At 58.7% G+C, this 97420-nt stretch carries 94 protein-coding genes (1 of these 94 cut by a window edge); 53 read left to right on the forward strand and 41 right to left on the reverse strand.

The features are described 5' to 3' along the window. The 5 genes from arcA to gap form a co-directional block, all read right to left on the reverse strand. Window positions 1-755, reverse strand: the 5' portion of a protein-coding gene (arcA, locus tag KGB14_RS27960) for an arginine deiminase (protein ID WP_223490820.1). Its footprint begins 502 nt before the window's first position; 755 of the gene's 1257 nt are visible here — the first part of the coding sequence; it begins with the start codon at window positions 753-755; its stop codon lies off the left edge, out of view. Between the two features lie 34 nt (window positions 756-789). Further along, complete coding sequence (gene arcD, locus KGB14_RS27965) at window positions 790-2217, reverse strand: arginine-ornithine antiporter (protein ID WP_223490822.1); 1428 nt, start codon at window positions 2215-2217, stop codon at window positions 790-792. Between the two features lie 531 nt (window positions 2218-2748). Continuing rightward, window positions 2749-4098, reverse strand: coding sequence for a CoA transferase (locus KGB14_RS27970; protein ID WP_223490824.1), 1350 nt, complete (start codon window positions 4096-4098; stop codon window positions 2749-2751). A gap of 196 nt (window positions 4099-4294) precedes the next feature. Further along, window positions 4295-4759 (reverse strand): methylglyoxal synthase, encoded by a 465-nt coding sequence (locus KGB14_RS27975; RefSeq protein ID WP_223490826.1) that lies wholly within the window; start codon window positions 4757-4759, stop codon window positions 4295-4297. 181 nt (window positions 4760-4940) lie between these two features. Continuing rightward, window positions 4941-5942 (reverse strand): type I glyceraldehyde-3-phosphate dehydrogenase, encoded by a 1002-nt coding sequence (gene gap, locus KGB14_RS27980; RefSeq protein WP_223490836.1) that lies wholly within the window; start codon window positions 5940-5942, stop codon window positions 4941-4943. Window positions 5943-6161: 219 nt separating this feature from the next. On the opposite strand from gap, the gene edd reads away from it, so the two are divergent. From edd to KGB14_RS28035, 11 genes are all read left to right on the forward strand, one after another. Next, window positions 6162-7988, forward strand: a complete 1827-nt coding sequence (edd, locus tag KGB14_RS27985; protein WP_223490838.1) for a phosphogluconate dehydratase — start codon at window positions 6162-6164, stop codon at window positions 7986-7988. Then, the gene (locus tag KGB14_RS27990) at window positions 7985-8935 is read left to right on the forward strand and encodes a glucokinase (protein ID WP_223490840.1); all 951 of its coding nucleotides are present in this window, start codon (window positions 7985-7987) and stop codon (window positions 8933-8935) included. Before edd ends, KGB14_RS27990 begins: the two co-directional genes overlap by 4 nt. Window positions 8936-9091: 156 nt before the next feature. Beyond that, entirely contained in the window at window positions 9092-9823 is a 732-nt protein-coding gene (locus tag KGB14_RS27995; RefSeq protein ID WP_223490842.1) for a response regulator, read from the forward strand. A 31-nt stretch (window positions 9824-9854) separates the two neighbouring features. Then, the gene (locus KGB14_RS28000; protein ID WP_411740812.1) at window positions 9855-11282 is read left to right on the forward strand and encodes an ATP-binding protein; all 1428 of its coding nucleotides are present in this window, start codon (window positions 9855-9857) and stop codon (window positions 11280-11282) included. Between the two features lie 228 nt (window positions 11283-11510). Continuing rightward, window positions 11511-12770 (forward strand): AGE family epimerase/isomerase, encoded by a 1260-nt coding sequence (locus KGB14_RS28005; RefSeq protein WP_223490847.1) that lies wholly within the window; start codon window positions 11511-11513, stop codon window positions 12768-12770. 117 nt (window positions 12771-12887) lie between these two features. Beyond that, on the forward strand, window positions 12888-14195 hold the full coding sequence (locus KGB14_RS28010; protein WP_223490849.1) for an ABC transporter substrate-binding protein: 1308 nt from the start codon (window positions 12888-12890) through the stop codon (window positions 14193-14195). 166 nt (window positions 14196-14361) lie between these two features. Beyond that, window positions 14362-15270, forward strand: coding sequence for a carbohydrate ABC transporter permease (locus KGB14_RS28015; RefSeq protein WP_223490851.1), 909 nt, complete (start codon window positions 14362-14364; stop codon window positions 15268-15270). Further along, a complete protein-coding gene (locus KGB14_RS28020; RefSeq protein ID WP_223490853.1) occupies window positions 15263-16108 on the forward strand; it encodes a carbohydrate ABC transporter permease in 846 nt (281 codons plus the stop codon). The genes KGB14_RS28015 and KGB14_RS28020 overlap by 8 nt, the downstream gene beginning before the upstream one ends. A gap of 3 nt (window positions 16109-16111) precedes the next feature. After that, the gene (locus KGB14_RS28025; RefSeq protein WP_223490855.1) at window positions 16112-17272 is read left to right on the forward strand and encodes an ABC transporter ATP-binding protein; all 1161 of its coding nucleotides are present in this window, start codon (window positions 16112-16114) and stop codon (window positions 17270-17272) included. 198 nt (window positions 17273-17470) lie between these two features. After that, window positions 17471-18817, forward strand: coding sequence for a carbohydrate porin (locus KGB14_RS28030; RefSeq protein ID WP_223490857.1), 1347 nt, complete (start codon window positions 17471-17473; stop codon window positions 18815-18817). Between the two features lie 117 nt (window positions 18818-18934). Further along, a complete protein-coding gene (locus tag KGB14_RS28035; protein WP_223490859.1) occupies window positions 18935-19789 on the forward strand; it encodes a D-hexose-6-phosphate mutarotase in 855 nt (284 codons plus the stop codon). A gap of 106 nt (window positions 19790-19895) precedes the next feature. Here the strand turns inward: KGB14_RS28035 and KGB14_RS28040 are convergent, their stop codons facing one another. Next, window positions 19896-20756 carry a MurR/RpiR family transcriptional regulator gene (locus KGB14_RS28040; RefSeq protein ID WP_223491072.1) on the reverse strand — a complete coding sequence of 287 codons (861 nt, stop codon included), beginning with the start codon at window positions 20754-20756 and terminating at the stop codon, window positions 19896-19898. Between the two features lie 238 nt (window positions 20757-20994). Here KGB14_RS28040 and zwf point away from each other — a divergent pair, with 238 nt between their 5' ends. From zwf to KGB14_RS28060, 4 genes are all read left to right on the forward strand, one after another. Further along, a complete protein-coding gene (gene zwf, locus KGB14_RS28045) occupies window positions 20995-22464 on the forward strand; it encodes a glucose-6-phosphate dehydrogenase (protein ID WP_223490860.1) in 1470 nt (489 codons plus the stop codon). After that, window positions 22451-23164 carry a 6-phosphogluconolactonase gene (pgl, locus tag KGB14_RS28050; RefSeq protein ID WP_223490862.1) on the forward strand — a complete coding sequence of 238 codons (714 nt, stop codon included), beginning with the start codon at window positions 22451-22453 and terminating at the stop codon, window positions 23162-23164. Before zwf ends, pgl begins: the two co-directional genes overlap by 14 nt. 17 nt (window positions 23165-23181) lie before the next feature. Further along, complete coding sequence (locus KGB14_RS28055) at window positions 23182-23847, forward strand: bifunctional 4-hydroxy-2-oxoglutarate aldolase/2-dehydro-3-deoxy-phosphogluconate aldolase (protein WP_223490864.1); 666 nt, start codon at window positions 23182-23184, stop codon at window positions 23845-23847. Window positions 23848-24108: 261 nt separating this feature from the next. Then, window positions 24109-24834: an intradiol ring-cleavage dioxygenase gene (locus KGB14_RS28060; protein WP_223490867.1), complete on the forward strand. Its 726-nt coding sequence runs from the start codon at window positions 24109-24111 to the stop codon at window positions 24832-24834. Between the two features lie 2 nt (window positions 24835-24836). On the opposite strand, the gene KGB14_RS28065 is transcribed toward KGB14_RS28060, so the two are convergent. Together KGB14_RS28065 and KGB14_RS28070 are read right to left on the reverse strand one after the other, a co-directional pair. After that, the gene (locus KGB14_RS28065) at window positions 24837-26018 is read right to left on the reverse strand and encodes an aminotransferase class V-fold PLP-dependent enzyme (protein WP_223490870.1); all 1182 of its coding nucleotides are present in this window, start codon (window positions 26016-26018) and stop codon (window positions 24837-24839) included. 26 nt (window positions 26019-26044) lie between these two features. Beyond that, window positions 26045-26281 carry a DUF3820 family protein gene (locus KGB14_RS28070; RefSeq protein ID WP_017340422.1) on the reverse strand — a complete coding sequence of 79 codons (237 nt, stop codon included), beginning with the start codon at window positions 26279-26281 and terminating at the stop codon, window positions 26045-26047. A gap of 204 nt (window positions 26282-26485) precedes the next feature. On the opposite strand from KGB14_RS28070, the gene KGB14_RS28075 reads away from it, so the two are divergent. Beyond that, on the forward strand, window positions 26486-26953 hold the full coding sequence (locus tag KGB14_RS28075; RefSeq protein ID WP_223490879.1) for a PA2169 family four-helix-bundle protein: 468 nt from the start codon (window positions 26486-26488) through the stop codon (window positions 26951-26953). A 112-nt stretch (window positions 26954-27065) separates the two neighbouring features. On the opposite strand, the gene KGB14_RS28080 is transcribed toward KGB14_RS28075, so the two are convergent. Together KGB14_RS28080 and KGB14_RS28085 are read right to left on the reverse strand one after the other, a co-directional pair. Then, complete coding sequence (locus tag KGB14_RS28080; protein WP_223490882.1) at window positions 27066-27536, reverse strand: MaoC family dehydratase; 471 nt, start codon at window positions 27534-27536, stop codon at window positions 27066-27068. A 43-nt stretch (window positions 27537-27579) separates the two neighbouring features. Then, a complete protein-coding gene (locus KGB14_RS28085) occupies window positions 27580-28524 on the reverse strand; it encodes an alpha/beta hydrolase (RefSeq protein WP_223490884.1) in 945 nt (314 codons plus the stop codon). 245 nt (window positions 28525-28769) lie between these two features. On the opposite strand from KGB14_RS28085, the gene fadD2 reads away from it, so the two are divergent. Together fadD2 and fadD1 are read left to right on the forward strand one after the other, a co-directional pair. Beyond that, on the forward strand, window positions 28770-30458 hold the full coding sequence (gene fadD2 / locus KGB14_RS28090) for a long-chain-fatty-acid--CoA ligase FadD2 (RefSeq protein ID WP_223490886.1): 1689 nt from the start codon (window positions 28770-28772) through the stop codon (window positions 30456-30458). A gap of 379 nt (window positions 30459-30837) precedes the next feature. After that, window positions 30838-32538: a long-chain-fatty-acid--CoA ligase FadD1 gene (gene fadD1 / locus KGB14_RS28095; protein WP_223490894.1), complete on the forward strand. Its 1701-nt coding sequence runs from the start codon at window positions 30838-30840 to the stop codon at window positions 32536-32538. Between the two features lie 79 nt (window positions 32539-32617). On the opposite strand, the gene KGB14_RS28100 is transcribed toward fadD1, so the two are convergent. Further along, window positions 32618-32995: a hypothetical protein gene (locus KGB14_RS28100; RefSeq protein WP_223490897.1), complete on the reverse strand. Its 378-nt coding sequence runs from the start codon at window positions 32993-32995 to the stop codon at window positions 32618-32620. Window positions 32996-33196: 201 nt separating this feature from the next. Here KGB14_RS28100 and KGB14_RS28105 point away from each other — a divergent pair, with 201 nt between their 5' ends. The 3 genes from KGB14_RS28105 (at window position 33197) to def (ending at window position 35038) form a co-directional block, all read left to right on the forward strand. Then, a complete protein-coding gene (locus KGB14_RS28105; protein ID WP_223490900.1) occupies window positions 33197-33388 on the forward strand; it encodes a CsbD family protein in 192 nt (63 codons plus the stop codon). Window positions 33389-33557: 169 nt separating this feature from the next. Next, window positions 33558-34502 (forward strand): YihY/virulence factor BrkB family protein, encoded by a 945-nt coding sequence (locus KGB14_RS28110; RefSeq protein ID WP_223490902.1) that lies wholly within the window; start codon window positions 33558-33560, stop codon window positions 34500-34502. After that, window positions 34499-35038, forward strand: a complete 540-nt coding sequence (gene def, locus KGB14_RS28115) for a peptide deformylase (protein WP_223490905.1) — start codon at window positions 34499-34501, stop codon at window positions 35036-35038. Before KGB14_RS28110 ends, def begins: the two co-directional genes overlap by 4 nt. A gap of 138 nt (window positions 35039-35176) precedes the next feature. Here def and KGB14_RS28120 read toward each other — a convergent pair whose 3' ends face one another. Continuing rightward, window positions 35177-35593, reverse strand: coding sequence for a GNAT family N-acetyltransferase (locus KGB14_RS28120; protein ID WP_223490908.1), 417 nt, complete (start codon window positions 35591-35593; stop codon window positions 35177-35179). 546 nt (window positions 35594-36139) lie between these two features. After that, window positions 36140-36742, reverse strand: coding sequence for a glutathione transferase GstA (gene gstA / locus KGB14_RS28125; protein WP_223490911.1), 603 nt, complete (start codon window positions 36740-36742; stop codon window positions 36140-36142). A gap of 99 nt (window positions 36743-36841) precedes the next feature. On the opposite strand from gstA, the gene KGB14_RS28130 reads away from it, so the two are divergent. Next, window positions 36842-37732 (forward strand): LysR family transcriptional regulator, encoded by an 891-nt coding sequence (locus tag KGB14_RS28130; RefSeq protein ID WP_223490913.1) that lies wholly within the window; start codon window positions 36842-36844, stop codon window positions 37730-37732. A 109-nt stretch (window positions 37733-37841) separates the two neighbouring features. Here the strand turns inward: KGB14_RS28130 and KGB14_RS28135 are convergent, their stop codons facing one another. Next, the gene (locus KGB14_RS28135; protein WP_223490916.1) at window positions 37842-38474 is read right to left on the reverse strand and encodes a glutathione S-transferase family protein; all 633 of its coding nucleotides are present in this window, start codon (window positions 38472-38474) and stop codon (window positions 37842-37844) included. Between the two features lie 66 nt (window positions 38475-38540). Continuing rightward, complete coding sequence (locus KGB14_RS28140; protein ID WP_223490919.1) at window positions 38541-39572, reverse strand: LacI family DNA-binding transcriptional regulator; 1032 nt, start codon at window positions 39570-39572, stop codon at window positions 38541-38543. Between the two features lie 215 nt (window positions 39573-39787). On the opposite strand from KGB14_RS28140, the gene KGB14_RS28145 reads away from it, so the two are divergent. Both KGB14_RS28145 and KGB14_RS28150 read left to right on the forward strand, forming a co-directional pair. After that, entirely contained in the window at window positions 39788-40321 is a 534-nt protein-coding gene (locus KGB14_RS28145) for a gluconokinase (RefSeq protein ID WP_223490921.1), read from the forward strand. 83 nt (window positions 40322-40404) lie between these two features. After that, window positions 40405-41757: a GntP family permease gene (locus tag KGB14_RS28150; protein WP_223490924.1), complete on the forward strand. Its 1353-nt coding sequence runs from the start codon at window positions 40405-40407 to the stop codon at window positions 41755-41757. A 173-nt stretch (window positions 41758-41930) separates the two neighbouring features. Here KGB14_RS28150 and alaC read toward each other — a convergent pair whose 3' ends face one another. Continuing rightward, window positions 41931-43148: an alanine transaminase gene (gene alaC, locus KGB14_RS28155; protein WP_223490927.1), complete on the reverse strand. Its 1218-nt coding sequence runs from the start codon at window positions 43146-43148 to the stop codon at window positions 41931-41933. 138 nt (window positions 43149-43286) lie between these two features. Between alaC and KGB14_RS28160 the strand changes: the two genes are divergently transcribed. The 3 genes from KGB14_RS28160 to KGB14_RS28170 all read left to right on the forward strand — a co-directional run bounded on the left by KGB14_RS28160 (window position 43287) and on the right by KGB14_RS28170 (window position 45092). Next, a complete protein-coding gene (locus KGB14_RS28160) occupies window positions 43287-43949 on the forward strand; it encodes a LysE family translocator (RefSeq protein WP_223490929.1) in 663 nt (220 codons plus the stop codon). Between the two features lie 67 nt (window positions 43950-44016). Continuing rightward, window positions 44017-44502: a GyrI-like domain-containing protein gene (locus KGB14_RS28165; protein WP_223490932.1), complete on the forward strand. Its 486-nt coding sequence runs from the start codon at window positions 44017-44019 to the stop codon at window positions 44500-44502. 101 nt (window positions 44503-44603) lie between these two features. After that, a complete protein-coding gene (locus KGB14_RS28170) occupies window positions 44604-45092 on the forward strand; it encodes a GNAT family N-acetyltransferase (RefSeq protein ID WP_223490934.1) in 489 nt (162 codons plus the stop codon). A 118-nt stretch (window positions 45093-45210) separates the two neighbouring features. Here KGB14_RS28170 and KGB14_RS28175 read toward each other — a convergent pair whose 3' ends face one another. Both KGB14_RS28175 and KGB14_RS28180 read right to left on the reverse strand, forming a co-directional pair. Continuing rightward, the gene (locus KGB14_RS28175) at window positions 45211-45816 is read right to left on the reverse strand and encodes a pyridoxamine 5'-phosphate oxidase family protein (protein WP_223490937.1); all 606 of its coding nucleotides are present in this window, start codon (window positions 45814-45816) and stop codon (window positions 45211-45213) included. A gap of 18 nt (window positions 45817-45834) precedes the next feature. Continuing rightward, window positions 45835-46320 (reverse strand): GNAT family N-acetyltransferase, encoded by a 486-nt coding sequence (locus KGB14_RS28180; RefSeq protein WP_223490939.1) that lies wholly within the window; start codon window positions 46318-46320, stop codon window positions 45835-45837. Window positions 46321-46461: 141 nt separating this feature from the next. On the opposite strand from KGB14_RS28180, the gene KGB14_RS28185 reads away from it, so the two are divergent. The 4 genes from KGB14_RS28185 to KGB14_RS28200 all read left to right on the forward strand — a co-directional run bounded on the left by KGB14_RS28185 (window position 46462) and on the right by KGB14_RS28200 (window position 49113). Then, the gene (locus KGB14_RS28185) at window positions 46462-46887 is read left to right on the forward strand and encodes a YybH family protein (protein WP_223490941.1); all 426 of its coding nucleotides are present in this window, start codon (window positions 46462-46464) and stop codon (window positions 46885-46887) included. Window positions 46888-47015: 128 nt separating this feature from the next. Further along, window positions 47016-47360 (forward strand): YciI family protein, encoded by a 345-nt coding sequence (locus KGB14_RS28190; protein ID WP_223490944.1) that lies wholly within the window; start codon window positions 47016-47018, stop codon window positions 47358-47360. 26 nt (window positions 47361-47386) lie between these two features. Further along, window positions 47387-47878 carry an SRPBCC family protein gene (locus KGB14_RS28195; RefSeq protein WP_223490946.1) on the forward strand — a complete coding sequence of 164 codons (492 nt, stop codon included), beginning with the start codon at window positions 47387-47389 and terminating at the stop codon, window positions 47876-47878. Continuing rightward, complete coding sequence (locus KGB14_RS28200) at window positions 47878-49113, forward strand: RNA polymerase sigma factor (RefSeq protein ID WP_223490949.1); 1236 nt, start codon at window positions 47878-47880, stop codon at window positions 49111-49113. The genes KGB14_RS28195 and KGB14_RS28200 overlap by 1 nt, the downstream gene beginning before the upstream one ends. Window positions 49114-49234: 121 nt before the next feature. Here the strand turns inward: KGB14_RS28200 and KGB14_RS28205 are convergent, their stop codons facing one another. Further along, a complete protein-coding gene (locus KGB14_RS28205; RefSeq protein ID WP_223490952.1) occupies window positions 49235-50089 on the reverse strand; it encodes a LysR family transcriptional regulator in 855 nt (284 codons plus the stop codon). A gap of 89 nt (window positions 50090-50178) precedes the next feature. Between KGB14_RS28205 and KGB14_RS28210 the strand changes: the two genes are divergently transcribed. After that, complete coding sequence (locus KGB14_RS28210) at window positions 50179-50616, forward strand: multidrug/biocide efflux PACE transporter (RefSeq protein ID WP_223490963.1); 438 nt, start codon at window positions 50179-50181, stop codon at window positions 50614-50616. Between the two features lie 263 nt (window positions 50617-50879). Here KGB14_RS28210 and KGB14_RS28215 read toward each other — a convergent pair whose 3' ends face one another. Beyond that, the gene (locus KGB14_RS28215) at window positions 50880-52496 is read right to left on the reverse strand and encodes an inorganic phosphate transporter (RefSeq protein ID WP_223490966.1); all 1617 of its coding nucleotides are present in this window, start codon (window positions 52494-52496) and stop codon (window positions 50880-50882) included. Window positions 52497-52688: 192 nt separating this feature from the next. Continuing rightward, window positions 52689-53711 carry a transporter gene (locus KGB14_RS28220; RefSeq protein ID WP_223490969.1) on the reverse strand — a complete coding sequence of 341 codons (1023 nt, stop codon included), beginning with the start codon at window positions 53709-53711 and terminating at the stop codon, window positions 52689-52691. Window positions 53712-53988: 277 nt separating this feature from the next. Here KGB14_RS28220 and KGB14_RS28225 point away from each other — a divergent pair, with 277 nt between their 5' ends. Further along, entirely contained in the window at window positions 53989-55614 is a 1626-nt protein-coding gene (locus KGB14_RS28225; RefSeq protein ID WP_223490972.1) for a methyl-accepting chemotaxis protein, read from the forward strand. 111 nt (window positions 55615-55725) lie between these two features. Continuing rightward, on the forward strand, window positions 55726-56160 hold the full coding sequence (locus KGB14_RS28230) for a hypothetical protein (RefSeq protein ID WP_223490975.1): 435 nt from the start codon (window positions 55726-55728) through the stop codon (window positions 56158-56160). On the opposite strand, the gene KGB14_RS28235 is transcribed toward KGB14_RS28230, so the two are convergent. The 3 genes from KGB14_RS28235 to KGB14_RS28245 all read right to left on the reverse strand — a co-directional run bounded on the left by KGB14_RS28235 (window position 56157) and on the right by KGB14_RS28245 (window position 59129). Beyond that, complete coding sequence (locus KGB14_RS28235) at window positions 56157-57332, reverse strand: GAF domain-containing sensor histidine kinase (protein ID WP_223490977.1); 1176 nt, start codon at window positions 57330-57332, stop codon at window positions 56157-56159. The genes KGB14_RS28230 and KGB14_RS28235 overlap by 4 nt on opposite strands. Before the next feature lie 159 nt (window positions 57333-57491). Continuing rightward, a complete protein-coding gene (locus KGB14_RS28240; protein WP_223490985.1) occupies window positions 57492-57797 on the reverse strand; it encodes a PepSY domain-containing protein in 306 nt (101 codons plus the stop codon). A 204-nt stretch (window positions 57798-58001) separates the two neighbouring features. Beyond that, complete coding sequence (locus tag KGB14_RS28245; protein ID WP_223490987.1) at window positions 58002-59129, reverse strand: glycerophosphodiester phosphodiesterase; 1128 nt, start codon at window positions 59127-59129, stop codon at window positions 58002-58004. Between the two features lie 236 nt (window positions 59130-59365). Here KGB14_RS28245 and KGB14_RS28250 point away from each other — a divergent pair, with 236 nt between their 5' ends. Further along, window positions 59366-59692 (forward strand): DUF2025 family protein, encoded by a 327-nt coding sequence (locus tag KGB14_RS28250; RefSeq protein ID WP_223490989.1) that lies wholly within the window; start codon window positions 59366-59368, stop codon window positions 59690-59692. A 124-nt stretch (window positions 59693-59816) separates the two neighbouring features. On the opposite strand, the gene KGB14_RS28255 is transcribed toward KGB14_RS28250, so the two are convergent. Together KGB14_RS28255 and KGB14_RS28260 are read right to left on the reverse strand one after the other, a co-directional pair. Next, on the reverse strand, window positions 59817-60140 hold the full coding sequence (locus tag KGB14_RS28255) for an antibiotic biosynthesis monooxygenase family protein (RefSeq protein WP_223490991.1): 324 nt from the start codon (window positions 60138-60140) through the stop codon (window positions 59817-59819). Beyond that, window positions 60137-60844, reverse strand: coding sequence for a CTP synthase (locus tag KGB14_RS28260; protein ID WP_223490993.1), 708 nt, complete (start codon window positions 60842-60844; stop codon window positions 60137-60139). The genes KGB14_RS28255 and KGB14_RS28260 overlap by 4 nt, the downstream gene beginning before the upstream one ends. 15 nt (window positions 60845-60859) lie before the next feature. Here KGB14_RS28260 and KGB14_RS28265 point away from each other — a divergent pair, with 15 nt between their 5' ends. Further along, complete coding sequence (locus tag KGB14_RS28265) at window positions 60860-61801, forward strand: LysR family transcriptional regulator (protein ID WP_223490995.1); 942 nt, start codon at window positions 60860-60862, stop codon at window positions 61799-61801. Between the two features lie 6 nt (window positions 61802-61807). Here the strand turns inward: KGB14_RS28265 and KGB14_RS28270 are convergent, their stop codons facing one another. Both KGB14_RS28270 and KGB14_RS28275 read right to left on the reverse strand, forming a co-directional pair. Then, window positions 61808-62353 carry a DUF1003 domain-containing protein gene (locus tag KGB14_RS28270; protein WP_223490997.1) on the reverse strand — a complete coding sequence of 182 codons (546 nt, stop codon included), beginning with the start codon at window positions 62351-62353 and terminating at the stop codon, window positions 61808-61810. Between the two features lie 139 nt (window positions 62354-62492). Continuing rightward, window positions 62493-63101, reverse strand: a complete 609-nt coding sequence (locus KGB14_RS28275; protein WP_223490999.1) for a TetR/AcrR family transcriptional regulator — start codon at window positions 63099-63101, stop codon at window positions 62493-62495. A 213-nt stretch (window positions 63102-63314) separates the two neighbouring features. Between KGB14_RS28275 and KGB14_RS28280 the strand changes: the two genes are divergently transcribed. Beyond that, window positions 63315-64373 (forward strand): MBL fold metallo-hydrolase, encoded by a 1059-nt coding sequence (locus KGB14_RS28280; protein ID WP_223491001.1) that lies wholly within the window; start codon window positions 63315-63317, stop codon window positions 64371-64373. A gap of 53 nt (window positions 64374-64426) precedes the next feature. On the opposite strand, the gene KGB14_RS28285 is transcribed toward KGB14_RS28280, so the two are convergent. The 3 genes from KGB14_RS28285 to KGB14_RS28295 all read right to left on the reverse strand — a co-directional run bounded on the left by KGB14_RS28285 (window position 64427) and on the right by KGB14_RS28295 (window position 65877). Beyond that, window positions 64427-64687, reverse strand: coding sequence for an XRE family transcriptional regulator (locus tag KGB14_RS28285; RefSeq protein ID WP_223491003.1), 261 nt, complete (start codon window positions 64685-64687; stop codon window positions 64427-64429). 11 nt (window positions 64688-64698) lie between these two features. After that, window positions 64699-65016 (reverse strand): helix-turn-helix domain-containing protein, encoded by a 318-nt coding sequence (locus KGB14_RS28290; protein ID WP_223491005.1) that lies wholly within the window; start codon window positions 65014-65016, stop codon window positions 64699-64701. Between the two features lie 93 nt (window positions 65017-65109). After that, entirely contained in the window at window positions 65110-65877 is a 768-nt protein-coding gene (locus tag KGB14_RS28295) for an AraC family transcriptional regulator (protein ID WP_223491007.1), read from the reverse strand. A 263-nt stretch (window positions 65878-66140) separates the two neighbouring features. On the opposite strand from KGB14_RS28295, the gene KGB14_RS28300 reads away from it, so the two are divergent. Both KGB14_RS28300 and KGB14_RS28305 read left to right on the forward strand, forming a co-directional pair. Beyond that, a complete protein-coding gene (locus KGB14_RS28300; RefSeq protein WP_223491009.1) occupies window positions 66141-66959 on the forward strand; it encodes a sulfite exporter TauE/SafE family protein in 819 nt (272 codons plus the stop codon). A gap of 114 nt (window positions 66960-67073) precedes the next feature. Further along, the gene (locus tag KGB14_RS28305) at window positions 67074-68240 is read left to right on the forward strand and encodes a hypothetical protein (RefSeq protein ID WP_223491011.1); all 1167 of its coding nucleotides are present in this window, start codon (window positions 67074-67076) and stop codon (window positions 68238-68240) included. A gap of 7 nt (window positions 68241-68247) precedes the next feature. Here KGB14_RS28305 and KGB14_RS28310 read toward each other — a convergent pair whose 3' ends face one another. The 8 genes from KGB14_RS28310 to KGB14_RS28345 form a co-directional block, all read right to left on the reverse strand. Then, the gene (locus tag KGB14_RS28310; RefSeq protein ID WP_223491013.1) at window positions 68248-69237 is read right to left on the reverse strand and encodes a hypothetical protein; all 990 of its coding nucleotides are present in this window, start codon (window positions 69235-69237) and stop codon (window positions 68248-68250) included. 185 nt (window positions 69238-69422) lie between these two features. Beyond that, the gene (locus tag KGB14_RS28315) at window positions 69423-70136 is read right to left on the reverse strand and encodes an HNH endonuclease signature motif containing protein (protein WP_223491015.1); all 714 of its coding nucleotides are present in this window, start codon (window positions 70134-70136) and stop codon (window positions 69423-69425) included. A 120-nt stretch (window positions 70137-70256) separates the two neighbouring features. Then, entirely contained in the window at window positions 70257-70790 is a 534-nt protein-coding gene (locus KGB14_RS28320) for a Bro-N domain-containing protein (RefSeq protein ID WP_223491017.1), read from the reverse strand. A 381-nt stretch (window positions 70791-71171) separates the two neighbouring features. After that, window positions 71172-71858, reverse strand: a complete 687-nt coding sequence (locus KGB14_RS28325; RefSeq protein ID WP_223491020.1) for a hypothetical protein — start codon at window positions 71856-71858, stop codon at window positions 71172-71174. Further along, window positions 71858-72910 carry a ParA family protein gene (locus KGB14_RS28330; protein ID WP_223491022.1) on the reverse strand — a complete coding sequence of 351 codons (1053 nt, stop codon included), beginning with the start codon at window positions 72908-72910 and terminating at the stop codon, window positions 71858-71860. The genes KGB14_RS28325 and KGB14_RS28330 overlap by 1 nt, the downstream gene beginning before the upstream one ends. Window positions 72911-73012: 102 nt before the next feature. Continuing rightward, window positions 73013-74263, reverse strand: coding sequence for a ribonucleotide-diphosphate reductase subunit beta (locus tag KGB14_RS28335; RefSeq protein WP_007934889.1), 1251 nt, complete (start codon window positions 74261-74263; stop codon window positions 73013-73015). 471 nt (window positions 74264-74734) lie between these two features. Next, window positions 74735-74971 carry a hypothetical protein gene (locus KGB14_RS28340; protein ID WP_223491024.1) on the reverse strand — a complete coding sequence of 79 codons (237 nt, stop codon included), beginning with the start codon at window positions 74969-74971 and terminating at the stop codon, window positions 74735-74737. 184 nt (window positions 74972-75155) lie between these two features. Next, complete coding sequence (locus tag KGB14_RS28345) at window positions 75156-75419, reverse strand: DUF2790 domain-containing protein (protein WP_223491027.1); 264 nt, start codon at window positions 75417-75419, stop codon at window positions 75156-75158. Between the two features lie 608 nt (window positions 75420-76027). Here KGB14_RS28345 and acs point away from each other — a divergent pair. Next, complete coding sequence (gene acs, locus KGB14_RS28350) at window positions 76028-77983, forward strand: acetate--CoA ligase (RefSeq protein ID WP_223491029.1); 1956 nt, start codon at window positions 76028-76030, stop codon at window positions 77981-77983. Window positions 77984-78342: 359 nt separating this feature from the next. Here the strand turns inward: acs and KGB14_RS28355 are convergent, their stop codons facing one another. Further along, entirely contained in the window at window positions 78343-78552 is a 210-nt protein-coding gene (locus KGB14_RS28355) for a hypothetical protein (RefSeq protein ID WP_223491031.1), read from the reverse strand. A 104-nt stretch (window positions 78553-78656) separates the two neighbouring features. On the opposite strand from KGB14_RS28355, the gene KGB14_RS28360 reads away from it, so the two are divergent. The 6 genes from KGB14_RS28360 to argR all read left to right on the forward strand — a co-directional run bounded on the left by KGB14_RS28360 (window position 78657) and on the right by argR (window position 84087). Then, window positions 78657-79430 (forward strand): ABC transporter substrate-binding protein, encoded by a 774-nt coding sequence (locus KGB14_RS28360; RefSeq protein WP_223491034.1) that lies wholly within the window; start codon window positions 78657-78659, stop codon window positions 79428-79430. 90 nt (window positions 79431-79520) lie between these two features. Next, window positions 79521-80210, forward strand: a complete 690-nt coding sequence (locus tag KGB14_RS28365) for an ABC transporter permease (protein WP_007951063.1) — start codon at window positions 79521-79523, stop codon at window positions 80208-80210. After that, entirely contained in the window at window positions 80207-80905 is a 699-nt protein-coding gene (locus tag KGB14_RS28370; protein WP_223491035.1) for an ABC transporter permease, read from the forward strand. Before KGB14_RS28365 ends, KGB14_RS28370 begins: the two co-directional genes overlap by 4 nt. Window position 80906: 1 nt before the next feature. After that, window positions 80907-82019, forward strand: a complete 1113-nt coding sequence (locus KGB14_RS28375; protein WP_223491037.1) for a M14 family metallopeptidase — start codon at window positions 80907-80909, stop codon at window positions 82017-82019. 27 nt (window positions 82020-82046) lie between these two features. Then, window positions 82047-82811 (forward strand): ABC transporter ATP-binding protein, encoded by a 765-nt coding sequence (locus KGB14_RS28380; RefSeq protein ID WP_223491046.1) that lies wholly within the window; start codon window positions 82047-82049, stop codon window positions 82809-82811. Between the two features lie 295 nt (window positions 82812-83106). Continuing rightward, the gene (argR, locus tag KGB14_RS28385) at window positions 83107-84087 is read left to right on the forward strand and encodes a transcriptional regulator ArgR (RefSeq protein WP_223491055.1); all 981 of its coding nucleotides are present in this window, start codon (window positions 83107-83109) and stop codon (window positions 84085-84087) included. Window positions 84088-84111: 24 nt separating this feature from the next. On the opposite strand, the gene KGB14_RS28390 is transcribed toward argR, so the two are convergent. After that, window positions 84112-89142 carry a leucine-rich repeat domain-containing protein gene (locus tag KGB14_RS28390; protein ID WP_223491057.1) on the reverse strand — a complete coding sequence of 1677 codons (5031 nt, stop codon included), beginning with the start codon at window positions 89140-89142 and terminating at the stop codon, window positions 84112-84114. A 303-nt stretch (window positions 89143-89445) separates the two neighbouring features. Here KGB14_RS28390 and KGB14_RS28395 point away from each other — a divergent pair, with 303 nt between their 5' ends. The 7 genes from KGB14_RS28395 to astE all read left to right on the forward strand — a co-directional run bounded on the left by KGB14_RS28395 (window position 89446) and on the right by astE (window position 97341). Beyond that, window positions 89446-90666 carry an aspartate aminotransferase family protein gene (locus KGB14_RS28395; protein WP_223491059.1) on the forward strand — a complete coding sequence of 407 codons (1221 nt, stop codon included), beginning with the start codon at window positions 89446-89448 and terminating at the stop codon, window positions 90664-90666. A gap of 217 nt (window positions 90667-90883) precedes the next feature. Then, window positions 90884-91903, forward strand: a complete 1020-nt coding sequence (aruF, locus tag KGB14_RS28400; protein WP_223491061.1) for an arginine/ornithine succinyltransferase subunit alpha — start codon at window positions 90884-90886, stop codon at window positions 91901-91903. A gap of 87 nt (window positions 91904-91990) precedes the next feature. Further along, complete coding sequence (gene astA, locus KGB14_RS28405) at window positions 91991-93016, forward strand: arginine N-succinyltransferase (RefSeq protein WP_223491063.1); 1026 nt, start codon at window positions 91991-91993, stop codon at window positions 93014-93016. Then, a complete protein-coding gene (gene astD, locus KGB14_RS28410) occupies window positions 93013-94482 on the forward strand; it encodes a succinylglutamate-semialdehyde dehydrogenase (protein WP_223491074.1) in 1470 nt (489 codons plus the stop codon). The genes astA and astD overlap by 4 nt, the downstream gene beginning before the upstream one ends. 140 nt (window positions 94483-94622) lie before the next feature. After that, window positions 94623-95969 carry an N-succinylarginine dihydrolase gene (gene astB / locus KGB14_RS28415; RefSeq protein WP_223491065.1) on the forward strand — a complete coding sequence of 449 codons (1347 nt, stop codon included), beginning with the start codon at window positions 94623-94625 and terminating at the stop codon, window positions 95967-95969. Between the two features lie 58 nt (window positions 95970-96027). Then, window positions 96028-96318, forward strand: coding sequence for a hypothetical protein (locus tag KGB14_RS28420; RefSeq protein WP_034151456.1), 291 nt, complete (start codon window positions 96028-96030; stop codon window positions 96316-96318). Window positions 96319-96330: 12 nt separating this feature from the next. Further along, the gene (astE, locus tag KGB14_RS28425) at window positions 96331-97341 is read left to right on the forward strand and encodes a succinylglutamate desuccinylase (RefSeq protein ID WP_223491067.1); all 1011 of its coding nucleotides are present in this window, start codon (window positions 96331-96333) and stop codon (window positions 97339-97341) included. The last annotated feature ends 79 nt before the right edge of the window (window positions 97342-97420 follow it).

Raw genomic sequence — 97420 nt, forward strand, 5'->3', positions numbered from 1 at the left:
AATTGACCGATGGCCTGGCGGGACGTGCGTTCGCCCATGCCGATCAACACCACACCGTTACCGATCGGCATCACGTCGCCGCCCTCAAGAGTGGCGCTGCCGTGATCCTGATCCGGGTCGCCGTACCAGACCTCAAAGTCGGCGTTGGTGAACTGCGGGTGGAATTTGTAGATGGCGCTGGCCAACAGGGTTTCCTGACGACGCGCCGGCCAGTACATCGGGTTGAGCGTCACGCCGCCGTAGATCCAGCAGGTGGTGTCGCGGGTGAACTGGGTGTTGGGCAGCGGCGGCAGAATGAAGCTGGAATGGCCGAGGAAGTCGCGGAACATCTGAATGGTCTTGCCGCCGAAGCTGTCCGGCAGGTCATCGGCGGAAACACCGCCAATCAGGAACTCGGCAATCTTGCGTGGCTCCAGGCTACGCAGCCAGGCGCTCACTTCATGGACCAGCCCGAGACCCACCGCGTTGGCGGTGATCTTGCGTTCAAGAATCCAGTCCAGCGCTTCTGGAATCGCGACGATATCGGTCAACAGATTGTGCATCTCCAGCACGTCGACATTGCGCTCACGCATTTTGGTGACGAAATCGAAATGGTCGCGCTTGGCCTGGGCGACCCACAGCACATCGTCGAACAGCAGTTCGTCGCAGTTGTTCGGGGTCAGCCGCTGATGAGCCAGGCCGGGGGAGCAAACCATCACTTTGCGCAGTTTGCCGGCTTCGGAATGGACGCCGAACTTCACTTTTTCCGTGGTCATTACCGTGATCCTCAAGATGAAAACAATCAGGTGCTTACAGGGTCAGGAAACCGTCATACAACCCGTAGGCCGCCACCAGGGCGCCCACGACAACGGCTGCGAAAATCAGCTTCTCGACGTTCGTGAAAACCGGTTTGTCGACTTCAAGCTTGGCCTTGGCGAACAGGATTGCGCCGGGGGCATACAGCAGGGCGGAAAGCAGCAGGTATTTGACGCCACCGGCGTACAGCAACCAGATCGCGTAGATCAACGCGATGCCACCGATGATCAAATCTTTCCTGCGTTCGGCCAGGGCGTTTTCGTAGCTCTCGCCGCGTACCGCCAGCAGTACGGCATAGGCTGCCGACCACAGGTACGGCACCAGAATCATTGAGGTGGCGAGGTAGATCAGCGACAGGTAAGTGCTGGCCGAAAACAGCGTGATGATCAGAAACAGCTGCACCATCGCGTTGGTCAGCCACAGCGCGTTGGCCGGTACAAGATTGGCGTTTTCCCGGCGCAAAAAGGCCGGCATGGTGTGGTCCTTGGCGGCGGCGAACATGATCTCCGCACACAGCAGCACCCACGACAGCAGCGCACCCAGCAGCGAGATGATCAGACCGACGCTGATCAGCACCGCGCCCCAGTGACCGACCACGTGTTCCAGCACTGCGGCCATGGACGGGTTCTGCAGTTTCGCCAATTGCGGTTGGGTCATGATCCCCAGGGACAGCACGTTCACCAGCACCAGGAACAGCAGCACGGTGATGAAACCGATGACGGTGGCTTTACCGACGTCGCTGCGTTTTTCCGCGCGGGCCGAGAAAATACTCGCGCCTTCGATGCCGATGAACACCCAGACGGTGACCAGCATCATGTTACGCACCTGGTTCATCACACTGCCCAGATCCGGGTTTTTCAGGCCCCAAATGTCGGCGGTGAAGATGTCCAGTTTGAACGCGAAGAAGGCAATCAATACAAACAGCAGCAGCGGCACGACCTTGGCGACAGTGGTCACCAGGTTAATGAACGCCGCTTCCTTGATCCCCCGCAAAACGAGAAAGTGCACACCCCAGAGCAGCACCGAGGCGCCGATCACCGCGGCAGCCGTGTTGCCTTCGCCAAAGATCGGAAAGAAGTAACCGAGGGTGCTGAACAGCAGAACGAAGTAACCCACGTTGCCCAGCCAGGCACTGATCCAGTAACCCCAGGCGGACGAGAAACCCATGTAGTCGCCGAAACCGGCTTTGGCGTAGGCGTAGACACCGCCATCCAGATCAGGCTTGCGATTGGCCAGAGTCTGGAATACGAAGGCGAGGGTCAACATGCCCACCGCGGTAATGGCCCAACCGATCAGCACGGCACCGACGTCTGCACTGGCGGCCATGTTCTGCGGCAAAGAGAATATTCCGCCACCAATCATTGAACCGACCACTAACGCAACAAGCGCGCCGAGTTTCAGCTTTACGGGGGATTCAGACATTGCATGACTCCATTGCAGGAGAAGAGAGGCAACAGAATAATTGTGTTAGCTATTCAATCAGCTGACATAGATCAGTTTGTGGGCACATGCCATTGTTAATGAAAGACTTATGAATCTTTTTCGGACATAACGTTATTGCTGGAAAAGCCCGGTTCAGAGGGGGTAGCCAGATGAGGCGGATGTAATCGGTATGGAGGGCTTTGAAATTAGTTCGTTTCTGCGGTTTCGCAAATTTTTGATAGCTGATTTCAACTACGGATTTGATTGATCAAGCCCGGTGCACAAAAAACTTCATAGGCCAACGCTATAGAATGTTCGGCTATTAAAAGATGTTGATCGGAAACGTTGTTTCACTTCATCTATTTAGTTAACAAAGCAACTACGTGACGATTTCGCGGTGGTGGGCTCGATGATTGGCGGCGACTGTTCGGGCCTCATCGCGAGCAGGCTCGCTCCCACAGGTGACCGGGGTCTCTTGGACGAACGCGATCAAATGTGGGAGCGAGCCTGCTCGCGAAAGCTATCTGATGGTCACCACCATTGCGCACGATGGGAGCCCAATTCTCCGGCCGGCAGCGCCCACTGCAGCGGTGTCCCGGTGATCTTCAGCGGCACCTGCAACCGATGGGCCGGTCCCCACGATGTTTGTTCAACCAACATCCCTTGATCGTTGTCATCCTCTGCCCGCAATGGTTCATTGGTTTCGGGGCCCTGTTCGATCAGTAACTTCGCCGTCCTTGCCAGCGACAAGCGCGCTGTTCCACCGCCCCCGTTACTCAATCGCTCAGCCAATAGCTTGATCGCACTGGCCGCCATCAAATACCCGGTAGCGTGGTCAAGGGCCTGGACCGGCAAGGGTGTCGGCTTATCCACCTTCTTCCACTGCATGCCTGCCTCGGCAATTCCGCTGCTCATCTGCACCAGGCTGTCGAAGCCGCGGCGGTTCTGCCAGGGGCCGCTCCAACCGTAGGCGTTGAGGCAAACGTCGATCAGACCGGGGGCCAGTTTTTCACGCACGGCGACGCCGTAACCCAACCTTTCCAAGGCATCGGCGCGGTAACCATGGAGCAGGATGTCGGCGTCCTTGAGCAGGTTTTCGAACACCGCGCGATCAGTCTTGCCGTGCAGATCCAGGCGCGCACAGCGTTTGCCCAGCGTGACTTCCGGCACCACGCCCGGTTCGTTCCAGGTCGGTGGATCGATGCGCAGCACGTCGGCACCGAGCCCTGCGAGGAAGCGGCTGGCGATCGGGCCGGCGAGTACCCGCGTCAGGTCCAGCACTCTTATCCCGGCCAGCGGTTGCGCCACCGAACCCTGCCATGGTTTGACGGCTTGGCTGCCGCCAGCGCTGAACTGAATCAGCGCCTCGGCGTTCACGGCTCGACCTTGGGGGTGGGCCTGCCATTGCTTCCAGCTTCGCATCTCGGCGGCACAACCCCCGGCCGCGACCACCGCCTGTTCCAGATCGCTTTTCGCCCATTGAGCCACCTTGCTCGCCATCGCTGCGCGGTCGGCACAGACGCCAAGCACTGATTCAGCAGCGGCGCGGTGGTGGGGGGCGTTGGTGTGCAGGCGAATCCAGCCATCCTTGGTCGCATAGTCGCCAGCGACCGGATCCCACAACGGCGGGACGCTCCAGCCAATAGGGCGGATCGAGGTGGCAAACCAGAACGACGCGAGGCGGCGGTCGACTTCAAGGCTGGGCAAACGACCGCTCTGCCGATTCAGCAGTTCGCTGACCGCCTGACCGGCGGCGGCAATGCTGGCGCAGGCCAGATCAGTCACGGCAAACGCTGAGGGCAGGGCGCCACTCGACGTAAAAGGAATCGGTGTGTGAGGCAAGCTGAGTGCAGCTTGAATGGACGTGAGTAAATCAGTCATCGAAGGCCCTCCGGAACGAGAGCCCGAGCATAGTTCAAAATAGATGACAGGCCGGATGAAACCTGTGGGAGCGAGCCTGCTCGCGATAGCGGTCTTTCAGTCGATATCCATAGTGAATGTCAGTCCGTCATCGCGAGCAGGCTCGCTCCCACAAGGGAGTTGTGTCAGGAGGGTATCGAGCGTGATTCCGGGCGCTTCATCCACGCCCCAGCAGATAGGTCGCGTAATCCGGGATGCGATGTTCGTGAGCCTGATCCATCAACGGGCTGCTGAGCAGGTAATCGGCGCTGCATTCGTTGCAGGCCACCGGGATGTTCCACACCGCCGCGACCCGCAGCAGCGCTTTGATGTCCGGGTCATGGGGCTGCGGTTCGAACGGGTCCCAGAAGAACACCAGCATGTCGACCCGTTGCTCGGCGATTTGCGCACCGAGTTGCTGATCGCCGCCCAGCGGACCGCTGATCATGCTTTCCACCGGCAGGCCGAGGCGTTGTTGCAACAACAACCCTGTCGTGCCCGTGGCGACCAATTCATGTTGCGCGAGTTTGTCTTTCTGTCGTTCGGCCCAGTCCAGCAAAAATACTTTGCAGTGGTCATGGGCAACCAGGGCGATACGCTTGCGCGCTGCCAGGGTCTTTTGCGTAAAGCTGATACCGATCATCGCTTGTTTCTCCAGACGAGAATGCGCCTGGGACGACGCATTTTTCGGCGTTTCACATACCCGTAGGAGCTGCCGAAGGCTGCGATCTTTTGATCCTGGCGGTTGTGAGACCGGCAAAAATCAAGATCAAAAGATCGCAGCCTTCGGCAGCTCCTACAGGGAGCCGCGTCGATACAGCTGTTTACTCGGCGTTGCAGAGCGCCAGGCAGTTATCGAGCATGCGGTTGGAGAAGCCCCACTCGTTGTCGTACCAGGCCAGCACTTTGAGCAGCTTGCCGCTGGACTTGGTGTGGTTGGCGTCGAAGATCGACGACAGCGGGTTATGGTTGAAGTCGCTGGAAACCAGCGGCAGGGTGTTGTAGCCGAGAATCTTCGAGTGCTGGCTGGCCTCTTTGAGCAGCGCGTTGACTTCATCGGCCGATGCTTCACGCTTGAGCTGCACGGTCAGGTCCACCAGCGACACGTTGATCACCGGAACACGCACCGCCATGCCGGTCAGTTTGCCGGCCAGTTCCGGCAGCACCAGGCCCACCGCTTCAGCGGCGCCGGTCTTGCTCGGGATCATGTTCTGGGTGGCGGAACGGGCGCGGTACGGGTCGGTGTGGTAGACGTCGGTCAGGTTCTGGTCGTTGGTGTAGGCATGGATGGTGGTCATCAGACCGCTTTCGATGCCCAGCTCGCGATGCAGCACCTGGGCCACCGGGGCCAGGCAGTTGGTGGTGCACGAGGCGTTGGAAATGATCTGGTGCGATTGGCGCAGAATGTCGTGGTTAACCCCATAAACCACGGTGGCGTCGGCGCCTTTGGCCGGGGCCGAGATAATCACTTTGCGCGCGCCGGCCGTAATATGTGCGGCGGCTTTGGCACGGTCGGTGAACAGACCGGTGCATTCGAACACGACGTCGACCTTCTCCGCGGCCCAGGGCAGTTCGGCCGGGTTGCGAATGGCGCTGACCGAAATACGGTCGCCGTTGACGGTCAGGCTTTCCTGATCGTGCTGGACATCGGCATCGAATGTGCCGTGAACGGTGTCGTACTTGAGCAGATGAGCATTCATAGAGCTGTCGCCCAGGTCGTTGATCGCTACGATCTGCAGATCCTGACGATAACCTTGGGTATACAGTGCGCGTAGGACATTACGGCCGATACGGCCAAAACCATTGATTGCGATTCGAAGAGTCATTTACAGCGCCGCCGTCGATTTGTTGTTGGAATTACAAGATTATTCGCAAAAAAATAGAAAACAAGCCTTTTTAGTGGCAATATTTTGTTTTATCTACAACGAGTGACCTGAATCAACTGGTCCGAATGATCAAGAAAACCGTCTGTCATCCCGATTACAGCGGTGCTCGATCAGCATAGACAATCAGGTCGCCACATCCGTTAGCCTGGAGTTCTACACATGCATCCCCGCGTCCTTGAGGTCACCGAACGGCTTATCGCCCGCAGCCGCACCACGCGTGAGGCTTACCTTGCATTGATCCGCGGCGCCGCCAGCGACGGCCCGATGCGCGGCAAGCTGCAATGCGCCAACTTCGCCCATGGCGTGGCCGGGTGTGGCAGCGACGACAAACACAGCCTGCGGATGATGAACTCCGCCAACATCGCAATTGTTTCGTCATATAACGACATGCTCTCGGCGCATCAGCCGTACGAAGTCTTTCCTGAACAGATCAAAAAAGCGTTGCGCGAAATCGGCTCCGTCGGCCAGTTCGCCGGTGGCACCCCCGCGATGTGCGATGGCGTGACCCAAGGCGAACCGGGCATGGAACTGAGCCTGCCAAGCCGCGAAGTGATCGCGTTGTCCACTGCGGTAGCGCTTTCCCACAACATGTTCGACGGCGCGCTGATGCTCGGCATCTGCGACAAGATCGTGCCGGGCCTGATGATGGGCGCGTTGCGTTTCGGTCATCTGCCGACGATCTTCGTGCCGGGCGGGCCGATGGTTTCGGGCATCTCCAACAAGCAGAAAGCCGATGTGCGTCAGCGCTACGCCGAAGGCAAGGCGACGCGCGAAGAGCTGCTGGAATCGGAGATGAAGTCCTACCACAGCCCTGGCACCTGCACCTTCTACGGCACCGCCAACACCAACCAGTTGCTGATGGAAGTCATGGGCCTGCACTTGCCGGGCGCTTCTTTCGTCAACCCGAACACCCCGTTGCGCGATGCCCTGACCCGTGAAGCGGCGCACCAGGTCACCCGCCTGACCAAGCAGAATGGCGACTTCATGCCGATCGGCGAAATCGTCGATGAGCGTTCGCTGGTCAACTCCATCGTGGCGCTGCACGCCACCGGCGGTTCGACCAACCACACCTTGCACATGCCGGCGATTGCCATGGCGGCGGGTATTCAATTGACGTGGCAGGACATGGCCGACCTCTCCGAGGTGGTGCCAACCCTGAGCCACGTGTACCCGAACGGCAAAGCCGACATCAACCACTTCCAGGCGGCGGGCGGCATGTCGTTCCTGATCCGCGAACTGCTGGAAGCCGGCCTGCTACACGAAAACGTCAACACCGTGCTCGGCCACGGCCTGAGCCGCTACACCCAAGAGCCGTTCCTCGATAACGGCGAGCTGGTCTGGCGCGAAGGCCCGATCGAAAGCCTCGACGAAAACATCCTGCGTCCGGTCGCTCGCGCGTTCTCGGCAGAGGGCGGCTTGCGCGTGATGGAAGGCAACCTCGGCCGTGGCGTGATGAAGGTTTCGGCGGTCGCGCTGGAAAACCAGGTCGTCGAAGCACCGGCGATGGTGTTCCAGGATCAACAGGACCTGGCTGATGCGTTCAAGGCCGGTCTGCTGGAGAAGGATTTTGTTGCGGTGATGCGCTTCCAGGGCCCGCGCTCCAATGGCATGCCGGAGCTACACAAGATGACGCCGTTCCTCGGCGTGCTGCAGGATCGCGGTTTCAAAGTCGCGTTGGTGACTGACGGACGCATGTCCGGCGCCTCGGGGAAAATCCCGGCGGCGATCCACGTCAGCCCCGAAGCTTATGTGGGCGGCGCTTTGGCGCGAGTGCAAGAGGGCGATATCATCCGCGTCGATGGCGTCAAAGGCACCCTGGAGCTTAAGGTGGACGCCGAAGAATTCGCAGCGCGCGAACCTGCCAAGGGCCTGTTGGGCAACAACATTGGCAGCGGTCGCGAACTGTTTGGTTTCATGCGCATGGCCTTCAGCTCCGCAGAGCAAGGCGCCAGCGCCTTTACTTCTGCCCTGGAGACGCTTAATTGAAACTGGCTCTGGTCGGTGACATCGGTGGTACCAACGCACGTTTCGCGTTGTGGAAAAACCAGCAGCTGGAATCGGTCCAGGTGCTGGCGACGGCAGACCACGCCAGCCCGGAGGAGGCGATTGCGCTCTACCTGAGCGGGCTCGGTCTGGCGCCGGGTTCGATCGGTTCGGTGTGCCTGTCGGTGGCGGGCCCTGTGAGCGGCGATGAATTCAAGTTCACCAACAATCACTGGCGACTCAGTCGCAAGGGCTTCTGCCAGGCCTTGCAGGTGGATCAACTGCTGTTGATCAACGATTTCTCGGCGATGGCCCTGGGCATGACCCGCTTGCAGCCGGGCGAGTTTCGGGTGGTCTGCGAAGGCACACCCGAGCCGTTGCGGCCGGCGGTGGTGATCGGCCCGGGCACTGGCCTGGGCGTGGGCACCTTGCTCGATCTGGGCGAGGGCCGTTTTGCCCCGCTGCCGGGGGAGGGCGGTCACGTCGATCTGCCGCTGAGCAGCCCGCGAGAAACCCAACTGTGGCAGCACATCTTCAATGAGATCGGCCATGTCAGTGCTGAAACGGCGTTGAGCGGCAGTGGTTTGCCGCGAGTCTACCGGGCGATCTGCGCGGTGGACGGGCACACGCCTGTGCTCGATACGCCTGAGGCGATCACGGCGGCCGGGCTCGCGGGCGATCCGATTGCCGTGGAAGTGCTCGAGCAGTTCTGTTGCTGGCTCGGGCGCGTGGCCGGCAACAATGTGCTGACCACGGGTGCGCGCGGCGGCGTGTACATCGTTGGCGGGGTGATTCCACGGTTTGCCGATTTCTTCATCGAAAGCGGTTTCGCCCGCTGCTTCGCCGACAAGGGCTGCATGAGTGACTACTTCAAAGGCATTCCGGTGTGGCTGGTGACAGCCCCATATTCCGGGTTGGTGGGCGCGGGGGTGGCGCTGGATCAGGCTTAGACCGAGTCGACTTCATCGCGGGCAAGCCCGCTCCCTCAGGATCACCTGAATCCTTGTGGGAGCGGGCTTGCCCGCGATGGCGCCCGAACAGGCAACAAATTTCCAAGGTTCATCAGGCATAATCCTCCCTAACACAAACAACAAGGACGCCTTCCCGTGAGCTCAGTCAACAAGTCGATTTTGTTGGTCGATGACGATCAAGAGATACGCGAGTTGCTGGACACCTACCTGACCCGCGCCGGTTTCCAGGTCCGCACCACGCCCGATGGTGCAGGGTTTCGTCAGGCCATGAACGAGGCGCCGAGCGATCTGGTGATCCTCGACGTGATGCTGCCGGACGAAGACGGTTTCAGCCTCTGCCGCTGGATCCGCCAGCACCCGCGCCAGGCTCAAGTGCCGATCATCATGCTCACCGCCAGTTCCGACGAGGCCGACCGCGTCATCGGCCTGGAACTGGGCGCCGACGACTACCTCGGCAAACCCTTCAGTCCCCGTGAATTGCAGGCGCGCATCAAGGCCTTGTTGCGTCGTGCGCAGTTCGGTCATGAGCGTTCCGGCAGCGAAGTGCTGGCCTTCGATGATTGGCGGCTGGACATGGTCAGTCATCGGCTGTTCCACACCGATGGCGAGGAAGTGATTCTCTCCGGTGCCGATTTCGCGCTGCTGAAACTGTTCCTCGATCACCCTCAGGAAATCCTCGACCGCGACACCATCGGCAACGCCACCCGTGGCCGTGACCTGATGCCGCTCGATCGCATCGTCGACATGGCGGTCAGCCGTTTGCGTCAGCGCCTGCGCGACACTGAAAAACCGCCGCGGCTGATCCGTACCGTGCGTGGCAGTGGCTACCAACTGGCAGCCAATGTGGTTGCCGGCAATGGTCTCTGATTTTCTGCGCAAGTTCGCTGGGCGCGTGCCGGTGCCGCGCTCGCTGCTCGGGCGCATGTTGCTGCTGACCCTGTTGGCGGTGCTGTTCGCCCAGACGCTGTCGAGCGTGATCTGGGTCTCGCAACTGCGTGCCACACAGCTCGAAGGCCTGGTCACCAGTGCCCGCAGCCTGGCCCATTCGATGACGGCCAGCGTCAGCTATTTCCGCTCGTTGCCGGTGGCGTTTCGACCGCTTGTGCTCGATCAATTGCGCAGCATGGGCGGCACCCGGTTTGTGGTGACCCTCAACGACAGACCCTTGGGCATGGAAGTGCTGCCGATCACCCCGCGCAAAGAAGCGGTGCTCAAAGCGGTGGACGAAGTACTGCGCCAGTCGCTGGGCCAGGACGCTGACATCTCGGTGACGTTCGTCAGCCCCGAAGACCTGCGGATTTTCAACGGCGGCTTGAAGCTCGATGAGTTGCCGCGTTCCTGGGCGCATTACGCGTTGACCCTGGAACCGGTGAACCCGCCAGTGCTGGTCACGCAAATTCAAATGGCGCCGGGCGAATGGCTGTACATCGCCTCCCTGTTGCCCGAGCCCTACACCAGTCTTGAAGAACAAGGCCTGCCGGCGCAGCAGGTCTGGTTCATCGTGCTCACCAGCGGTTTCCTGCTGCTGTTCATCGGCCTGCTGGTGCACTGGCAGAGCCGACCGCTCAAGCGATTGGCGCGGGCGGCGCGGGACATGTCTCTGGGTGCCGAAGTCGAACCGGTGGCCGAGGGCGGTGGCAGTGAAGTGGTGGAGGTGGGCCGCGCCTTCAACGCCATGCGCGAGCGCATCAGCCGTTACCTGACCGAACGCAGTCAGTTGTTCAGCGCGATTTCCCATGACTTGCGCACGCCGATCACCCGGCTGCGCCTGCGGGTCGAATTGCTTGAAGACGAAAAGCTGCAAGCCAAGTTCGGTCGCGATCTGGATGAGTTGGAGCTGCTGGTCAAGGGCGCGCTGCAATGCGTGAAAGACACCGACATCCACGAAAACATCGAGCCGGTGGACCTCAATCATGTGCTCGACTGCCTGGTGGAACCGTATCTGGCGCCCAACGGTAATGGCCGCGTGACCCAGCAGGGGCGGGCGTTGGCGCCGTATCCCGGCAAGCCGTTGGCGCTCAAGCGGTGCATCGGCAACCTGATCGACAATGCCTTGAAGTATGGGCAGAACGCGCACCTGCACATCGATGACGACGAGAGCGCGTTTGTCCTGCATGTCGACGATGAAGGGCCGGGCGTGCCGGAGCAGCGGCTGGAGCAGGTGTTCGAGCCGCACTTTCGCTTGGCCGGGCAGCAACAGGGTTATGGCTTGGGGCTGGGGATCGCGCGCAATATTGCCCACAGCCATGGCGGCGAAGTCAGCCTGCAAAACCTGCGTGAAGGCGGGTTGCGGGTGACACTGCAGTTGCCGCGTAGTGTTGATTAGCGGCACCGCGTTATCGTTCATCGCGAGCAGGCTCGCTCCCACAGGGATTCTGAGTCGTACACAAATCCGCTGTGGGAGCGAGCCTGCTCGCGATGGCGTCAGAAGACCCAACACATCCCTCAAGGAAAATGTCACAACTCGGTGACATAACTCGCCCCCTTCGTTACCTGCCCGCCATCGCCCGTTGTTTAGACTGCTCCCAGTCATAACAACAAAAAAGGTATTCCCATGGACACCTTCCAACCCGCCTTCAGCAGTTGGCTGAACGCGCCTGCCCATCAGCAATGGCTCGCCGCCGAAGGCCTGCGCCTGCTGGCGTTTGCCAAGGCTTCAAAGGTTGCCGAAGGCTTCGGCAACCTTGATGAAAAGGGTCGCCTGCCGGCCAACGCGCAAGCCGAAACCATGAACACCGCGCGCATGACCCACAGCTTCGCCATGGCCCACATCCAGGGCCTGCCGGGTTTCGCCGAGCTGGTGGATCACGGCATCCAGGCCCTCAGTGGGCCGCTACGTGACGCCGAACACGGTGGCTGGTTCGCCACGCCCGAACACTGCGACGGCAATACCGGCAAAGCCGCTTATCTGCATGCCTTCGTGGCGTTGGCCGCGAGTTCTGCGGTGGTCGCTCAGTGCCCCGGTGCACAAGCCTTGCTCGACGATGCGATCCATATTATCGACACGCATTTCTGGTGCGAGGAGGAGGGCGCCATGCGCGAATCCTTCAACCGCGACTTCAGTTGCGAGGAAGCCTATCGCGGCGCCAACAGCAACATGCACGCCACCGAAGCCTTCCTCGCCCTGGCCGATGTCACCGAAGACAACCGCTGGCTGATTCGCGCCCAGCGCATCGTCGAGCGCGTCATTCACGATCACGCCGCGGCCAACGATTACCTGGTGGTCGAGCATTTCGACCGCGACTGGCAGCCGCTACGCGACTACAACCACGACAACCCGGCTGACGGGTTCCGCCCTTATGGCACTACGCCGGGCCATGGTTTCGAATGGGCGCGGCTGTTGCTGCATCTCGAAGCAGCGCGGGTGCAGGCCGGCATGCTCACGCCGGGCTGGCTCGCGACGGATGCGCAAAAACTGTTCGACCACAATTGCCGTCACGGCTGGGACGTCGACGGTGCACCGGGCATTGTCTACACCCTCGACTGGGATAATCGCGCGGTGGTTCGCCATCGCTTGCACTGGACCCATGCCGAAGCCAGCGCCGCCGCCAGTGCGCTGCTCAAGCGCACCGGTGATGAGCAATACGAGCGCTGGTACCGACTGTTCTGGGAATTTTGTGACAGTCATTTCATTGACCGCTGCGATGGCAGCTGGCATCACGAGCTCGATCCGCTGAACCGTCCGAGCGCCGACATCTGGGCCGGCAAACCCGACCTTTATCACGCCTGGCAAGCCGTATTGATCCCGCGCCTGCCGCTGGCGCCGAGCATGGCCAGTGCGCTGGCGCAGTTGTCCCAGAGCGCTGCTGTGTAACCATGTGGTGACATTCGCGCGTCCCTTCGTTACCTGCGAAGGGGCGTCCCCTGTTTAGAATCCTATGCAGCGCAAGCACCAGACTTGCATGCATAACAACAAGAAAGGTACTACTAGATGAATGCGATTTCTCGCCTCGCTACTGTCATTTCTCTCGCTTCACTGCTTCCCGTTGCTGCATTCCCGCTCAGTGCACTTGCCGCCGATGCCAAAGGTTCGGTTGAGGTCGTTCACTGGTGGACGTCTGGTGGTGAAAAAGCAGCAGTCGATGTACTCAAGGCCCAAGTCGAAAAAGACGGCTTCACCTGGAAAGACGGCGCAGTCGCCGGCGGTGGCGGTGCCACGGCCATGACCGTACTCAAAAGCCGCGCCGTAGCCGGTAACCCGCCAGGCGTTGCCCAGATCAAGGGTCCCGACATCCAGGAGTGGGGCAGCACTGGCTTGCTCAGCACCGACACCCTTAAAGACGTTTCCAAGTCCGAAGGCTGGGATAACCTGCTGATCAAGAAAGTCTCCGACACCGTGAAATACGAAGGCGATTACGTCGCCGTGCCGGTGAACATTCACCGCGTCAACTGGCTGTGGATCAACCCGGAAGTCTTCAAGAAAGCCGGGATCGAAAAAGCGCCGACCACCCTCGAAGAATTCTATGCCGCTGGCGACAAGCTCAAAGCCGCCGGCTTCATCGCGCTCGCTCACGGCGGCCAGCCTTGGCAGGACAGCACCGTGTTTGAAGACGTGGTGCTCTCGGTCATGGGCGCCGACGGTTACAAGAAAGCGCTGGTCGACCTGGACCAGAAAACCCTCTCGGGGCCGCAGATGGCCAAGGCCTTCACCGAGCTGAAAAAAGTCACTGGCTACATGGACCCGAACCGCGCCGGTCGTGACTGGAACATCGCCGCCGCCGACGTCATCAATGGCAAGGCCGGCATGCAGATGATGGGCGACTGGGCCAAGAGCGAATGGACTGCCGCCAAGAAAGTCGCCGGCAAGGACTATCAGTGCGTGCCGTTCCCGGGCACCGAAAAGGCCTTTACCTACAACATCGACTCGCTGGCCGTGTTCAAGCTCAAGGCTGATCGCAAAGGCGACATCGCCGCCCAACAAGATCTGGCCAAGGTTGCTTTGGGCAAAGACTTCCAGAAAGTCTTCAGCATCAACAAAGGCTCGATCCCGGTGCGTACCGACATGCTTAACGACATGAGCGCACTGGGCTTCGATTCCTGTGCCCAATCGGCGGCCAAGGATTTCCTGGCGGACGAGAAGACTGGCGGCCTGCAACCGAGCATGGCGCACAACATGGCCACTTCCCTGGCCGTGCAGGGCGCAATTTTCGATGTGGTCACCAACTTCATGAACGACAAGGATGCTGACCCGGCCAAGGCCAGCGCGCAACTGGCATCGGCTGTCAAAGCCGCCCAGTAACTCCTGACACGTATCCGAGAGCGTTCCCCTTGTAGGAGCGAGGCTTGCCCGCGAAAGCAGTCTGACATTCAACACATTTGTCACTCGTTACACCGCCTTCGCGGGCAAGCCTCGCTCCTACAAAGGATCGCTCTGTGATTCTCACTTTTTTACCTGGATTATCCCGATGAGCTCTGTGGCGGTTTTCAGCAAAGCCTCACCGTTCGACGCACTGCAGCGCTGGCTCCCCAAGCTGGTTTTGGCGCCAAGCATGCTGATCGTCCTGGTTGGTTTTTACGGTTACATCATCTGGACATTCGTACTGTCCTTCACCAATTCCAGCTTCATGCCGAGCTACAAGTGGGTCGGCCTGCAGCAATACATTCGCTTGCTGGACAACGATCGCTGGTGGGTCGCGAGCAAAAACCTCGCGGTGTTCGGCGGCATGTTCATCGGCATCAGCCTGGTGCTGGGCGTGTTCCTCGCGGTGCTGCTGGATCAGCGCATTCGCAAGGAAGGCTTCATTCGCACCGTTTACCTGTACCCGATGGCGCTCTCGATGATCGTCACCGGTACCGCGTGGAAATGGCTGCTCAACCCAGGGCTGGGTCTGGACAAGATGCTGCGAGACTGGGGCTGGGAAGGTTTCCGTCTCGACTGGCTGGTGGATCAGGATCGCGTGGTGTATTGCCTGGTGATCGCCGCCGTGTGGCAAGCCTCCGGATTTGTGATGGCGATGTTTCTGGCCGGCCTGCGTGGTGTCGATCAATCGATCATCCGTGCGGCGCAAGTCGACGGCGCGAGCCTGCCGACCATCTACCTGAAGATCGTGTTGCCGAGCCTGCGCCCGGTGTTCTTCAGCGCCTTCATGATCCTCGCGCACATCGCGATCAAGAGCTTCGACCTGGTGGCGGCGATGACCGCGGGTGGTCCGGGCTATTCATCCGACCTGCCGGCGATGTTCATGTATTCCTTCACTTTCAGCCGTGGCCAGATGGGCATTGGTTCGGCGAGCGCCATGATGATGCTCGGCGCGATCCTGGCGATTCTGGTGCCGTACCTGTACTCCGAATTGCGAGGCAAACGCCATGAGTAATCAACTTGGCAAATCGGGCATCAGCTTCAGCCGCATCGCGATTTACGCAACCTTGTTGCTGGCTGCAGCGGTCTATTTGATCCCGCTGGTGGTGATGCTGCTGACCAGTTTCAAATCCCCGGAAGACATCCGCACCGGCAACCTGCTGAGCTGGCCGCAAGTGATTGATGGCATCGGCTGGATCAAGGCCTGGGATGTCGTAGGCGGTTACTTCTGGAACTCGGTGAAAATCACCGTGCCAGCGGTTTTGATTTCTACGTTTATTGGTGCGATGAATGGCTACGTGTTGTCGATGTGGCGCTTCCGCGGCTCGCAGTTGTTCTTCGGTCTGTTGTTGTTCGGCTGCTTCCTGCCGTTCCAGACCGTGCTGCTGCCAGCCTCGTTCACTGTCGGCAAACTCGGCCTGGCCAACACCACCACCGGTCTGGTGCTGGTGCACATCGTCTACGGCCTGGCGTTCACCACACTGTTCTTCCGCAACTACTACGTGAGCATTCCGGATGCGCTGGTCAAGGCGGCGCGGCTGGATGGCGCGGGCTTCTTCACGATTTTCTGGAAGATCCTGCTGCCGATGTCGATCCCGATCGTGATGGTCTGCCTGATCTGGCAGTTCACGCAAATCTGGAATGACTTCCTGTTCGGCGTGGTCTTCGCCAGTGGCGATGCCCAGCCGATTACCGTGGCCCTGAACAACCTGGTCAACACCAGCACCGGGGCCAAGGAATACAACGTTGATATGGCCGCCGCGATGATCGCCGGGCTGCCGACACTGCTGGTCTACATATTCGCTGGCAAGTATTTCCTGCGTGGGCTGACGTCCGGCGCGGTCAAGGGGTAGAACATGGCAACTCTCGAATTACGCAACGTCAATAAAACCTACGGCGCCGGTTTGCCGGACACCCTGAAAAACATCGAACTGAAGATCGATGACGGTGAGTTCCTGATCCTGGTCGGCCCGTCGGGCTGCGGCAAATCCACGTTGATGAACTGCATCGCGGGTCTGGAAAACATCAGCGGCGGGGCGATCCTGGTGGACGACGCCGACATCAGCGGCATGAGCCCGAAAGATCGTGACATCGCCATGGTGTTCCAGTCCTACGCGCTGTACCCGACCATGAGCGTGCGCGACAACATCGCGTTCGGCCTGAAAATTCGCAAAATGCCCACCGCCGAAATCGACGAAGAAGTCGCTCGCGTGGCCAAGCTGCTGCAAATCGAACACCTGCTCAGCCGCAAACCCGGCCAACTCTCCGGTGGTCAGCAACAGCGCGTGGCGATGGGCCGGGCGCTGGCGCGGCGGCCGAAGATCTACCTGTTCGATGAACCGCTGTCCAACCTCGACGCCAAGCTGCGGGTCGAGATGCGCACCGAAATGAAACTGATGCACCAGCGCCTGAAAACCACCACGGTCTACGTGACTCACGACCAGATCGAAGCCATGACCCTGGGCGACAAAGTGGCGGTGATGAAGGACGGGATCATTCAGCAGTTCGGCACGCCGAAAGACATCTACAACAACCCGGCCAACCTGTTCGTGGCGAGCTTCATCGGTTCGCCGCCGATGAACTTCATCCCCCTGCGTCTGCAACGCAAGGACGGTCGTCTGGTGGCACTGCTCGACAGTGGTCAGGCGCGCTGCGAATTGCCGCTGGGCATGCAGGACGCCGGGCTCGAAGACCGCGAAGTGATCCTCGGCATGCGCCCGGAGCAGATCGTGCTGGCGAACGGCGAGCCGAACGGTTTGCCGACCATTCGCGCCGAAGTGCAGGTCACCGAACCGACCGGTCCCGACACTCTGGTATTCGTCAACCTCAACGACACCAAAGTCTGCTGCCGCTTGGCACCGGACGTTGCGCCGGCCGTGGGCGAAACCCTGACCCTGCAATTCGATCCATCGAAAGTGCTGCTGTTCGATGCCAAGACCGGTGAGCGTCTGGGGGTAGCGGGCCAGCCAAAGACCGAGGCCCACAGCGCCAACGTGGCGCAGTTCAAAGGCCGCTGAAGATCAAAAAATGTGGGAGCGAGCCTGCTCGCGATGACGGACTGACATTCAACATCGATGTCGACCGATACACCGCTATCGCGAGCAGGCTCGCTCCCACAGGGGGAATCCGTGGCGTCCGGACTGTCGTGCGTCGCAATCGATGTAAACCGCGTTAGATAAAAACAGTTAATAACAATAAAGACGAGGATGTAGGGAATGAAGAAGAACAACAACGCTCAGCTTATCTGCCAATTGTCAGCCGTTGCGGCAATGATGCTGGCGGGTAGCGTGCACGCGGCTGACGCGTTCAGCGCCGACTCGCAGTGGATGACCGGTGATTGGGGCGGCGAGCGGACCAAGCTGATCGAGCAAGGTATCGACATCAAGGCCGACTACGTCGGTGAAGTGGGCGGCAACCTGCATGGCGGCTACAACGATGACAAGACGGCGCGTTACGCCGACCAGTTTGGCCTGGGCGTGGCGCTGGACCTGCAAAAGCTGTGGGGCTGGGATAACACCCAGGCGAAAATCCAGCTCACCAACCGTAACGGTCAGAACATCTCCAATGACCGTGTCGGCGACCCGCGTGCCGGCACGTTGAGCTCCTCCCAGGAAGTCTACGGCCGTGGCCATATGGTCCGTCTGACCCAACTGTGGATCAAGCACCAGTTCCTCGACGGTAAACTGGACGTCAAGGCCGGTTACTTCGGCGAAGGCGAAGACTTCAACACCTTCCCTTGCGAGTTCCAGAACCTGGCGTTCTGCGGTTCCCAGGCGGGTAACTGGGCGACCGGTATCTGGTACAACTGGCCGGTCATGCAGGCGGCGGTTCGCGTGAAGTACAACATCACGCCTGAGTTCTATGCGCAAATCGGCGCGTACAACCAGAACCCATCGCAACTGGAGCACGGTAACGGCTTCAAGCTCAGCGGCAGTGGTACCAAGGGCACCGTCTTGCCGGTTGAATTGGTCTGGTCACCGAAGGTCAACAACCTGCCGGGCGAATACCGTGTCGGTTACTACAAGAGCACTGCCGACGCCGATGACGTCCGTAAAGACGACAACGGCAACGATGCAGCGACCACAGGCAATGCCTATCGCAGCCATGACAGCAAGCATGGCTACTGGTTTGTGGCGCAGCAACAACTCACCACCCACAACGGCGATGCTTCACGCGGTCTGAACATCGCGGCCAACGCCACCTTCCACGACAAGGACACCAACTTCGTCGACAACTACCAGTCGCTGATGTTTGTGTACAAGGGGCCGTTCGATGCACGTCCTAAAGATGACGTCGGTATCGGTTTCGCCCGTATCCATGTCAACGATGACGTGAAGAAAAACGCCGAATTGGTCAACGCCTCCAATGGCGTCAGCGACTACGAAGATCCGCTGTTCTCGCCGCTGCGTACTACCGAGTACAACTACGAGATCAACTACGGCTTCCACGTTACCAACTGGTTGACCGTGCGTCCTAACCTGCAATACGTCACTCACCCGGGCGGTGTGGATGAAGTCGACAATGCTCTGGTGGCCGGTCTGAAAATTCAGTCGGTGTTCTAACGCTGTTGCGATAAGCTCCTCTCTATGTGCGCATTTTTGCGGACGGCCAAGGCTGTCCGCTTTTTTTTGGGGGGGCAGCACACCCCTGGCAACAGATGATTTTCGGGACCGTGGTACATGCTTGAGCATCCGCTACAACGCTTCTTCAAATCCTTGCGCGAACGTCCGGTGTTTGCGTGGGAGCGCTACCAGATGCGCGACGTGCTGGTGATTGACCATCCGCTGTGTCAGGCGGTGTTCAGTCGTCAGGGCGCGCAGTTGCTGCACTTCCAGCCGAAGGGTCAGAAACCCTGGCTGTGGTGCGCGGCAAAGTGGCCGCATGTCGGTGCGATTCGCGGTGGCGTGCCGGTGTGCTGGCCGTGGTATGGCCGTCATCCCAGCGAAAACGCCTGGCCCTCCCACGGCTGGGCGCGTTTGCTCGACTGGAAACTGCTCGACAGCAGCAGTGACGACGATGGCGTGCACCTGCACTGGCAGTTACAGCTGTGCGACTGGCAAGTGGACTTGCGCGCGCACTTGGGCGAACGCATGGATTTGCACCTGAGCACCGAGCATCAGGACGACATGCCGTGCCAGTTGAGTCAGGCGTTGCACGCCTATTGGCGTATTGGTGATGTGGGTGAGGTAGCGCTGTCTGGGCTCGACGGCGCGCAGGGCTACGACCAGTTGAATCGCCAGGTGTGCCAGCAGGAAGGTGAGTTGCGGGTCGACGGTGGTTGTCAGCGCGTGTTCCAGCATGACGGCGAATTGCAGCTCAAGGACCACGCCTGGCAGCGGCAATTGTGTATCGACACTGGTGACCATGCGGACACGGTGGTCTGGCATCCAGGCTCGCGGCCGTTGCTGGGCGTGAGCTGGAGCGAGGTTTTAGAGTTCGTCTGTGTGGAAGCGGCCAGTGGCGGCACCGACAGCCTGTGCCTGGCACCCGGGGAGCGGGCGCATTTGAGTTTGCAGGCGCGGGTTGGGGTTTAGGAAAGATCAAAAGATCGCAGCCTCGCTTCGCTCGACAGCTCCTACAAGGGATCGGCGTAAATCTGTAGGAGCTGTCGAGCGAAGCGAGGCTGCGATCTTTTAAGGCTTAATTAAACTCATCCCCAATCGGATACCGACTGGCATTGAGGCTTTCCTTGATCTTGCGCAAATGCGGCTGGAAATCCACGCCTCGGCGCAGGGTCATGCCGGTGGCGAGCACATCGAGCACGGTCAGCTGAATGATCCGTGATGTCATCGGCATATAGATGTCGGTGTCTTCCGGCAGTGGAATGTTCAGGCTCAGAGTGCTGGCCTTGGCCAGCGGCGAACCCTCGGCCGTCAGGCCCAGCACCGAAGCGCCGTTTTCCCGGGCAATACGCGCCACTTCCACCAGTTCGCGGGTGCGGCCGGTGTAGGAAATGATCACGAACAACTCGCCGGTGTGCGCCACCGACGCAATCATGCGCTGCATCAGCACGTCGGCATGGGCGGTCACCGCCAGGTTAAAGCGGAAGAACTTGTGCTGCGCATCCAGCGCCACCGGGGCCGAGGCGCCGAGGCCGAAGAAGTGGATTTGCCGGGCCTGGATCAACAGGTCGACGGCGCGGCTGATCAGGTTCGGGTCAAGCGCCTGTAATGCACTGTCCAAAGAAGCGATGGCGCTGCCGAAAATCTTTTTGGTATAGGCCTCCGGATTATCGTCGGCCTCGACCGCACGGCTGACATACGCCGCGCCGCTGGCCAGGCTTTGGGCCAATTGAAGCTTGAGTTCCGGGTAGCCGCTAACGCCAAACGAACGGCAGAAACGGTTGACCGTCGGCTCGCTGACTTTAGAGGCCTGGGCGAGGGCGGCAATGCTGAACCGGGTGGCCTGCTCTGGGTTGAGCAGGATCACTTCGGCGACTTTGCGTTCTGCCTTGTTCAGGTCTTCAAGGCGACTCTGGATCTGTTCCAGTAAATTTCGCACGCGGTCCATATATGTTCCTTAGCTCCGCAAACATGAGAGCAATGCAAAAAGGGCCCCGGCTATGCAAATTGGGACTTTGATCGGGCCCGTAACGGTGGCCTATCCTACTGATGGCTCCGACCGTCCACCACTCGGAATCTGTATTTTGCGAAAATGTTGTGGTTATTACTACATTTTCCCTTGAGTGATGCCTTGAAAAAAGGTATTTGTAGCTTAACTTGATAAAAGAACAAACATCATGCCTTCGATTACGGTTGAACCGTGCACCTTTGCCTTGTTCGGCGCTCTCGGCGATCTGGCCCTGCGCAAACTATTTCCTGCCCTTTATCAACTCGATGGCGCCGGCCTGCTTCATGAGGATACGCGCATTATCGCGCTGGCCCGTGAACCTGGCAGCGAGCAGCAGCATCTGGCATTCATCACCGCCGAGCTGCGCCGCTACGTCGGTGCCAAAGAGCTGGATGAAGCGGTGCTTGAGCGCTTCCTGGCCCGTTTGAGCTACTTGCACGTCGACTTCCTCAAGGCTGACGATTACGTCGCCCTGGCCGAGCAGGCTGGCAGCGCCCAACGGGTGATTGCCTACTTCGCCACGCCGGCGGCGGTTTACGGCGCCATTTGCGAGAACCTGTCGAAGGTCGGCCTGACCGAAAACACCCGCGTAGTGCTGGAAAAACCCATCGGTTCGGACCTGGAATCCTCGCGCAAGGTCAACGACGCCGTGGCGCAGTTCTTCCCCGAGAACCGCACCTACCGCATCGACCACTACCTGGGTAAAGAGACCGTACAAAACCTGATCGCCCTGCGTTTCGCCAACAGCCTGTTCGAAACCCAGTGGAACCAGAATTACATCTCCCACGTGGAAATCACCGTGGCCGAGCAGGTCGGGATCGAAGGTCGTTGGGGTTATTTCGACAAGGCTGGCCAGCTGCGGGACATGATCCAGAATCACCTGCTGCAATTGCTCTGCCTGATCGCCATGGACCCGCCGGCCGACCTGTCCGCGGACAGCATTCGCGATGAGAAAGTCAAAGTCCTCAAGGCGCTGGCGCCGATCAGCCCGGAAGGCCTGACCACGCAAGTGGTGCGCGGCCAGTACATCGCCGGCCACAGCGAAGGCAAATCGGTGCCGGGCTATCTGGAGGAACCTAATTCCAACACCCAGAGCGACACCGAAACCTTCGTCGCCCTGCGTGCCGACATCCGCAACTGGCGCTGGGCCGGCGTGCCGTTCTACCTGCGGACCGGCAAGCGCATGCCGCAGAAGCTGTCGCAGATCGTCATCCACTTCAAGGAACCGTCGCACTACATCTTCGCCCCCGAGCAGCGCTTGCAGATCAGCAACAAGCTGATCATTCGCCTGCAACCGGACGAAGGCATTTCCTTGCGCGTGATGACCAAAGAACAAGGCCTGGACAAGGGCATGCAGCTGCGCAGCGGTCCGTTGCAGCTGAATTTTTCCGACACCTATCGCAGCGCGCGGATTCCTGACGCCTACGAGCGGTTGTTGCTGGAAGTAATGCGCGGCAATCAGAATCTGTTTGTCCGTAAAGATGAAATCGAAGCCGCGTGGAAGTGGTGTGACCAGTTAATCGCCGGGTGGAAAAAGTCCGGTGATGCGCCCAAGCCGTACGCGGCCGGGTCCTGGGGGCCGATGAGCTCCATTGCACTGATCACGCGGGACGGGAGGTCGTGGTATGGCGATATCTGAATTGAAACTGCCTCAGGGCGTCAGCGCCCATGAGTTCAAAAGCCCGGTGCTGCTGGCCGAAGGCCTGGCATTGGCGGTGGCCAAACAACTGAGCGACGCGATTGCCGCACAAGGCGCCGCGACGCTGGTGGTGTCCGGTGGGCGCAGCCCGGTGGCGTTTTTCCAGCACCTGGCCAAGCAGGCGCTGGACTGGTCGAAAGTAGTGGTCAGCCTGGCTGACGAGCGCTGGGTACCGGTGGAACATGCCGACAGCAATGCCGGTCTGCTCAAGCGTTACCTGTTGCAAGGCCCGGCGGCCAAGGCCCAGTTCCTGAGCCTCTACAGTGCCACCGCCAATCTGGAACAGGCCGCCGAGCAGGCTGATCGCTTGCTCGCCGAGTTGCCGTCGATTGACGTGCTGGTACTGGGTATGGGCGACGACGGTCACACCGCTTCGCTGTTCCCCAACAGCCCGAACCTGGCCGATGCCTTGAAAGTTGACGGCAGCCGTCGCTGCTGGCCGATGCTGGCGCCAACCGTGCCCCGTCAGCGCCTGACCATGAGTCGCGCGCTGCTGGCCTCGGCGAAGCACACCGTTCTATCGATTTCCGGTCAGTCCAAGCTGACCACCCTGAATGCCGCACTGGCCGGTGATGATGTCGCCGTCATGCCGATTCGGGCGTTTCTGCAACCTACGTTAGAGATTTACTGGTGCCCATGAACCAAGGATCAGCCGCTATGACAAACACATCCCCGACCGTTTCCATGGCGGACAAAGTTGCCCTGATCGACAGCCTTTGCGCCAAGGCGCGGATCCTGCCGGTGATCACCATCGCGCGTGAACAGGACGTCCTGCCGTTGGCCGACGCCCTGGCGGCCGGTGGCCTGACGGCGCTGGAAGTGACCCTGCGTTCGCAGTTCGGTCTCAAGGCGATCCAGATCCTGCGCGAGAAGCGTCCAGAGCTGGTGACCGGTGCCGGCACCGTGCTTGATCGCAGCATGCTGGCCGCTGCCGAAGCGGCCGGTTCGCAATTCATCGTCACGCCGGGCATCACCCGTGACCTGCTCGAAGCCAGTGTCGACAGCCCGATCCCGCTGTTGCCGGGCATCAGCAACGCCTCCGGCATCATGGAAGGCTATAGCTTGGGTTATCGCCGCTTCAAGCTGTTCCCGGCGGAAGTCAGCGGCGGCGTCGCGGCCATCAAAGCCTTGGGCGGCCCGTTCGGCGAAGTTAAATTCTGCCCGACCGGCGGCGTCAGCCCAGCCAACATCAAGAGCTACATGGCGTTGAAAAACGTGATGTGCGTGGGCGGTAGCTGGATGCTTGACCCCGAGTGGATCAAGAACGGCGACTGGGCCCGCATCCAGGAGTGCACCGCCGAGGCATTGGCCCTGCTGGACTGATTAACCGGATTTACCAAACACTTCGTTGTGTGTTCTACGGCTTTACGGTGCGCTTGGTCGGCGCGCCGTTTTTTTTTGCCAAAAAAAACTGTGGGAGCGGGCTTGCTCGCGAAGGGGCCGTCACATTCAATGCAGATGTTGACTGTCCGACCGCCTTCGCGAGCAAGCCCGCTCCCACAGGACATCATGCGATACATAGTTACCGCATCTCGCCGCTCGTCCAGCGTTAACCTGCGTTCATCTTACGGAAGAGAGAACATCATGGACGACAACACCGCAATCGCATCGCCATCACCGGTTTACCAACTGTCACCCGAACAGGTCGCCGGTCCGTATTTTCGAAACCCGAAACTGATCAGACGAAACATCAGCGAAGGCATGGATGGCATTCCCCTGGTGCTGCGGCTGACGGTCGTCGATGCGATGACCGGTCAACCGGTTAACGGGGCTGTGGTCGATATCTGGCATTGCAACGCGCGCGGGACGTATTCGGGCTGGAGCAAGGTCGACCCGGATAAGGAAGTCGACGTCGATGCCATCGGTTCGATCCCGCGCACCGATGACGATACTTACCTGCGCGGCGGGCAATTTACCGATCACCTGGGCGTGGTGCGATTTACCACCATCTACCCGGGTTTTTATGCCGGCCGCGCCTTGCATATTCACGTGGCGGTACGAATCACGGCCGGCAACAACTATCTGGAAGAGCGGCATGTCGCCTGGGTCGGCCAACTGTACTTTCCCGAGGTGGCCTCGCGGTCGGTACTCAATGCCCGCGAGTACCGTGGGCGTGGCACCTGCGCGTTGAACAACGAGCAGGATGAGTACTATCGGAGCATGGGGGGTGAAGCCTCGATCTTGAAAGTCCATGCCATCGGTCGAGATTCGAATGAAGACGGCTTTTTCGGCCGCATGACCATCGGTGTCGACACGTTTGCGTTGTCATCGCAGATCAAGCCCGAGGACTTCGACAAGTACACCGTGTGACGTCAGCGCAATTCGCTCAGCGCCCTGGCCAGCAGATCCACGTCGGCTGCGGTGGTAGTAAGTCCCGGCGTAATGCGGATGCAGGGGCCGCAGGCTGCGCCGCTGCGTACCACGGTAAACAGGTTGTAGTCGTTGAGCAGGCGCTCGACCATCGCCTGTTGATCGGCATGACCGGTAAAGCGCATCGAGGTGATGCCGCAATACAGACGTGGATCATCCGGGGTCATGACTTCGATCCCCGGTAACGCCCGAACGGCATTCACCCAGCGGTTGCGCAGGTAGTTGAGCCGCGCGCTCTTGGCGACGGACCCACCCATGGCGTGATGTTCTTCGAACACCAGCGGCAGGGTCAGCAGGGCTGGAATATTGGGCGTGCTGTAGGGCGTGCGGGCGCGAATGTCGGTGATCGGGAAATGCATCTCGCCCATATCGGGGTCGATGTCGGCCAGGCGCTCGGGCGCGATGTAAATGAAGCCCAGGGTCAGCGGCGCACCGATCCATTTGTGCAGGTTATAGCCGGCGAAGGCGATGCCCAGCTCATCGAGATTGAACTCGATCTGGCCGAGGGCATGGGCGCCGTCGAGAATCACGTCGATGCCGTGTTCCCTGGCGGCAGCGGCAATTGCCTGCACGGGCATTACCAGCCCGGTGCGATGGGTGACATGGGTCAGGGCCATGAGCTTCAGCCGTGGATAACGCACGAAAGCTTCACGGTAAGTGGTCAGTAAACTGTCGAAACTGGCGGGGTGCCGGTGTTCGATCTCGATCACTTCCACGCCTCGATAGCGGGCCAGCCAGCGCATCGCGCCCTTGACCGTGTCGTATTCCAGATCGCACAGCAGGACCTGATCGCCCGGTTCCAGGCGGTTGTAGTTGCGGATCAGCGATTGCAGGCCATCCGAGGCGTTACGAGTGAGGGCAACGGCTTCGGCGGGGGCACCGATCAACTCAGCCACCTGAGCGCGAATCCCGACACTTTCGCCCTGTTCGAAGCGCTGGCGCACATGCAGGGAATTGCCGCGGTTGATCAGCTCGATGTTGCGCTGATACTCCTCGACCACCGTGCGCGACATGCGCCCGAAGTACCCGTTTTCCAGGTTGATCGGACCGGATTCGACGGCGTAGCGGTCGGCATAGGTCCGCCAAAAGACTTCATCACGGGCACGGCGGGCATTTTCGGGCATGGGCTACTCGGTCAGGGAAGGGCGGGTCAATGGCGAGGGGCGGGTTTGCCGTGTTTAGCGCGCAGCGGTTCAAGCAGTTCCGACAAGCCGTTGTGGTCGATTTCCTGCATCAAGGCCAATAAACCGCCCAGTTCACCGTGAGGGAAACCTTCGCGAGCGAACCAGTTCAGGTACTGACCGGGCAGGTCGGCGATGATGCGGCCCTTGTATTTGCCGAAGGGCATTTGACGGGTAATCAGCAGTTCGAGCTTTTCGGGATTCATCATCAGTCGTCGTGATTCAAAACAGTCTGGAAAATACAGGCATTCTGCATGCAGGCCAAATGACAGTTCATGCAAAAAAAGCGGATACAGAATTCGTAGTTAATGTTAAGTAATTGAAATATAAGTAAAAAATTATCAATTCAAGGCTGGCATGCAGGGTGCAACTACTTATTGCATCTTTCATCAACCGCAAGGAATTGAAAAATGACCGACATCAACAAAGAAGCGATCTCTGTACTCAACGACCTGATTGAAACCAGTAAAGACGGTCAGGCAGGGTTCAAGACTTGCGCTGAAGACATCAAACATCCAGAACTCAAAACCCTGTTCGTTCAGCGCTCCGCCGACTGCGCCGCTGCCGCTGCCGAGTTGCAAGCCACTGTACGTTCCCTGGGCGGTGAGCCGGAAACCTCCACCAGTGTCGGCGGCGATCTGCATCGTCGCTGGGTCGACGTGAAGGCGATGTTCACCGGTAAGGATGAAGAGGCCGTGCTGAACGAAGCCGAACGCGGTGAAGACCATGCGCTGAAGGCTTACAAGGAAGCACTGGAAAAAATCAACAAGAACAACCTGATGAGCATTCGTGACATCGTTGAACGCCAGTATCATGGCGTGCAGCGCAACCACGATCAGGTGAAAGCCTTGCGTAACCAGGCTCGCGCACGTTCGTAAGCGTTCGTTATCTGTCAAAAACGCCAGCCAGTCTGGCGTTTTTTTATGTTCGGGATTGTATTGATCTTTTGATGGCTTTGACGTCGCCGAAGAAAGATCAAAGGATCGCAAATCAGCCGATGCTGATCGACGGCAGGGTTGGCAGCGTCACGGTCTGTTGCTTGCGCGGTGCCAGAATCTCCGCTTCGCCATCCACGACCAACTCATCGCGCTGGTTGAACACTCGCGTGGCGATACGCACACGAAATTTCGGCAACTTCTCGAGAATCTCCAGGCGTACGGTCAGCGTGTCACCAATCTTCACCGGCTTTTGAAAACTCATCTGCTGACCGATATAGATAGTCCCCGGCCCAGGCAACTCGCAAGCCACGGCTGCACTGATCAACGCGCCGCTGAACATGCCGTGGGCGATACGCTCCTTGAACATGGTGCTTGCGGCGAACTCGGCGTCCAGATGCACCGGGTTGTGGTCGCCGGACATCGCGGCGAACAACTGAATGTCACGTTCTTCGACAGTCTTGCTGTAGCTGGCGGTCTGGCCGATTTCGAGGGCTTCGTAAGGGGTGTTGGTAACCTGGGTCATCTGTCTCGATTCCTGTAACGAATTGAAAAAATCCACAAAAAAACTATTCGGTTTTGGGGGGGCGGCGAGCACTCAATGCCCGGTCGATCCAGTTCAGCACGTCGGCGATCACTTCATCGCGGTTGCTCTCATTGAACAGTTCATGCCGGGCCTGGGGGTAAATAGTCAGCTGCAGGCTCTGGCAGCCAGCGTCGCGCAGGGCGTGGGCCAGATCTTTAAGACGTTTGCCTTCGCTCACCGGATCACATTCGCCGCCGATCACCAGCAGCGGCAGGCCCGGATCGATCTGGGCGAGATTGGACGCTTTGCTGATTTGCTGCAAGCCGCCAAGCAAATCGATCCACAATTGATTGGTGCAACGAAAGCCGCAGAGCGGGTCGCTGGCGTACTTGTCGACTTCGGCCGGGTCGCGGCTCAGCCAGTCGAACGACGTGCGCGCCGGTTTGAATTTCTTGTTGAACGAACCAAACGACAGCCACTCGATCAGCGCACTGCGACCCTTGGGCCCTTGGCGCAGGCGTTCCAGACGAGCAATCAGCCGTGCGACGCGATAGAGCAGCAGCGGCTGGAAGTTCGAACCGCTGAGAATCGCCCCGTGCAGGCTGGCGCTGTGGTGCAGCAAGTAAGCCTGGGCGATGTAGCTGCCCATGCTGTGGCCCAGCAGCACGATCGGCACGCCGGGGTGCTGTTGGCCGATGTGTTGGTTGAGGCTGGCCAGGTCGCCGACGACTTTGCACCAGCCATCATCGTCGGCGAAGTGGCCCAGTGTGCTGTTTTCGGCAGTTTTGCCATGTCCACGCAGGTCCGGCGCATAGACGCCGTAATCCTGATCACAGAACGCTTGCGCCAGACGGTCGTAGCGACCGCTGTGTTCCGCCATGCCATGGGCCAGCAGGATCACCGCCTTGAGCGGTGCGGCCGGCAACCACTGATTGACGAAGAAGCGGCTGCGGTCACTCGCGGTCAGCCAGAAAGTGTCGTGGATCATGGCGATTCCTTTGCGTTGGGCGGCAGCGGGCTGCCAGGAGGGAAACAGCCTCGCTGCATTGTATAGCGCATCCCGTCGCTTGCCGTCTGATCAGGCCATGGCGGGGCAGCAAGATTCACGCGATCAATGACGACCGTGCGCATATTTGCCTGATTCGTCATAGCTGCTAGTGTCCGTGAAGTCCCGCATTTTCAGAAGTGACAGAAAAGCGGCCCCGGATAGATTCAGGTAAGAGGACAAGAACAATGCAACCTGATTTCTGGAATGACAAACGCCCGGCCGGCGTGCCCCTGGATATTGACCGTGGGGCCTATAAGTCGGTGATCGAGGTGTTCGAGCGTTCCTGCAAGAAATTTGCCGACCGCCCGGCGTTCAGCAACATGGGCGTGACCCTGACCTATGCCGAACTGGAACGCTACAGCGCCGCGTTCGCCGGGTACCTGCAGGCCCACACCGACTTGGTGCCGGGGGATCGCATCGCGGTGCAGATGCCCAACGTCCTGCATTACCCGATTGCCGTATTCGGTGCCTTGCGCGCCGGGCTGATCGTGGTCAACACCAACCCGCTGTACACCGCGCGGGAGATGCGTCATCAGTTCAAGGACTCCGGTGCCCGGGCGCTGGTCTACCTGAACGTGTTCGGACAGAAGGTCCAGGAGGTGTTGCCCGACACCGACATCCAGTACTTGATCGAAGCGAAGATGGGCGACCTGATGCCCACCGCCAAGGGCTGGCTGATCAATACCGTGGTCGACAAGGTCAAGAAAATGGTCCCGGCGTATTCGTTGCCTCAGGCCATTTCCTTCAAAAGCGCGCTGCGCCTGGGTCGGGGCCTGGGGATTAAGCCGCTGAATATCGGTCTCGACGACATCGCGGTGCTGCAATACACCGGCGGCACCACCGGGCTGGCCAAGGGCGCCATGCTGACCCACGGCAACCTGGTGGCAAACATGCAGCAGGCGCGGGCGTGTCTGGGGCAATTCGACGCCGACGGGCAGCCGTTACTGCGCGAAGGGCAGGAAGTGATGATTGCGCCGCTGCCGCTGTACCACATCTATGCATTCACGGCGAACTGCATGTGCATGATGGTGACCGGTAATCACAACGTGCTGATCACCAATCCACGGGACATTGGCGCCTTCATCAAGGAACTGAAAAACTGGCGGTTCTCGGCGCTGCTTGGGCTCAACACGCTGTTTGTTGCACTGATGGATCATCCCGACTTCAAGACCCTGGATTGCTCCAGTCTCAAACTCACCAACTCCGGTGGCACTGCGCTGGTCAAGGCCACCGCTGAACGCTGGGAACAGCTCACCGGTTGCCGCATCACCGAAGGTTACGGCCTGACCGAAACCTCGCCAGTGGCCTGCACCAACCCTTACGGCGACAAGTCACGCATCGGCACCGTCGGCCTGCCGGTGCCGGGCACGACCCTCAAAGTGATTAACGATGACGGCGTCGAACAGCCGCTGGGCGAGCGCGGCGAACTGTGCATCAAGGGCCCGCAGATCATGAAGGGCTATTGGCAGAAACCCGAAGCCACCGCCGAAGTGCTGGACGCCGACGGTTGGTTCAAGTCGGGCGACATCGCGGTGATCGACCCGGACGGTTTCGTGCGCATCGTCGATCGCAAGAAAGACATGATCATCGTCTCGGGCTTCAACGTGTACCCGAACGAGATCGAAGACGTGGTGATGGCCCACCCGAAAGTCGCCAACTGCGCGGTGATCGGCGTGCCGGACGAGCGGTCGGGGGAGGCGGTGAAGTTGTTTGTGGTGGCCCGTGAATCGGGGGTCAGCCTTGAAGAGCTGAAGGCTTACTGCAAGGAAAACTTCACGGCGTACAAAGTACCCAAGCACATCGTTCTGCGTGAGTCGTTGCCGATGACGCCGGTGGGCAAGATTCTGCGGCGTGAGTTGCGTGAGATCGCCTGATCGTTGAATGGCCGCGCTTCGCGCGGATCGCGGGCAAGCCACGCTCCCACAGGTCCAGTGGCGTTCACAATGAACGACGCGAACCTGTAGGAGCGAGGCTTGCCCGCGAAGCTTTTAAGGGGCTTAAGCCCCGATTTCAGCGGCTTTCAAGGCGCTATAGAATCTTTGCTCTAAAAGTGACTATTAAACATTCAAGAGTCAGAAGTGTGACTATATGGGCCGTTTTTGGCTCTAGTCGACCCTAGGCAAAGCTGCTACTCTCGGCGCGCTTTGTGACTTCTCGGCCTTATGTAAAAGCCAGATTCACCAATAATCAAACACCAATAATAATCGCATCAAATGCGGTATTTGAATTCGCGTTGCTGAGGAGTGGGCTTCCATGATCGAAGACTTTTGGAAGGATAAGTACCCAGCTGGAATTGCTGCCGAGATCAATCCAGACGAGTATCCGAATATTCAGGCAGTGTTGAAGCAATCCTGCCAACGCTTCGCTGACAAACCGGCATTCAGCAACCTGGGCAAGACAATCACCTACGGTGAACTGTACGAATTGTCCGGTGCCTTTGCCGCTTACCTGCAACAGCATACCGATTTGCAACCAGGCGATCGAATCGCCGTGCAACTGCCCAACGTGTTGCAATACCCGGTCGCCGTCTTTGGTGCCATCCGCGCCGGGCTGATCGTGGTCAACACCAACCCGCTGTACACCGCGCGGGAGATGGAACACCAGTTCAACGACTCCGGTGCCAAAGCCCTGGTCTGCCTGGCCAACATGGCGCATCTGGCCCAGACCGTCGTGCCGAAAACCGGCGTCAAGCATGTGATCGTCACCGAAGTGGCCGACATGCTGCCGCCGCTCAAGCGTCTGCTGATCAACAGCGTCATCAAGTATGTGAAGAAGATGGTCCCGGCGTATCACTTGCCCAAGGCCATCAAATTCAATGACGTGCTGAGCAAGGGCCATGGCCAGCCAGTGGTTGAAGCCAACCCGGCCAGTAGCGACGTTGCCGTGCTGCAATACACCGGCGGCACCACCGGCGTGGCCAAGGGCGCGATGCTGACCCACCGCAACCTGGTGGCGAACATGTTGCAGTGCAAGGCGCTGATGGGCTCCAACCTCAACGAAGGTTGCGAGATCCTGATCACACCGTTGCCGCTGTACCACATCTATGCCTTCACCTTTCATTGCATGTCGATGATGCTGATCGGCAACCACAACATCCTGATCAGCAACCCGCGCGACCTGACGGCGATGGTCAAGGAACTGTCGAAGTGGAAGTTCAGCGGTTTCGTGGGCCTGAACACGCTGTTCGTCGCGTTGTGCAACAACGAAGCGTTCCGCAAACTGGATTTCTCGAATCTGAAAATCACCCTGTCCGGCGGCATGGCCTTGCAACTGGCCGCGGCTGAACGCTGGAAAGCGGTCACCGGTTGCCCGATCTGCGAAGGTTACGGCATGACCGAAACCAGCCCGGTGGCCACGGTGAACCCGAGCCAGAACATCCAGATCGGCACCATCGGTATTCCGGTGCCATCGACCCTGTGCAAAGTCATCGACGATGCCGGCGTTGAGCAACCGTTGGGCGCCATCGGTGAACTGTGTGTGAAAGGCCCGCAAGTCATGAAGGGCTACTGGCAGCGTCAGGAAGCCACCGATGAAATGCTCGACAGCGAAGGCTGGTTGAAGACCGGCGACATCGCGCTGATCCAGCCCGACGGCTACATGCGCATTGTCGATCGCAAGAAAGACATGATTCTGGTCTCCGGTTTCAACGTGTACCCCAATGAGCTGGAAGACGTACTGGCAACCCTGCCGGGTGTGCTGCAATGCGCGGCCATCGGCGTACCTGACGAGAAGTCGGGGGAGGCGATCAAGATCTTCATCGTCGCCAAACCGGGCGTGACCCTGACCAAGGAGCAGGTGATGGAGCACATGCGCGCCAACGTCACCGGCTACAAGGTGCCGAAAGCCGTGGAGTTCCGCGACGCGCTGCCGACCACCAACGTCGGCAAGATCCTGCGCCGTGAACTGCGCGACGAAGAGCTGAAGAAGCTGGGCGTGAAGAAAGTCAGCGCCTAGTCAAACAAAAGCCCCGCAGATGCGGGGCTTTTTGTAGAGCCAGAAAGCAAGATCAAAAGATCGCAGCCTGCGGCAGCTCCTACATACGGAACTGCGCGAAATTGACGTTGGTGCCGGCCGGGCGCATGTCCTGCAGGTACGAGTCCTTGTCGGCGCTCAGTTCCAGGCTCAATGCAGCCTTGCGCTTGCCTTGGTTGCGCACCACCAGGCCTTCGAGTTTCTCGCGCAGGAACACCGTCGGCACTTTCAGGTGCAGCAGTTCGTCGGTATCCGGGGTGTGCATCAGCAAGTGAATCCATTCGTATTGACCAACGGCCAGGCGCGCGACCGGGATATCGAACCAGAAAATGTTGCGGTTGCGGTTCAATTCGGTGAAATGGCAGTTGTTGACGCCAAGCACAGCACCGCCGAGTTCCTGGTTTCTGCGGGCAATGGCCTGCTTTTTATCGAGTTTCATAACATTCCTACGGGATTGGATCTTCAGCGCCTGGGCCTGAATACGATGCGCATTCTCGGGGCAAAGCCCGCAAACATAAAGCCTAACCTGCGCAGAACCATGAAATGTTCTGTCGGGAAATAAATGAAACTCCGTACCAAAGCCCCCGGTCAATCCTTGTGTAACGACTTTCCCCGTTGAAATGTTCACAGGAGAAATACCATGAGCAGCACTGGCGATAAAGTTAAAGGCATGGCAAACGAAGCGGCCGGCAACGTCAAACAAGGCGTCGGCAAGGCCACCGGTAACGACAGACTGCGCGCCGAAGGCGTGGTGCAAGAGAAGAAGGGTGAAGCCCAGCAAGCGATCGGCAAAGCCAAGGATGCGCTCAAAAAAGGCATCGATAAGGCGTAACCCGGCGTTTGACGAGTACAGAAACGGCCATCCGCGGATGGCCGTTTTTGTGTCAGTTTGAACTTGAGCAATGAAATTGTTTCAAAGTCGCCAAGTAGGCTACTTTGTTGTAGAAAACGGCCCCTGAGTCGCCATGACTTCAACCTTTTTGCGGCGAAAGGAGACGCTAATGTTTTTCCCGACCATGAAAGGCTTGCCCCTGCATCGCGTGATGGTGCGCACGGTTACCGAGTTCGTCGCCGACGAGATGTCGACCTATGCCTCGGCGCTGGCCTATCAAATGCTGTTCTCGCTGTTCCCGTTCATCCTGTTCCTGATCGCCCTGATCGGTTTTCTGCACTTGCCGGATTTCTTCTCCTGGCTGCGTCTGCAATCGGAACTGGTTCTGCCGCCCCAGGCGCTGGAGCAGGTGAACCCGGTGATCGACCAGCTCCAGCAATCCAAGGGTGGTTTGCTGTCGGTGGGTATCGTGATTGCCCTGTGGACCGCGTCCGCCGGTGTGCGGTTGATGATGAGCGCGATGAACGCCGCGTATGACGTGGTCGAAGGCCGTCCGGTCTGGAAACGCTTTCCGCTGTCGATTTTCTACACCATCGGCATCGCCGGCATGTTGTTGATCGCCGCCGCGCTGATGGTACTCGGGCCTCAGGTGATGGGCTGGATCGCCGCGCAAGTCGGCCTCGAAGATGTCATCGTGACCGTCTGGACCATTGTGCGCTGGCCGGTGATCGTGATTTTGCTGATGATGGCGGTGGCGCTGATTTACTACGTCATGCCCGACGTCAGGCAAGAGTTTCGCTTCATCACCCCGGGTTCGGTACTGGCCGTTGTGGTGTGGATCGTCGCATCGCTGGGCTTCGGTCTCTACGTCAAAACCTTCGCCAACTACAATGCCATGTATGGCAGTATCGGCGCGATCATCGTGTTGCTGCTGTACTTCTATATTTCCGCTGCGGTGCTGTTGCTCGGCGCGGAAATGAACGCGGTGATCGAGCACATGTCATCCGAAGGCAACAAACCTGGCGAAATGGTGCCCGAAGAACCCAAACACCACGTTTCGGGGCTGGGACGAGACCATTCAATCAAGCCGACCACTGACGAAGCCATAAAATGATCCGTGAAATTCTGAAAATGGGCGATGAGCGCCTGCTGCGCATTGCCCCGCCGGTGCCGGCAGAAATGTTCGACAGCCCCGAGTTGTGGCAACTGATCGATGACATGTTCCAGACCATGGAAAGCGTCGGCGGAGTCGGCCTGGCCGCGCCGCAGATCGGTGTCGACCTGCAATTGGTGATCTTTGGTTTCGAATCCAGTGAGCGCTACCCGGACGCCGAAGCAGTGCCGCAGACGATTCTGATCAATCCGCTGATCACACCGTTGAGCCCGACCCTCGAAGAGGGTTTCGAAGGTTGCCTGTCGGTGCCGGGCCTGCGTGGTGCAGTGGATCGTTATCAGCAGATTCGTTATGAAGGCTTCGATCCCAAGGGCCAGCCGATCGTGCGCATTGCCTCGGGATTCCATGCGCGGGTGGTGCAGCATGAATGCGATCACCTGATCGGCCGGTTATACCCGTCGCGCATCAGTGATTTCAGCAAATTCGGGTTTACCGAGGTGATGTTCCCGGATCTGGATCCAGCGGCGGACGACTGACCCCGTCCTTCGCATCCAACACAAAACCAATGTGGGAGCGAGCCTGCTCGCGATGAGGCCCTGACAGTCAATATTGATGGTGACTGTCACACCGCTATCGCGAGCAGGCTCGCTCCCACATTTAATCTTCACAGGTCTTTAGTGTTTCGGTTCCAAACCCATCGCAATCATCGGTTTGCTGCGCGCGTATCGGCTCAAGCGTTCGGCCATGGCGTAGGGCAGGGGCGGGTCGAACGTAAAACCCCGGCGCTCATAAAAACCACGTAAATCCGGATGGCAGAACAGCCAGACCGGCTCTTCGACGTGCTTGACCGCATGGGCGATCAACGCCGCGGCGACGCCTTGCTCGCGACAGCTCGGGGCGACGAACAACCCGGTCAGCCAATGCCCACCGGCCACTGGCCGCAAACATAACGCCGCAATGATCTCATCGCGTCTTGCGACCCACAGCCGAGCGTCGCGAACCGCTTTCATCGACGATTGGTGGGCGCGGTAAAACTTGTTCATCAACGGCCATAACGGCTCGTCGAGCAAGGTGTACTGGGTGTTCGGCATGGGCTCGGACTGTCGATACGCAAAGCGGGGGATTATAAAAGAACGCTGGCGCAGAGATAGGTGTATACCTGATCTCACGTCCCGTATGAGTGGAGTATGTATCATGGCCAAAGGCATGGATTCAAAGAAAGCGGCAAAGAAAAAGCCGGCGAAAACCGCCGATGAAAAACGTGCGGACAAGAAGGCCAAGAAGGTGGGTGTGTTCGGTCATTGAGATGTAGACACTCCACCGGCCCCGTAGGAGCTGCCGAAGGCTGCGATCTTTTGACTTTGATCTTTTCGGACCGCTGAAAATCAAAATCTGAAGATCGCAGCCTTCGGCAGCTCCTACGAGGGATGTTGAAATAACCAAATAATCTGCAAGAAATCCCTGCGCCATTGCACAGAGGGGGACTGGTTCCCGATCTGAGCAAAGCCATGCCCCATTATTTTGATGCTGCCCACCGTGAAGAAATCGAAACCCTGCGCCAACGCCTGACCGCTCGCACCCTTAGTCTAATTCCTGCCTAAGACACAAGCGGGCTTGCTCGCGAATGATCTGACGCCTTACACCAATTCCGCAGCCAACGCTGCTTTCACGCTTGGCCGCTGATCAATCCGTACCTGAAACCGCGCCAACGCCGGCCACTGATCCAGATCGATGCCAAACAGCTGCGTCCAGCGCAACACCGTAAACAGATACGCATCGGCAATGCTGAATCCACCAGCCAGCAAATAATCCTGCCCCTCCAGCGTCCGACTCAAGACGACAAAACGCTTGAACAGCTTCTCTTTGATGAGCACTTTCACCTCATCCGGAAACTGTGAATTGAACAGCCAACCCAGCCCGCCATGAATCTCGGCCGAAACGAAATTCAGCCATTCCTGCAAACGCACCCGCTCGAACGTCCCGTTTGCCGGTGCCAGGTTCGCCTCGGGTCGCAGATCTGCCAGGTATTGCAGGATTGCCGGGCCTTCGGTCAGCACCTCACCGTTATCCAGCTGCAATGCCGCGACGTAGCCTTTTGGGTTGATGGTCAGGAAGTTCTCACCGGTGACGGTTAGCTTGGTGCTGTTGTCGACGCGGACCAACTCGAACGACAAATCCAGTTCGCGCAGCACAATGTGCGGCGCCAACGAGCAGGCTTGCGGGGCGTAATACAACTTCATGGGCAGGACTCTGGTTGCGGATTTGCGCCAGTGTCATAGTGCGCGGCACGCTCGGTAAAATTAATCTTTCAGAAAACTGCCATTAGGAAAACTACTGCCATGATGAACCTGATGCACTGGCGAATGGTGGTGGCGGTGGCCGATACCGGCAACATTACCCGGGCCGCCGAGCGGGTCGGAATGACTCAGTCCGGTGCCAGTCAGGCGCTGGTACTGATCGAAGAAACCCTGGGCGTTCAATTGTTCAGCCGGGAAAACCGTCAGACCCTGCCGACCGCCATCGGCCTGTCTGTGATCCAACAGGCGCGAACCATGCTCGGCGCCCTGGAGAACATTCGCAGTACCGTCGATGCCACTAAAGATATCCAGCGCGGGACGATTCGGCTGGCCAGTTTCCCGTTGGTGCTGGCGACCTTTCTGCCGCCGCTGCTGCGCCAGTTCAATCGGCTGTATCCCGGCATTCAAGTGGTGGCGCTGGAGGTCAGCGATAATGAAGTGGAAACGTTGCTCGGTGCCGGGCTGGTGGATGTCGGCGTGGTGTTGAACCCGGCGCCCGCGCGCAATGCCGGTGGCCTGGGGCGTGATGCCTGGGTGGCGGTTCTGCCCGGTGGCCACCCCTTGGCACGCCGCTCGAATGAACAGGGCGTCTCGTTGGCGGAACTGGCGGAGCAACCCTTTGTGCTGGCCACGGGCGGTTGTTCGACCAACGCTCGCAGCCTGGCCGCCGACGCGGGGCTGCAACTGTTGAATGTGCGGGCCGAGGTGCGAGAGTGGAGCAGTGCGTTCACTCTGGTGAGGGAAAACATCGGTGTGACCCTGGTGCCGGAAATGACTCTGCCGACCAGTCGCCAAGGCTTGCGCGTAGTGCCTGTGACGCCACGTATCGATCGCGAATTTGCCTTGGTGGTTGCGCCCGATAAAGAACCTTCGGCGGCGGTGCGGGCGTTGTTGGGTATGCTCGCAGATCATCCGCAGCGCAAATCCATGTAGGAGCGAGGCTTGCCCGCGAAAGCGGTGTATCAGGTAATGATGATGTCGACTGACACACCGCTTTTGCGGGCAAGCCTCGCTCCTACATCTATGGATTGCGCTTACTAAATCAAGGCACGCCGTTGCAAGCGTGTTCCATGAACCCCGGCCGTTGCGCCAGTCGTTGGCAGTACGCGTCCACGGCGGGATAGTCCGGGCGCTCCATCGGTGTCATGCGCCAGCGGTTGACCGACAGCCCGATGAGGATGTCGGCCAATGTGAACTGGGGGCCGGCGACATACGCGCCGGTCACCGCGAGTTGCTGTTCGAGGATGCCCATTTTCGCGTTCCAGCCGCGAACGCCATCAGCAATCCGCTGTGCGTCCTGGAAGTCCGGCAGTTGCCGCACCAGCGCAAAAAAGGCGTAGCCCCACGACGGGTTGAGTTCAGTGGCTTGCCAGTCCATCCACTGCTCCACGCGAGCGCGCGCCGCCGGTTCGATGGGCAACAGGTCAGTGTTTTGGTGTTTACCGGCCAGGTAACGGCAGATGGTGTTGGATTCCCACAGCACGCCGGCTTCGTCGATGAGCACCGGCACTTGTGCGTTGGGGTTGAGCTGGAGAAATTCCGGGCTCTGGGTCGATGCGAAACCGCTGCCCCAGTCTTCGCGTTCGTAGGGAACACCCAGTTCGTCGCATGCCCACAGAACTTTTCTGACGTTGATTGACGAGGCTCTACCCAAAATCTTCAGCGCATGTCCCATTGAGCTTCTCCGTTTGCTGTTCCAGGTGTCGGGAATCTAGCACGCGAGCATGGGGATGATCACGCCTCAGGTACTCTCGCGCACCTTTAACTCAAATCCCATGTCTTGCACTGGTTTGGCCACTGAATTGCCGGCCAGCAAGGTCAGCATCAACTCCGCCGAACGACGGCCAATGGCCTCTCGCGGGGTGCTGATACTGCTCAGGCGCGGCACCATGTGCTCAGACGCCGGCAAGTCGTTGAAGCCAAGGATCGCCACGCGCTCGGGGATCTTGATTCCATTGCGCAATGCTTCGAGCAACGCGCCCTGAGCCAGGTCATCGTTACCGAAGAAGATCGCATCGACATCCGGATGGGCCGTGAGCAGTTGCAGGAACAATTCGCCACCCAGACCCACCGACGAGGCTCGCGGTGTCAGCACTTCCAGGTCCGGGTCATACACGCCGGCCTTTTGCAGCGCGCGGCGGAAACCTTCACCCCGCAGCAACGTGCGTTGGTCCAGTTGCGCGCCGATATAGGCCAGGCGTTTGCGACCGCGTGACAGCAAATGCTCGGCCGCCGTTTCGCCGGCAGCAACTTGAGAAAAACCGACGCAATTGAGCCCGGCCGCGCTGTCCAGTTCCATCATGTAGACGCAGGGAATGTTGCTGGTCTCGATCATCCGGCGCGAACTTTCGGTGCGGTCGAAACCGGTCAGCAACAAGCCACGAGGCTGATAAGCCATGTAATTGCGCAGCAGGTTTTCTTCTTCATCACGCGAGTAATGGAAGTTGCCGATCAGCACTTCGAAGCCCTTTGGTCGCAAAACCTGATGAATGGCTTCCAGTGTGTCGATGAACAGCAGGTTGGACAGCGAAGGCACCAAAACCACGACGGAATGGCTCTGGGCCGAGGCCAGAGCGCGGGCGGCAGGGTTGACCACGTAGTTCAGTTCGAGGGCGGCCTTCTGGACTTTTTCCACCAGTTCGGTGGCCACCGTGCTGACGCCGCGCAGGGCGCGGGACGCGGTGATCGGGCTGACGCCGGCCAGGCGTGCGACTTCGTTGAGGGTAGGGCGGCCAGTGGTGCGCGTATTTTTATCGTTTTTAGGGGTATTCATCGGACGGCTTGCCAAACAAAATTCAAGGCACTAAGGTAGCGCTGTCTCGATGCAGCTGCAAATGCGTGAACGAGGTTTGCCTGATCCTCGCTTTTTGGCATCGAGAACGAACATGCTGCAACCCACAAAAATGACAAGAAGGCGTCGGCAACTTCTGCTTTTGCACTAGAGTCTTACGTAGCAAAGGTAGCGCTGTCTGCGCGCTGAGGTGTTACATGAATCATCCCATCACCGCCCTGGTCATCATGGGCGTTGCCGGTTGCGGCAAGACATGCGTCAGCCAGGCCCTGTGTCAGCTCAGCGGCGCGACCGCCATTGAAGGCGACACTTTCCACCCTGCCGCCAATATCGAAAAGATGAGCGCGGGTATTCCCCTGAACGATGAAGACCGTGCCGGCTGGCTCGACAGCCTGTGCGATGAACTGCGCCGCGTCGACGCCAAGGGCGAGCGCCCGGTGCTGACCTGTTCGGCCCTCAAACACAATTACCGCGAACGCTTGCGCAGTGCCTTGCCGGGCCTGGGCTTCGTTTTCCTTGAGCTGACCCCTGAGGTCGCCGCCGATCGTGTGTCTCATCGGCCGGGCCATTTCATGCCGTCGACCTTGATCGACAGCCAGTTTGCAACGCTTGAGTCTCCTGTTGGCGAGCCCTTGACCCTGGCTCTGGATGCGTCGAGCCACAGCGTCGATGAATTGGCGAAACAGGCTCATGCCTGGTGGCTCGATCATGGCTTGAAACTCGCCAGTTGAGTTTTGCTCCAAGAGATAGCGCTGTCCTGACGGCATTTGAATAATTGCTTTCATAACAACAACAAACAACGGAGACACCCCCCATGTTTGGCATGTCCCACGAGTCATTCCTGCTGCTGGATGCAGTGATCACGGTGATCGGACTCATCGTCCTGATCACCAAATTCAAGTTGCACCCCTTCATTGCCCTGATCATCGCCGCAGCCTTTCTCGGCCTGACCTCCGGCATGCCGATCGGCACGATCATCAAGGCGTTCCAGGACGGCTTCGGTGGGGTGCTCGGTTTCGTCGGGATCATCCTGGCGCTGGGCACGATGCTCGGCAAAATGATGGCCGAGTCGGGCGGGGCGGATCAGATCGCCCAGACCCTGATTCGCGCGTTCGGCAAGGACAAGGTGCAGTGGGCGATGATGTTCGCGGCCTTCCTGGTCGGCATTCCGCTGTTCTTCGAAATCGGCTTTGTATTGCTGATCCCGCTGGTGTTCATCGTTGCCCGGCGTACCGGCGTGTCGATCATCAAGATCGGTATCCCGTTGCTGGCCGGTCTGTCTGCGGTGCACGGTCTGGTTCCGCCACACCCGGGTCCGCTGCTGGCCATCGGCGTGTTCGGTGCCGACATCGGTAAAACCATTCTGTACGGCCTGATCGTTGCGCTGCCGACGGCTATCATCGCCGGTCCGATCTTCGGTACGTTCATTGCCAAGCACATTCCTGGTCATCCGAATCAGGAACTGGTGGATCAACTGGTACGCGATGAGGATGCAGGCGATCTGCCTAGCTTCGGCATCACCCTGATCACCGTGCTGTCGCCCGTGTTCCTGATGCTGCTCAAGACCTTTGCCGATGTGGTGCTGCCGGACGGCAACTTCTTCCGCACCTTCATGGACTTGATCGGTCACCCGATCTCGGCGCTGCTGCTGGCATTGCTGTTGTCGCTGTACACCTTCGGCTACAAGCAGGGCATCGGTTCGCAACAGATGCTCAAATGGCTGGACGCGAGCCTTGCGCCGACTGCTGCGATCATCCTGATTATCGGTGCCGGTGGTGGCTTCAAGCAGATGCTGGTAACCAGCGGTGTAGGTGATGTGATCGGTCACATGGCGGTGGCTGCACAGATCTCGCCGATCCTGCTGGCCTGGCTGGTGGCGGCGGTGATTCGCATCGCGACCGGTTCAGCGACCGTGGCGACCATTACTGGCGCGGGCATCGTGGTGCCGGTGGTGGGGATGATTCCGGGTGTGAACCGTGAGCTGCTGGTGCTGGCCACTGGTGCCGGCTCGTTGATTCTGTCTCACGTCAATGACGCAGGTTTCTGGCTGGTGAAGCAATACTTCAACATGACCGTGGCTGAAACCTTCAAGACCTGGACCGCGATGGAAACCATCCTGTCCATCGTTGCGCTGGTCTTTATCCTGCTGCTGTCGTTGTTCGTCTGACACGATCGGCAAACACAAAAAAACCGCAGCGATGCGGTTTTTTTGTGGGTGGCTCTAAATCCCCGTAGGAGCTGTCGAGTGAAACGAGGCTGCGATCTTTTGATCTTGATCCGAAAAAAAGATCAAAAGATCGCAGCCTCGTTTCACTCGACAGCTCCTACAAGTATCAGGTGTCAGGCGTTGGATTTGCTGATTAACCCATCCGCCCGGAACATCCCGCGAATCCCGCGCACAGCCTGACGAATCCGGTCCTGGTTTTCGATCAGGGCGAAGCGCACATGATCATCCCCATACTCGCCAAACCCCACGCCCGGCGAGACGCAAACCTTGGCCTCGGCCAGCAGTTTCTTGGCGAATTCCAGCGAGCCCAGGTGCGCATAAGCCTCGGGAATCTTGGCCCAGACGTACATCGATGCTTTCGGGTTTTCGACCATCCAGCCCAGCTCGTGCAGGCCTTTGACCAGCACGTTGCGACGCTGCCGATACTGCTCGGCAATGTCTTTGACGCACTGCTGATCGCCTTCCAGCGCCGCGATGGCCGCGACTTGCAGCGGGGTGAACGTGCCGTAGTCGTGGTAGCTCTTGATCCGCGCCAGGGCGTTGACCAGCTCCGGGTTGCCGACCATGAAGCCGATGCGCCAGCCCGCCATGTTGTAGCTCTTGGACAGGGTGAAAAACTCCACCGCAATGTCCTTGGCGCCAGGCACCTGCATGATCGACGGGGCTTTCCAGCCGTCGTAGACGATGTCGGCGTAGGCCAGGTCGTGCACCACCAAAACATCGTACTGTTTGGCGAGGGCGATCACCCGCTCGAAGAAGTCCAGCTCCACGCACTGGGCGGTAGGGTTGGACGGGAAACCGAGGATCATCATCTTCGGTTTCGGGATCGAGCCGCGAATCGCCCGTTCCAGTTCGGCGAAGAAATCCACGCCAGGAATCAGCGGCACCGAGCGCACCTGGGCGCCGGCAATCACGGCACCGTAGATGTGAATCGGGTAGCTCGGGTTCGGCACCAGCACGGTGTCGCCCTGGTCGAGGGTGGCCAGCATCAAATGCGCCAGACCTTCCTTGGAACCGATGGTGACAATGGCCTCGGTTTCCGGGTCGATGTCGACTTCGTAGCGATCCTTGTACCAATTGGAAATCGCCCGGCGCAGGCGCGGAATCCCTTTGGAGGTGGAATAACCGTGGGTGTCTTCGCGCTGGGCAACCGTGACGAGTTTATCGACGATGTGCGGCGGCGTGGCGCCGTCGGGGTTGCCCATGCTCAAGTCGATGATGTCTTCGCCACGACGACGGGCGGCCATCTTCAGCTCGGCGGTGATGTTGAAAACGTAAGGGGGGAGTCGATCTATGCGCGCAAAGCGGCGCGGCGAACCTTGTTCGGCCATTGTTGCCTCGGATAACGTAAGCGCCCGGAACCGTCCGAGCGACGCTGGCCACTGCGGTGGCCTGTGGCGGAATGTAAGGGCAGTCGTGGCAAACTGTCTAGCCTGCGCATCAATAAATTTTTCCCAAGGATATGGTCGATGGAATTTACCAGTGGCTTCTTGCTGAGCCTTTCGCTGTGCCTGGACATCGGCGTGGCCAATATCGCGATGATCACGCTGGCGATGCAGCGCGGCTATTTTCAAGGCTTTGCCCTGGGGTTGGGGACCTGTGTCGGCGACCTGATCTACGCGGTGCTGGCATTGGCCGGCATGACCGTATTACTGCAGTACGAAACCGTGCGCTGGGTGTTGTGGATCGGTGGGTCGGCGCTGCTGCTGTATTTCGCGGCCAAGATGATTTATTCGGCGATTCACCATGAAGCGCTGTTGGCGCAAACCTCGGAGGTGGGGCACAACTCGCATCGTCGCGAGTTTTTTCGCGGGATATTCCTCGCCATGTCATCGCCCAGCGCCATTCTCTGGTTCGCCGCGGTGGGCGGTACGCTGATCGCCCGTTCCGGTGGCGGCGGCACGCTCAGCTCGGCGCTGTTTCTCGGTGGTTTTTTGTGCGCCGGGGTGCTCTGGTGTGTCGGTCTGTGCTTCGCTGCGAGCCACGGCGGCAAATTGCTCGGTGACAAATTGCTGCGTTATTCCTACATGGCATCGGCAGCGATCTTCTGCTATTTCGCGGTCTACGTGATCCTGTCGGGGTATAACGAGTTCATCGGTCCAGGCGCCATCGAGCAGTTGCGTGCACTGTAATTGGGCGAATCGGGTTTGGCTTCTATACTCCCAGCCGAACCCACTTTTTCGTACCAGGAGTTGAGTCATGGATGAGCAAACAGGCGTCGAAACGGCCGAGCCACGCATTGAAAACGGGCACTTCATGCTCATTGCGGGGCTGGGTGGACGGTTTACTGCGGATACGGCCAAAGCAATCCCGGACCTATGGGAGAAATTCATTCCCGAAATTGGCAAAATTCCCGGTCAGAAAAGCGAAGTGACCTACGGCATCTGCTGCAATCCCGACGGCAAGGGTGGTTTCGAATACATCGCCGGCGTCGAGATCAGCAAGCTCGACGACCTGCCCGAGAAGTACCGCTGGATCGAAGTTCAGCCTCAGAAGTATGCAGTTTTCCAACATAAGGGCTCTTTGGATACCTTGCCCCAGACCTTTCAATACATCTGGAAAACCTGGTTGCCGAAATCCGGTTATGAAGCTGCCGACGCTCCGGAGTTCGAACGTTACAGCGACGATTTCAACCCGAAGCTCAACACCGGCGTGCTGGAAATCTGGCTGCCGCTCAAAGCGTAATGATCGGGTCGAGCGGCGGATCGGTGGTCCGCCGCTCTGATCGATATCAACCCCTTATTAATTTATGATCTGCGCCTTCCCCACGCCGATTCCGAGTTGCCATGAACACCGTCATCCGCCACGTCACCTCTGCTGACCTGGACCGCTGCTACGCCATCGAAACCGTTGCCTACGAAGGCGATGAAGCCGCCACCCGCGAGAAAATCGCCACCCGCATCGCCACCTGGCCCGAGGGCTTCATCGTGGCGGAAGTGGATGGCGTGGTAGCCGGCTTCATCAATTCCGGTGCGGCGTTTGAAGTGGAAATGTCGGACGAGGCGTTCAAGGAGCTGATCGGCCACGACCCGGCCGGCCCGCACGTGGTGATCATGTCGGTGGTGGTGCACCCGGACTACCAAGGGCAGGGCCTGGCGAAACGCTTGATGGGTGAGTTCATCCAGCAAATGCGTGCGCTGAACAAGGCCAGCATCCACCTGATGTGCAAAGAGCGACACATCCCGCTCTATGCCGGGTTTGGTTTTGCCTACATCAAACCTTCGGCGTCCGATCATGGCGGCATGGCTTGGCATGAGATGGTGCTGGACCTCTGATGATCTGTTTGACGTAAACCGCCTTCGCGGGCAAGCCTCGCTCCTACAGATTGCATCGAGTTTCCTGTAGGAGCGAGGCTTGCCCGCGAAGGCGATCCGCAGATCGCCACAAAATCTTCTAATAGAGACTGTCACGCACTCTCGCCGGCGCTTCCCGGTCATACGTGTCGGCATCGAACTGCCCGTCGTTCAATCGCTTGTGAAATGCGCCCGCCGTCGGCAGGGCAGAGCGTTCAAGGTACTTCTCGGGATTCCACAAATCCGAACGCACAATCGCTTTCGAACAGTGGAAATACGCTGCCTCCACCGTCACCAGCATCACCGTGCGTGCCGGTTTGCCGTTGACTGCAAAACTTTCCAGCAACTCGGGTTCGGCGCTGATCTGCGCCGTGCCGTTGACCCGCAACGTCTCGCCGATCCCTGGAATGATGAACAGCAGCGATACCCGCGAGTCGAGCACAACATTGCGCAGCGTATCGATACGGTTGTTGCCCGGTCGATCCGGGATCGCCAGCGTGCGTTCATTGACGATCCGCACGAAACCCGGCGAATCGCCACGGGGCGAACCGTCCATGCCATCGGGGCCGACCGAGCTGATGATCACCAGTGGCGAGGCGCGGACCATCGCTTGATAGTCCTCGTTCAGGAATGGGATCTGCTTGCGCACCGCACGGTCATGGGGCAGGCCGTAGATCGTTTCCAGCGCTTCGATTGAATTCAACATCGTTCATCCCTCTACGAATCAGAAAACCAGCCCCATCCGCCGTTCATAACCGATCCGGCCCTTGTACGCTTCACCACTGTCGACAAAGCCATACTTGGCATACAGCGCGATAGCCGACTCATTGTCCGCATCCACCGACAACTCCAGCCCTTTGATTTCCGGCCAGGCCTGGCGCGCAACGTCGGGCAGGGCTTGCAGGCAGGCTTTGCCATAACCTTTGCCCTGGGCGCGGTGATCGACTTGCAATGCGTGCAGGGTGGCGCTGTGTTCGTCGGCCCAGGCCGGCAGCACCGGCGGGCGCTTGAGCAGCAGGAAGGCCACCGGCGCATCCTCCACCAGCAGCGCAAAGCCTTTGACGCCAGGGCCGGGTTTGGACAGCAAGGTGTGCAACGCACCATGAATATCGCCGGAGAATCTGATTTGTTCAGCGTGGATTTCGATGGCCTCGACCTGTTGGCGCTGCAGGGCGTTCAGGCTTTCGTAAGGCACGAGTCGGGCTGTCACTGGAGTGTCCTTTTTCCGACGGGAATGAGCCTCGGATTCTAGCGAGTTTGCTCCCATGGATTATTTTTATTTCGGCTGTCGATTTGGCTTTTCGCCAGACGACTAAGGGTGTCTTCCACAAAAAAACCACGGAGAACCCTCATGAATACTCAGACACCAATCCATAACCTGATCGAGAACTATCGCCAGGCGGTCATCGCCAAGGACGTGGAAAAGGTCATGGCCCTGTATGCCGATGACATCGTCTCCTTCGACGCGGTCAAAGCCCTGCAATTCAAGGGCAAGGCGGCCTACCGCGCGCATTGGCAGGAATGCATGGAGATGTGCCCGGGGCCGCACATTTTCGAGTTCCACGAAATCGACATCGTGTCGTCGCAGGAGATCGCTTTCGCTCACTGGCTGGCGCATTGCGGCGGCACCAATGAGAAGGGTGAAACCCAGGCCTGCTGGATGCGCGTCACCGCCTGCTACCGGCAGGAAGCGGGGCTCTGGCAGATCGTCCACGAACACTGGTCGGCACCGTTTGACATGACGAGCGGCGCGGCGCTGTTCAACCTGGAGCCCTGATCGTCTAGCCTGATTCGTCGGGCTGTTTATCGGAAAGCAACGCCAAAGCTCCAATCAGCAGCCATAGTTGATCAGTTCGATCAGGGCAACGCTCCAAGAGATGGAGAACCCCTGAAATGGAGAGTCCTATGAAGTATTTATGCCTGGTCTACAGCGACGAGCTGGAATTGCACTCGCAGCCCGAAAGCCCCAATGACGCCGAGTGCATGGCCTACAGCGAGTCGATCCAGAGCAGCGGCCGGATGATCGCCGCCGAGGCATTGGAGTCGGTGCAGACCGCGACCACCGTGCGCATGCGCAACGGCAAAATGTCGATCACCGACGGCCCGTTCGCCGAAACCAAGGAGCAATTGGCCGGCTTCTACCTGATCGATGCCAAGGACCTCAATGACGCCCTCCAGATTGCCGGCAACATTCCGGCGGCTCGGGTCGGCTGCGTCGAGGTGCGTCCCGTTCGCCAGTTGAATCCCTGAATAACAATCACAACAGGAGTTCTTTCATGAGTCCGCAATCCGCCCAGCGAAAACCGGCCGAATTCGAGTTATCCATCAGTCGCCTGATCGATGCGCCGCGCAGCAAAATCTTCCGCGCCTGGACCGAACCCGCGCTGCTCGCCCAATGGTGGGGACCTCACGGCATGACCACGCCCGAGTGCGAAATGGACCTGTGGGTGGGCGGCCAGTTTCGCACCCTGATGCGGGCGCCGAATGGTGCCGAGTACCCGACCATGGGCGTGTTTCTGGAGATCGTCGCCCCGGAGCGTCTGGTGTTCACCGACGCTTTTCTTCCCGGTTGGATTCCCTCAGGCAAGCCATTCATGACCGCCGAAGTGACGCTCGAGGACCGGGACGGCAAAACCCTCTACACCGCTCGCGCCATGCACTGGAACGAGGAGGATCGCCAGGCACACGAGGCCATGGGGTTTCACGACGGTTGGGGGCAAAGCCTCGATCGGCTGGAGACGCTGGTGACTGAAGGCATGCCGGACTGATGCCTGGCGAGTCGGTACGGGCGCGAGTCGAGCAGGTCTACCGCGAAGATTCGCGGCGGATCCTGGCGACCCTGATCCGTCTGCTCGGCGATTTCGACCTCGCCGAAGAAGCGCTGCACGAGGCGTTCTTCGTCGCGGTCGAACGCTGGCAGCGTGACGGTGTGCCGGACAATCCGCGCACCTGGCTGGTGTCCACCGGGCGCTTCAAGGCCATCGATGTGTTGCGTCGGCGTGCGCGTTTTAACGCATCCAAACCGATGTTGATCGCTCAGCTGCAAGAGCTGGAGCAGGCTGACTGGAGTGATGAAGATGTGGAAGACGATCGCCTGCGGCTGATTTTCACCTGTTGCCACCCGGCACTGGCGGCGGACGCTCAAGTGCCGTTGACCCTTCGCGAAGTCTGCGACCTGACCACGGAAGAAATCGCCCGGGCCTTTCTCTCGGCGCCGGCCACCATCGCCCAGCGCATCGTGCGGGCGAAGGCCAAGATCCGTGACGCGAAAATCCCTTATCAAGTGCCCACCCTGACGGAACTGCCCGAGCGTCTCGACAGCGTGCTGCGGGTGATTTATCTGGTGTTCAACGAAGGCTACTCGGCGTCGATCGGCAGTGAACTGACCCGCGAAGACCTGACGCGAGAAGCGATTCGTCTCGGTCGATTGTTGATGGAATTGCTACCCGAACCGGAGGTGATGGGGCTGTTGGCACTGATGCTGTTGCATGAATCCCGGCGCCCGGCCAGGACCTCGCCCGACGGCGAGTTGGTTGTGCTGGACGAGCAGGATCGCTCGTTGTGGGACGCCGAGCTGATTGCCGAAGGCTGTGCACTGGTGGAGCGGGCGCTGACGACGCGGCGCTTCGGGCCTTATTGCCTGCAAGCGGCGATTGCGGCGGTGCACGCCGAAGCGGCCACGGCGGCGGAGACGGACTGGCCGCAGATTGTTGGCCTGTATGACGTGCTGCTGCGGGCCGTGCCATCGCCGGTGATCGAACTCAATCGCGCGGCGGCGCTGGCCAGGCGCGATGGGCCGCAGGCCGGACTGACGTTGATCGAAGGGATTCTGGCGCGGGGCGAATTGCTGGATTACCACTTGGCGCACTCGGCGCGGGCAGAGTTTTACCGGCAGTTGGGGAGGGTGGATGAGGCGCGGGCGGCGTATGAACGGGCGCTGGAGTTGACGCAGCAAGTGCCGGAGCGGCGGTTTATCGAGGGGCGGCTCAGGGCGTTGGAGTGATGTGATCTTGCGGGCCCTATCGCGAGCAGGCTCGCTCCCACAGTGGATCGATGATGTACGCAAAATTTGTGTCCGACAGAGGGCTCATGTGGGAGCGAGCCTGCTCGCGATGGCAGCACCGCTATTCCAGCATCTTGCCAAGCAACCAACTCCCCGCCGGCCCCGGTGGATGCAAACGCGACCACAGCGCATCGACGCACACCGGTTTCGGCCAGCCGCGCACATTCAGCTCCACCAACGAGCCGGCCCCGAACCGTCCCACCAGCCACCGGGGCAACGGCGCCCAGCCGAACCCGCCCTGGGCCATTTCCAGCAGCATCAAGTAACTCGGCGCCGACCAGACGCGCCCCTTCGCCCGACTTTCATACGGATTGACGATCGTCGCCAGACGCAGCTCACGGTGCTGTTGCAGCACGTCCTGATCGATTCCGCTCAGCTTCGCCAACGGGTGAGCGCGGGACACGAACAGGGCGATTTCCGTGCGCTCGTCCACCGTCGAACTGACCAGGTCTGGTGGGTAGCTGTCTTGCATCTCGGCGAAGGCGACATGCGCCCGGCCCCGTTGCACCAGCGCCACCAGGTCATCGCATTCGGCGATCAGGCATTCAAGTTCCAGGTCTGGATAACGCTGCTCGAACGCAGTGAGCGCTGCTTCGAAACGGTCGGACTGATAGGTGTCGGAAATCGCCACGGTCAGCTTTGGCTCGACGCCTTGGGACAGTTGGCTGGCGGTCATTTCCAGACGGCTGGTGGCGGCCAGAATCTCCTCGGCCCGTTGCAGCATGACGTGCCCGGCCGGGGTCAGGCTCGGCTTGCGACTGCTGCGGTCGAACAGGGCAAGGTTAAGGTCGATTTCCAGGCTGGCCACGGCGGCGCTGATGGTCGACTGACTGCGGCCGAGCTTGCGCGCCGCAGCGGAAAACGAGCCTTGGGTCGCCGCCTGGACAAACGCCAGCAGCACTTCGTGGGACGCCATGAACTATCGCCTTGATCGATGGTTATTGGTTATGAAGTATCGTTTCGATCACCGATCATGGCAACCACAGTCACTCAGGGAGCCTGGCCATGAACGCCAACAAATCCATCACTGAACGCATTTTCCAGGCCATCGGTTTCGAACTGCTGGCGATATTGATCTGTACCCCGCTGCTGGCCTGGATCATGGACAAACCCATGCTGGAAATGGGCGCGGTGACCATGGCCATTGCAGCCCTTGCCCTGGCCTGGAACGTGGTCTTCAACGGCCTGTTCGACCGCTTGCTCAAACGCTATTCCATCGTGCGTAACGCGTGGGTCCGCGTGGTGCATGCGCTGTTGTTCGAAGGCGGCCTGGTCGCGTTTGGCGTGCCGTTGATTGCCTGGTGGTTGAAGGTCAGCCTGTGGCAGGCGTTCCTGCTGGACATCGGCGTGCTGCTGTTTTTCCTGCCGTACACCTACGTGTACCACTGGGGTTATGACGTGGTGCGTGAACGGCTGTTGGTGCGCAGGGCTTGTGAGGTTTAAAAGCAAAGATCGCAGCCTTCGGCAGCTCCTACGCCGATCGGGTACAACCATAATCACGGATGTACGCCGATCGGCGTAGGAGCTGCCGCAGGCTGCGATCTTTTGATCTTACGGGGCAGAGCGTTCATAAGTCGGATCTGAACAACACCCCATAAGACCTGTAGGAGCGAGGCTTGCCCGCGAAGGCGGTCTACCAGTAAAAATCATCGTTGAATGTGAAATCGCCTTCGCGGGCAAGCCTCGCTCCTACAGGTGCTGTGTGGTCAGAACAGCTTGGTGAACAACCAATACAAACTACCCGACAACACAATCGCCGCCGGCAGGGTCAGCACCCAGGCCATCAGCAGGTTGCGGATGGTCTTCATCTGCAAACCGCCACCGTTGGCGACCATGGTCCCGGCCACGCCTGAAGACAACACGTGAGTGGTCGATACCGGCAGGCCGAACATGTCGGCCGCGCCGATGGTCAGCATGGCCACGGTTTCCGCCGAGGCGCCCTGAGCGTAGGTCAGGTGCGTCTTGCCGATTTTCTCGCCGACCGTCACCACAATGCGTTTCCAGCCGACCATGGTGCCCAGCCCCAGGGCGATGGCCACCGCGATTTTCACCCACAGCGGAATGAACCGTGTGGCGTTGTCGATCTGTTGCTTGAACAATTGCAGCTTGCCGGTGGTGTCGGCGTCGAAGTTGCCAGCCTTGTTCTTGTCCATCAGGCGAATGGTTTCGCTGGCCAGGTACATGTCATTGCGCACGTTGCCCATCGCTTCGGCCGGTACTTTCGACAGCGAGCCATAACCCTTCACTTCGTTACCGATATGGCCCGCCAGTGCGGCGAGAGCAGGAATCAGTTGCGGGTTGGTTTCCTTGTTGCGCATGTAATCGGTCAGTACCGGGCGTGGATCGGCGGGTGCCGGCAGCGGCGTGTTTTTCATCAGGGCCTGCTGGGTAACTTCAGCCACTGCGGCGAACTGCAGGGTCTGGTCCGCCGGCATGGTGCGGTTCAGCGCATACGCCATCGGCAAGGTGCCCACCAGGATCAGCATGATCAGGCCCATGCCTTTCTGGCCATCGTTGGAGCCGTGGGCGAACGACACGCCGGTGCAGGTCAGAATCAACATGCCGCGAATCCACCACGGTGGCGGGGTGTTGCCCTTCGGTGCCTTGTACAGCGCGCGATTTTTGACGAAGGCGCGTAACGCCAGCAGCAACAGCGCGGCGAACGCGAAACCGATCAGCGGCGACAGCAGCAACGCGTAACCGACCTTGGTCGCCTGAGCCCAGTCCACGCCGCTGGTACCGTCACGGCCGTGCATCAGGGCGTTGGCCACGCCGACACCGATGATCGAGCCGATCAGGGTGTGCGACGAGGACGCCGGCAAACCCAGCCACCACGTGCCGAGGTTCCACAGGATCGCGGCGATCAACAGGGCGAAGATCATCGCGAAACCGGCGGAGGAACCGACTTGCAGAATCAGCTCCACCGGCAGCAGGGCGATGATGCCGAACGCCACCGCGCCGCTCGACAGCAACACCCCCAGAAAGTTGAAGAACCCGGACCAGGCCACCGCGAAATTCGGCGGCAAGGAGTTGGTGTAAATCACCGTCGCCACGGCGTTGGCGGTGTCGTGAAAACCGTTGACGAACTCAAAGCCCAAGGCAATCAGCAGCGCGACGCCCAACAGCAGGAACGGCGTCCAGGTGGTGACCACCGTGCCGAGTTCGCTCATGTCGTGCATCAGGCTGTAAGCGGTGAACAACAGCCCGCTGCCCAGCACCGCAAAGAACAACACAATGGTGAGCAGGCCGGGTTTTTTATCGAGTTGCGGCTTGGCACTGCTGGCGGGAACCTGGGCAGCGGCGGTGAAGGAAGGCGTAGCCATGCCGGACAATCCTGAGCAGAGAAGGAGTGTCTCCCATGATCGTTGCTAAATATTACAGAGAGGCTGCGCTGGATCAGTGTTTGGTTTTTTTGCAGTCTTAAAGCGCAGAGGCAAAAGATCGCAGCCTTCGGCAGCGCCTACAGGGATCGTATTTCAAAGGTAGGAGCTGCCGAAGGCTGCGATCTTTTGATCTTAATAATCCTGGCGCTTGCGAAACGCCCAGCGCCCGGCAATCAGGGTAAATGTCGCCACCAATGCCACCAGAATCCAGAACCCCTCCGGATCACCGGAAAGCGGCACGCCACCGACGTTCATGCCGAAGAAACCGGCGATGATGTTGATCGGCAGCGCCAGCACCGTGACCACGGTCAGGGTGAACAGCGTGCGGTTGCTCTGTTCGTTGAGGTTGGCGGCGATTTCTTCCTGCAACAGCTTGATCCGTTCACCGAGGGCCGTGAGGTCGTTGATGATCAGCGCAAACTCCTCGGTGGACTTGCGCAGTTCCTTGACGTCCTCCTTCTGCAACCATTGCGGCGGGCGATTGAGCAGGCGCAGCAACGAGCCCGGCTCCAGCGCCAGCAACCGTTGCAGGCGCACCAGCACCCGGCGGTTGGCACCCAGCTCAGCGCGGTTAGTCGACAGTCGCGAAGACAGCAACTCATCTTCGATCTGATCGACGCTGAGGCTGGTCTTGCGCACGATCTGCGTCAGCACTTCGCCCTGATCGCGCAGCAAATGCACCAGCAGTTCCAACGGAGAGCGAAAGCATTCACCGGCCTTCACCGAAGAGCGCAGCTTGTCCACCGAGTGCAGCGGTTGCAGGCGCGCGCTGATGATCAGCCGACTGCGGGCACAGACCCACAGCGTCGAGACATCCGATGAGACCATGCTGCTGAGGTTGAACACCACGTCGTTGACCACCGCCAGCAACGCCGAGTCCACATGCTCGATGCGTGTCGAACGAGAGCCTTCATGCAGCGCTTCGAAAAACTCGTCGGGCAATGCCAGATGGCTTTTCATCCAGCGCTCGCACGCGGCATGGGCCAGGTTCAGGTGCAGCCAGAGGAATTCGTCACTGTCGTCTGGTTGTTGCAGGCAATGCAGCGCCCTGGCCGAATCGATCTCCCGGCCGCGCTCGCCGGGGCGAAAACTGAAACCGTAAAGCAGGCCGAACAGGTCTGAGTCGCGATGGCGCTGGTCGATGCTGTGATTCATGAGGTCTCGCTGTGAGGGGGACGCCTGTCGCGGGTTTCACAGGTTCACTTGAGCCCCATCATCGCAACGTATTTTGAAGGTTTTGTGACGGTTGAATCGGGCTGCAAACCCTTCGTCTTACCGATGGTCGGAAGGGGCTCAAGAAAGGCTCTGGCATGCCGATGACGCTGATGTCGATCTTCCGATTCTGGTGGTGAGCCAGCGTCGCTGACAGGGATGTCCAGACACCTTGCACGCCTGTAAGTCGTGCTTCATCCCTGTCATGAGATATCACTCGATGTTTTTGCAAAAGTCCCTGAGAGCGCAAATCCTCGCCCTGTTGAGCGGCAGCCTGTTGGCGATGTTGCTGATCGCTTTGGCCTGCTTTCACTTTCTGTCCAACGGCGTTCAGAACTACGCGAACCTGATCGAAGGCCCGCTGCACACCTCGCAATTGATCGATGAAGCCAACCTGCAATTCAAGGTGCAGGTTCAGGAGTGGAAAAACGTCCTGCTGCGCGGCAAGCAACCAGCGGACCTGGACAAATACTGGAAGCAATTCGAGGACCGCCAGCGCGACGTACAGGGCATCCTCGCTGAGCTGGCCGGGCAGAAGGGCATCGAGCCGCAACTCAAGACTCGCATCGAACGCCTGCGTGAAGAGCATCGTGTATTAGGTGCGGCGTATCAGAAGGGGCGTGATGCCTACGTGGCGGCCGGTGCCGACCCAACGGCCGGCGACAACGCGGTCAAGGGCGTGGACCGTGCCGCCAGCGAGCAGATGAGCGAGTTGGTCAGTGAGTTGCGCAAGCAGGGCGCCGAGCAATCGACGTTGATCAGTGCCAGCGCCGATCAGACGGTGTTGCTGGGGATCATCGTGATGTTGGTGTCGGGGCTGTTGATTGGCCTGTTGAGCCTGTGGCTGGTCAACCGCAACCTGGTGGAACCGATCCGCAAACTGATCGACTACGTGGCACAACTCAGCCAGGGGCGCTTCGCCGAACGCGTAGCCAGCACCCGTCAGGATGAGTTGGGCAACCTGGCCAAAGCCGCCAACACCTTGCGCGATTTCCTTGCTGAAACCTTCAGTCGTTTGCAGCGCAGTACGACCGATCTGGACAGCGCCAGTGGCGAGCTGAAATCGATTGCCAGCCTCATGGCCAGCGGCACCAACGAGCAGTTCAACCGCACCGATCAGGTGGCCACGGCGATGAACGAAATGTCCGCCACCGCGCAAGAAGTCGCGCGCCACGCGGCCGACGCGGCACGCGCGGCCGATGATGCCGATCAGTCCGCTCAGCAGGGCGAAAAAGTCATGCAGGGCACCATTCACACCATCACCCAAATGCGCGGTGAAATCGCCAATACCGCCACCGTCATCCGTCGTCTGGAAGCCGACAGTGGGCGCATCGGCAAGGTGCTGGAAGTGATTCGCGGCATCGCCGAACAAACCAACCTGCTGGCGCTCAATGCGGCGATCGAAGCGGCCCGTGCCGGTGAAGCCGGGCGCGGTTTTGCGGTGGTCGCCGATGAAGTGCGCAGCCTGGCCCAGCGCACGGCAGCGTCGATCATCGAGATCAACCAGATCATTCAAACCGTGCAAACCGGTGCGGTGGACGCGGCTCAGGCCATCGAAAGCGGCCAGTCGCGCAGTGAGGAAAGCGTCGAGCAAGTGACCCAGGCCGGCGCCATGCTCGAGCGCATCACCCATGCCGTGGAAGCCATTCGCGACATGAACCGCCAGATCGCCACCGCCGCCGAAGAACAGACCTCGGTGGCCGAAGACATTTCGCGCAACCTCACCGAAATCACCAGCATCGCCAGCACCAACCTGGACAACGTGCAGCGCACCGAAGCGGCCAGCCACAATCTGCATGGCTTGTCGGGGCAGTTGAATGAAGTGACGGCGCGGTTGAGCGCCTAGTGAAATGGGCTATGTACCGGTTTGGTTACCGAGTCGGTACACAGTCACTCTCAAGTTCGTGCCGTGCCCGTCGATGACGGATTTACCCAAACGCCACATTGGATAAATCCCATGGTCAGCATCAGCTCCGTTTCGATCAACCAGACCCTGTCGACCCCTTCAAGCAAAACCGCGATCAGCGACAGCACCGAAGACACCTCAGTCGCAGCGACGACTGAGGCGTCCAGCGACACCACCAAGGTTGCCGCTGGCGGTGCACCTGCGTCGAGCGACAGCAGTTCCAGCAGTAGCGAATCCGATACGGTGAAAGAGTTGCGCAAGCAACTCGCCGAGCTGCAAAAGCAATTGCAGGAACAACAGCAGCAACTGCAAGCGGCCCAGGCCAAGCAGGAAAGCGCTGAAGCCAAAGCTGCGAACGTCGCGGCGGCTCAGTCGCAGGTTGCGGCCACTTCGGCTTCAGTGCAGACGGTAACGGCGTCGTTGTTGCAGGCGTTGCAGGATGAGGGGGGCAGCACGTCGGGCTCGGTGGTCAGCACCACCGCTTAAGTCCGTGGCGGCAAGCTGAAGGTAAACGTCGTGCCTTGTTGCTCGGTCGATAGCACTTCCAGTTTCCCGGCATGGGACTGCGCAATCTGACTGGCAATGTACAACCCCAACCCGAGGCCGGCCTGCGGTGTTGTGCCGGCTGGTCGCGAGTAGGGCTGGAACAGGTGCGGCAGCGCATCCTCGGCAATCCGCCCGTGGTTTTTTACGCTCAGCACAAAGTGTCCTTCCTTGACCTGCGCACTGACCTCGATCGGGCCATCGGGAGTTCCGTGGACAACGGCATTCGCCAGCAGATTGGAGAGCAATTGCGTGACCCGTTCGCGGTCGCAATGGATGTCGCTCAGGTCGCCAATCGACGACTGAATGATGCGTTTAGGGTGAATGCTCTGGATCTCGGAAATCACATGCCGTAATGCATCGCCCAGGTCCGGGCACGGTTCGATGTTCACCGGAATGCCTCGGCCCAGTGAACCCCGCGCAAAGTCCAGCACGTCGTCCACCAGTTTGGTCGCCCGTTGGGCGCTGGTGAGGATGTGTTGGGCCCGTTGCTCATTCGCCGGGTCGGACAGTTTGCGCAGGAGCATTTCGGCGCCGGCGCTGATGGCGAACAAGGGGTTGCGCAGGTCATGGCCGAGCACGGCGATGAATTGTTCGCGCAGTTCGGCGGTTTGGCGTTCCTTGATCAGCGCCGCTTCAGTGCGCTGCAGGTTTTCTTCGGCCTCGATCTGCAGCGCGAGCATCCGGGCGAACGATTCCATGGTGCTCTGAATCGTGCTGGACTTGAGCGGCGCAGGATCGGGATCAAGGGCGCAAAGGGTGCCGAAAAAGCGTCCGTCGGTGCGCAATATCGGCACGGCAATGCAGCTTTCGAATGGATAGGTGCGGGGCGTGGGGGGATCGCGGTAGAGCGGGTCTTCACTGGCCTTGTCGATGACCACCGAGTGGCCCTGGCGGATTTCGTGGCACAGGGTGGAAACCAGCTCCAGTTCACCACCTACCTGCAAACCGAAACCCAGTCGATCGAGCACCGCACAGGCGGTCCAGGTGTTTTCGGTAACACGGGCCACCGCCGCGAACCGCAAGCCAGTCAGCTCACTGATCACCTGAAGAATTGCCGGCACCGCGCTGATCCGGCTGATCGTGGCGATGTCTGCTGCCGCTGTTTGCCCCATATCCGTCGTTCTCTACTTCAACATGCCGAATGGTCTGGAGGGATTCTAGCGGGCTTGCGCGAAATGGCGCGACTTCGTTCGTCACTTCCGCGGATGGGCTGACGCCGAACGCAAAAAAGCCGCACGACCCGAAAGTCGTGCGGCTTTTTTGCAGTTCAATCACGAGTCTTGTTTGTTGCTCAGTACCTTGCCGGTGGTGGCATCAAAGTCCACGTCCCACTCGGTGCCGTCAGCCCTGCGCAGTTCAACTTCATATTCATAACCGTTGAAGTGGTTATCCAGGTCGGTGTCGGTAATCGTGGCACCCGGGTGCAACTTCAGGGCGGCCTGGTTCAGTTCTTCCAGGGGTTTGATTTTGCCACTCTTGACCAACTCAGGGATCTGGTCGACACGAACGTCAGCCTGGGCCAGGCCAGCGGTGAGGGTCAGGGCAGCAGCGGTGAACAGGGCAGTTAAGGTTTTCATTAAGTTCTTTCCTTGGATGAACTGTTTAAGTGCGATCAGGTTAAACAGCGCAACTTAATTCACCCTTAATTGCTCGTGGCGTCGGCTTAAAAGCTTCGCGGGCAAGCCTCGCTCCTACAGGTTACGTGGCGATCACCATATTGTGGTGTAACACTAACTTGTGGGAGCGAGGCTTGCCCGCGAAGCAGGCGCCACGGTCTCGAATCAATACCCGTTGTTCTGCAACAACTGCGCAACGCTCGCCGCTGCCGGACGCTTATAGAACTTCAGCAGTTCGCTGGCGCGGTTGGTGAAGATGCCATCGACGCCGGCATCCGCCACTTTCTGATAGTCCACGGCATCGTCGATGGTGTAGACGTGTACCAGCAGGCCCTGATCGTGGGTGAACTGGTTCATCCAGGGTTTCACCAGGTCCGAATAGCTCTGATCGCCACCCTTGGTCAACGCAGCCGAAGGCCCGGTGCCGATAGCGCCCTGGGCCTTGGCGTACTCGACCCATTGCTGGAATTCGGCTTTGTCTTTTGGCTCCTGCCTGGCGTAGTAGGTCGCTTTGTCCTTGTCACCGGACTCGGCGAAGGTCACTTTGGATTTCGGCTCGATGCTGCCTTCGCCCACCCACAACAGCAGGATTTTCGGCACTTGCGGCATTTCTTTCTCGAGCAGTTCGAGGCTGCTCTTTTCGAAGGTTTGCAGCACCACTTTGCCTTTGCCCTGGCCGACCGCCAGTTCGCTCTTCGCCAGTTTTGAGCCGGTCGGGCTCAGCCAGCCGCGATCCTGGAGCTTATCCTTGAGATCGCGTTCGATGCCGGGAAACTGCTTTGGCTCTTTGGTCTCGATATACAGGCCAGGCTTGTGCAGCGGATTGCCTTGGGCGATGTCGATGATTTCATCCAGGGTCAGGATCTTCAGACCCGCGTAGGACGGACGCGCGCGATCCGGGTAAGCGCTGTTGAACCAGCTGCCGGCATCCAGGGTTTTGAGTTCGGCGATAGTGAATTCGTTGGCGGGGCTGTCCTTGCGCTCCGGGAACTTGGTGGCGACGTCGGTGGTGCGTTGCAGGTTGTTGTCGTGCAGGGCGAACAGCACGCCATCCTTGCTGCGTTGCAGGTCCATTTCCAGGTAGTCGGCACCCAGATCGCGAGCCAGTTTGTAGGACGCGGCGGTGGATTCCGGTGCATCGAAGGATGCGCCACGGTGGGCAATCACCGCCGGGTGCGGAATGCCCAGGCGGGTCGCCAGAGCGGTGGGGCTTGGCTCGTTGGCGGCCTGTGCCTGGCCGAGTCCGAGCATCAGGCTCAGCAGCAGGGCGCTCTTGGTGAAGGTGGCAGGCATGGTCGAAGTCCTTTTGCGTTAGATTTTCTAAGACGTCTCTTTTAACAACTGAACGCCGCTTGCGCTATCGCAAGACCGACATAAACGTGTTTAAAGCAGATCTTTTCTGCGCTTTTGTGCGGTTCTTTGCAGTACTCTTGGCCCCGGCTATTTCCCCGGCAGAGGGAAATCCGTTCGCTTGCCCTGCGTGTAAACCATCGATCACCGGTCCTTTACGACCTTCTGTGAGGTTTATCATGCGCATCACTTCCCAGCTCATTTGCCAGGCCGCCGACCAACTCAAAGGCTTCGTCGGCCTCAATCGCAAGACTGGCCAATACATCGTTCGTTTCAGCGAAGACTCGTTCGGCATGGACGTGGCTGATGACGGCATCATCCCCACCAGTGAATTCGTCTGGGTTCCCGGCCCCGAGCAGGCCATGACGCTCAAGCGCGAACTGATTCAGTTGCTGCTGGACCAGAACATCGACGACCGGATCAACATCACTGAACCGTTGCGGGTGTACATGAATCGGCGGGAAGTGCCGCAGATTACGGCGGTGAGGAGTTTGGTGCGGGGTTGAATATTGCGGTGATTTGGCTGGCCCCATCGCGAGCAGGCTCGCTCCCACATTGGTTTTGTGATCGACACATAATTAATGTGGGAGCGAGCCTGCTCGCGATGGGGCCTAAAGCACACCGCAACTGTTACTGCTCAAACAGATACGCCCGCTCAACCCTGCACACCCGCGTATGACACGCCGCATACCAGGTCGAACGCCCGCGCTCACGAATCGCGCTGTGCTCAGGATGGTGTTTCCAGGCCAGGATCGCCGCTTCGCTGGCCCAGTAGGACACCGTAATCCCAAGCCCATCCGCACCCCGAGCCGACTCCACGCCAAGGAAGCCGGGTTGCTCACGGGCCAGTTCCACCATGCGTTCGGCGGCCTGTTCGTAACCATGATCGCCGTCGGTGCGCAGCGAGGTGAAAATCACTGCGTAGTAGGGGGTTGCAGGTGTCTGGGCGATCATGGTTTTTGCCTCGCACAGGCCTCGATCAACGCCCGGACCAACGGCGGCAAAATGCCCATGAGCGCGGCGCGTTCCGGTTGGAACAGCGTCGCGACGAAGAACGGATGACCCTTTAGCTCCACCGCCCGCATATCCCCCGCTGAATCGTGGCCAACGGCGTGCAACTGTTGCTTCAGGAGCTCCCGTTCAAACTCGGGATTCACGCCATAACGGCAGTGATATCCCTCACGAATCTCCGCGCTTTCGTACGCCTTGGCGATCAACGAGCCTTCAACCAAGTGAATGCTGTCGACCGCCTCCACCAGCGAACAGGTCAGCGGCGTGAGTAACGCCCGCGTCGCCTCGGGCGAGGTCTCGCCGTGTTCGGCATCTTCCCAACCCAGAACATTGCGGGCAAATTCGAGTACCGCGTGCTGAAAGCCGCCACAAGTGCCGAGGAACGGTCGCTGCTGCTCACGCGCAAAACGAATCGCCCGTAGCGCGCCGTCCATGTCGCGATAAGGGCTGCCGGGTACGCACCAGAAGCCATCGAAGTCATCCAGTGGCGTCTCGGCGTTGATGCTGTCGGTGGCCAGCCATTGAAACTGTATGTCCTTGCCTGAGTGTTCGGCGGCCATGCCGAGGGCGACGGGAATGGCTTGGTGGGCGGTGACCTGAGGGTCGTGATCGCCGATCAGGGCAATGCGGATGGCGCTGGTTTCCATGAGTGATCTCGACGCTTGTTGATTCCTGGCCCCCACTATAGATTGGCGTTCACGCAATCAATATTGGCGTTATCCCAAGTGATCAATGCAGCGACGCACTATCGATTGGACTACCCGGACCTGTCCCTGATCCTCGCCCTGGTGCGTGGCGGATCTCTGGCGCGGGCATCGGCGTTGTTGAAAGTCGACGTCTCGACGGTGTTCAGAGCCGTCCGCCGACTGGAAGCCGCGCTGGGCCAGCAACTGTTCGAAAAGAGCCGCGCCGGTTACCTGCCGACCACTCTGGCGCAGACGCTGGCCGAGCAGGCTGAACGCGCCGAACAAGCGCTGGAGGCGGCGCGCATTGGCGTGGAGCAGGGCGGTGAAATCATCAGCGGCACGGTGCGCCTGACGTGCACCGATTCAGTCCTGCAAAGTGTGTTGTTGCCGGCGCTGGCGCGGTTCATGCCGTCCTATCCGGCGCTGACCATTGAACTGTGCACCTCCAACGACTTCGCCAACCTCAGCCGCCGCGATGCCGACATCGCCTTGCGGCTGACCCGCACGCCCCCCGAACATTTGGTGGGTCGGCGTCTGGCGGATATTTCCTACCGGGTCTGTGCCAGCACGGCGTATCTGCAATCAGTCGATTCCCACGACCTGGCCGCTTTGACCTGGATTGCCCCGGACGACTTTCTGCCTGATCACCCCACCGTCGCATGGCGGCGTCAGCAGTTGCCCGGTGTGACACCCGGTTATCGCTGCAACAGCATGTTGTCGGTGACTGAGTTAGTGCGCGCCGGGCTGGGTGTCGCGGCGTTGCCGGACTTCCTCATCGGTGAAGGCCTGCAACCATTGACCGAGCCTTTGCACGGTTACGACACCGCACTGTGGTTGCTGACCCGCCCGGACTGCCGTGCGTTGCGCTCGGTGGTGACGTTGTTCGATGAGTTGGGGCGGGCGCTGAAGTGGCCTTGAGTCGGATCACGCCTTCGGCGGCTCTTTGCCTACGAAGTGTTGATGCATTTCCGAGGTCAGGCTTTCGATGCGCTCGGTCAGGGTCTTGGTGATTTCGGTGAGCCGAGTGTTTTGCTCCAGCAGTTCCAACAGTTGCGCGGTGTGTCGCGCAGCCTGAGCCTGACGATCGCTGTTGGCCACGGCCAAGGCTTCACGATGTCGCGCATCGGCGTCTGACTGGGCCTTGTCCCGCGCCGCTTGACGCGTCTGGGCCAGCAGAATCAGCGGCGCGGCATAGGCCGCTTGCAGGCTGAACGCCAGGTTGAGCAGGATGAACGGGTACACATCAAAATTTGTCACGCCGAACACGTTCAGGCACATCCAGATCACCACAATCAGGGTCTGGGCGCCAAGAAACATCGGTGTGCCGAAGAACCGCGCAAACGCCTCGGCGCGCAGGGCAAAACGGTCGGTACCGAAAGTGGGTGCCAGATGAGCGTGGGGGCGATGGAAGCGCAGGTGATCGACGGGGCCGGTAGGTTCTATATTGGTTTCGCGGGTCGGGGTGCTCATGGTGCTCTCTGCATGGCGCTGGGACTGAGCACACTATAGCGCCAGCACCAGTTTCATTCTGAAACACATTTAGGTGTTTCTACTCAGAACGACCGGTCAGCGATAAAGCGGCGGACATTGTCATTTCTTGCAGCTCGACTCAGAGCTCATAACAGGCCAGGAACATGTCCAGCGCCGACTCCACAACGGTGTGCTGCATCTCAGGTGACAAGCCTGGCTGGCCCATGGATACCTGCGGCCAGAACGCAAAGGACTTGAGCAGTCCCTGGACCTGTTGCGCGGCGAACTCGGGTGCGACCGGTCTCAATAGGCCATCGGCCTGGGCAGCGCGAATCCACACGGTCAGGCCTTCTTCGCGCTCACCCATACGGGCGACCATGTTCTGCGCGCGCTCGGGAGAGTGGATGGTGGCGGCGATCGCCACTCGCGCCAGGTCGAGAAAATTGTCATCGGCCAGCATCTGCAGTTTCGCCTGCAACATCTGGCGCAACTGATCGCGCAGGGGCAGGTCAGGGCGGTAGGCCGTTTCCTGTTCAGCCGTCACCCGCGCCCACAATTGATTGAGAATTTCGGCGAACAACTCTTCCTTGCTCGGGAAGTGGTTGTACACCGTGCGCTTCGATACACCGGCGGTGGCGGCGATCTTGTCCATGCTGGTGATGTCGAAACCGTTGGCACGGAATTCGGCAATCGCTGCCTGAATGATGGCTTCGCGTTTACGGTCGGTGAGGCGCTGTGGAGCTGTCATAAATACGCTTCGAAAGGAAAAATCGGAGAATTACACTCGGCAGTTTACTTGTGATCGGCTTTGATGCAACCTTGAAACTACACTGTGCAGTGTAATGTTTTGTTAATCCTGCCCAGTAAAATATAGAATCTGCGGCTGATGCGTGCATGCCTTGGCCATTTATCGTCCCAAGCAAGAAATCGCCAATGTGCGGTTTTCTGGAGTCATTCAGTCATGGCCACTTCAACTTCCCCAGCGGATAACGCCTCAACGCCTGAAGCGTCTCGACAGGCTCAAGGGCAGTACCGAAACCATGTGCCGGTGCAGCGCGAAGGCTTTCGCAAAACCATGCGCATCATTTGGAACATGATCTTCCACAAGCCACGGGACACCCGTCCATCCACTCCCGTTCCGGTGCAAACCCTGACCCAGGCAGAGTTGATCGCCGCGCCCAACCACAGCGTCTATCGCCTCGGCCATTCCACGGTTCTGCTGAAACTGCGAGACAAATTCTGGATCACCGACCCGGTCTTCGCCGAGCGCGCCTCACCGGTGCAGTGGGCCGGCCCCAAGCGTTTCCACCAACCGCCGATCAGCCTCGAAGACCTGCCGCCGATTGAAGCAGTGATCCTGTCCCACGATCACTACGACCACCTCGATTATCAGGCCGTCCTCAAACTGGCGGACAAGACCCAATACTTCCTCACGCCGCTGGGCGTGGGCGACACCCTGATCAAGTGGGGCATCGACGCCAGTAAAGTGCGCCAACTGGATTGGTGGCAGGGCACCGAGGTCGATGGCCTTCAATTCGTCGCCACCCCTTCGCAGCACTTTTCCGGTCGTGGCCTGTTCGATGGCAACAGCACCCTTTGGGCGTCGTGGGTGATGATCGACGGCGACACGCGGATCTTCTTCAGTGGCGACAGCGGCTACTTCGACGGCTTCAAACACATCGGCGAGCAGTACGGCCCGTTTGACCTGACGCTCATGGAAACCGGTGCCTACAACGTCGAGTGGCCTCACGTTCATATGCAGCCCGAACAAACCCTGCAAGCGCACCTCGATCTTAAAGGTCGCTGGTTGCTGCCGATCCACAACGGCACCTTCGACCTGTCGATGCACACCTGGTACGAACCTTTCGACCGTATCCTTGCATTGGCGTGGGAGCGCAGCGTATCCATCACCACTCCGCCCATGGGCGAGGCATTTAATGTGAGGTATCCGCAGCAGGGTCGCGCATGGTGGCTGGGGCTGGACGATGCAAGCGATCAGGTGCTGCCTCAGAACGCTTGACGGTGTGCTGCCGGGCCGCTTGCCAGGATAGCGGCCCGGGCTGCGCCATTGAGCTAATTGCGTTCGCCCACCTGCAGATCCGGGTATTCCGAAATCTTTGCGATGGTTAAATCGCGAAACTTTCCATGGAGTATTTCATCCAGTTCTTCCAGAGACAGCCCGAGCCTTTGCGCGGCCTGAGCCCTGGTCAACTGACCGGCTTCCAGAAGCAGGCCTATCTTCATGACGTATTCGGCTTTGGCCCGCAGTTCACCAGCGTCGGCCGAGTTCGTTGTGTCATCGACACCGCAATGACTTTCGTCGTTTTCATTCATTCGCTGAAACCTCACTCAACCATCGCATAATCCGCACGACCCACCGGATCCGGCGTCGACCCCTTCACATTCATCCCTCTGCCCGGCGCAAATCCCGGAAAAAACACCAGACCTTCCGACTCAAACCGATACGCCAACGCCAGCCGGGTGACATCCAGCACATCACGCTCCGCTTCGAAACGCTGGATGGCATCAACGGAAACCCCGGACGCTTCAGACAACTCTTCGACACTCCAGCCCAGCATCGCTCGGGCCTGGGCGCAGTGGGCGGGGGTGAACTGGAAGAGGGCGATACGTTCCAGGGTAATTTTCATCGCAAGAGAGGCCATGGTGTTCTCCGGGCTCGAGAGTGCTGATTTAAAATGTACTGTGTTTTTGTACAGTTGTTTTTGGCCCGGATCAAACTCATTTTTTGATTTGTTCTATTTCGCCCCCTCCAACCAGACAGACGGTGCCTGCCCCAGCACACGACGAAACATGGTCGAGAACGCCGCCGGGCTGTCGTAGCCAAAATCCAGGGCAATCCGCGTCACCGGCGTGCCCACCGCCAGCCGCGCCAATGCCAGCACCACACAGGCCTGCTGCCGCCATTGGCTGAAACTCAGGCCGGTCTGTTGGCGGAACAGGCGATTGAACGTACGCAGGCTGACATGCAACTGATCGGCCCATTGTTGCGGCGATTGATGAGCGTTCGGTTGCTGGAGAAACGTCTGACACAAGCCAAGCAGCCGCGAATCGACAGGCAGCGGAATGTGCAGCGGCAAGTGAGCGCTACGAGCCAGTTCATGCAGCAGCAAATCAATCAACGCACCGTCGCGCCCGGCCTCGTCGTACTCCAGCGCAACCTCCACCGCCTCCATCAGCAAATGCCGCATCAACGGCGAAACACTGATCACCTGGCAGCACTCGCCCAGATCAACCGCCCCCGGTTCGATATACAAACTGCGCGTGCTCACCCCCAGCATCAACACCTCATGCGCCACCCCCGGCGGAATCCACACCGCCCGTTGCGGCGGCACCACCCAATTGCCGTCGTGCGTGCTCACCTGCATCACCCCCGTGGCGCCGTACAACAACTGCGCCCGCCGGTGGGTATGACGCGGCAACAGCTGCCCGTCGGGGTAATCCGTGCCAATGGCCACCACCGGCCGTGGTGTGGCGTCCAGCAGATCAATCGAAACATTGCGCATCGAGCGGCCTCCAGCGGTTGGCGTAAACGCAAACATTATTGGCTGACTTGCTGAAGCGGGCCAAGCCCAAATATCAGTAAGTTAAGAGCAATCCATGTGGGAGCGGGCTTGCTCGCGAAAGCGGTGTGTCAGGCGACATCAATGTTGACTGTGCCGCCGTCTTCGCGAGCAAGCCCGCTCCCACATGGATACTTAACTTACCGGCGATAGACCAAGCCCCAGCGCTCTATCGTCGGCCACTCTCAACCAACGGACGATGTGCGATGTTCTTCTACCTCTTGCTGGCACTCTTCGGCTGCATGACCGGCATCACCGCCGTGCTGTTCGGCTTCGGCGGCGGCTTCGTCGTCGTGCCCTTGCTGTACCGCATGCTCACGGCCAGCCACGGCGCTGACGACCCCATCGGCCAATCGGCGATGCACATCGCCGTGGCCACCTCGACCTGCGTGATGATCGTCAATGCCCTGATCGCCACCGGAAAACATCACCGCGCCGGTAACCTCATTCGCCATTACGTGTGGCCGTTGGGCGGGTTCATCGGCCTGGGCGCGATCGTCGGAGCCGTTGCAGCGATGTGGGCGAGCGGCGAGCTGATCCGTTTTGCCTTCATCGCCTACCTCGGCGTGACCATTCTGGACTGCCTGTTCCGACGCGGTTTTCTCACACAGTCCGACGCCGTAATCCCACGGCGATTGGGCAGGGTAGAAGTGACTGGCGGCGGTGTAGGCATCGGCACCATCGCCACGTTTCTCGGCGTGGGCGGCAGCGTCATGACCGTGCCGTTGCTGCGGCGTTGTGGGTTGAGCATGTCTCAGGCGACGTCCATGGCCAATCCGTTGAGTCTGCCGGTTGCGGTGGCCGGGACGCTGACTTACATGGCCATGGCGGGGGTTGCCGAATTTGATCTGGGGGCGTGGTTTGTCGGTTATGTGGATGTGCTGGCGTTTGCGGTGCTGACGGCTGGGTCGTTGGTGGGGATTCGGCTGGCTACGCCATGGATCGGGCGGATACCGGATCGGGTGCATGCGCGGGTTTATATAGGTTTGCTGGTGGTGGTGATGCTGAGTATGGCGATGAAGTGATACGTGCGATGAGGCTCGATTCCCCCCTGCAACCTCGCCATAATCCGTCCTCGTTCAACCTGCGCCGCATTCAATCTGCCCGGCGCAGCTTCCGACTCATTCAGGGATCGATCAATGCTCAAAGGATTGTTACGTCTGGCACCAGTCGCCGTGCTGTTACTCATGCTGTGTTCCATTGCTCATGCCGAGGATGGGAGAAGAGTGTTTACCGGCACCCTGGGCAAGATGCCGATCGTGCTGGAACTGAATACTTCTAACGCTGAAAACATAAGTGGTCGCTATTTCTATCAGAAATACCGCAAGGACCTGGTGCTCAGTGGCATCAAGGATGGAGAGATGCTGGTACTCGATGAGGGTGAACAGCGTTACGGAGAGAAAGCACCTCGGCCTCAAATTCATCTGAATATCGAGCCCAATAGATTTTGGGGGGATTGGAGCAACGATGAAGGAAAAACTCTGAAGATAGAGTTGGTGGAAGCCAAATTGCCGGTAATGCCCGCCGGTACTCTGCCTTACCTAGCCAAACTCCATGAAACCGAGCCGTACGAATATCTGCGCCTTCAAGGCATGAAGCTCAAACAAGGAAAGACAGAAACGTTCAATGGCTACTCACTGCAATGGTGGAGCGAACCGCAAACAAAGACGACGCTGTTTGAAGTCGTTTCGGGCTACACCGCCGAGGAGCGTCAGCGGATCAATCAACAGTTGATGGGGCGCTTGTGGCTGGAAGTAGTGGGTTATTACGGATGTCTCGCCGGCGGTGGCGTGAATTTCTATCACCAAACGATCAAACCGTTGTTGATGACGCCTTCGGTCATCAGCGTGAACATCGGTACTGAGTACAGCTGTGGCGGCCCTTACCCGGATCAGAACGATGTGCCGCTCAACCTGGATGCCAAGACCGGCAAGCCTTTAGTACTTGAAGATATTCTTTGGGTGGGAGAGGGGAAACCACTGCATTACGAAGAGCTCTACGGTGAAAGCGATCAGTCACCTGACACGTTCACCGCGTTTTCTGCGTACCGCTCCAATGAGTTCGCGCCATGGTTGGTGGCCCAGCTCAGTAAGCTCTATCCGGATCAAATGACCAGTGATGAAGACTGTGCCTACAGTGATGTCGATCCGTGGCGTTTCCTGTCTTGGCATTTCGCCGAAAACGGCATCAAGCTAGAGCCATCATTTCCTCATGTAGCCGCTTCGTGTGGGTATGTTGAATGGAGCGTTCTGCCCTACAACCTCATCAAACAACACCCCGGCGGCGTAGCGCTGCAACTGCCCTGAGGCGAATTTACTTGTCCGCCAACCCTGGCGCTTCCCGAATAATGAAGTGATCCAGGTTCTCAATATTCGCGCTAAACACCCCGAACGTCTGTTCGGGGTTTTTCTTGCTCGGCACCTGCTTCAACTCCGGCGTCACGCCATAAAAGAAGCAATACAACTGCGCCTCACTGTCGACGGCGTGCTTGATCTCTTCCAGAAACGCTTTGCGCTTGCGGTAGTTGTCGATCAGCTTCTTGCTCAAGTAAACGTTCACCGAGTAAGGCTTCTTCTTCGCCTCGTCCGGTTGCTTGAACCAGACCTTCTGTTCGAAATCGATGCGAAAGCTCTGCGTGTAATCCTTGATCTCCTTGATCTTGCCCCAGTAAATCAGCCCCTTGTTGTCCTGCAGATATTCGATCTTCTTGAAGAACGACCCATAAGGCGCCGTGTGCTCGCCAATCTTCAGCGGCATGCGCTTGAGCAGCTCCTTGTCCTCGAAGTTCGACACAAAACACTCCACCGGATGGGCGAAGACACTGGTCTTGTCCGGCGCCGACTCCCGGCTCGGATGCTCGACGTTACTGGCCGCTGAAGGCAATCGCGGCTCATCGCGCATAACATCCGCCGCCACCGCCGGGCTGGACGGCTTGCGCACATACTCACGCCGAGTCAGTAACAACTCCGACGGGAAATGTTCCTCCCGACTGTCATCCGTTTCCGCACCATCCGCCTCCAGCCCCGACGCCGGCGTCTTCAGACTGACATAAGGACAACCCTCGACATGCCGCGTGCTGGGAATGTTCTTGAAGTGCGGCGTGCGCACGTAATTCACATTCTTGGCGTTGAACGTCCCCAACACGTTGGTCGCATCAAACGCCGAACGGCAGGCATCGTTGGGGCACTGGAAGTGCTCCTTGGCGGAATCGAACTCCATGGTTTCGTCGAAATTCAAATCGCGCACGTCATAGATCGACAGCTTGTCGTCGAGGCTGAGGCAGTAGGCGAGGTCGAATTTCATGGCGGGCTCGGGTCCTTGAGTGGGGAAGGGTATTAATAGCGGGAGGCGAGGCGGGTTGCACTGACTGTTTTCAACACACCGCAAATTCTGTGGCAACACACCAAACCTGTGGGAGCGAGCCTGCTCGCGATTCCCAAAATCACCACAGCCATCAAGCCTAGCGCCACAAATCACATGCAGCTCAATTACTCGGGTTTCAGTCTCTTCACCCTTGTATAAAGCGAGGCAGTAAATTCATCCCGGTCGCTCGAATGGTGACAACGTCGATGACAGTTCGGGCATAGAGCGACTGCGTTCCTTGGACGATCCGAACCTTTACGAACCAAAGGCTTAACATGATGGACTTCAAGGTATGGCGATCCATCAGCACACAGAAAAGGAGCTGCTTGATTACATCCCTCGCAGAAGCCTTGAGACTGCTTCAATACCCAATCAGTGATCCTTCGTGCCCGCGAATACCTAATGGTTGCGGAGCTGGTCTGGTTGGGATTCAGAATGCCTTCAGGTGCATCATCAAATTGAGGTGTCTGAGCCTCTAACAGCCGATACGTAAAGTGCTGGCTGGCTCGTGTTGGTTTTTTGCGAAATGCTTCGATATCTTTTTCGGCAAGGATCTTTCGAATTCGGTTACCAATCCCGGTGCCGACGTTTTTTGCAGATACATAGCCAACAATGTGGCTCAGACCCATTTGTTCCATCACGGCGGAGATGTTCTGCATGCGGTACTCAACCGACGAGGCGCTACGCTTGCTCAACGGTCCTTCGCGTAAAAGACGATTCTCGTCAGCCTTCTTGAACGTTTGATTGCTCTGCTCGAGACTCAACATCTTTAGATAGGCATCAACCGAAGCCTCAAGCTCCTGATCATCCCAGCCCGTTCTTTCTTTTGGAGTGTCCATACAATCGCCGAGGGTTGAAAACCCTCGGACGATACTGAGTGGCCATTACACCTGTCTACGAAAATTCCTACAGAAAAGACCGACGTATCGCTCAAGCGATCCTACAAATGCACCGTCGCTCTAACCCACCGAATGCTTCGAAGACTGGAACACCTCCACAACCTTCCGCCACCAAGGCTTAACCACCGGCACCCGCCGCCGTGTGCGATTGAGCAACAGATAAGGCATGTCCCGCAGCCGAATCCAGCCTTCATCCTGCCAATGCAACAGACTCAATGACATCTCCGGCCAATCCAACAAACTCAACATCGGCCGATCCGTGTTCTTCGACTGCCCCGCATCACGCAGAGCTGGCACCACTTGATGAGTCAACCACTCACGCAATAACCGATTCCCTGGCGCGTAGTGATAGACCAGCAATGCATAAACACCGGACTCGCTGAGCATCAGCCGTGTCTCCGGTTGGCCGTGGTATTCAATCAACAGCGTATGCCGCTGATCTTCATCCAGCTTGCTGACGACACGATCATTCAGATGGAAGCCCATTAAGCGACCCAAATCGCGGGCGCAGAACCATGGCTGGTTTTCCAGGAGGAGGGCGTGAAGGTGCAGATTATGACGGGTGAATACTGTGGGGATGAAGGGATCAGACATGGCGAGCCTCCAGGGGTGGAAGCGCATAGACAACGAAGCGGCTAAAGCAGATTTCCTTCGGAGAGAAGGAGACATTTTTAGGCATATCCTTTACCTCTGTGTGATGTCAGCTTTCTTAGGGCTGGGTGCCGGGAGTTAAGAAACCCCACACAGAGGGCCGGACATATTCCCCTTTCGGGTCTTGTATTCGTCCACTCCCGGCATAACAGAGTTTTTTTGATGCCCACGGGGGAACCGTAGGCACAAAAAAGCCGCTTCTGTCGGGTGCGGTCAGTCCGCTGTGTGAGGTGTTTCTTAGGCACCGTTTGCAGGGTAGATGTATCGATATTGACGGTCAATGCTTTTGATCATATCCACTTGTAACTGTTGGTTGTGAGCGCGCTAACTTAAAAATTGAAAAGATTCAATGTATTTTTGTTTCTTGCTGCGTGTAGGTTTGAAATGGAATATGTAATTTTGTAACCAAGTATGGTACTCAAATATTTTTGGATCTTTTTTTATGTCGATTTCATTTTCAAGATAAACGGACTTCGCATTTTCATAAACTTGTCTCCAGTTGTCGGTGTCGACAATGTGAAGTTGGTAGTGCTCTCCGCACCGCAAAATCAAATTTTGCTCTATGAGTTGGTCAAGTTCTTGGCTTTGTGCCTGGCCTTGACTCTCGTTTTCAAGTTTTTCTATGACCGATTTATGAATAAGTACTCTTGGGAATAACGATTTAGACGATTCTAGATTGTATGCGTCTGTTAGTGCATGGCTGTACGTTATATGTTGGTTTTCAAAGTGCTTATTATAAGCTATGCCTCCTCTTATCAATAAGCCATTTTCCAAAAATCTAAGGTAAACATCTTTCGTTGCTTTTAAAAATCCTACTATGTTGGAGGAAGAACTCATAAAGAGTGAATCAGATATACTTTTGTGTCTTAGTGTTGCAAGGTCGATTTGCTCAAAGGCTCTATAGGATGTTATTAGTTTTTCTTTAAATACTTCGGTGCCGTTTTGTTCGTCCTTGCTTAAATAGTAGCGATAACCCATGACGTCCAAGAATGCAAAGTATGAGTAGGCCATCACTCAATAGCCTCGGTGATTTTTTGGATTTCGCTCCGATAAGCTTTTATTTTCTTTTCCCAAGGCGCCCAGACACTTCCATAAAACTGAATGCCACTTTTTGACGCTAGTGCTGAGTCAGACTGGGTAAGGTCAAAGATGGCTTTTCCTAGCATTTGAGAAACTGGGACAAGTTGTCCAAGGTTTTCAATTGAGCAAATTATAGGGTCGGAAATATTAGCTTTTATTCGTATTATTTTTGACCCCATAAGCTTGGATTTTATTTCGGTCTTTATTTTTTTTGACCATTTTTGATATGATTCTTTAATTAGGGATTTATGAACCTGAAAGTTTTGATTGATTAATCCACAAAATTCTGGTGAGCCGTAATTGCTTTCAATTCCGTATGGTTCTAGTGTGCTTAGTATTATTTTGTCGTGCTTTATCCAGTCTTCTATCAGTTTGGGTAGTGTATTGATTCCCAGATAGCAAAACCTGTCTGGTGTTACAGGTATAATAAATTTGTCAGATGCCAGGAAGGCAAGTCGAGTAATCGCGCCGGTGCTTGGGCCAAGATCAATCAGAATGTAGTCGAGGTCTAGCTCCTCGCCAAGATCTTTGATCAATCTTCGGAAACTAATGTAGGTGTTTTTTTCGTTTATGTTAGTCGTGATCGCTTGGTTTATGGATGCCCCGAAGTATGGTTCAGCTTGGGCGCTGAACTCTATGTCACCTCTAATTAAGAATAATTTTGAATAGATATTTGATTCTGCAAGCTCTATTGTTTTTACATCTATTCTTGCTGCTGCGCCATCCAGTCGTGGTCTAAATACGTCAAGTATTGAGTGGCCTGGCAGTTTTTTAGATGGATCATCAAAGTAGTCGGTGTCGTTAGCAAAAAATAATTCTGTAAGATTGCATTGAGAGTCGGCATCGATAAATAATACTTTTTTACCACTCTTTGAGAGATATGCACCAACGTTAAATAATGTAGTGGTTTTTGAAACGCCACCTTTATTGTTGTAGAAGGTGAGTGTTTTAGTGTCTTTTTTTATTTTCTTTGCTCTAGGCATTTTTTTGCTCCAGATGATAAAAAACCCCGCATGTGCGGGGCTTTTATTGAGCTCACCACAGTCCATGTAGGTAAGCTTTTATGTCATGGCGCTACGCCATCGTCAATCCCAGCTCAACGCCCCACCCGTCTGATACTCAATAACCCGCGTCTCAAAGAAATTCTTCTCTTTCTTCAAGTCCATAATCTCGCTCATCCAAGGGAACGGGTTAGTCGTCCCTGGATACTCTTCCTTCAAACCAATCTGCGACAACCGACGGTTAGCGATGAACTTCAGGTAATCCTCCATCATCGCCGCATTCATGCCCAACACCCCACGAGGCATGGTGTCACGAGCGTATTCGATCTCCAGCTGAGTACCTTGCAGAATCATCTGCGAAGCTTCTTCCTTCATTTCAGCATCCCACAAGTGCGGGTTTTCGATTTTGATCTGGTTGATCACGTCGATGCCGAAGTTCAGGTGCATGGATTCGTCGCGCAGGATGTACTGGAACTGCTCGGCGACGCCGGTCATTTTGTTGCGGCGGCCCATGGAGAGGATTTGGGTGAAGCCGCAGTAGAAGAAGATGCCTTCCAGAACGCAGTAGTAGGCGATCAGGTTGCGCAGCAGCTCTTTGTCGGTTTCGACGGTGCCGGTTTCGAACTTCGGATCGGAGATCGAACGGGTGTATTTCAGGCCCCAGGTGGCTTTTTTCGCGACCGATGGGATCTCGTGGTACATGTTGAAGATCTCGCCTTCATCCATGGCCAACGATTCGATGCAGTACTGGTAGGCGTGGGTGTGGATCGCCTCTTCGAAGGCCTGGCGCAGGATGTACTGGCGGCATTCCGGGTTGGTGATCAGGCGGTACACGGCCAGGACCAGGTTGTTGGCAACCAGGGAGTCGGCGGTGGAGAAGAAGCCGAGGTTGCGCATTACGATGCGGCGCTCGTCGTCGGTCAGGCCTTCCGGGTTTTTCCAGAGGGCGATGTCGGCGGTCATGTTGACTTCTTGCGGCATCCAGTGGTTTGCGCAGCCGTCCAGGTACTTCTGCCAGGCCCAGTCGTACTTGAACGGGACGAGCTGGTTGAGGTCGGCGCGGCAGTTGATCATGCGCTTTTCATCGACAGCTACACGGGCGGAGGCGCCTTCCAGTTCGGCGAGGCCTTCGGCGACGTCGAGGGAATCCAGGGCAGCCTTGGCGCGAGCGATCGCGGCGGAGTCCGTCGCGGTCACGGCGCGGGCCTCTTGAGCGGCGGCACCACCGGCGCTGTCGAGGCGGTCCATGTTGGCTTCAGAAGCGTGGCCGGCATTGGCGCCTTTTACAGCGACTTCGCCGTCATCTTCTTTGTCGAATTCGTCCCAGCTCAGCATGACGTGTCGTCTCCTGCGTGAGGGCCAGATTGCCCGTGTGAAAACTGATAGGTTGGTTTTTCACACAGCCGTTTCTGGCCGCGTTGGATCTAAAGGAAATGTAGCTTGCAGTAGTAAAACTATACGCACGCAATACATGGATTCTGTCGGAGCAAGCCGCCTAGACGCATTGTGGTAGGACGTATTGCCCACCAGCCGCATGGGGCTTGGCTTACCGAGGGTTGAGACCCGTATGAGAATATTTTACGGCCGAATCAACGGCGGTGAGTATAGAGACTTTTGATGAGGTTTCAGATCGTTTTTTTTGATCCGATTGCCGCACCTGTGGAAAGAGGCAGGAGGAGACGACGTGAGGCTAGCGTGTGCTGGGCCTGAAGGCAGGAGAGGCACCAAAAATGTATTTCGTCAGTTTTTTCTAGCTGTAAATGACTAAGCCCGACCGAAGTCGGGCTGTGAGGTCGCGTTCAGTTTTCAGCTGTAACGAGATGCACCTACGCGGTCAGAACCATCAGCAGCGACTTTGGCAGCGCCAGTGTGATCGAAGCCGTCAGCCGCGAAAGAGGCCGAACCGGTGTGGTCGTAACCGTCAGAAGCGACAGCTGCTTCTGTGGTGAAAGCAGACGAGCCAGTGCGGTCGTAGCCGTCGGCGGCGAAGGTGTTGGCAGCCAGGACGGAGAGGGTCAGGGCGAGGATCAGTTTGGTTTTCATGGTAGTGGCTCCAGGTTCGTTGGCGTTTTGTGCCTTGGGTGTGGAATTCATGCTACGCCAACAATTTTGATTAAAAAGCGCAAATAAATGCTAAAAGTAATCGTATTTATCGATATAAGGCCCGGCGCTTCATCTGCCTTTAAAGCGGGCGGATGGGTCGAGCCTTGGAGATAAAAGGGGTGGATCAGCCGTTAGAGCAGCCGTTACCCATGACGCTGTAGCGCAGAATATGCCGCTGACCTTTGGAGTCGTCGTATTCCATTTTCACCGGAACTACTTCGCAGACATTCGGGATTTCGCTCATCGATATAACTTTGGCGATGTCCAGGTGGGTGGAGTAGGTGTAATCCTCAATGGCGGGTTTTTGCTGTGCGACATCAGTCGGAACCTCGTCTGCCATGGCGGTTGCGCACAGACTGCTGAGGGCCAGAACCAATAAAGCTTTCATTTCAGTTTTACCTTTCTAAGGTCGAGTGGGGTCACGCAATCTTTTTGGGATTGCGTGTGGAGCTTTAATAAAGAGTCTTGGATTAACTGCCTTCGTGGGGGCTGCAACTGGGTTAATCACAATGCCGTGTTGGCGAGGCTGATTTTAGGCCTGGGGGTGGCGTGCATATAGCCGTGCTTTTGATAAACACCTTTGGCAAATTTGGTAACAATCATCGCGACCCCGCCGATTCCCACCGCGCGATCACAGGTGTACCCGGCTTTTTGTAGGAGCTGCCGAAGGCTGCGATCTTTTGACTTTAAAAGAGCCGAAGATCAAAAGATCGCAGGCTTCGCCAGCTCCTACGGGGTGCGTACATCCGCGCGATCACAGGTGTACCCGGCTTTTTGTAGGAGCTGCCGAAGGCTGCGATCTTTTGACTTTAAAAGAGCGCAGATCAAAAGATCGCAGCTCTTACGGGGGCCGTGAAGAGCCGGGCTTGAGCCCCTCGTCGCGGTATAGCCACATTATGTAGGGGCTTGTTACTACCATCGTCGAATGGTTCTATAGGCGCGGCCCGGCTACAACTGGGGTCATACAAAAACAACTATTCCACCGAGGTAAGAAAGATGAGTGCGGCTTCTTTGTATCCCGTTCGTCCCGAGGTAGCAGCCAACACGCTGACTGACGAGGCCACCTATAAGGCCATGTACCAGCAGTCGGTCGTCAACCCGGACGGCTTCTGGCGCGAACAAGCCAAGCGCCTCGACTGGATCAAGCCTTTCACCACGGTGAAGCAGACGTCCTTCGATGATCACCATGTCGACATCAAATGGTTCGCCGACGGCACGCTGAACGTTTCCTACAACTGCCTCGACCGTCATCTGGCCGAGCGCGGTGATCAAATCGCGATCATTTGGGAAGGGGATGACCCTGCCGAAAGTCGCAACATCACTTACCGCGAGCTGCACGAACAAGTCTGCAAGTTCGCCAACGCCTTGCGCGGCCAGGACGTGCATCGCGGTGACGTGGTGACGATCTATATGCCGATGATCCCCGAAGCCGTGGTCGCCATGCTGGCCTGCACCCGGATCGGCGCGATTCACTCGGTGGTGTTCGGCGGTTTCTCGCCGGAAGCCCTGGCTGGTCGCATCATCGACTGCAAATCCAAAGTGGTGATCACCGCCGATGAAGGCATTCGTGCCGGCAAGAAAATCCCGCTGAAGACCAACGTCGACGATGCGCTGACCAACCCGGAAACCAGCAGCATTCAGAAAGTCATCGTGTGCAAGCGCACCGGTGGCGACATCAAGTGGAACCAGCATCGCGACATCTGGTACGAAGACCTGATGAAAGTGGCGGGCAGTGTGTGCGCGCCGAAAGAGATGGGCGCTGAAGAAGCGCTGTTCATCCTTTATACCTCCGGTTCCACTGGCAAGCCGAAGGGCGTGCAGCACACCACCGGCGGTTACCTGCTGTATGCGGCGATGACCCACGAGCGTGTGTTCGACTACCGTCCGGGCGAAATCTACTGGTGCACCGCCGACGTCGGTTGGGTCACCGGCCACACTTATATCGTTTACGGCCCGTTGGCCAATGGCGCGACCACGCTGCTGTTCGAAGGCGTGCCGAACTATCCGGACATCACCCGGGTGGCGAAGATCGTCGACAAGCACAAGGTCAACATCCTCTACACCGCGCCTACCGCGATCCGCGCGATGATGGCCTCGGGCACCGCCGCTGTTGAAGGCGCCGATGGCAGCAGCCTACGTCTGTTGGGTTCGGTCGGTGAGCCGATTAACCCGGAGGCGTGGGATTGGTACTACAAGAATGTCGGCCAATCCCGTTGCCCGATCGTCGACACCTGGTGGCAGACCGAAACCGGCGCGACCCTGATGAGCCCATTGCCGGGTGCTCACGCGCTGAAACCTGGCTCTGCGGCACGGCCGTTCTTCGGTGTGGTGCCAGCGCTGGTGGACAACCTGGGCAACATCATCGAAGGCGTTGCCGAGGGCAACCTGGTGATTCTCGATTCGTGGCCAGGCCAGGCGCGCACGCTGTATCGCGACCATGACCGCTTCGTCGACACCTATTTCAAGACGTTCCGTGGCATGTACTTCACCGGTGACGGTGCGCGTCGTGACGCGGACGGTTATTACTGGATCACCGGTCGCGTGGATGACGTGCTTAACGTTTCCGGGCACCGCATGGGCACCGCCGAGATCGAAAGCGCGATGGTCGCTCACCCGAAAGTCGCCGAAGCGGCGGTGGTGGGTGTGCCGCACGACATCAAAGGGCAGGGCATTTATGTCTACGTCACGTTGAATGCGGGCGAAGAGCCGAGCGAGCAACTGCGCCTGGAGCTGAAAAACTGGGTACGCAAAGAGATCGGTCCGATTGCTTCGCCTGATGTGATTCAGTGGGCACCGGGGCTGCCGAAAACCCGTTCGGGCAAGATCATGCGCCGGATTCTGCGCAAGATTGCGACGGCGGAATACGACGGGTTGGGTGATATTTCCACCCTGGCCGATCCGGGCGTGGTGCAACATTTGATTGATACGCACAAGACCATGAACGTCGCATAAGCGCCGATTCCTGAGTCATCGAAGCCCCACCAGGTGTTGAGCCTGGTGGGTTTTTTTATGCTTTGGATTTTTGTGTTGGTCGTTCTGTCCTCATCGCGAGCAGGCTCGCTCCCACATTTGGAATGCGTTCCCTGTGGGAGCGAGCCTGCTCGCGAAGGCGATCTGATAGGCAACACATAAACAACTACCAATAATTATCGGCTTCCCCCGTCGGCGCTTTCCCACTGTTACCCATCCCCCTTCAAGTAACTAAATGTGTAACCAAACGCCCGACAACGAGGCATTGGGAAACGCAAAGCCCCGTTTCAGGGCCTCCCAACCCGCCATGAAAAATAAGACACAACGCTGCGCTTGCCGGATTAGAAGGGTTTGCCAATAATAGGCCCGCAATTTGCAATATAGATCGGTTCACTGTCTTTTGCTCTTGCATGAAATTGCAAGGCTGTCAACGTGCCCAAGCGGCTTTCTCGGTGCATCTGTAATTTGTTGTCGCATTGAAGAAATATCGGCTTCGGGCCTGTCGTTAGAATGCCGATCACTCGCTCGTCGTTGCCTGCGTTGAAATCCATCGCAGTCATCCTAGGACGCAGCATCGCTTTTTCTGTTTAACCCATTCGCATATTGGGCTGTCGCTCACTCTGCCGTTTTTGCCCTTTACCGATGGAGTCCCAAGATGAAGAAACTTGTGCTGCTTGGCGCCCTGGCACTGTCCGTGCTGTCCCTGCCGACCTTCGCCGATGACAAGCCCGTAAAAATCGGTATCGAAGCAGCTTACCCACCGTTCGCCTCCAAAGCGCCGGATGGCAGCATCGTGGGTTTCGACTACGACATCGGCAACGCCCTGTGCGAAGAGATGAAAATCAAGTGCGTGTGGGTCGAGCAAGAATTCGACGGCCTGATCCCGGCACTCAAAGTGCGCAAGATCGACGCGATTCTGTCGTCCATGTCGATCACTGAAGACCGCAAGAAGTCTGTGGACTTCACCAACAAGTACTACAACACGCCGGCTCGCCTGGTCATGAAGGCCGGCACTCAGGTCAGCGACAATCTGACTGAGCTCAAGGGCAAGAACATCGGCGTGCAACGGGGTTCGATCCACGAGCGTTTCGCCCGCGAAGTCCTGGCCCCGCTGGGTGCCGAGATCAAGCCTTACGGTTCGCAGAACGAAATCTACCTCGACGTGGCCGCCGGTCGCCTCGACGGCACCGTGGCAGACGCGACCTTGCTGGATGACGGCTTCCTGAAAACCGACGCCGGCAAAGGTTTCGCCTTCGTGGGCCCGGCCTTCACCGACGTCAAATACTTCGGCGACGGCGTGGGTATCGCGGTTCGCAAGGGCGACGCACTGAAAGACAAGATCAACACCGCCATCGCGGCCATTCGCGCGAACGGCAAGTACAAGCAAATCCAGGACAAATACTTCGCCTTCGATATCTACGGCAAGTAATCGTCCCCGCAACACGTGCGAAATGGCGCAAGCAACAGGATCTCTGAGGTTTGCGCCATTTTTTCATCCCAACTTTCGAGGACCTGAATCATGTTGAAAGGCTACGGGGCTGTCATCCTCGATGGCGCATGGCTGACGCTTCAGCTCGCCTTGTCGTCCATGGCCCTGGCCATCGTTCTGGGACTGATCGGCGTTGCGCTGCGTCTGTCGCCGGTGCGCTGGCTGGCGTGGCTGGGCGATCTGTATTCCACGGTGATCCGCGGTATTCCCGATCTGGTGCTGATCCTGCTGATTTTCTACGGCGGCCAGGACCTGCTCAACCGCGTCGCGCCGATGCTCGGTTATGACGACTATATCGACCTGAACCCGTTGGCTGCCGGTATCGGCACCCTGGGCTTCATCTTCGGTGCGTACCTGTCGGAAACCTTTCGCGGCGCGTTCATGGCGATTCCCAAAGGTCAGGCAGAAGCCGGCATGGCGTACGGCATGAGCAGTTTTCAGGTGTTCTTCCGGGTGTTGGTGCCGCAGATGATTCGTCTGGCGATTCCGGGGTTTACCAACAACTGGCTGGTATTGACCAAGGCAACCGCACTGATTTCGGTGGTCGGTCTGCAAGACATGATGTTCAAGGCCAAGCAGGCGGCAGACGCTACCCGCGAGCCTTTCACCTTCTTCCTCGCAGTGGCGGCGATGTACCTGGTGATCACCAGCGTCTCGTTGCTGGCATTGCGTCACCTTGAGAAGCGCTACTCGGTAGGCGTAAGGGCGGCTGATCTATGATCTTCGACTACAACGTCATTTGGGAGGCCTTGCCGCTGTACTTCGGCGGCCTGGTGACCACCCTTAAATTGCTCGCGCTGTCGCTGTTTTTCGGTCTGTTGGCGGCGCTGCCGCTGGGGCTGATGCGCGTCTCCAAGCAGCCGATCGTCAACATGAGTGCCTGGCTGTTCACCTACGTGATCCGCGGCACGCCGATGCTGGTGCAGCTGTTTTTGATCTACTACGGTCTGGCGCAGTTCGAAGCGGTGCGGGAAAGCTTCCTCTGGCCATGGCTGTCCAGCGCCACGTTCTGTGCGTGCCTGGCTTTCGCCATCAACACCAGCGCCTACACCGCCGAAATCATCGCCGGCAGCCTGCGCGCCACGCCGAATGGCGAGATCGAAGCGGCCAAGGCCATGGGCATGTCGCGGGTCAAAATGTATAAGCGGATCCTGCTGCCATCGGCCCTGCGCCGGGCGTTGCCGCAGTACAGCAACGAAGTGATCATGATGCTGCAGACCACCAGTCTGGCGTCCATCGTGACCCTGATCGACATCACCGGTGCTGCGCGCACGGTCAACGCTCAGTTCTACTTGCCGTTCGAGGCCTACATCACCGCCGGCGTGTTCTACCTGTGCATGACGTTCATTCTGGTGCGCCTGTTCAAAATGGCCGAGCACCGCTGGCTGGGCTATCTGGCCCCGCGGAAGCACTGATATGGAACGCATTGATCATGTATTGCCGTGGAACCACCTGGGCAGCGAACGCCGGATTTCGGTGTTCCGCTTCGGAGCTGGCGAGCGCAAGGCCTACATTCAGGCCAGCCTGCACGCCGATGAACTGCCGGGGATGCGCACGGCCTGGGAGCTGAAAAAGCGCCTGACCGAACTCGAAGCCCAAGGCTTGCTCAACGGTGTGATCGAACTGGTGCCGGTGGCCAATCCACTGGGCCTGGGTCAACTGCTTCAGGGTAGTCATCAAGGGCGTTTCGAGGCCGGCAGCGGCAAGAACTTCAACCGGGATTTCGTCGAGCTGAGCGAGCCCGTGGCCGCTGAGCTCCAAGGGCATCTGGGTGACGATCCTCACGCCAATATCCGTTTGATCCGTGAAACCATGAGCGACGTGCTGGCTGCCTTGCCGCCTGCCGAGAGTCAGTTGCAAGGCATGCAGCGCATTTTGCTCAGCCATGCCTGCACCGCCGATGTGGTGCTGGACCTGCACTGCGATTGCGAAGCGGCGCTGCACATGTACGCTTTGCCGCAACATTGGCCGCATTGGCGTTCACTGGCCGCGCACTTGAACGTCAAGGTCGGTCTGCTGGCGGAAGATTCCGGCGGCAGCTCCTTTGATGAAGCGTGCTCGCTGCCATGGCTGCGTCTGTCGCGTCTGTTTCCTGATGCACAAATTCCACTGGCCTGTCTGGCGACAACCATCGAGTTGGGTGGCCAATCCGATACCGGTCGCCCAGAAGCGGTGGCTCACGCCGAAGGCATTCTGGCGTTCCTCGCGGAACAAGGCTTGATCAGCGGCGAATGGCCAGAACCCGCACAAGACGCTTGCGAAGGCATGCCGTTCGAAGGCACCGAATTGCTGTTCGCGCCGCATCCTGGCGTGGTGAGTTTTCTGCGTAAGCCCGGTGAGTGGGTCGACGCGGGCGATGAGATTTTTGAAGTGATCGATCCGTTATCGGATCGGGTCAGCACGGTGTGTGCTGGTACGTCCGGGGTGCTGTTTGCCATTGAACGGCTACGTTATGCCCAACCCGGTTTCTGGCTGGCCAAGGTGGCGGGGCGCGAAGCGCTGCGTCACGGGCGCTTGCTCAACGACTGACTGACTGTTTTTGTGAGAACCGACCGCATGTACAAACTTGAAGTCCAAGACCTGCATAAACGCTATGGCAGTCACGAAGTGCTCAAGGGCGTGTCCCTGAAAGCGGCAGCTGGCGATGTGATCAGCATCATCGGCTCCAGTGGCTCCGGCAAAAGTACTTTCCTGCGCTGCATCAACCTGCTGGAGCAGCCGCACGCGGGCAAGATTCTGCTCAACAACGAAGAGCTGAAACTGGTCGCCAACAAGGAAGGTGCGCTCAAGGCCGCCGACCCGAAACAGCTGCAACGCATGCGTTCGCGCCTGTCGATGGTGTTCCAGCATTTCAATCTGTGGTCGCACATGACCGCGATGGAAAACATCATGGAAGCGCCGGTCCACGTGCTCGGTATGTCCAAGGCCGAAGCCCGCGAAAAGGCCGAGCACTACCTGAACAAGGTCGGCGTGGCGCATCGTAAAGATGCTTACCCGGGCCACATGTCCGGCGGCGAGCAGCAGCGTGTGGCGATTGCCCGTGCGCTGGCGATGGAGCCTGAGGTGATGCTGTTCGACGAACCGACTTCGGCCCTCGACCCTGAGTTGGTCGGCGACGTGCTGAAAGTCATGCAGGCCCTGGCGCAGGAAGGCCGGACCATGGTGGTGGTAACGCACGAAATGGGCTTTGCCCGTGAAGTGTCGAACCAGCTGGTGTTCCTGCACAAAGGCGTCGTCGAAGAAAGCGGCAATCCGCGCGAAGTGCTGGTCAATCCGCAGTCTGAACGTTTGCAACAATTTTTGTCCGGCAGCTTGAAATAATCAGGACTGCCGTTGTGCACATGGATAGTGCATGCTTCGCAATCTAGAGGCTGGCCTCGATCCCTTGTGGAGGCTGGCTTGTCGGCCCTCCTGTAGGCGCTGCCGAAGGCTGCGATCTTTTGATCTTGATTTTTCAAATCAAAAGATCGCAGCCTCGTTTCACTCGACAGCTCCTACAGGGGGCGAGCAAGCCAGCTCCCACATTTGATTTTTTGTCGGTTTTGAAATTTGTGTTCATTTACGGGCTAGCCTTGGCCCATGCCTTCATTCTGTTTTTCGTTTCGGATTGCCCGCCATGACTGCCCATCGAATTGGTTTCCTGATTTGGCCCAGCACTAAAGCTCTGACGCTTGCGCTGGCTGAGGAGGCCTTGCGTGTTGCCCAGCGTGTGCACCCGGACGTTGTTTACGAATTGTCGTTTTTGCAGGCCGAACCGCCGACCGAAGGCGCCTGGCAATTGCCGGGTGAGCCGTGGGCCGGCAAGCTCGAAAACTTCCAGAAGCTGTTCCTGCTCGCTGACGAACCGCCGACCGCACTGGCGCCAGCGCTCAGCAGTGGGCTGAAACAACTGGTGCGTGCCGGTTGTGTGATCGGCGGTTTGTCGGCCGGTGTTTACCCCTTGGCACAATTGGGTTTGCTCGACGGTTATCGCGCTGCCGTGCATTGGCGCTGGCAGGACGATTTCGCCGAGCGCTTCCCGAAAGTGATTGCCACCAGTCATTTGTTCGACTGGGATCGTGATCGCCTCACCGCGTGCGGCGGCATGTCGGTACTCGACTTGCTGTTGGCGGTGCTGGCCCGTGATCACGGCGCCGAACTGGCCGGCGCGGTGTCGGAAGAACTCGTCGTCGAACGCATCCGTGAAGGCGGCGAGCGCCAACGCATTCCGTTGCAGAACCGCTTGGGTTCCAGTCATCCGAAGCTCACCCAAGCGGTGTTGCTGATGGAAGCCAACATCGAAGAACCCCTGACCACCGACGAAATCGCCCAGCATGTGTGCGTATCGCGGCGGCAGCTGGAGCGGATCTTCAAGCAATACCTCAACCGTGTGCCGAGCCAGTACTACCTGGAATTGCGCCTGAACAAGGCCCGGCAGATGTTGATGCAAACCAGCAAGTCGATCATCCAGATCGGCCTGTCCTGTGGCTTCTCTTCGGGGCCGCATTTCTCCAGCGCCTACCGCAACTTCTTCGGCGCCACGCCGCGGGAAGATCGCAATCAGCGGCGCAGCAGCAGCCCGTTCGAGTTATCGTCGGTGCCGCCGGAGCGCGGTTGACCCTATCGTTAATTCTGGCGTCGACTACTCATCGGCGTCAGAGCCTCCGGACGACGACACTTCCATTTCCGCTTGATCAATGACCGCATCGGCGTCGAAATCAACGCCTGTCTGCCTGAAATAATGGATCAGCGTTTGTACACTTTCCGCTGACAGCGGATTGCCCCTCAGATTGACGCCCTCGGCGATCTCCAGCGGCAATTCCAGAATATCGGCGGGAATGTGGGTGATCGCGTTTGCGCTCAGATCCACGGTGTCCAGGGATCTGAGTTGCAACAACCCCGATGGCAATTCGGTAATGCCGGTGTTGTTCAGCAACAGGGTCGTGAGATGGGGCATCTGGCTTACGTCTGGTGCGACACCCAGTGGGTTGTCGCTCAGGTCCAGATACTCAAGCCGCTCCATCTGTGCCAGTTCCAGTGCACTTTGCGCTGTCAGGGTGAGTTGGCAATCGGTCATCGACAATGAAGTCAGATTGCCCATTCTGAAGATCGGCTCGGGAAGGGTCTGTTCTCGATAGTTGCGGATGGTCAGCTCCTTGAGGCGAGGAAAACGCTCCAGAAAACGCCCGACACCTGTGGTCAGTCCATCATCGCTGTGTAAATACAGCAGCGAGACGTGACTGAAGTCTGCCCGCATTGCCGGCAGGTCGCCGGTAATGATGTTGGTCAGGGTCAGCTCATAGGTGGGCTGAAGCTGCTGATTAAAGTCGTCCAGCTCGGTTTGCCGGCGCCAGCAACGTTCCACCGTCCGTTTGAATTCGTCCCGGATCGTGTGTTCCTCGAGCAACTCTTGTGCGGTCAATGGGGCGCCGCTCACCGGGTGCACCGCCGGGACATTCGCTGTCCAGGCTGACAGATCGTGGCCGAGTGCGATGAGTTCGGTTTCCAGGCGCGTGATCTCCACACTGCCATCGGCTAGCGTGCCGGGCAGTAGATAGACGAACTCACTGGCTTCTTCCTGATCCAGGCGCGGGTATAGCGCTTGCACCCGGTTGATATCTGCCTGTTCGGCAAACACCCCGAAGTCCTGACGTGTGTTACTGAAATGGCTTTTTATGCGTTCGCGAGTGGCGGCCGAAAGTGGGTTGTCGCCCAGATCGAAGCCATCTCTGACGGTGGTGGGGAGATCGAAGAGTGCGGCGGGCAGTTCCTGGATGTGATTGTCATTGAGCAGAGCCGTTCGAAGATGTGGGCGCGTCAACAAACCGGGAGGGATGCCGGAAATACCGGTGTCCGACACGTCGATGTAGTTCAGCAGCGGCATATTCTCGACAGTGGGGTTGAACCCCAGCGGGTTTTTGTACAGGTCCAGAGTCGTCAGTTTGTTCAGCGCTGACAGGGAGGCGTGGCTCTCTGGTGTGAGGGTGATGGCGCAGTCGCTGAGAATCAGTTCGGTAAGGTTTGGCGATTGCACAATGGCGTGCGGAAGCTGATTCAGCCTGAAGCCGCGCAAGGCCAAGCGACGCAAGTTCGAGAATCCTCGCAAAAAATCATGCATCCCGCGTGTGGCGGTATGGCCGTCCAGCGACAGGGCTGTCACATGACTGAAACCCTCGCCGAGCACCGGAAGCTCGCCCAGTATCGGTTGGGAAAAACGCAATTCGACAACAGGATTCTCTTCTGTGGGCGTAGAGGCCTGTTGGCGCCAGCAATCGAACAATTCGTCTACCAGGCGTCGGCGATTCTGCTGCTGAATGCGAAATTGATCAGGGGTGACTCTGGTTTGGGTATCGGGCACGAACAGCGGAATTTCGTGACGCCACAGATACAGCTCTTTACGGTATCTGGCGTGTTCGGCCATGAACCGGCTCAGCTCTGCCCGCGGGCCAGTCGGGTGCCGTTGCAAGCGCTCCACAAAGGCTTGCAGTTCCTCGACCGATAACTGGGGAAATAGCGCGTGGGCGCGGGCCTGTAAGGTTGGCGTACCGGACTCTGCGCGATGGTAGCCATCTATGCCACCGAGCAAGCGCATGACGGTCGGATCGTAGGTGGGCTTCAGAATGAGGTGTTGCGCCAGCACCGATTGCAGTTCATCGCGGCTCAGGGCATGTGTGCGAATCAGCTGGTTGAGTTTTTCACCTTCGCCAATGTGGAGGCCCAGCGCCGAGCGCTCGCTGTCCGGTAGCGCCTGCAACAGATCCAGATAGAACGTGCTCGCATCGCCGAGCTCAAGGCCGGCATCGTCATAAGCTTGATAGCTGCCATCTTCGTTCAGAACGAGCACTTTACGGATGGGCGCATCGGCATTGCCGACCCTGTCGAGCAGGTGTCCCCCATGGGCGTATTCGCGGATTTCCAGGCGTAGTTGCCCCGACCAGCCAGGCAGTCGTTCCAAGGTGTGCAGGGCCAGTCGATCGGTGTCGAGGTTGTTGGCGCTTGAGCGGATCTCCAGCCCTTCGTATGCCCGGGTGATCCTGACTTGCAAGCGGGCTTCCCGGGTGAGCTGTTCGAGGCGCTTGGACAGGGTGCCGCGCTCAAGTTGTTGCAGCTCTTGATCGCTGGCGGTTTGCAGCAAGGCGTCTGCCACGCCGCTCGGCAAACCGTGTTCGGCGTCGATGAGCTTTTGCGTCAGCCGGGAGGTGGTGCGATCGAGTTGGCGATATCGATGGTCAAACAGGGTTTCTCGCTTGCTCTCCGCGAGTGCTTTCAGTGCCCTGCGCAATGTGCGGGCACGGCTGTCCAGGCTGGGAGAGGGGGCGCCGAAGGATTCACCCATCAGTGTTCTGGTTTCGGTTTCCCCCAGGTTCAGCAATAGCGTTTTAATCAGGTCGCCATTGCCGAGATGCGCTTGAGTGATTTGCACCACGGGTTGATCGACGGCCCCACCTTCCCAAAGGGTTTGTGCTTGGTTGTCGACCAGCCGCAGTCCTTTGTCGGCGGGCCAATAGCCGTTATCGCAGAGCAACTCCAGTTGTGTAATGGGGTCGGCGTTCAGGTAGTCGTTCGGCTGTTCGCTGCCGATTCGCTCGATGAAGGTCTGGATGTCTTGATCGATCTTGAAGCGCTTCAGCGTGTCGGCGAGCAGCGCAGGCACCTGGCTGGTTTCCACATGCATCTTGCGCAAGGCATTCTCGTGGCAGCCGCTGATCTGGAGCATTCGCTCTCGCACCGATGGAGCGAAGCGTTCCATGTCAGGGCCGATGCGGCGTAGCACGGTGGATTGATCCCAGCTCAGCGGCTGGTCGAGTTCGGTCTGCCAGGCACCGGCACCATTGTGTTTGAGTACGGGCTTATAGGCTTCAGGACGGTTCGGGTGATCGATGCGGTGCTCACCGGTCACGGAATCCTGGCTGACGGCGTAGGGTTTGTCGTCCAGTGACAACAGGGTTTTGCCGTTGTGGCGGTACAACCCGAGCGTATCGGGTCTGGCGTCATGGGGCAGTGTGCCTGGCTGTTCATAGGCGCTCAGATCCGGCTTCCAGTAGCGGCGTTCTCCCGTGGGTGTTTTGACCGCATGAAACCGGTCGATGAACTGAACGATTTCGAGCGGCAACAGTGCGCGAAACTCGCCCGCTGCCACGACGCCACCGGCAGCAAAGGTGCCCAGTTGCACCGCCGACTCAACCACGCCCATGAAATGCTCGAAGGCTTCGGTCGTCAGGCCTTCTGCCCAGTCGACGATGCTTTCAAAGGTTTCATCGAGCAACTGGTACGCCATGTAGGCCAACATCAGTTCGCCGAGAAACGGCACGAATGGCAGCGCGACGAACGCGACGATGTTGATCAGTGCAGAGGCGATTTCACTGAAGGAGTCCCATAACGCCCATCGAGCCTTTTGGTCGACCGTTGCGGTGGACACTGCAATGACTCGTGCGTCGTTGAGTATTTTGTCGAGTTTGCGTCGGTAGAGATGGACCCACAGGTCGCCATTGATCGGCGTCGCCGCTATCTGGAGGTTGGCTCGGTGGCCGGGGTTTTCTCTCCAGGTGGGGCGCGCATCGCCGGGTTGAACCGGTTGCCAGGTGATGGGGGCAAGTCGATCCTTCAATTGCCCGAAGAAATGCCCCCGGTCCTGATGATCGATAAAGCGACTGAAGAAGGTCTGGTAGTCCTGTGTGCGCAGGCGCTGAATCAGTTCCTGGGCAAATGCGGCGGTGGAGGGATACTCCTTGATCGGGTGCTTGGGGTCGTCAGGAATATAAGCCACTACCCGGGTCGCTTCGCGCACGAGCTCAAGCTTCGGGCCGAACAGCACAATACCGGTCAGGCGGGCGTTCATGAGGGTCAGTTCGTGACAGAACCACGATTGGCCGTGCAAGCCATCGCTGATGCTCTGGATCAGCCGCTGAGTATCGGCACCGACGCAGCTTTGCAGCTTTGCCATGTGCAGGGCGGCGGCGAGTGCCGCCTTCTGGCTGTCGCGTATTCGGGGTTGCAGGAGGCTGGCGACGACTGGGTTGCTGATACCCAGATTGTCTTCGAGGTATTTCTTATAACGCTCGCCAATATCCAGTTCCCGGCACAGGCGGGTAAACGCTGTGATCGGCATCGTGCTCAGGACGTGCCGCAGTTCATTGAATTGTCCGGTGGGCGAGGGCGGGCTGATGTAGGTCGAGGCGGTCTCGAACGCATCGTCGCGGGTTTCGGCGATTTCGAAGTTGTGCAGGGCCGCGTCCAGCAGCGACACCGTCCAGATGCGTGCCGCGCCTGACTTCAGCCGCAGCCACGGGATATGAGCGGGAATATAAAGACGCAAAAAGGTTTGGTGGACGTTCAGCTCCAGACCGAAGCGCTCCTTCAGCGCTGCAACCAGCAAGGGTTCGGCAAAGGCGCTGGCATTTTTCAGCTTGGCCAGGGACTGATCGACGCTGTTCTGTGCTTGCCAGTGCAAGGCATTGAGTGTGCGCAATTGGGCGTGCTGGCTGCGGGATGCGTTGTTGAGTCCAGCCGGCAAACGGGGTTTGGCCCTGCGCAAGGCTTCGCGCTTTTGCGGGGTTGCCTGCGTCAGCCAATGGGGGATGACACTCATCAGATGCTGGTAATGGGTGTCCCTGTTGAAGGGGGGCATCGGATCGAGATGGACAGCGTCCGGGTTTTCGTTAGTAAGGCTCATGACGGTTGCCGTTGCGTTGAGAAGGCCTCAGAAAACACCATGAGCGCCAGCGACGTGCGGTACATATATACCGCCACCGTAAAATCCGGATGAGTAAGATCCTCGCAACCTGCCGCAAACCCCGCAGGCAGTTTAAACTGCGCCTTTGCGACCCTATATGTCGCATTGCCGTAAACCCGGGCAAAACCTGTGTTTGCGCTATAAGAAGTTGTCGCTTGGCGGCAAGGCCGGGCTGAAAACTGTCCTTACAATCCTCACCAAGCTCGCCAGTTTCAGGCGAGTGTTCCTCTTCAGGAGACTCCGATGTCCGTTGAGCACGCTGCGGTAGACCGCGCCGATTTCGACCAGGTAATGGTTCCCAACTACGCGCCAGCCGCTTTCATTCCTGTGCGTGGTGCCGGTTCCCGCGTCTGGGACCAGTCCGGCCGCGAGCTGATCGACTTCGCCGGCGGGATTGCCGTTAACGTATTGGGCCACGCACACCCGGCGCTGGTCGGTGCCTTGACCGAGCAGGCGAACAAGCTGTGGCACGTGTCCAACGTGTTCACCAATGAGCCGGCCCTGCGCCTGGCCCATAAGCTGATCGACGCGACCTTTGCCGAGCGTGTGTTCTTTTGCAACTCCGGCGCCGAAGCCAACGAGGCCGCCTTCAAGCTGGCCCGTCGCGTGGCCCATGACCGTTTCGGTACCGAGAAATACGAAATCGTTGCCGCGCTCAACAGCTTCCACGGCCGTACCCTGTTCACCGTGAACGTCGGTGGCCAGTCGAAGTACTCCGACGGTTTCGGTCCGAAGATCACCGGCATCACCCACGTGCCTTACAACGATCTGGCCGCGCTCAAAGCCGCTGTTTCCGACAAGACCTGTGCGATTGTTCTGGAGCCGATCCAGGGCGAAGGCGGCGTATTGCCGGCCGAGCTGTCTTACCTGCAAGGCGCTCGTGAACTGTGCGACGCACACAACGCGCTGCTGATCTTCGACGAAGTCCAGACCGGCATGGGCCGCAGCGGCAAGCTGTTCGCCTATCAGCATTACGGCGTGACCCCGGACATCCTGACCAGTGCCAAGAGCCTGGGCGGCGGTTTCCCGATCGCGGCCATGCTGACCACCGAAGACCTGGCCAAACACCTGGTCGTCGGCACCCACGGCACCACGTATGGCGGTAACCCGCTGGCGTGCGCTGTCGCTGAAGCGGTGATCGACGTGGTCAATACCCCCGAAGTGCTGAACGGCGTCAATGCCAAGCACGACAAGTTCAAGACCCGTCTTGAGCTGATCGGCGAGAAGTACGGCATCTTCACTCAGGTTCGTGGTTTGGGCCTGTTGCTCGGTTGCGTGCTGAGCGATGCCTGGAAGGGCAAGGCCAAAGACATCTTCAACGCCGCCGAGCGTGAAGGCCTGATGATCCTGCAAGCCGGCCCGGATGTGATTCGTTTCGCGCCAAGCCTGGTGGTTGAAGACGCCGATATCGATGCCGGCCTGGACCGTTTCGAACGCGCCGTGGCCAAGCTGACGCAAGCCTGATAGTCCCTTCGACGCCTGAACTGTTCAGGCGTCGAATCAATTTTTGTTCCAGGCTTGATCAACTGTGGGAGCGAGCCTGCTCGCGATGAGGGCCTGATAGCCAACATCCTTGTTGCCTGACAGGGCGCAATCGCGAGCAGGCTCGCTCCCACAGTGTCTCAATGCTCGGCCTGGATTATTTTTCCTCTGTGAATTTTTTCGAGAAAGGAGTGACACCATGCTGGTGATGCGCCCCGCGCAAATGGCTGATCTGGGCGAGGTACAGCGTCTGGCTGCGGACAGCCCGATTGGTGTCACTTCCTTGCCGGATGACGTTGAACGCCTGAGCGACAAGATCGCGGCAAGCGAAGCCTCGTTCGCTGCCGAAGTCAGCTTCAACGGTGAAGAGAGCTATTTCTTCGTCCTCGAAGACACCACCACCGGCAAACTGGTCGGTTGTTCGGCCATCGTTGCCTCGGCCGGTTATTCCGAGCCGTTCTACAGCTTTCGTAACGAAACGTTCGTGCACGCCTCCCGCGAGCTGAAGATTCACAACAAGATCCACGTGCTCTCTCAGTGCCACGACCTGACCGGCAACAGCTTGCTGACCAGTTTCTACGTGCAACGCGAGCTGGTGGGTTCGCCTTGGGCAGAGCTCAACTCCCGTGGTCGCCTGTTGTTCGTGGCCAGTCATCCGGAGCGCTTTGCCGATTCGGTGGTGACCGAGATCGTCGGCTACAGCGACGAAAATGGCGACTCGCCGTTCTGGGATGCCATCGGTCGTAACTTCTTCGACCTCAACTACGCCGAAGCCGAGCGTCTGTGCGGCCTGAAAAGCCGTACGTTCCTGGCCGAGCTGATGCCGCATTACCCGATCTATGTGCCGTTGCTGCCGGACTCCGCTCAAGAGGCGATGGGCCAGGTGCACCCACGGGCGCAGATCACTTTCGACATCCTGATGCGCGAAGGCTTCGAGACCGATCACTACATCGACATTTTCGACGGTGGCCCGACCCTGCATGCCCGCGTCTCGGGGATCCGTTCGATTGCCCAGAGCCGTGTGGTCCCGGTGAAAATCGGTGAGCCGGTCAAAGGCGCCGGTCGTCAATATCTGGTGGCCAATGCCCAGTTGCAGGATTACCGCGCTGTTTTGCTTGAGCTCGATTACGCGCCGGGCAAACCCGTGACCCTGGATCTTGAAGCGGCCGAAGCCCTGGGCGTCGGCGAAGGTGCCAGCGTGCGCCTGGTGGCGGTTTAACGCCTGCTGCTATGCCTATAAAGAGTGAATGCTGAGTAAAGCAGCGAGTTTCACGGGTGGCGTTAGCGGCCCGTTTGAGGAGATAGCATGATCGTTCGTCCCGTACGCAGCAGCGATTTACCCGCTCTGATCGACCTGGCCCGCAGCACCGGTACCGGCCTGACCACCTTGCCGGCCAACGAAGAACGTCTGGCCCATCGGGTCGGCTGGGCCGAGAAGACTTTCCGCGGCGAAGCCGGGCGCGGTGATGCGGACTACCTGTTCGTGCTCGAAGACGACAATGGCCGCGTGGTAGGTATTTCCGCCATTGCCGGCGCCGTCGGCCTGCGTGAGCCTTGGTACAACTTCCGGGTCGGTCTGACGGTCAGCGCCTCGCAAGAGTTGAACATTTACCGCGAAATTCCGACGCTGTTCCTGGCCAACGACCTGACCGGCAACTCTGAACTGTGCTCGCTGTTCCTGCACGCCGATTTCCGCAGTGGCCTCAACGGCCGCATGCTGTCCAAGGCGCGGATGCTGTTCATCGCCGAGTTCCCGCAGCTGTTCGGTAACAAGATCATTGCTGAAATGCGCGGTGTGTCTGATGAAGCCGGGCGTTCGCCATTCTGGGAAAGCCTGGGTCGGCATTTCTTCAAGATGGAATTCAGCCAGGCCGATTACCTCACCGGCGTGGGCAACAAGGCGTTCATCGCCGAACTGATGCCGAAATTCCCGCTGTACACCTGCTTCCTGTCGCCAGACGCGCGCAACGTGATTGGCCAGGTTCACCCGGACACCGAGCCGGCGCTGGCGATGCTCAAGAGCGAAGGCTTCAGCTATCAAGGCTACGTCGACATCTTCGACGCCGGCCCGGCGATCGAGTGCGAAACCGCCAAGATCCGCGCGGTGCGCGACAGCCAGGCGCTGGTGCTGGCCATCGGCACCCCGGGTGACGACGCCACGCCATTCCTGATTCATAACCGCAAGCGCGAAGACTGCCGGATCACTGCCGCGCCAGCACGCTTCGCCGCCGGTACTTTGGTGGTCGATCCGCTGACCGCCAAGCGTCTTCAACTCAACGCTGGCGATCAAGTGCGCGCCGTTCCGTTGTCCGCTGCTCGGGAGTCGAAATAATGAATTCGCTATACATCGCCGGTGAATGGCTGGCCGGTCAGGGTGAAACCTTTCAATCGGTAAACCCGGTGACCCAGCAAGTGCTGTGGACCGGCGAAGGCGCCACGGTCGGTCAGGTCGAGTCGGCTGTGCAAGCCGCGCGTCAGGCATTCCCGGGCTGGGCCCGTCGCACCCTGGAAGAACGCATCAGCGTGCTGGAGGCCTTTGCCGCTGCGCTGAAGAATCATGCTGACGAACTGGCTCGCACCATCGGCGAAGAAACCGGTAAACCCCTGTGGGAAGCGGCGACTGAAGTCACCAGCATGGTCAACAAGATTGCGATCTCGGTGCAGAGCTACCGCGAACGTACCGGCGAGAAGAGCGGCCCGCTGGGCGACGCCACCGCGGTATTGCGCCATAAACCACACGGTGTGGTGGCGGTGTTTGGTCCTTACAACTTCCCCGGCCACCTGCCGAACGGTCACATCGTGCCGGCGCTGCTGGCCGGTAACAGTGTGCTGTTCAAACCCAGCGAACTGACCCCGAAAGTTGCCGAGCTGACAGTCAAGTGCTGGATCGAAGCCGGTCTGCCGGCCGGCGTGCTGAACCTGCTGCAAGGTGCTCGCGAAACCGGTATTGCCCTGGCGGCGAATCCGGGTATCGACGGTCTGTTCTTCACCGGTTCCAGCCGCACCGGCAATCATCTGCACAAGCAGTTTTCCGGTCGTCCAGACAAAATCCTCGCGTTGGAAATGGGCGGCAACAACCCGCTGGTGGTGGATCAGGTCGCGGACCTCGATGCCGCCGTTTACACCATCATTCAGTCGGCGTTCATTTCTGCCGGTCAGCGTTGCACCTGTGCCCGCCGCTTGCTGGTGCCACAAGGCGCCTGGGGCGACACGCTGCTGGCGCGTCTGGTTGCGGTCAGCTCGACGATTGAGGTCGGTGCGTTCGATCAGCAACCGGCGCCGTTCATGGGCTCGGTGATTTCCCTCGGCGCTGCGAAAGCGCTGATGGATGCGCAAGCCCATTTGCTGGCCAACGGCGCCGTGGCGCTGTTGGAAATGACTCAGCCTCAAGCCCAGGCAGCCTTGCTGACCCCGGGTATTCTGGACGTGACGGCGGTAGCCGATCGCCCGGACGAAGAGCTGTTCGGTCCGCTGCTGCAAGTGATCCGCTACGCTGATTTTGAAGCGGCGATCGCTGAAGCCAACGACACCGACTATGGCCTGGCGGCCGGTTTGCTGTCGGATTCCGAAGCGCGTTATCAGCAGTTCTGGCTGGAAAGCCGCGCCGGTATCGTCAACTGGAACAAGCAGCTGACTGGTGCTGCGAGCAGCGCGCCGTTCGGCGGTGTCGGTGCCTCGGGTAACCATCGCGCCAGCGCCTACTACGCCGCAGACTACTGCGCGTACCCGGTGGCCTCGCTGGAAACCCCGAGCCTGACCTTGCCGACGGCACTGACCCCGGGCGTGCGCATGTCGTAAGACCGCTTTCGCGGGCAAGCCTCGCTCCTACAAGGTTGTGCAAAACCTGTAGGAGCGAGGCTTGCCCGCGAAGGCCGCAACCCGGTCTTACTAATGGTTACTTGATGCCTATAACAACAGATTCTCGTGGAGCCTCGCTGATGAAATCCTATGAAGTCAATTTTGACGGTCTAGTGGGGCCGACCCATAACTACGGCGGCCTGTCCTACGGCAACGTCGCGTCCCAGAGCAACAGCCAGCAATCTTCGAACCCGAAGGAAGCTGCGCTGCAAGGCCTGGCGAAGATGAAAGCACTGATGGAAATGGGCTTTCAGCAAGGCGTGTTAGCGCCACAAGAACGTCCGGACGTCGCCGCACTGCGCCGCCTGGGTTTCAGCGGCACCGACGCCCAGGTGATCGAGCAAGCCGCCAAGCAGGCCATGCCACTGTTGGTTGCCAACTGTTCAGCGTCGAGCATGTGGGTCGCCAACGCCGCCACTGTCAGCCCGAGCGCCGACACCGCGGATGGCCGCGTGCACTTCACCGCCGCCAACCTGAACTGCAAATACCACCGCAGCATCGAGCACCCGACCACCAGTCGCGTACTGGGAGCGATGTTCGCCGATCAGCAGCACTTCGCGCACCACGCCGCATTGCCGGCCGTGGCGCAGTTTGGTGATGAGGGCGCGGCCAACCACACCCGTTTCTGCCGTGACTACGGTGAAGCCGGCGTCGAGTTTTTCGTGTTCGGCCGTAGCGCGTTCGACACCCGTTACCCGGCACCGCAGAAGTACCCGGCGCGCCAGACCCTCGAAGCCTCCCAAGCGGTCGCGCGTTTGCACGGTCTGAGCGATGACGGAGTGGTTTATGCCCAGCAGAACCCTTCGGTGATCGATCAGGGTGTGTTCCACAACGATGTGATCGCGGTGGGTAACGGCGAGGTGTTGTTCTATCACGAGGATGCCTTCCTCGACACCGACCGAATGCTCGCTGAGCTGCAAGGCAAACTCGCCAAAGTCGGTGGGAAATTTCAGTCGATCTGCGTACCGCGTTCCGCGGTCACCGTGGAAGACGCCGTTCGTTCCTACCTGTTCAATAGCCAGCTGCTGTCGCGTCCTGACGGTTCCATGCTGTTGATCGTGCCGGAAGAATGCCGTGGCAATGAGCGCGTCTGGCAGTACCTGCAAGGCCTGACCAGCTCTGGCGGCCTGATCCGCGAAGTGAAAGTTTTCGATCTCAAGCAGAGCATGCAGAATGGTGGTGGCCCGGCTTGCCTGCGGTTGCGCGTCGCACTCAACGAAACCGAGCTGGCGGCCGTCAACCAAGGGGTTATCATGACGGCACCGTTGTACGGCACATTGACCGAATGGGTCGACAAGCACTATCGCGACCGCATGACCGAAAACGATCTGGCGGACCCGCAATTGCTGCTTGAGTGCCGGACGGCACTGGATGAACTGACGCAAATCCTTAAACTGGGCGCGGTTTATCCATTCCAGATCAATTGAACGTCGGCGCATTCTTGAATTGAATGCGCCGCGCTATCTCCAGACGAGAGCGTAAAACATGAGCGATACCCTGCAGCTGATCCTTGAAGACACCGACGGCACGCAACTGGAAACTTCCTGCACCCGCGTCGCGGTCATGTGGCAAGGCAAAGAGCTGTGGATCCAGCAGGACGGCCGTGGCCAACTGCTGATCGGCGTGGACGTCGAAGAGGGTGACGCTGAATACGCCAACCTGCTGCTGCGCCCATTGGCGACTAATCTGGTAAGTCTGCAACTGGAGATGGAACCGGCTGAAATCGGTGATGATGAGGACCACGTACACGGCCCGGATTGCAATCACGACCACTAAGGAAACCGCTCTATGCTCGCCCTCGGCAAACTGCTTGAACTGACCCTCGCCGGCCGCGAACCGGCGGAGAAGACTCAACTGACTGTCGAAGGCGTGCGCATGCGCTGGTTGAGCGAAGGTGCGCTGGAAGTCCGGCCACCCGAGGCTCGCGACAACGGCCTGGACCTGCTGCTGTCGGCAGGCATCCATGGCAACGAAACAGCGCCGATCGAGTTGCTCGATCGCCTGTTGCATGACATCGCCCGCGGTGACTTGAAGCCGCGCGCACGTATTCTGTTCCTGTTCGGCAACCCGGAAGCGATTCGCAAAGGCGAGCGTTTCATCGAACAGGACGTCAACCGGCTGTTCAACGGCCGTCACGAACAAAGCAGCGGCTCAGAAGCCTTGCGCGCGTGTGAGCTGGAGCGGCTGGCGGCGAGTTTCTTCAGCCTCCCGGACCGCAGCCGTTTGCACTACGACCTGCACACGGCGATTCGCGGCTCGAAGATTGAGCAATTCGCGTTGTACCCCTGGAAAGAAGATCGACAGCATTCCCGTCAGGAACTGGCTCGCCTGCGCGCCGCTGGCATGGAAGCGGTGCTGCTGCAAAACAAGCCGTCCATCGTGTTCAGCTCGTATACCTATGACAAGCTCGGTGCCGAGTCCTTCACCCTCGAACTGGGCAAGGCAAGACCGTTTGGACAGAACGATGGGGTCAACGTCAGCCTGCTTGAAGCCCGCCTGAAGCAGATCATCGAAGGCACCGAGCCGGCAATGACCGATGAAGGGCTGGAAGGCTTGCAGCTGTTCAGCGTCGCGCGGGAAGTCATCAAGCACAGCGATAGCTTCCGCTTGAACCTGCCGGCAGACATTGAAAACTTTTCGGAGTTGAAAGTGGGGTATGTGCTGGCCGAGGATATCGCCAATACCCGCTGGGTCATTGAAGAGAAGGGCGCCCGGATCATCTTCCCGAACCCCAAGGTCAAGAACGGCCTGCGCGCCGGCATCCTGATCGTGCCGACCACCGACGAAAACCTGGCTTAAGCACAACACATAATAAATGTGGGAGCGGGCTTGCTCGCGAAAGCGGACTGACAGTCAACAAATGCGTTGAATGTTAAAC

Origin of the sequence: Pseudomonas sp. A-RE-19 (assembly GCF_019956555.1) — a bacterium.
Lineage (GTDB): Bacteria > Pseudomonadota > Gammaproteobacteria > Pseudomonadales > Pseudomonadaceae > Aquipseudomonas.

Coding starts and splice junctions, on each gene's coding strand:
- KGB14_RS28330 (WP_223491022.1), bottom strand. CDS start 72,910: ATGCCTAGAGCAAAGAAAATAAAAAAAGACACTAAAACACTCACCTTC.
- KGB14_RS28315 (WP_223491015.1), bottom strand. CDS start 70,136: ATGGACACTCCAAAAGAAAGAACGGGCTGGGATGATCAGGAGCTTGAG.
- KGB14_RS28365 (WP_007951063.1), top strand. CDS start 79,521: ATGTTGAAAGGCTACGGGGCTGTCATCCTCGATGGCGCATGGCTGACG.
- gap (WP_223490836.1), bottom strand. CDS start 5,942: ATGACTCTTCGAATCGCAATCAATGGTTTTGGCCGTATCGGCCGTAAT.
- KGB14_RS28230 (WP_223490975.1), top strand. CDS start 55,726: ATGGTCAGCATCAGCTCCGTTTCGATCAACCAGACCCTGTCGACCCCT.
- KGB14_RS28345 (WP_223491027.1), bottom strand. CDS start 75,419: ATGAAAGCTTTATTGGTTCTGGCCCTCAGCAGTCTGTGCGCAACCGCC.
- KGB14_RS28160 (WP_223490929.1), top strand. CDS start 43,287: ATGGAATTTACCAGTGGCTTCTTGCTGAGCCTTTCGCTGTGCCTGGAC.
- KGB14_RS28130 (WP_223490913.1), top strand. CDS start 36,842: ATGATGAACCTGATGCACTGGCGAATGGTGGTGGCGGTGGCCGATACC.
- KGB14_RS28025 (WP_223490855.1), top strand. CDS start 16,112: ATGGCAACTCTCGAATTACGCAACGTCAATAAAACCTACGGCGCCGGT.
- edd (WP_223490838.1), top strand. CDS start 6,162: ATGCATCCCCGCGTCCTTGAGGTCACCGAACGGCTTATCGCCCGCAGC.
- KGB14_RS28195 (WP_223490946.1), top strand. CDS start 47,387: ATGAGTCCGCAATCCGCCCAGCGAAAACCGGCCGAATTCGAGTTATCC.
- KGB14_RS28190 (WP_223490944.1), top strand. CDS start 47,016: ATGAAGTATTTATGCCTGGTCTACAGCGACGAGCTGGAATTGCACTCG.
- KGB14_RS28275 (WP_223490999.1), bottom strand. CDS start 63,101: ATGACAGCTCCACAGCGCCTCACCGACCGTAAACGCGAAGCCATCATT.
- KGB14_RS28055 (WP_223490864.1), top strand. CDS start 23,182: ATGACAAACACATCCCCGACCGTTTCCATGGCGGACAAAGTTGCCCTG.
- def (WP_223490905.1), top strand. CDS start 34,499: ATGATCCGTGAAATTCTGAAAATGGGCGATGAGCGCCTGCTGCGCATT.
- KGB14_RS28235 (WP_223490977.1), bottom strand. CDS start 57,332: ATGGGGCAAACAGCGGCAGCAGACATCGCCACGATCAGCCGGATCAGC.
- KGB14_RS28170 (WP_223490934.1), top strand. CDS start 44,604: ATGAACACCGTCATCCGCCACGTCACCTCTGCTGACCTGGACCGCTGC.
- KGB14_RS28205 (WP_223490952.1), bottom strand. CDS start 50,089: ATGGCGTCCCACGAAGTGCTGCTGGCGTTTGTCCAGGCGGCGACCCAA.
- KGB14_RS28210 (WP_223490963.1), top strand. CDS start 50,179: ATGAACGCCAACAAATCCATCACTGAACGCATTTTCCAGGCCATCGGT.
- KGB14_RS27975 (WP_223490826.1), bottom strand. CDS start 4,759: ATGATCGGTATCAGCTTTACGCAAAAGACCCTGGCAGCGCGCAAGCGT.
- KGB14_RS28145 (WP_223490921.1), top strand. CDS start 39,788: ATGAATCATCCCATCACCGCCCTGGTCATCATGGGCGTTGCCGGTTGC.
- KGB14_RS28375 (WP_223491037.1), top strand. CDS start 80,907: ATGGAACGCATTGATCATGTATTGCCGTGGAACCACCTGGGCAGCGAA.
- argR (WP_223491055.1), top strand. CDS start 83,107: ATGACTGCCCATCGAATTGGTTTCCTGATTTGGCCCAGCACTAAAGCT.
- KGB14_RS28020 (WP_223490853.1), top strand. CDS start 15,263: ATGAGTAATCAACTTGGCAAATCGGGCATCAGCTTCAGCCGCATCGCG.
- astE (WP_223491067.1), top strand. CDS start 96,331: ATGCTCGCCCTCGGCAAACTGCTTGAACTGACCCTCGCCGGCCGCGAA.
- KGB14_RS28360 (WP_223491034.1), top strand. CDS start 78,657: ATGAAGAAACTTGTGCTGCTTGGCGCCCTGGCACTGTCCGTGCTGTCC.
- KGB14_RS28100 (WP_223490897.1), bottom strand. CDS start 32,995: ATGAAACTCGATAAAAAGCAGGCCATTGCCCGCAGAAACCAGGAACTC.
- KGB14_RS28295 (WP_223491007.1), bottom strand. CDS start 65,877: ATGCGCAATGTTTCGATTGATCTGCTGGACGCCACACCACGGCCGGTG.
- KGB14_RS28200 (WP_223490949.1), top strand. CDS start 47,878: ATGCCTGGCGAGTCGGTACGGGCGCGAGTCGAGCAGGTCTACCGCGAA.
- KGB14_RS28255 (WP_223490991.1), bottom strand. CDS start 60,140: ATGATCGCCCAGACACCTGCAACCCCCTACTACGCAGTGATTTTCACC.
- KGB14_RS28340 (WP_223491024.1), bottom strand. CDS start 74,971: ATGAAAACCAAACTGATCCTCGCCCTGACCCTCTCCGTCCTGGCTGCC.
- KGB14_RS28185 (WP_223490941.1), top strand. CDS start 46,462: ATGAATACTCAGACACCAATCCATAACCTGATCGAGAACTATCGCCAG.
- KGB14_RS28035 (WP_223490859.1), top strand. CDS start 18,935: ATGCTTGAGCATCCGCTACAACGCTTCTTCAAATCCTTGCGCGAACGT.
- fadD1 (WP_223490894.1), top strand. CDS start 30,838: ATGATCGAAGACTTTTGGAAGGATAAGTACCCAGCTGGAATTGCTGCC.
- KGB14_RS28290 (WP_223491005.1), bottom strand. CDS start 65,016: ATGGCCTCTCTTGCGATGAAAATTACCCTGGAACGTATCGCCCTCTTC.
- gstA (WP_223490911.1), bottom strand. CDS start 36,742: ATGAAGTTGTATTACGCCCCGCAAGCCTGCTCGTTGGCGCCGCACATT.
- aruF (WP_223491061.1), top strand. CDS start 90,884: ATGCTGGTGATGCGCCCCGCGCAAATGGCTGATCTGGGCGAGGTACAG.
- KGB14_RS28010 (WP_223490849.1), top strand. CDS start 12,888: ATGAATGCGATTTCTCGCCTCGCTACTGTCATTTCTCTCGCTTCACTG.
- KGB14_RS28250 (WP_223490989.1), top strand. CDS start 59,366: ATGCGCATCACTTCCCAGCTCATTTGCCAGGCCGCCGACCAACTCAAA.
- pgl (WP_223490862.1), top strand. CDS start 22,451: ATGGCGATATCTGAATTGAAACTGCCTCAGGGCGTCAGCGCCCATGAG.
- KGB14_RS28285 (WP_223491003.1), bottom strand. CDS start 64,687: ATGAATGAAAACGACGAAAGTCATTGCGGTGTCGATGACACAACGAAC.
- astB (WP_223491065.1), top strand. CDS start 94,623: ATGAAATCCTATGAAGTCAATTTTGACGGTCTAGTGGGGCCGACCCAT.
- fadD2 (WP_223490886.1), top strand. CDS start 28,770: ATGCAACCTGATTTCTGGAATGACAAACGCCCGGCCGGCGTGCCCCTG.
- KGB14_RS28070 (WP_017340422.1), bottom strand. CDS start 26,281: ATGAATCCCGAAAAGCTCGAACTGCTGATTACCCGTCAAATGCCCTTC.
- KGB14_RS28140 (WP_223490919.1), bottom strand. CDS start 39,572: ATGAATACCCCTAAAAACGATAAAAATACGCGCACCACTGGCCGCCCT.
- KGB14_RS28325 (WP_223491020.1), bottom strand. CDS start 71,858: ATGGCCTACTCATACTTTGCATTCTTGGACGTCATGGGTTATCGCTAC.
- alaC (WP_223490927.1), bottom strand. CDS start 43,148: ATGGCCGAACAAGGTTCGCCGCGCCGCTTTGCGCGCATAGATCGACTC.
- KGB14_RS28085 (WP_223490884.1), bottom strand. CDS start 28,524: ATGATCCACGACACTTTCTGGCTGACCGCGAGTGACCGCAGCCGCTTC.
- KGB14_RS28080 (WP_223490882.1), bottom strand. CDS start 27,536: ATGACCCAGGTTACCAACACCCCTTACGAAGCCCTCGAAATCGGCCAG.
- KGB14_RS28075 (WP_223490879.1), top strand. CDS start 26,486: ATGACCGACATCAACAAAGAAGCGATCTCTGTACTCAACGACCTGATT.
- KGB14_RS28390 (WP_223491057.1), bottom strand. CDS start 89,142: ATGAGCCTTACTAACGAAAACCCGGACGCTGTCCATCTCGATCCGATG.
- KGB14_RS28355 (WP_223491031.1), bottom strand. CDS start 78,552: ATGGATTTCAACGCAGGCAACGACGAGCGAGTGATCGGCATTCTAACG.
- KGB14_RS28120 (WP_223490908.1), bottom strand. CDS start 35,593: ATGCCGAACACCCAGTACACCTTGCTCGACGAGCCGTTATGGCCGTTG.
- KGB14_RS28280 (WP_223491001.1), top strand. CDS start 63,315: ATGGCCACTTCAACTTCCCCAGCGGATAACGCCTCAACGCCTGAAGCG.
- KGB14_RS28300 (WP_223491009.1), top strand. CDS start 66,141: ATGTTCTTCTACCTCTTGCTGGCACTCTTCGGCTGCATGACCGGCATC.
- KGB14_RS28015 (WP_223490851.1), top strand. CDS start 14,362: ATGAGCTCTGTGGCGGTTTTCAGCAAAGCCTCACCGTTCGACGCACTG.
- KGB14_RS28305 (WP_223491011.1), top strand. CDS start 67,074: ATGCTCAAAGGATTGTTACGTCTGGCACCAGTCGCCGTGCTGTTACTC.
- KGB14_RS28165 (WP_223490932.1), top strand. CDS start 44,017: ATGGATGAGCAAACAGGCGTCGAAACGGCCGAGCCACGCATTGAAAAC.
- KGB14_RS28395 (WP_223491059.1), top strand. CDS start 89,446: ATGTCCGTTGAGCACGCTGCGGTAGACCGCGCCGATTTCGACCAGGTA.
- KGB14_RS28110 (WP_223490902.1), top strand. CDS start 33,558: ATGTTTTTCCCGACCATGAAAGGCTTGCCCCTGCATCGCGTGATGGTG.
- KGB14_RS28215 (WP_223490966.1), bottom strand. CDS start 52,496: ATGGCTACGCCTTCCTTCACCGCCGCTGCCCAGGTTCCCGCCAGCAGT.
- KGB14_RS28335 (WP_007934889.1), bottom strand. CDS start 74,263: ATGCTGAGCTGGGACGAATTCGACAAAGAAGATGACGGCGAAGTCGCT.
- KGB14_RS28420 (WP_034151456.1), top strand. CDS start 96,028: ATGAGCGATACCCTGCAGCTGATCCTTGAAGACACCGACGGCACGCAA.
- KGB14_RS28135 (WP_223490916.1), bottom strand. CDS start 38,474: ATGGGACATGCGCTGAAGATTTTGGGTAGAGCCTCGTCAATCAACGTC.
- KGB14_RS28065 (WP_223490870.1), bottom strand. CDS start 26,018: ATGCCCGAAAATGCCCGCCGTGCCCGTGATGAAGTCTTTTGGCGGACC.
- KGB14_RS28060 (WP_223490867.1), top strand. CDS start 24,109: ATGGACGACAACACCGCAATCGCATCGCCATCACCGGTTTACCAACTG.
- KGB14_RS28005 (WP_223490847.1), top strand. CDS start 11,511: ATGGACACCTTCCAACCCGCCTTCAGCAGTTGGCTGAACGCGCCTGCC.
- KGB14_RS28175 (WP_223490937.1), bottom strand. CDS start 45,816: ATGTTGAATTCAATCGAAGCGCTGGAAACGATCTACGGCCTGCCCCAT.
- KGB14_RS28220 (WP_223490969.1), bottom strand. CDS start 53,711: ATGAATCACAGCATCGACCAGCGCCATCGCGACTCAGACCTGTTCGGC.
- KGB14_RS28225 (WP_223490972.1), top strand. CDS start 53,989: ATGTTTTTGCAAAAGTCCCTGAGAGCGCAAATCCTCGCCCTGTTGAGC.
- KGB14_RS28380 (WP_223491046.1), top strand. CDS start 82,047: ATGTACAAACTTGAAGTCCAAGACCTGCATAAACGCTATGGCAGTCAC.
- KGB14_RS28270 (WP_223490997.1), bottom strand. CDS start 62,353: ATGAGCACCCCGACCCGCGAAACCAATATAGAACCTACCGGCCCCGTC.
- KGB14_RS28320 (WP_223491017.1), bottom strand. CDS start 70,790: ATGTCTGATCCCTTCATCCCCACAGTATTCACCCGTCATAATCTGCAC.
- astA (WP_223491063.1), top strand. CDS start 91,991: ATGATCGTTCGTCCCGTACGCAGCAGCGATTTACCCGCTCTGATCGAC.
- KGB14_RS28370 (WP_223491035.1), top strand. CDS start 80,207: ATGATCTTCGACTACAACGTCATTTGGGAGGCCTTGCCGCTGTACTTC.
- acs (WP_223491029.1), top strand. CDS start 76,028: ATGAGTGCGGCTTCTTTGTATCCCGTTCGTCCCGAGGTAGCAGCCAAC.
- KGB14_RS27970 (WP_223490824.1), bottom strand. CDS start 4,098: ATGACTGATTTACTCACGTCCATTCAAGCTGCACTCAGCTTGCCTCAC.
- KGB14_RS28310 (WP_223491013.1), bottom strand. CDS start 69,237: ATGAAATTCGACCTCGCCTACTGCCTCAGCCTCGACGACAAGCTGTCG.
- KGB14_RS28240 (WP_223490985.1), bottom strand. CDS start 57,797: ATGAAAACCTTAACTGCCCTGTTCACCGCTGCTGCCCTGACCCTCACC.
- KGB14_RS28030 (WP_223490857.1), top strand. CDS start 17,471: ATGAAGAAGAACAACAACGCTCAGCTTATCTGCCAATTGTCAGCCGTT.
- KGB14_RS28105 (WP_223490900.1), top strand. CDS start 33,197: ATGAGCAGCACTGGCGATAAAGTTAAAGGCATGGCAAACGAAGCGGCC.
- zwf (WP_223490860.1), top strand. CDS start 20,995: ATGCCTTCGATTACGGTTGAACCGTGCACCTTTGCCTTGTTCGGCGCT.
- KGB14_RS28260 (WP_223490993.1), bottom strand. CDS start 60,844: ATGGAAACCAGCGCCATCCGCATTGCCCTGATCGGCGATCACGACCCT.
- KGB14_RS28150 (WP_223490924.1), top strand. CDS start 40,405: ATGTTTGGCATGTCCCACGAGTCATTCCTGCTGCTGGATGCAGTGATC.
- arcD (WP_223490822.1), bottom strand. CDS start 2,217: ATGTCTGAATCCCCCGTAAAGCTGAAACTCGGCGCGCTTGTTGCGTTA.
- KGB14_RS28245 (WP_223490987.1), bottom strand. CDS start 59,129: ATGCCTGCCACCTTCACCAAGAGCGCCCTGCTGCTGAGCCTGATGCTC.